We start from the raw sequence: 115343 nt of genomic DNA, 5'->3' as shown, positions 1-115343 counted from the left end.
GTCGCCCGTACGACCGACCAGGGGAGCGCGGACGCCTCGATCAGCTTCTCCTGGGCGACCTTCGCCCGCATGTACCCGCTGTCCGGGATCCGGTCGGCGCCGACGACCGAGAGCGCCACGTGGTGCCGTACGCCGGCTGCGGCCTCCGCGGCGAGCAGGTTGCGGGTGGACGTCTCGAAGAACTCCAGCACGTCGGCGTCGGCGAACGAGGGGGAGTTCGACACGTCGACGACGACGTCGGCGCCGTCGAGCGCCTCGGCCAGGCCCGCCCCGGTCAGCGTGTTGACGCCGGACTTGGGGGAGGCGGCCACCGTCTCGTGGCCCCGCTCACCGAGGATGGCCACGACCTTCGAGCCGATGAGTCCGCTGCCGCCGATGACGACGATCTTCATGATGGGATCACTTCCTGTCAGCCGGCGGTGCATCCTGGCACCGCCATTGTCATCCGATACGACCAGGCAGGGCGCCGATCCGTGACAACCGAGGCAGCGCCCCCAGGGACCCGGGGTGGGTCCGGGTTCGGCGAACCGGCGGTGACGCTCGGTGCCGGCCACATAGCATCGGGGAGAGCCGACCCGGACCCATCGGTCATCCGGTGACCGCCCTGGCCGGAAGGTGTCCGCGGATGCGGCGCCGGCGTGCGGGACGTCCAGCGCCGCCCGCCGGCGTTCGTCTGGATGATCAGGAGAGCAACGGCATGAACGCCTGCCGCGTGGTCGCGCACGACCGTCGGGGCCACGGCCTCTGCGGCGCGTACTGATCAGCCAGATGCCGCCGGCACCGGCGGCCCGGGATCGCCGGGCGACGCCGTTCGAGATCTTCTTCGACCTCGTCTTCGTCTTCGCGCTCACCCGGATCATGGCGCTGATCGGGCAGCCGCCGACCCTGGTTGCCATGGCGCAGGGGTTGCTCCTGCTGGTGTTGCTCTGGATCGCCTGGGGGTCGTACACCTGGTTGGGCAACCAGACGCCGGCGGACGTCGGTGTGGTCCGGGCGGGGGTGCTCGTCGGCATGGCGGCGTTGTTCGTCGCCGCGCTGGTCATGCCCCGGGCCTGGACGCCCGGACCGGGCCTGGACGGACCGCTGCTCCTCGCGCTGGCCTATGTGCTGCTGCGCGTGGTGCATCTGACGCTGTACCACTGGGCGGCGGGGAGCGTGCCCGGCCTGCGGGCCCGGATCCGGTTCTTCGCGGGCATCAGCGTGCTCAGCTGGGTGCCGCTGCTGCTCGGCGCGCTGCTCGGCGGGGCGGTGCAACCCGTGCTGTGGGTGCTGGCGTTCGTCGTGGAGATCGGCGGGCAGCGCCTCTCGTACGGCCGGCGCGGTGCCTGGCCACTGCAGAGCCCGAGCCACTTCTCCGAGCGGCACGGGCTCGTCGTGATCATCGCGCTCGGCGAGTCGCTGGTCGCCGCCGGTGTCGGGGCCAGCCCCGCGGTGACCGCGCTGCCGGTCCTCGGGGTCGCCGTGCTCGGCCTGACCGTGACCGTGTGCCTGTGGTGGCTGTACTTCGACGCCGCCGCGCCCGCGGGTGCCCGCGCCCTGCGTGCGGCCACCGGGGACCGGCGCGACCGGATCGCCTCCGACGCCTACAGCCAGGCCCACGTGCTGCTGATCATCGGCGTGATCTACCTGGCGGTCGGCATCGAGCAGGTGCTCGCGCACGTCGCCGAGCCGTACGCCGCCGAGCCGGACACCGGCGGGCACCACGCCGTCGGGTCGTCGCTGGCCTGGCCGACCGCTGTCGCCCTGTACGGCGGCGCCGCGCTCTACCTGGCCGGGCGGCTGCTCTTCCTCCGGCTCTCCACCGGCGCCGTCGAGCCGGTGCAGGTGGCGTTCGCCGCCCTGGCGCTGCTCCTGACGCCGCTCGGCCACGTGCTGCCCGCCGTGGTGGCGCTCGGCGTGCTCGCGCTGCTGTTGATCAGTGCTGCCGGCCACGAGCGGCTGAGCCGTGGCGGGTGAGCATCGTCGCCGGGGCCACCCCCGGCGGCCCGGCCGGGCCGTGAAACCGGACCCTCGCCGACCGCACCGGGAGGCGACGAAAGGCGCGGCGCCGACCGGCGCCGCGCCTCTCGGGCGTGCTCAAAAGACCCGCGAGGACCTGCTCGGCGTACGCCCAGAGCCGATCTTCGTCGCGGCCGGCTTCACCGTGATCGCTCCCGGTCGGTCACCGCAGATGTGCCTCGATGGCCTCGATGATGCGCGGACGGAGTTCGGCCGCGCGGATGACGGCGTCGACGGAGCCGACCTCGACGGCGCGCTGGATGTTGTGCACCCGGTCGAACTCCGTGGCCACCTCGCCGAGCTTCTCCGCGCGGACCGACGAGCGGAGCTCGTCGAGTTCGGCGGTCAACGCGGCACGGTCGGCGCCGGAAGCGGCCGCGGCGCGGGCCTCCAGGTCCCGCACCCGGGGGTCGGCCGCGGTGCGGGCGTCGACGTCGCCGGAGAACACCACCGCGGCGGCGGGAGCGCCGCCGAGCACCGAGGCGAAGGAGCCTTCCAACGCCAGCACGGTCATGTTGGGGTTCAACGCCTTCGAGAACACCACGAACGCGCCGCCGTGGTACCGCGAGATCACGCAGAACACGATGGGCCCCCGGAAGTTCACGATCGCGCGGCCGATCTCGGCGCCGTACTCCAGTTGCAGCTTTCGCATCGACTCGGGCGAGCCGTCGAAGCCCGACAGGTTCGCCAGCACCACCAACGGCCGGTTGCCGCTGGCCGCGTTGATCGCCCGCGCGGCCTTCTTCGACGACCGCGGGAAGAGCGTGCCCGCGGTGTAGGTGTCCGGGCCGTCGGTGGGCGGGAAGCCACGCCGCGGCACCGACCGTGACTCGATGCCCAGCAGGCACACCGGCATGCCGCCCAGGTGCGCGTCCTGCACCACCGCGGTCTCCGCGTCGGCCATGCCCGCCCAGCGTTCCAGCACCGGGTGGTCCTGGTCGGACAGCGCCCGCATCACGGTTCGGATGTCGAACGGCTTCTTGCGGTCCGGGTTGGCCGCGGCGGAGAAGATCTCGCCGACGGTGGTGAAGTCGCTGCCGGCTACGGCATGCGGGAAGTCGGCGATGTCGCGGTCGGTGGGGTCGGTGGTGGTCGTCCGCCGCGGCAGGTCCTCGCCGGGTGCGACGTACGTGTGGTCGTAGTGCGACATCAGTACGTCCCGCGCGGCGGGGAGGTTCGGCGCCCAGTACTGCGCCTGCCCGTTCGGGCCCATCACCCGGTCGTAGCCGCCGATGCCGAAGTTGTCCTCGGCGGACACGCCACCGGAGAAGTCGAGCGACTGCTTGCCGGTAAGCACCATCGCCGAGTCCGGTGTCATCACCAGCACGCCCTTGGTGTGCATGAGCATCGTCGCCTCGGCGTTCCAGTACGGCTGCGCGCCGACGTTGATGCCCGCGACCACGATGTTGATCTCACCGCCGTCCTGGGTGAACTCGACGATCCGCTTGAGCGCCGCGGCCACCCAGTCCATGTTCTCGGTGCCCGACGTCATGGAGATCCGGGCGCCGGCGGACAGCGCGTACCACTCCAGTGGCACCCGCATCTGCTGGGCCAGGTCCAGTGCGGCGATCACGCGGCGGCACTCCGGCTCCGACAGGGCGCCCAGCGACTTGGTGGGGTCGCCGAGCAGCACGACCCGGGTGACGCCCTGCGGGTGCCGCCGCGTCGGCGTGGTGACGACGCCGGCGACGATCGCCGCGGTGTTGTGCCCCTTGGGCCGGTCCACCGGCACCAGGGCGTGGTCGTCGTCGAGGTCGTGCTCGACGAAGTCGCCGAGCATGCCGGTCAGCTCGTACGGATACACCGTGTTGCGGCTGCTCGCGCGCAGCACCTTCAGCCGGTAGGCGTCGACCGGCTCGACCGGCTCGACCGGCGGCTCCCCGATGCTCAGCTCCGCGCCGCCGGTGGCGTCGAAGGAGATCCGTACGGCGATCTTGGTCAGCTCGCCGGTCTGGGGGTCGCGCTGCCGCGCGATGAACAGGATCTCCTCCAGCCCGGCGCCCGCCGTCGTCGGGCGTACGCGCGCGGCGAGCATCTCCATCTCCTCGCGGGTGAGATCGCTCGGTGGCCACACGTAGATCACGATCCGGTTGGTGTTGAAGCGGGTCTTCGACGGTCGCCGGGACTGCGCGCGGCGGATCGAGTCGAGGCACGCGGCGACGGTGTCCTCGGTCGTCGGCAGCGCGACCAGCCGGCCGTCGTGGTCGCGCAGCTCGGTCAGGTCGCGCACCTGCGCGAACGCGACGAGGCGCTCGTCGGACGGGTTCTCCCGCGCCACGCCCTGGAAGAGGTAGACCTCCTCGTCCGACGACGGCAGCCGGGTCAGGTCGAAGTTGCGCAGCCGCTCCAGCTGCATCCGCTGGGCGATGTACGGGTGCAGGCCGCGGATCAGCCGTTCCTCGGTCATCCCCGCGCCGGACGGGCGGAACGTGAAGTGGTGGTGCATCACCGCTCCACGGCGACCGGCGACGGTGGTGGTGACTCTGCGGACCTGATGTGGCAGCGGGTGCGCGTTGAGGACCTCGAGCAGCGCGGCTGCCATCGCGTCGAAGTCCTCCGGCTGGTTCTCCCAGGCGAGGTAGATGTCGGCGTCGATGGCCTCCTCGCCGCCGGCCAGCTCGGCGAGCCCGCGCAGGGCGCCGTTCAGCGCGTCGAAGCTCACCGCGGCGGAGACCACGCTCGAGTCGGTGCGCTCGGCGACCACGAGAGTGCAGCCCGGGACCTCACGGATGCCGACGTTGGTGAACCCCTTGTTGCCGTAGTACCGCCGGGTCAGCACCTCCAGCATGACCGTGTTGTCGAGGTGGTCGCGGACGAGTCGCTGGCCGAGCAGCCGCACCAGCGGCTCGGTGCTGCGCACCATCTCCGCGACGCGCTCGGCGCGGTCCGGCGCCTCCGGGTACGCGTCCAGGTGGCGCAGGTGCCGGCGGACCTCGGCGTAGACGCGGGCGCGGTTGCGGCGCAGCAGCGGCTGGGCGAACCAGGCGAACACCACGCCGCGGGCGAGGTCGGCGACCACGGGGAAGCGGACCTGCGTCGCCGCCACCAGCCGCTCCAGCGCGAGGCCCGCCGGCTCGCGCAGCGTCTCGTCCGGTGGTGGCTCCCGCAGCCACGAGCGCAGCAGCGTCGCGACGACCGTGGCATCGGCGGACGCGCGCTGCTGGGCGAGGAAGATCCGGAACACCCCGGCTTCGAGCTCCGGGCAGCGCTCGAGGTCGGTGACACCGTAGTGCCCGAGTGCCTTGGTGAGCCTGGCCTGGAACGACATCGGCAGTCCGGCCCGCTCGACGTCGAGGCTCTGCAGGTAGGTGTGGAAGTACTCGCGGGCGCTGTACATGTGGGCGTCGCCGCCGTCCTCGCCGGTGGGCCGGTTGCGGCTCAGCTCGGCGAGGTCGGCGAACACGTTGACGAGGTCGAGTTCCTCGGCCAGCGGCCGGTGGCCGTCCTCGGTCGCCGCCTGACGCGCGACGAGGTAGTCGTCGAGCACCCGGCGGCCGTCGTGCGGGTCGACGTCGAAGCCGAGCAGCAGGCCGCGCAGGTCCTCCTGCCCGCGGGTGGCGCGCTGCCGCGCCGGGATCTCCCCGGGCGCGGCGGGCAGGTCCAGCTCGACGGACCCGGCGGCCGGGGCGTCCGCGGCGTCCGCGGCCTCCTCCGCCAGCGGCTCCAGCCGCAGCAACGGTGCGCCGGCCTCCACCTGGCTGCCGACGGAGACGGCGCATTCCCTCAGCCGCGCCCTGAACGGCGCCCGCAGCACCGTCTCCATCTTCATGGCCTCCAGCACCAGCACCGGCGCGCCCGCTTCGACCTCGGCGCCGACCTCCAGTGGCGTGGCGACGACCAGCGCGGGCATGGGTGAGCGGACGACACCGCCCTCGTCGCGGCCGACCCGGTGCGTCACGCCGTCCACCTCGACCAGGTGGATCGCCGCGTGCGTACCGGTGAGCAGGCGGTACCGGACGCCGTTGACGACGATCTGCCCGGTGTGCCGGTCGAAGCGGTCCAGCTCGACGTCGGCGGTGCGGACGTCCCCGCCCGCTTCGATGCCGACGCGGAACCGGTGCGCGCCGATCCGCGCCACCCGCATGCGGTAGCTGACACCACGCAGCTTGAGGTCCAGCGGTCGGCCGCTCTTGTGCTGCACCTGCGGGCGCCCACCGAACGCCGTCGACAGCAGCCGCTGCCGCTCGACGCGTTCCTCCTCCTCGTACGCCTCGATGGCGGCGGCCGCCAGCGCGACGGCGGAGTGCCGCTGCGCGACGAGCCTGCCCGCGGCGCGGACGCGGTCGATCCAGCCGGTGTCGGCGCTGCCGTCGATCACCTCGGGCTGTTCGAGCAGGTCGAGCACGAAGCTCTTGTTCGTCGCACCGCCCTCGATGATCACCGTGGTGTTCGCCATCGCCCGGCGCAGCCGGCCGAGCGCCTCGTCACGGTCGCGACCGTAGGCGATGATCTTTGCGATCATCGAGTCGAAGTCGGCGGGGATGGTGTCACCCTCGCTCACGCCGGTGTCCACCCGGATGCCCGGCCCGGCGGGCAGGTCCAGCCGCGCGATGCGACCCGGGGAGGGCGCGAAGTCGCGGTCGGGGTCCTCGGCGTTCAGCCGGGCCTCGATGGCGTGCCCGCGCTCCATCGGCGGCTCGCCTTCCAGCCGCCCGCCCGCGGCGACGTGCAGCTGCGCCTTGACCAGGTCGAACCCGGTCGTGGACTCGGTGATCGGGTGCTCGACCTGCAGGCGGGTGTTGACCTCGAGGAACGCGAACGTCCGGTCGCCGGGGTGGTAGAGGAACTCGACGGTCGCCGCACCCCGGTAGTCGACGGCGATGGCCAGCCGTTCGGCCGATGCTTTGAGCTCGGCGGCCTGCGACGGGCTGAGCACCGGCGACGCCGACTCCTCGATGACCTTCTGGTTGCGCCGCTGCACCGAACAGTCGCGGACACCGAGCGCCCACGCGGTGCCCTGGCCGTCGGCGATCACCTGGACCTCGACGTGCCGGGCACCGGTGACCAGGCGCTCCAGGAACACGACGCCGCTGCCGAACGCCCTCGCCGCCTCCTGGCTGGTGCGCTCGTAGGCGTCGGCGAGCTCGTCCCCGCTCGTGACCATGCGGATGCCGCGCCCGCCGCCGCCCGCGGTCGCCTTCAGCATCAGCGGGTAGCCGATCTCCGTCGCCGCCGCGAGGGCGGCGTCCAGGGACTCGACCGCGCCACGGCTCCACGGCGCGACCGGCACGCCGACCTCCTCGGCGATCAGCTTCGCGCCGATCTTGTCACCGAGCTTGCGCATGGCCTTCGCGCTCGGCCCGACGAACGTGACGCCGACCTTCTCGCACAGCTCCGCGAACGCCGGGTCCTCCGCGACGAAGCCCCAGCCGACCCACGCGGCGTCGGCCCCGGTCTCCACCAACGCGCGCTCGAGCGCCTTCAGGTCCAGGTACGGGCGCGAAGAGGCGGGACCGAGGTCGTAGGCGATGTCGGCCTCACGCACGAACGTGGCGGTGCGGTCGACGTCGGTGTACAGGGCGACGGTCTCGATCCGGGTCCCGGTCTCCGCGGCGAGCTCCCGGACCGCGTGGATGAGCCGCATCGCGGCCTCACCACGATTGACGATGGCGACACGGCTGAACACCTGACCAACCCCTCCGGTAGACCCACGACGTACGCGCCGTGAGACCCTGGCCTCCGGCAGTGATCACCCTTCCGCCTGTCGACTGCCGGCGCCATGTCGTAACCGCCGAACCCTGGGCGGCGCCATTTGTAGGAACCCGACAAAGATTTTTGGCCGCATGGCCGGGGCAGCCGGTCAGCCGGCGCGGCGGGAGCGGGCGAGAGCCAGCCCACCGAGGACCATGGCGATCAGCCCCACCACCAGGGCCACGTAGGCGCCGCCTCGCCCGTTGCCGGTGCCGATGCCGCCGTCGGAGGTGGCCACGACCAGCCCGCCGAGCGCCATGCCGATCAGCCCCGCCGCCATGGCCATGGTGGCTCGGAGTCGCCTGTTGCCGGTACCGATACGGCGGGTGGGACGGGCCAGAACCAGCCCGCTGATGATCACGCCGGTCAGCCCCAGCAGGGCGGCCACGCTTGCCCCGATCCGCCCGGCGCTCATGGTGTAGACACTGGCGGCGGTTGGCTGGGCCGAGACGTGCGCGGCCGCCGGTGCGGCAAGCCCGAACCCCCCGAGCAGGGCGGCTCCGGCGGCGGCAAGCACCAGTCGGACTGATTTCAGGGTTCCTGACGAGCTCATGTCCCTCTCCTCTTTGGTGCGTCTCGTTTCCGAAATCGATGTCGCCTGATCATGTCGCCGGGCGCGCCGCCGGTCGTCCTGCAGACGGAGACAATTCGCGCTGCCGCAGGTGCCGCATCCGGCTGCTGCAGACGCCGCAGGCATCGGACAGGTACTGCGTGTGCGGTAGGCGGCCGCTCGTCTGCCAGGAGGAGTCGTCCGTGGCGAGATCCGGCTAAGGTGCGCGGGTGTACGCAGGACGGTCCGGCGTTCCGGCCGGTGTCAGAGACTGGGCGATCGCCGTTGCCGTGGCAGCGACGCTGCTGGTCGCCGGGCTGTCCGAAGAGCACGCCGCCACGAATCTCGACCTGCTCGGCTATGCGCTGTTGGTGGCCGGTGGCCTGGCGCTCGCCGCCGGTCGTCGGGCTCCGATCCCCGTCCTGGCCGTCACCGGGCTGTGCGCGGTGGGTTACCAGGCGGTCGGTTTGGACGTGCCTGCCGTCGCGTTCCTGTTCGCGGTCTACGCCGCCGTGCGGGCGGGCCACCGCATCGTCACGGTCGTGGCGGCGGTGATGATGCTGGCCGCTCTCCCGCTCGCGGCCCTCGCCCCGCCACAGGACATGTCCGTGAGCGAGGCGCTCGCACGGGCCCGGGGCGCGCTCGAACTGGCCTGGCTGGTCGCTGCCGGTGCCGCTGGTGAAGCCCTGCGGCAGGCCGAGCGGCGCGCGGACGAAGCCGAGCGCACCCGGGAGGAGACCGCGCTGCGCCGCGCCAACGAGGAGCGGCTGCACATCGCGCGGGAGTTGCACGACTCGCTCACCCACCAGATCTCGGTCATCAAGGTGCAGGCTGGAGTCGCCGTCCACCTGGCCCGCAAGCGTGGAGAACGGGTGCCGGAAGCCCTCCTGGCGATCGAGGAGGCCGGTCGTGAGGCGACCCGGGAACTGCGAGCGACCCTGGAGGCGCTGCGTGACGACGGTAAGAGCCCGCCGCATGGGCTCGCCCATGTCCCGGAACTGGTGGAACGGGCCCGGTTGACCGGCCTGGACGCGACGTTGACGATCGAAGGACAACGCCACGACGTGCCGGCCGCGGTGGACCGGACCGCCTACCGGATCGTTCAGGAGTCGCTCACCAACATCGCCCGTCACGCCTCCGCCGCTACGGCGTCGGTCCTGATCGACTACCGTCCCGACGCCCTCGCCATCCGAGTCGATGACGACGGCACGGCCATGCCGGACACCGCCGCGACGCCCGGCGTCGGACTGCTCGGAATGCGCGAACGGGTCACCGCCCTCGGCGGTCGGCTGCGTGCGGAACCACGCAACGAGGGCGGCTTCACCGTCCGTGCTGAACTCCCCGTGGATCGAACGTCATGATCCGCGTCCTGCTGGTCGACGACCAGCCGCTCCTTCGCAGTGGATTCCGCGCGCTCCTCGACGTCGAAGACGATATCCAGGTGGTGGCCGAGGCCGCCGACGGGAAGGAGGGTCTGGCGCTCGCCCGGGAACATCTGCCTGACGTCGCGCTCATCGACATCCAGATGCCGGTCATGGACGGCATCGAGGCGACCCGGCGCATCGCCGCAGACCCGACCCTGGCCCGGGTGCACGTCGTCATATTGACCAACTACGGCCTGGACGAATACGTCTTCAATGCGCTGCGCGCCGGCGCCGCCGGGTTCCTCGTCAAGGACATCGAGCCAGAAGACTTCCTGCACGCCGTACGGGTCGCCGCGCGCGGCGACGCCCTGCTCGCTCCGTCGATCACCCGCAAGTTGATCGACCGGTACGTCACCGAGCCACTTCACCTGGGTGCCGACGCGGCCCTGGAAGGGCTGACCAGCCGCGAACGCGAGGCCGTCGCCCTGGTCGCGCAGGGCCTGTCCAACGACGAGGTCGCGGACCGCATGGTGATCAGCCGACTGACCGCGAAGACCCACATCAACCGGGCCATGGCCAAGCTCCATGCCCGTGACCGCGCCCAACTCGTGGTCCTCGCCTACGAATCCGGCCTGGTAGCCCCACGCGACCGCTGACATCCCGCGCGGTGTTGACGGCCGAGGATGCGCCCCGCTCGCGCTGCTCAGGACGCCTACGGTGTCCTGGAGGCGATCAACGTGATCGCCCTGCTCGCTGGCGGGGGCTTCCTGCTGGCTCTTGCACCGAGACGAAGGACCTCACCGATGAAGCTCACCTCCCTCCCCAAACTGGCGGAGGAACAGCTGGCCCTGGCTCGAGAGGCGCGGAGCGGCCGCTCGGCCCACACCATCCACGGCGGCCACGACCAGGCACTCCGCCAGACTGTCCTCGCCCTGCTCGGTGGGCGTGAGTTGGCCGAACACGCCAGCCCGGGCGAGGCGACGCTGCTGGTGCTGCGTGGCCACGTCCGCCTCACCACGTCGACCGACGCATGGGAGGGCAGGGACGGTGACCATGTCGCGCTCCCGCCCCAGCGGCACGCCCTGGCCGCGGTCGAGGACTCGGTCGTCCTGCTGACCGTCGTGAGCCCCCGATAGCCCGACCCGGCACGGCTGCGCTGGCATTGGGCGCCGCGTCGGACGCGGGCCGCTTCGTCCGTGGTCCTGCCCGGAACACCAGCGGACAGGTATGGCGGTGAGACTTGTGGGTAAGCGGCCGCCCGCAGCGGACGAGGGGGGCCCATGAGTGACGCGGCGGCGGAACGGTCCGGAGGATCCGGACGGGCGGTCGGTCCGACGGAGCGCTTGGCTGCGGACGTGGCCGAGGTGGTGCGTGAGGAGGTCCGGGAGGTACGCACCCAGCTGATGAGGGTGGCCCGTCCGACGGGAATCGGCCTGGCGCTGCTCGCCACCGCCGGGGGGTGTCTCGTCCTGGGAGCCGGGGCTGCCTCGACGACCGTGCTGCGCGTGCTGGAGACCTTTCTGCCCCGCCGGCTGGCTACCGCGGGGCTCACCGGGGGCTACCTCGTTGCCGCCGTTGTGCTCGGACGGGCGGGCCTGGAGCAGCTGCGGGCGGCCGGAGGCGGCTCGGCCTGGCTGGCGGACGAGCTGCAGGACGCCGTCTCCACCACCGCGAGTCGGGTGGTGCCGGCTGGTGCCGCCGCCGTTCGGGACGAATTCGACCAGTGGGGTTCCGGCAGGCAGGGCCGTTGAGGTCGACATGCGGGCGCAGGCAGCCGTGCCGGTGGCGACCCGCCGGGGTGCCGCCCGCGGCCCGCCGGCCGCGATGACGAACGAGCCGTCGAGAAAATCGCAGTATGGGGGCCCACAAGCCCGCGCGGCCCGCGTTCTGTAAGGGGCTAGGCTATGGACATGGTCGTCCGACCATAATTTCTCGGCTCGGGGTGGCCAACCGACCAGGCATCGCCTGTTGTCCACATGTTCCGCGGGCAGAACGCGCTCGACGCGGACATCGAAGTCGCCGCCGACCTGCGGCCGAACCACCATCCTGGCGTTGTGGAAAGGGTAGTCATGGCGGACAAGTCCCACCAGAAGAGCAATCTGAAGAAGCAGGGCAAGACTTTGAAGGAGAAGCGGGCGTCGAAAAAGGCCAAGCAGGCCGACAAATCTTCGTCGATCCCGCCGACCGGCCACTAAACCTGACGGAACCACCGCCGGGCGGGCGTAATGACGTGGCGGGACAATTGTGCCTGTCTATCGCATTTACGCCCGCGCGCCCCAGGCGACGGTCGGCCCACTGCGTCATCCGCTGGTGGGCCGACCGTCTTTCTCCGCACGACGACTGGGTGGCGACTCGCCCGTCGTGGTGACGTGTCTGCACGGCGCCTGCGGCGTGGCGGATGAGCGTTGCCAACAGAGAGCGCCCGGGGGCCGGCCGTGCCGCCACCGGAGTCGATTTCCCCATGAACGAGCGACTTTCCGACCGTAGAGAGCGCAGACGGCCACCGATGTCGGCCCGCGGTGTATCGAAGTTCCCGCCGGGCCGGGTGATGCCGTCCTCGTCCCAGCCTTTCAGGTGCCTTGCCGCTGAAGATGACCGAGGCGAAGCCGACCGGTGGGTGCAGGGTGCCGAACGGCCGCCGGGGCGATGATCGAGGCGCCGCCCCGGCCGGCGCGACCAGCATGAGCGCCGTGGCGCCCGCGAGCCTGGCCTGCTGACCGCAGCGCGCGCCGGCGCGCTCACGTCGACCGACGGAGCCGGCGCCCAAGTCCGCTGACCCCTGTTACGCGGCGGTTACCAGATAGCGAAACTGCTGCCGTGCAGCCGTTCCACCATGGCCCCACCACACCGGCGACGACGCCGGAATGCCACTGGAACGAGATCACGGGAGAAGACAATGCGGATCAGAAGTGGACTCATGGCCCTGGTCGTCGTGCTCGCCGGCCTGGTCGCCGGGGCGGGCACCGGCACGGCGGCGACCACCACGGCAGCGGCGACGGGATCGCCGTACTGCGGGATCACCTGGGGCAGCGCGGAGAAGGCGGCCGGCACGCTCAGCGGCGCCCCGTTGATCCAGGTGCGTACCGGTCGGCACGACTGCTTCGACCGGGTGGTGTTCGAGTTCGCCGGGCCGGTGAGCGGCTACACGGTCGCCTACGGCGAGACCTGGACCGAGGGCGAGGGGCTGGCGCTGTCGCCGTACACGGCCGGGGGCGAGCTGCTGCGGGTGTCGCTGCAGGCGCCGGCGTACGACGACGACCACCGCGCCACCGTCCCGTACCGGGTCGGCGAGCACGCCGCGAACGTGCTGCGCTCTTCGACGTTGCGCGACGTGGTCTTCGGGGGCAGCTTCGAGGGCTACACCACCTTCGCGGTCGGTGTGCGGGCCAGGCTGCCGTTCCGGGTGTTCGTGCTGGCGGGCCCGGGCACGCACAGCCGGATCGTGCTGGATGTCGCCCACCGCTGGCAGCAGTGATCCGGTGCGCAGAGGAGGGCCCGGCGCAGGCCGGGCCCTCGACGCGACCCCGCCCACCGGACGATGGCGTTGACCGGCGCCCGTTTCGGGTACGCGGCGCGGATGGCCGAGCTGCTTGAGGACGGGGACATCTACTTTCTCTACCGCCCACGGGTGGAGGAGCAGCACGTGGAGTCCCTCGACGAGGTGCAGCGCCTGTTGGTGGTGATGCACCCGTGGCACGGGCGGCACCTGCGGCTCCTGGTGGTGGGCCGCAAGCGTCTACCCGACATCGATGAACACGATCGTTTCTGGGCGTTCGTCGACGAGGTGGTGGACCGGCCGGAGCAACTGCACGAGACCTTGCGGGCGCGCCACTACCGGACTAGGACGAGCGGGGAACGGGAACAGCCGCCGGCCCGGCCCGTGGCCGAGGGCGCGTACGTGATCGCCCGGCACGACGACCACACCCACCTCGCCTACGAGTTGGAACTCCCATTGCGTCCCGGCCCGGCACAGCACGATCTGAGCATCGAGCCGGAGGCGAGCTACATCGTCACGGTGAAGAACCCGCAGGCACCCAGTCCGCCAGGGATCGGGCTGCGGGGTTCCCGGAAGGGGAAGCTGCCGGCCGCGCTGGAGAAGGAGTTCCACGGCCGCCGCTTCGCCCCGCTGGACCCGCCCGGCTTCCTCGACCATCCCGGCACCGAGATCGTGCTCATCGGCGCGGCGCACGACGCCTCCGAGGAGTTGCGCATCGACCTGGACGCGGAGGTGGAGCGGGCGGAGCGAAGCACGATCTTCGGGGATCTGCGGATCGGGCGCCGGGAGCGCCCGGTCGACCCGCTCTTCGTCGGCGAGTGGGCCTGAGCCGGCCGGGAGCAGCCGGACGCGCACCTCCACGTCGTTGCTGCCTGCCGCCCCCGGCGCGAGGGTGCAGCGCCCCGGTCACACCTCACCGCCCACACCGCGGCGGGAGAGCGGTAGTCTGTGGAAGCGGGTATGCGATGGCCGATGGGCCCGCCCCAACCACCCCGCCTCCCGCCTCGACGTGCAGTCGCCAGGGAATTTTTCTGCGCTGCCCTGAACTTCTTGGAGTGCGTTTTGCCAGATTTGACGCCGCCCGCCCTGAATCCCTTCGGTTCGAAGGAGGACAGGGAGGCCGACCGTGACCGCGAACCGGCCGTGGACGTGAGCGCAGCCACGATGACCCGCATGCGCAGCCCGTTCGGGTCGGGAGACGGCGGCCGCGGCACGGCCGACGAGACCGACCGGCGATAGTCGCCGTCTGTCGTTCCCTCAACCGGTGACCGGACCGGGCTGTCGTCAGCTCACGAGGTGACCAGTCGGATCGAGCCAGGGGGACCTGGATGATCGGCATCACGCATTCGATCGGGTTCGGGACTCCAGCGCGGCCGTGGATGGCACGGTCCGCGATCCTCCGACACCGACCTGTCGCCGTCAGATGAGCGCGCTCGAGGTTCTGGTGGTCGGGGCGGGGCCGACCGGGCTGTCCATGGCGGGGCAGTTGGCCGCCTTCGGTGTGCGGGTCCGGGTGGTGGACCGGGCGGTCGACCGGGTCCACGAGTCCCGGGCCTTGGCGATTCAGCCCCGTACCCTGGAGGTTCTTACCGGTCTCGGGGTGACCGACGAGATGGTGGCCCGCGGCAACCGCGCGGTGCGGCTGTGCCTGCACGCCCGCGGGCGGGAGCGGGCCGTGTCGTTGTTCGACCTGGGCCTGCAGGACACCGCGTACCCGTATCTGCTGTTCCTGTCCCAGGCGGAGACCGAACGCATCCTGGGCGAGCACCTCGCAGCGGCGGGGGTCGGCGTCGACCGCGGTGTCGAGCTGGTCGGGCTGGACCACACGGCCGACGGCGCGGTGGGGACACTGCGGCACGGTGACGGCCGGGAAGAACGGGTGTCGGCCCGGTACGTGGTGGGCTGCGACGGCGCGCACAGCGCGGTGCGTCACCTCGCCGGGATCGGGTTCGCCGGCGGCGCGTACCCGCAGACGTTCGTCCTGGCCGACCTCGAGGCGGACGGCGTCGACGCCGGGGCGGCGCACGTCTTCCTGTCCGGGCGGGGCATGCTGTTCCTCTTCCCGCTCGGCCACCCCACCACGTGGCGGCTGCTGGCCATGCGCCCACCCGGCGAGGCGCCCGCGCCGGACACCGCGGTCACCCTGGACGAGGTACAGGCCCTCGCCGACAGCTACACCGACGCGACGGTGCGGCTGCGCGATCCCGTGTGGACGACCAACTTCCGGCTGCACCACCGCGCCGCCACCCGTTACCGGGCCGGGCCGGTGTTCCTGGCCGGCGATGCCGCGCACATCCACAGCCCGGCCGGTGCGCAGGGCATGAACACCGGCATCCAGGACGCGGTCAACCTCGGCTGGAAACTCGCCCAGGCACTACAGGGCGGGGCCGGCTCCGGCCTGCTGGACACCTACGAGACGGAACGGGCACCCGTGGGCCGGCTGGTGCTGCGCTTCACCGACCGGGCGTTCACCGTCGCCACCTCCACCAACCCGGTCGTCCGGTTCGCCCGTACCCGGATCGCCCCCGCCCTCGTCCCCGTCCTGCTCGCACCTCGGTTCGTGCGGGCGGCCGCCTTCCGGACGGTGTCCGAGTTGGGCATCGGCTACCGGAACAGCCCGCTGTCGACGGAAGGGCCACGCCGGCCGCGCAGCGGCCCCCGAGCCGGTGACCGGCTGCCCGACGCCCCGCTACCGGATGGCGGCACCCTGCACCGGCTCACCGCGACGCCCGGGTGGCACCTGCTGCTGTGTGGGCCGCCCGCCGACTGGTCGCCGAGCGAGGTCGCCGCGTTGGGTCAGGGGTACTCCGGCCGGCTCGACGTGCACCGGCTCTCCGAAGCCGACCGCGCCGAAGCGGCGCCGGCTCCCGCCGCCTCCGCGCTGCGACAGCTCGGCCTCGCCCACGGCGCCAGCGCCGCATATCTGATCCGACCCGACGGTCACCTCGGCTACCGGGCAGGCGGCACGGACCTGACCGGGCTCCGGACCTACCTGGAACGGTGGCTCCGCCCGTAGCCGCGCGCGGCCGCGTCGCCCGTCGTGTCCCACCGGACCATGTCCGGTCCCGAGCACGGCCCCTGCTCGTCATGCGCGCCGAAACTGCTGCTGGGCACCGCAGTGGTTGCGGGACTACCTTCCCAGGAAGGACCCGAGGAGGCAGCGGTGACCGAATCGTTTGACTACGTCGTGGTGGGGGCGGGCAGCGCCGGTGCGGTGCTGGCCGCGCGGCTGACCGAGGACCCCGGGACGCGGGTGCTGCTCCTCGAGGCGGGCGGGGAGGACGACGCCGACGAGATCCGCATCCCGGCGGCGTTCTCATCGCTGTTCAAGACCCGGTGGGACTGGAACTACACCACCACCGGGCAGAAGCAGCTGCACAACCGGCGGGCGTACTGGCCGCGGATGAAGGCCCTCGGTGGCTGCTCGTCGATGAACGCGATGATCTACATCCGGGGCAACCGGGTCGACTACGACGGCTGGCGGGACGGGCACGGCGCGAGCGGCTGGGGCTACGACGACGTGCTGCCGTACTTCATCAAGGCCGAGGCGAACGAGCGGCTCGGAGCGCCGTACCACGGCCAGAGCGGGCCGCTGCACGTCGAGGACCGCAGGTTCACCCACGAACTCACCGACGCGTGGGTCGAGTCGTCAGTGGTCGCGGGCCTCAAGCGCAACGACGACTTCAACGGCGCGGAGCAGGACGGCGCGGGGCTGTACCAGGTGACCTGCAAGCGCGGCCGCCGCTGGTCGGTGGCCGACGCGTACCTCCGGCCCGCGCTGGACCGGCCGAACCTGACCGTCCGCACGAACGCGTTCACCACCCGCGTCGACCTGGCGCACGGCCGCGCCGTCGGGGTCACCTACCGGCGCGCGGGCCGCACCGAGCGGGTACGGGCCGACGCCGAGGTGCTGCTCTGCGGGGGAGCGGTCAACAGCCCCCAGCTGCTCATGCTCTCCGGCATCGGCCCGGCCTCGCACCTGCGGGAGCACGGCATCGACGTGGTGGCCGACCTGGCCGGGGTGGGCCAGAACCTGCACGACCACCCGGCTGCGCCGATGGTGTGGCACACCCGGGGCACCACGGACATCGCGGACGCTCCCACGCTGCCGAACCTGTTGCGGTGGAAGGCCCGCGGCACCGGCCCGCTGGCGTCGAACATCGGTGAGGGCGGCGCGTTCTTCGCCACCCGGGCCGGACTCCCCGCTCCCGACCTGCAGGTGCACGCGGCGCCGGGCGCGTTCTACGACAACGGCCTGCACGAGCCGGTGGCCCGGTGCTTCACCGCCGGGCCGACGCTGGTCTCCGTGCAGAGCCGGGGCAGCCTGCGGCTGCGCTCCGCGGACCCCACCTGGCACCCGGAGATCGACGCTGCCTACTACGACGACCCCGCCGACCTGGACGCGATGCGCGAGGGCTGCAAGCGGATCCTCGACATCGTGCACCAGGGGCCGCTGGCGAAGTACCTTACGAGCGCCTGGATGCCCGGGCCGTCCCCGACGGACGAGGAGCTCACCGAGCACCTGCGCCGCAACACCCAGACGTTGTACCACCCGGTCGGCACCTGTGCGATGGGGTCGGGGGAGCAGGCCGTGGTCGACCCGGAGCTGCGGGTCCGCGGCATCACGGCGCTGCGCGTCGTGGACGCCTCCGTCATGCCGGTCGTACCTCGCGGCAACACCAACGCACCCACCATCATGGTCGCCGAGAAGGCGGCCGACCTGATCAGGAGCGCTCGATGACCCTCACCGGCGAGCACGTGCAGCAGCAGACCTTCGAGGTCCACAACCCCGCGAACGGCGACGTGGTGGGCGTGTACCCGGTCCACTCCGAGGCCGACGTATGCGCCGCCGTGGAACGGGCGCGGGAGGCCGCCGCGTGGTGGTCCGCCCTGCCGTACCGCGAGCGCGCGCAGTACCTCACCACGTGGCGGGCGGTGGTGACCCGGCGGATGGCCCAGCTCGCGGACGTGGTGCACAAGGAGATGGGTAAACCCCACTCCGACGCCATGCTGGAGATCGTGCTGGCCATCGACCACCTGGCGTGGGCGACGAAGCACGCGCGCAAGGAGCTCGGCCCGCGCCGGGTGAGCTCCGGGATGCTGATGGCCAACCAGGCCGCGACGGTCGAGTACCACCCGCTCGGGGTGATCGGCGTGATCGGGCCGTGGAACTACCCGGTGTTCACGCCGATGGGATCGGTGATCTACGCCCTCGCCGCCGGCAACGCGGTGGTCTTCAAGCCCAGCGAGTACGCCCCTGGCGTCGGCACCTGGCTGGCCGACTCGTTCGCCGAGGTGTGCCCGGACCACCCGGTGCTGCAGGTCGTCACCGGGTTCGGCGAGACCGGGTCGGCGCTGTGCCGTTCGGGCGTGAACAAGCTCGCCTTCACCGGCTCGACCGCCACCGGCAAGAAGGTGATGGCGACCTGCGCGGAGACGCTGACCCCGGTGGTGATCGAGGCCGGCGGCAAGGACGCGCTGCTCGTCGACGAGGACGCCGACGTCGAGGCCGCCGCCGACGCCGCGGTGTGGGGCGGCATGTCGAATGCCGGGCAGACCTGCATCGGCGTGGAGCGGGTGTACGTGCACGAGAAGGTCTACGACAGGTTCCTGTCCCTGGTGGTGGAGAAGACGCGCGAGCTGCGCGCGGACGCCGACGTGGCGGCGAAGATCGGGCCGATCACGATGCCGTCGCAGGTGGGGATCATCCGCGCGCACATCGAGGACGCGCTGGCCCGGGGTGGTCGCGCGGTGGTCGGCGGCGCGGACGCGGTCGGTGAGCGTTTCGTGCAGCCCACCGTGCTGGTCGACGTGCCCGAGGACTCCACCGCGGTCACCGAGGAGACGTTCGGCCCCACACTGACGGTCAAGAAGGTGGCGTCGATGGAGGAGGCGGTGCGGTTGACCAACGCGACCCGCTACGGCCTCGGCGCGACGGTCTTCTCCGGCCGGCGCGGTACGGAGCTCGCCCGCCGGATCCGCTCCGGCATGACCGCGATCAACTCCGTCATCTCGTTCGCGGCGATCCCGTCGCTGCCCTTCGGCGGGGTCGGGGACTCCGGTTTCGGGCGGATCCACGGCGCCGACGGGCTGCGCGAGTTCACCTACGCGAAGGCGATCGCGCGGCAACGGTTCAAGCCCCCGATGCTGCTCACGACCTTCAACCGGGACGCCAGGACCGACAGCCGGGTGGCAAAGCTCGTCACCATGCTGCACGGCGGCGCCTCGACGCTGCCCAAGCTGCCGAAGCGCGGGCGCGGCCGGGGGTGAGCCGGGACGGTGGAGCGGGAGTACCCGGCCGTCAGAACAGGGTCAACGGCCCGACAGGCGCCGGCTCGGGCAGCGGCTCGACCTCGGGCAGCCGCGCCCGGACCGCGTCGTGGAAGCCGCGGGCGAGGGTGAGCGCGTCGGCGTTGTCCGGCGTGTGCACGAACATGGTCGGCGAGCGCCCCTCGCGCAGCCAGCCGGTCACCACGTCGAGCCACGGTTGCCAGCCCTCGACTGTCCGCGCCGGGTCGTCCCGACCGAGGTACCGGACGATCGGCCGGTCGGTCAGCGCCCGGGTGCGCAGCGGCGTACGCGGTTTCCTGGTCCACGCCTCCCGTTCCGCGTCACTGGTCGGCGGGCTTTCGAAGAACGCGGTGGTGTCGAAGGGGATCCACTCCGCGTCGAGGGGGACGAGCGTCTCCTCGAGCGTCCGCACCGCCCGGGGGTCGGCGAAGAACGCGGGGTGGCGGACCTCCACCGCGTACCGGTGGGCGGTGGGCAGCCCGCGCAGGAACCGGGCCAGCGCAGGTACGTCGGCGGGGCCGAACGAGGGCGGCAGCTGGATCCAGAGGGCGTGGGCTCGTGGGCCGAGGGGTTCGATCGCGTTCAGGAAGACCCGCAGCTCCTCGTCCCCGCCGGTGAGCCGGCGTTCGTGCGTGACGGCCTTCGGCAGCTTGAGTACGAACCGGAAGTCCGGATCGGTCTGCCGCGCCCAGGACGCCACCGTCTCCCGCGCCGGGGTCGCGTAGAAGGTGGTGTTCCCCTCGACCGCGGTGCACCAGCCGGCGTAGGCGCGCAGCCGCTCGTGGGCCGGCAGCGGGTGCGCCAGAAGGCGTCCCTGCCAGGACCGATGCGTCCACATCGCGCACCCCACGTGCAGTCGCATCCGACCCTCCCACCGCTCGCCGGCTCGGCGCGGGGCGACCCGCGCCGGGGGTACGGTATCCGCCCCTGGCGACCGGATCCCGGGCACACCCGCCCGGCTCAGCGCACCACGCGGCGCCGTACCCGATGCCACCCCGGGGTCGGCTACCCGGTGAGGGCGCCGGTACCGAGCGCGGTGAGCAGGGCGAGGCGTTCGGCGTCCGCCGTGCCGGGCTCGGCCGAATAGACCATGATCCGGAGATCGCTGCCGGCGACGCTCAGCACGTCGCAGTCCAGCGTCAGCGCGCCGAGCTGCGCATGATCGATGGTCTTGCGCGCGGCCTCGTGCCGGCCGACGACGTCGGACTCCCACAGCTCGGCGAAGCGGTCGCTGTGCGCTCGCAGCTGCCCGGAGCCCTAGTGCTCTGCACGGGAACGTTTACCGGGTTGGCGGCGGCGGGGCCGGAACCGGTTGGATGAGACGGGCATCCGACGGGTTTGGGGGTGTGGTGGCGGAGCTGGTCAAGATCAGGAGGCTGACCGACCAGGAGGGCCAGCAGTTACAACGGATCGTGCGCCGGGGCAGCACCAACACAGTGCGCTATCGACGGGCGATGATGCTGCTGGCCTCGGCCGGCGGCAACCGAGTTCCAGTGATCGCCCAGTTGGTGCAGGCCGACGAGGACACGGTGCGGGACGTGATCCACCGGTTCAATCAGATCGGCCCGGCCTGCCTGGACCCTCGGTGGGCGGGAGGCCGTCCCCGCCTGCTCAGCCCTGACGACGAGGACTTCGTCGTCCAGACGGCCACCACCCGCCCGACCAAGCTCAGCCAGCCCTTCACCCGCTGGTCCATCCGCAAACTGCTCGCCTACCTGCGCAAGGTGCACGGCCGGGTGATCCGCATCGGCCGCGAGGCCCTGCGCTAACCCCGGGCCCAGTGGCGCCCGCAGGAGCGCGCGCACAACCGACAGATGCGTCACAAGTGCGCGTTTTACGCGTTCGGGTCCCAGTCTGCGAGCTGCTCCATCGGCTCGGTGTCGCCGGTGTTCTCCAGGCCGTCGAGCGGGACGCGATCGTAGAAGTAGAGGACCAGTTCGCTCGCTGCGCCTCGCATCGCCATGTCGCCCGGCTCCGCGTCGGCGGCGAGGTCGTCGCAGCGGACGCCGTCGGCGTTGAGGGTCAGGCGCCAGGAGCGGCCCTCGGTCGTGTGCAGGTCGATGGTCGCCGGCTTGAACGGCCAGGGGACGGTCGTCGCCGAGACGGTCGTCAGGAACTCGTCGACGCCCTCGACCGCGACGTCCGTCGGCAGCGGCTGTGCGGCCCCCTGGGTGAGCTGGGCGTCGTAGGTGTGGACGGCGATCTCCTGGATCTGGTGCCGGGCCACGGCTCCGCTGGTCTCCGGGGCCTGCGAGCGGCCCCACCAGGTCCAGCAGCCGCGGTCCGGGCCGGCCTCGCGCATCGCGTCGAGCATGAGCTCGGTCGACTCGGCGAGCCAGGCGTCCAGGGCTTCGCGGTCGCGGGGCGCGGTCGGGGCGCCCTTCGGGTCCGTCCTCGCCGGGGGCTCAGCGCCCGGGCCCGCCGCGATGATGGCGGCCTGGCGGCGGCGGCCGTCGCCGAAGTGCTGCGCCAGTTCGCGCAGCGTCCAGTCCGGGCAGGTCGGGACCTGGACGTCAAGGTCAGGGGCGGACGCGATCGCGGCGCGGAACGCGGCCGAGCGGTCTTCGATCAGCCGCAGGACCTCGGGGAACTCCAAAATGTTTTGCACCTCGGTTGTGTATCACTGCGCTCCGGCCGCCGGGTAGCGAATTTGTCGGACGAACGCGTCGACAGCCGGGCGGAGCGCCGGCGCGCCCGCGCGTCATCCAAGGGCACGTATCAGTGCCGGGGCGGCCGCCGCGTCGGCTGCGAAATTCGCTGTCCGGTCGTCGGAGCACAGTGATAGACAGCCGGGGTGCACAAAATTCTCACGTTCCCTGATCATCTGCGGCTGATCAACGAACGGTCGGCCGCCTTCCGCGCTGCGGTCGCCGCGGCACCCAGCCTCGACGCGCTGGTGCCGACCTCTCCCGAGCGGACGCTGTTCGATCTCGTGCAACACGTGGGGATGGGCCGCCGCAAATCAGCCGCCATCGTCGCCGCAGGGCCCGCGGACGCGCCCCCGGAGAAGTCGGCTTGGGAGGACGGCATGGGTGCGCCTCGGGAACGCGAGGCTCTCCTGGCCTGGTGGACCGAGTCCGTCGAGCAGCTGACGAGCGCGCTGCGTCAGGCCGGCCCGGACCGCGGTTGTTGGACGTGGTGGGGGGACTCGCCGTCACCGCAAACCTCTGGTGCCTGGGCGCGGCGACAGGTTCCCGAGATCGCGGTGCACACCTACGACGCCCAGCTCACGGTGGGTGCCCCGCAGCCGCTATCGGACGAGGTCGCCCTCGACGGTTTCGACGACTGCCAGTTCACCCTCTGCGCGACGACGGTCGCCTGGCCACACGAACCCGCCATCGTCGATTACCACGCCACCGAGGGCCACTCCTGGCGCCTTCGGCTTTCCCACGACGGCGCACAGGTCGCCCACCTCACGCCCGCTGCCGGCGAGGACCCCGACACGGCCGACGCCTCCGCCCGGGGCACGGCCAGTGACCTGGTCCTGTTCTTCTACGGCCGCATACCGCTGGATTCGCTGAAGTTCGAAGGCGACCGTCGCATCTTCGATCAGCTCGTAGCCTGGGACCCGTCCGTGTGACAACCGACGACATGCGATCTCGTGCACCCGGATGCCGAGGCCGCAGCGAAGTCGCAGGTATCCGGCTCGGGTGGCTACGCTCGTGAACACCTTGATGTGCTCGTCCTGCACGGATCGCCGGGCTCGGGAAAGTCCACCCTGTCGGGTGCCAAAGCGGACCTGCTGCGTGAGTCCGGTTTGGCGAACGCGGTGATCGACCTCGATGAGCTCACCATGGTCTACCCGCACCCCGAGCGGTCTTTCGCGCTCAACAATCTCAGGGCTATCTGGCCCAATTACGCGACTATTGCGGGTTTGCGGCTCGTCATTCCCAGTGCTATCGCGGACGAGGACGAACGGGTGCAGCTTCGCGCTGCCGTGCGGGGCTCACGGTTCGTCGTCTGCGAGCTGACCGCCCCTGAGACGGTCTTGAAGGAACGGGTCGCTGCACGGGAACCGAACGAGTACTGGCGCAGCCGGCTGCGCAACTTCGTCGATCTCTACCAGCAGCGGAGCGATCTTGCGAGGATCCGAGACTTTCAAGTGTCGACCCACGCAAGGTCTGTTGCGGAGGCAGCTCGCGAAGTCATCGAACAGGTCGGGTGGCAGCTTCAGCCTGAAGCCGAGCGCCTACATACCTAACGCACAGTCACTGATCTGAGTTCCTGCGGCAGGCCGGGGTGGGGCCAAATCGGGCCGTCACACCATCGCACGCCTCCACCACGACGGGGCCACCACAGACCGTCCGAGCGGGGCCATCGCAAGCCGTCAGAATCACCGGCCCCGCCGCCGCCAACCCGGTAAACGTTCCCGGTCAGAGCACTAGGGAAGCGCCGGGCAGTTTTGCTGAACCGGCAACATGCGTTGCCCGCGGGCACCATCGGTGTGGATCCCCACGAAACGGGAAGGCCGCCGCCATGCACCTGCGAACCGGCCGGTGCCTGGGGCGACTGGAGAGGCATGGGCGCCAGGACTTTCATCGTGGTCGGCGGGACCAGCGGCCTCGGCCTGGCGGTGGCCCGCCTGCTCGTCGACGAGCACCAGGTGGCCGTCCTCGGTGACGTGCCGGACGAGGTCGCGACGATGACCGAGGGCCTCGGCTGTTGCGGCATCGTCTGCGACGTCTCCTCCTACGACCAGGTACGGGAGGCGTTCGCCGAGGTGGTCGACCGGTACGGCCCGGTCCACGGCGTCGCCGCCTGTGCGTCGATCTGGGCGGGCGGCGACCTGGCGGATCTCTCCCCGCAGCACATCCGGCGGGCGGTCGAGGTGAACGCGCTCGGCACCACGTACGTGTTCAAGGAGGCCCTGCACCACCTGCATCGGCAGGGTTACGGCAACCTGGTGTACATCGGCGCGATGGCGGTGACGAAGGCCCGACCGGGCATCCCGGTCTACCGGGCCACCAAGAGCTACGGCAGCAGCCTGGTCGAGTCGGTGGCCGAGGCGCAGCACAGCAACCGGATCAAGGTCATGCTACTGCATCCGGGGCCGATGCCGACCCGACTGCAACAGCGGGTCGGCGCGGAGTTCCTCGACGAGGTCTACGCCCTGCCCGAGCAGGTCGCCGTCGAGGTCGTCCGGCTGCTCCAGCTCGCCCCCGACGACCTGTACGTCTCCGGCGAGCGCGTGCTGCGCGCGGACGGGCGGTGGTAACGGCGCCCGGCACCACCGCCGAGCCCGTGGTCTCGGCGTGGGCGCCGCTGCGTACGGCGGTCTACCGCAGCCTGTGGCTGGCGCTGCTCGCCGCGAACATCGGCACCTGGATGCAGACGGTCGGCGCGCAGTGGCTGCTGATCCACCAGCCGAACGCCTCCACCCTGGTCGCCCTGGTGCAGACCGCGAGCCTGCTGCCCATGCTGCTGCTCGCCCTGCCGGCGGGCGCGCTCGCGGACACCTTCGACCGACGGCACCTGCTGATCTGGGTGCAGCTCTACCTGGTCGTGGTGGCGGCGACGTTGACGCTGCTCACGGCGACCGGTCGGATGCCGCCGGCGCTGCTGCTCACCCTCACCTTCGCCTTCGGTGTGGGGCAGGCGCTCACCCTGCCGGCCTGGGCGGCGGTGATCCCCGAACTGGTGCCGCGCGACCAGGTACGGGCCGCCTCGGCGCTGGGCTCGATCAGCGTGAACGTCGCCCGGGCCGTCGGGCCGGCCACCGCCGGTGTGCTGATCGCCCGGGTGGGGGTGGCCCCGGTCTTCGCCCTCAACGCGGTGGCGTTCGGGGTGTTCGCGGTGGCCCTGGTCCGGTGGCGACCCGGCGACGCCCGCGCGGTCGAGGTGCCCGAGCGGTTCACCGCCGCGCTCCGCGCCGGTGGCCGGTACGTGCGGCACTCGCCGACCGTCCGGCGGCTGTTGCGCCGCGCGTTGGTCTTCGTGATCCCGGCCAGCGCGCTGTGGGCGCTGTTGCCGCTGGTGGCGGCCCGTCGACTCGGGCTGGACTCCAGCGGCTACGGCCTGCTGCTGGCCGCCCTGGGGATCGGCGCCATCCTGGGCGGCCTGCTGCTGCCGTGGATCCGGACCCGGCTGACCGCCAACCAGTTCCTGCTGGTGGCCGGGGCGGCGTACGGCGTGGTGCTGATCGTGGTGGCGTCGGTCCGGATCGTCCCGGTGGTGCTGGTCGCGTTGCTGCCGGCCGGGGTGGCCTGGGTGACCGTGCTGGCCAACGTCAACGCCGAGATCCAGCTGTTCCTGCCCGGCTGGGTACGCGCCCGCGGACTGGCCTTCTACCAGGTGGTCCAGGGCGGCGGGCAGGCCGTCGGGGCGCTCGTCTGGGGTGTGGTGGCCGACCTGGCCGGGCTCGTCACCGCGTTCCTGGTGGCGGCCGCGTTGATGCTGGTCGGCGCGGTGACGTCGCAGATCTGGCCGCTGCCCGACCTGCGCGGGGTGAACCGGGACCCGGCCACCTACCGGCCGCCGCTGGCACTGGCGATCGAGCCCGACCCCCGGGTGGGCCCGGTGCTGGTGGTGGTCACCTACACGGTCCGACCGGACCGGGAGGCCGCCTTCCTGGCCGTGATGGACGACATCCGCGGCTTCCGGCAGCGCACCGGGGCGATGCGGTGGGGGCTGTTCCGCGCCGGTGAGGCTCCGGACCAGTTCGCCGAGGTCTACCTGGTGCCGTCCTGGGACGAGCACCTGCGCCAGCACGGCGGCCGGCTGACGGAGACCGATCAGCGGGCCGAGGACCGGGCCAGGGAACTCGCCGAGGGGGCTCCCGACGTGCGCCACCTGCTGCCGGCCGCCGCCGGCGGGACGCTCGGTGACGGCGGCCAGACGCCGTGACGGACGGGTCCGTGCCCGGGCCGCCAACAGATCAGCCGTAGCCGCGACCCTGCTGGTCGCGGCACCTCTCCCGCACACCGCCAGGGCCCGTCCCCGTGGCGTCAACGATCGCCGACCCCGCACCGGCCGCCGGTGACGGCAGGGTGACGCGACCCCCGGCAGGGTGCAACGACGACGTCCTGGTCCGGGTGCCACCGGTCGGGACCCGCCCACCGTGACGGGGGACCGCATGATCAGAACGATGCTCCGGATCCGCGCGCTCCCGGGGTGCGAACCCGCCGTGGAGGCCGCGTGGTTGCCCGTCGCCGGCCAGATCGGCCGGCTGCCCGGCAACCTCGCGCATGAGCTCCTCCTGGACGCCAACGATCCGCGCTCGTTCGTCGTCGTCACCGAGTGGGCCGGCGAGTCCGCGCTGCGTGGGTACGAGAGCGGTCCGGTCGCGGCGCGTTTCGCCGACGCCCTGCGCCCGCTGCGGGAGACCGCCGGGGCGGAGAGCTACCGGGTGATGGCCGACGCGCCGGCGGGCCGGGGGTCGACGGTCTTCGTGGACGTCGAACTCACCGTGCCGGCCTCCCGGTACGCGGAGTTCGCCCGCGGCTATCCCGAGGTCACCGCGCGGATGGCCGAGGTGCCCGGGTACCTGCGCGAGGACCTGCTGCGCGAGCGCGGGTCCGACGTCTTCCACATCTTCGCCGAATGGCGCGGCGAAGCGGAGTTCCACCGCTGGATCGCCAATCCGGCACACGCGGAGGAGGAGGCCGGGCCGATCGCGCCGTTCCTCCTCGACATCCGGCGCCGCCTCTTCCACGTCGCGGCGGATCCCAGGACCAGGCGAGAACCGAGTACGGGCAGGGAGATCGACGTGCACACGACAACGGACGTACTCATCGTCGGGGCGGGGCCCACCGGGCTGACCGCCGCCGTCGAACTGGCCCGGTGCGGCATCGACTGCCGGGTGGTCGAGAAGCTGGCCACGCCGCCCGCGCACGCCGACAAGGCGATCGGCGTGCACTGCCGCACGATGGAGATCTGGGCCGACCAGGGCATCGCGCGGGACGCGATGGACGCCGGGATCTGGCTGACCGGGAACATGGTGTTCGTCAACGGCCGGGAGACCCACCGGATGAGCTGGGAGCTGCCGGAGCTGCCGTACGCGCACCTCGGACTGCCGCAGTACGAGACCGAGCGGATCCTCACCGAACGGCTGGCCACGCTCGGCGTCCGCCCCCGACGCGGCGTCGAGCTGGTCACGTTCACCCAGGACGACGACGGCGTGCTGGCCACCCTCGCCGTGGCCGGCGGCGGCGAGGAGACCGTACGGGCGAAGTACCTCATCGGCTGCGACGGCGCGCACAGCCGGGTGCGCGAGCTGCTCGGGCTCACCTTCTCCGGTGGCCTGGGCCGGTTCCCGCAGCTGTTCATGCTCGGCGACGTCGACGTGGACTGGGACATGCCGGAGGGCCACCTGCTCCGGTTCCTGCACGAGACGGACGGCCGGATGGACGGCATGCTGGTCTGCGTCCCGCTGCGCGGCAGGTCCCGGTACCGGATCGCCACGCTGGCCCCGCCCCGGTTCTTCGCCCAGACCGGCGGGCAGGACGCCCCGCCCGGGTTCAGCGAGGAACTCGCCGAGCCGACGCTGGCCGACGTGCAGGCCGCGCTCGACCACCTGGCCCCGCCCGGGACCACGGCGTCGAACCTGCGCTGGTCGTCGGTGTTCCGGATCAGCCACGGCATCGTGGACCGGTACGGGGAGGGCCGGGTGTTCGTGGCCGGCGACGCGGCGCACCTGCACCCGCCCGCGGGCGGCCAGGGCATGAACACCGGCATCCAGGACGCCTGGAACCTGGCGTGGAAGCTGGCCCTGGCGGTGCGGGGGATCGCCGCGCCCGGCCTACTGGACAGCTACGAGACCGAACGGCGTCCGGAGGGCGAGGAGATCGTCGGGCGTGCGGTGCGACTGGCCTTCACCGACGAGCTGGACCGCGAGGACCTCAAGCGCCAGTTCCTCCAGGAGATGTCCCTGCTGCTCAGCTACGCGGACAGCCCCCTGGTCGGTGAGGTCGTCTCCGCCCCGGACGCCCTGCGCAACGGCCCCCGGCCCGGCGACCGCGCGCCGGACGTCGGCGGCCTGCACCGGCGGGGCGTCGGACACCCGCTGCGCCTGCACGAGCTGACCCGGGGCACCCGGCACACGCTGCTGATCTACGCGGACGGCTCGGCCGACGAGGCGGCGGTGGCCGCGGTGGAGGAGCTGTGCGCCGACGCCCGCCGGCAGGCGGCCGGTGAGCTCGACGCGTACCTGCTGGCCAGCCCGGACGCCCGGGTGCCGTGGATGCTCGGCCCGCCGGTGGTGCGCGACGCCGGGGGCGAGTTCCGCGCCACCTACGGCGTCACCGGCACCGGCCTGTACCTGGTCCGCCCGGACGGGCACGTCGGGTTCCGCAGCCAGCCGATCGACGCCGACGCGCTCCGGAAGAACCTCCAGCTGGTGTTCGGCGGCGCGCGATGACGAGGGTACGCACCGTGCTCGCGATGCGGACCCGGGAAGGCTGCGAGGAACGGTTCGAGGCGGAGTGGCGCACCGCGGCGGAGCGGATCTCCACCCTGGACGGCTGCCTGCACCAGGACCTGGCCCGCGACGCCGACGACCCGCGCAGCTACCTGGTCATCAGCGACTGGGCGGACCGCGAGCGGCTGGACGCCTTCGGCCGCAGCGAACACCGGGACCACCTGCTACGGGTGATCCGCGAGCTGCGCGAATCCGCGCAACGGCACACCTACCACGTGCTGCACAGCGTGCGCAGCGAGCCCGAGGAGCACCGATGACCGAGCACGTCGTACCCGCGTCGGAGCTGTACACCGACGAGTTCGCCGCCGATCCCTACCCCGCCCTGGCCCGGCTACGGGCGGACGCGCCGGTGTGCCCGGTCAGTTCGCCGCGGTTCGACTCGTACCTGGTCACCAGGTTCGACGACGCGAGGGCGGCGCTGACCGATCCCCGGCTGTCCAAGGACCTCTACGGCCCCGGCGAGCACTACCTGCGGATCTTCGGGCCGAACTCGGAGGCGTTGAACCGGAACATGCTCAACGCGGACCCGCCGGAGCACACCCGGCTGCGCCGGATGGTGTCGCAGGCGTTCGCGCCGCGCCGGATCGAGGCGCTGCGGCCGCGCGTGGCGCAGATCGTGGACGACCTGCTCGACAAGATCGTTCCGCAGGGGCAGGCCGACCTGATGCGCGACTTCGCGATCCCGCTGCCGATGACGGTGATCTGCGAACTGCTCGGGATACCGAAGCCCGACCACGACCAGGTCCTCGACTGGACCCAGGTGATTCGGACGTCCGGGTCGTCCCGCCGCCCTCAGGAGCAGGAGCGGGCGGCGGTGGGGGAGGCCCAGGTGCGGCTGCACCACTACCTCGCCGACCTGGTGCTGGCCAAGCGCGCCCAACCGGCCGACGACATGGTCAGCGCCCTGATCCAGGCCTGCGACCAGGACGGGAAGCTCACCGAACGGGAGCTGGTCACCACCACGTTCCTGCTGCTGTTCGCCGGCCACCAGACCACCGCGGACTTCCTCGGCAACGCGGTGGTGGCCCTGCTGACCCACCCGGAGCAGCTCGAACTGCTGCGCGCCACGCCGGCGTTGCTGCCCTCGGCGATCGAGGAGCTGCTCCGCTTCGACGGCCCGCTGCCGGTGGCCAGCCCCCGGGTCGCCACGGAGGACGTCGAGTACCAGGGGGTGTGCATCCCGCGCGGCGCCATCGTCGGCGTGGCGATCAACGCGGCGAACCACGACCCGGCGCACTTCGTCGACCCGGACCGGCTCGACCTGCGCCGGGTCCGCGGCCCGCACCTGGGCTTCGGCCACGGCGTCCACTACTGCCTGGGCGTCTCGCTGGCCCGGATGGAGGCGCAGATCGCCATCGGGACGCTGCTGCGCCGGCTGCCGGAGCTGCGGCTCGGGGTGCCGGTCGCCGAGCTGCGCCGGCTGCCGGCGGCGTCGCCCTTCCGTGGCCTGCTGGAACTCCCGGTCCGGTTCGCCGTCTAGCCCTTCCGCCACACCCACCTGTCCCGCCCCGGTCAACCCACTGAAGCCAAGGAGCAGCCATGACCTTCCGGAACGTGATCGTCTGCCACATCGTCCCCGGCAGCGAGGGCAAGGTCGCCGAGGTGTTCGGCCACTACGACAGGACGACCCGACCGCAGGATCTCGGCGTGATCGGGCGGACCCTGCTGTCCCTGGACGACCTCTACATCCACCTCATCGAGCGCAGGGAGGACCCGAAGGTGTCCGGCCAGACCCGTGGGCTGCCCGCGTTCCAGAAGATCGCCGAGGCCATCGCCCCGTACGTGACGCCGTACCCGAGATACTGGCAGAACCCGTCCCACTCCGTGGCCAAGGAGTTCTACCACTGGGAGCCGGACCCGGCGTCGGCGCTGCACCTGGGCGGTGCCGAGCCGGACCGGACGGTGATCGTCGCGCGGATCAAGCCGGGCGCCGAACCCGACGTCGCGCGCATTTTCGCCGAATCCGACGCCGGGTCGCTTCCGGTCGAGCTGAGCGTCACCGGGCGCTGGCTGTACTCGATCGACGACGTCTACGTGCACGTGGTCGAGCGGACCGGGGAGTCGTTCGCCGACGCGACGCGGGACCACCAGGACCGGCCCGCCTTTGCCAAGATCATGGACGACCTCAGCCCGTACATCAGCGCGTACCGACCGGAGACCTGGCGTGGCCCGGAGGACGCGGTGGCCAAGGTGTTCTACCGCTGGCGCGCCGAGGACTGAGGGGGCGTCGCCCCACCGACAACCGGACACCGACAGTGCGAGCCCCGAGGGCTCGCACTGTTCGCGTGGTGCGACCGCCCGGCGGTGCCCCGAGGGGCGCGGTGGCCCCCGTCACTCTGCCGGACCCCGGCGTGAAATCCGCGTCAAGAAACCGCCGGTCGCCGTCACGGTCGCGTTATGGACCCTGTCCGACCCGGGATCCGGGCGTTGTGATTGCCAGGCGCGGCCGGAAGGCGGTCGTGACGAACGGGTCCGCAAGAGGAGTCAGCGTGTCTGACGTGGTGTTCGTACTGGTGACGGTGGCGCTGTTCGCGGCGCTCGCCCTCGTGGTGAGGGGTGTGGAGAAGCTGTGAGCGCCGTCAACGCCGTCGGCCTGGTGCTGGCGATCGGCCTGGGTGTCTTCATGGTCGTCGCCCTGCTGTTCCCGGAGCGCTTCTGATGACCACGACAACAGCCGGCGTCATTTTCGTCCTGTCGCTGGTGGTGGCGCTGGTGGCCGCCTACAAGCCGTTCGGCGACCACATGTTCCGGGTGGTCTCCGGCACCCGGCAGTCCCGGGTGGAGCGGGGGATCTACCGCCTGGTCGGGGTGAACCCGGCCGCCGAGCAGTCCTGGGGCGTCTACGCCCGCAGCGTGCTCGCCTTCTCCGCCGTCTCGGTGCTCTTCCTGTACGCGTTCCAGCGGCTGCAGAACCACCTGTGGCTCTCGCTCGGCTTCGACCCGGTGGTCCCGCACGGAGCCTGGAACACCGCCGTGTCGTTCGTGACCAACACGAACTGGCAGTGGTACTCGGGTGAGTCGACGATGGGCCACCTGGTGCAGATGGCCGGGTTGGCGGTGCAGAATTTCGCCTCCGCCGCCGTCGGCATCGCCGTCGCGGTCGCGCTGGTGCGTGGCTTCGCCCGCAGCCGCACCGGGGAGCTGGGCAACTTCTGGGTCGACCTGACCCGGATCATGCTGCGGATCCTGCTGCCGGTCGCGGTCCTCGGCGCGGTCGTGCTGATGATCGGCGGCGCGGTGCAGAACCTATCGGCCGGCACCGACGTCGGCACCCTCACCGGCGGCTCGCAGACGATCACCGGCGGGCCGGTGGCCAGCCAGGAGATCATCAAGGAACTGGGCACCAACGGCGGCGGTTTCTACAACGTCAACAGCGCCCACCCGTTCGAGAACCCGACCGCCTGGACGAACTGGATCGAGATCTTCCTGATCCTGCTGATCCCGTTCAGCCTGCCCCGGGTCTTCGGGCGGATGGTCGGGCAGAACCGGCAGGGCTACGCGATCGCGGCCGTGATGGGGATCCTGGCGTTCGTCAGCATCGCTCTGACCAACGTCTTCGAGCTCGCCGGGCACGGCACCGTGCCGCAGGCGGTGGGCGCGGCGCTGGAGGGCAAGGAGGTGCGGTTCGACGTGTCGAACTCGGCCACCTTCGCCGCCGCCACCACGCTGACCTCGACCGGCGCGGTCAACTCGTTCCACGACTCGTTCACCTCGCTCGGCGGGATGATGACGATGGTCAACATGATGCTCGGCGAGGTGGCGCCGGGTGGGACCGGTTCCGGCCTCTACGGCCTGCTCATCCTGGCGGTGATCACCGTGTTCGTCGCCGGCCTGATGGTCGGCCGGACCCCGGAGTACCTGGGCAAGAAGATCGGGTCGCGGGAGATCAAGTTCGCCTCCCTGTACTTCCTGATCACCCCGGCGCTGGTGCTGACCGGCACCGCGGCCGCGTTCGCGACCGGCAACAACTCGACCGCGCTCAACGTCGGCCCGCACGGCTTCTCCGAGGTGCTCTACGCCTTCACCTCGGCGAGCAACAACAACGGCTCGGCCTTCGCCGGCATCACGGTGAACACGCCGTGGTGGAACACCGCGCTCGGCCTGTGCATGCTGCTCGGCCGGTTCCTGCCGATCGTCTTCGTGCTCGCCCTGGCCGGCTCGCTGGCCCGCCAGCGACCCACCCCCGCCTCCGAGGGCACCCTGCCGACCCACCGACCGCTCTTCGTCGGCATGGTCGTCGGCGTCACGGTGATCCTCGTCGCGCTGACCTTCCTGCCCGCGCTCGCGCTCGGCCCCCTCGCTGAGGGGCTGTGACCACCATGAGAGAGAAGGCCATGACCACGTCCACGCCGGCACCACACGGTACGGCGGACGCCGCAACCGCCGGCACACCGGCCACCCAGGGCAACCGGGGTGGTGGCCTGCTGGACCCGAAGCAGCTGATCCGGTCCCTGCCGGACGCGCTGCGCAAGTTGGACCCGCGCACCCTGTGGCGCAACCCGGTGATGCTCATCGTCGAGATCGGCGCCGCGTTCACCACCGTCCTGGCGGTGGCCGATCCCTCGGTGTTCGCACTCGCGATCACCGTCTGGCTCTGGCTGACCGTGATCTTCGCCAACCTCGCCGAGGCGGTCGCCGAGGGTCGGGGCAAGGCGCAGGCCGCCGCCCTGCGGAAGGCGAAGACGGACACCGTCGCCACCCGCCTCATCGGCTGGACCCCGGGCCTGGCCCCGAGTGCCTACCGCACCGAGGACGTCCCGGCGCCGCAGTTGAAGCTGGGCGACGTCGTCGTGGTCGTGGCGGGCGGGATCATCCCGGGCGACGGCGACGTGGTCGAGGGCATCGCCAGCGTGGACGAGTCGGCCATCACCGGCGAGTCGGCGCCGGTGATCCGGGAGTCCGGCGGCGACCGCAGTGCGGTCACCGGCGGGACGAAGGTGCTCTCCGACCGGATCGTCGTCAAGATCACTCAGAAGCCGGGGGAGAGCTTCATCGACCGGATGATCGCCCTGGTCGAGGGCGCGAACCGGCAGAAGACCCCGAACGAGATCGCGCTGAACATCCTGCTCGCCGCGCTCACCATCATCTTCCTGCTGGCCGTGGTGACCCTCCAGCCGCTGGCGATCTTCGCCAAGCAGTACCAGGCCGCCGCCCCGGACACCGGTGCGATCACCGACGCGGGCGTCACCGGCGTCGTCCTGGCGTCCCTGCTGGTCTGCCTCATCCCGACCACCATCGGGGCGTTGCTGTCGGCGATCGGCATCGCCGGCATGGACCGCCTGGTCCAGCGCAACGTGCTCGCCATGAGCGGTCGGGCGGTCGAGGCGGCCGGTGACGTGAACACCCTGCTGCTGGACAAGACCGGCACGATCACCCTGGGCAACCGGCAGGCCGCCGAGTTCCTTCCGGTGGAGGGGGTGACCGCCGCCGAGGCGGCGGACGCCGCCCAGCTGTCCAGCCTCGCGGACGAGACCCCCGAGGGCCGGTCGGTGGTGGTGCTCGCCAAGAACGAGTTCGGCCTGCGCGAGCGGGAACCGGGCCTCATCCCGCACGCCACCTTCGTGCCGTTCACCGCGCAGACCCGGATGAGCGGCGTGGACCTCACCCCCGACACCGGCGTCGACGGCGGGGCCACGGAGCCGGTTCGGCGGATCCGCAAGGGCGCCGCCGCGGCCGTGATGAAGTGGGTCCGGGAGAACGGCGGCCACCCCACCGAGCAGGTGGGGCAGCTGGTCGACGAGATCAGCGGCATCGGTGGCACTCCGCTCGTCGTCGCCGAGCACATCGAGGGCCAAGTGGCCCGGACCCTCGGCGTCATCCACCTCAAGGACGTGGTCAAGGCCGGCATGCGGGAGCGGTTCGACGAGATGCGCCGGATGGGCATCCGGACGGTGATGATCACCGGTGACAACCCGCGGACCGCGAAGGCCATCGCGGACGAGGCCGGGGTGGACGACTTCCTCGCCGAGGCCACCCCGGAGGACAAGCTCGCGCTGATCCGCAAGGAGCAGGAGGGCGGCCGGCTGGTCGCGATGACCGGGGACGGCACCAACGACGCCCCGGCCCTGGCCCAGGCGGATGTCGGCGTGGCGATGAACACCGGCACGTCGGCCGCGAAGGAGGCCGGCAACATGGTCGACCTCGACTCCGACCCGACCAAGCTGATCGAGATCGTGGAGATCGGCAAGCAACTGCTGATCACCCGGGGCGCTCTGACCACGTTCAGCATCGCCAACGACGTGGCGAAGTACTTCGCGATCATCCCGGCGATGTTCGCCGGCATCTACCCGAGCCTGGACGCGCTGAACATCATGCGGCTGCACAGCCCGGAGTCGGCGATCCTCGCCGCGGTCATCTTCAACGCGCTGGTGATCATCGCGCTGATCCCGCTCGCCCTGCGCGGCGTGCGCTACCGACCCGCGGCGGCGTCGACGCTGCTCAGCCGCAACCTGCTGGTCTACGGCCTCGGCGGCATCGTGGTGCCGTTCATCGGGATCAAGCTCATCGACCTGCTCATCCAGTTCATCCCAGGGATCTGACACCATGCGCCTTCCCAGTTGGTTCTCCACCCACCTCGCCGCGCTGCGCGCGCTGCTGGTCTTCACCGTGCTGCTCGGGCTGGCGTACCCGCTCGTTCTGGTCGCCGCCGGCCGGCTGCCCGGCCTCGACGCCCGCGCCGACGGCTCGCTGGTCACCGCGAACGGCCGGACCGTCGGCAGCGCCCTGATCGGCCAGTCCTTCACCGACGCGGACGGCAACCCCGTCCCGCGCTACTTCCAGTCCCGCCCGTCGGCGGCCGGCGACGGCTACGACCCGACCTCCACCGCGGCCTCCAACCTCGGCCCGGAGAGCGTGGTCGACACCATCGCCACCGACCCGGAAGGGTCGACCCAGAGCCTGCTCACCCAGGTCTGCGCCCGCAGCGTCGCCGTCGGCCAGCTCGACGGCGTCGACGGGCGGCGGCCCTACTGCACCCCGGACGGGGTCGGCGCCGTGCTGGCTGTGTTCCACCGCGACGGGCTCACCGGCCCGGTCACCCGGGCGGTCAGCGTCAACCAGGCCGCCCCCGCCACCCCGTTCGTCACCTACTGGCAGGGCGTGCCGGTGGAGCCGGCGAAGCCGGGCGAGGACTACGTCGCCGCCGGCGGCGTGATCGTCCCGGTCCGGGGCGACGCGCCGGCCGACCCGGCGGTGCCCGGCGACGCGGTCACCGCCAGCGGCAGCGGCCTCGACCCGCACATCAGCCCGGCGTACGCCGAGATCCAGGTGGCCCGGGTGGCGCGGGAGCGCCGCGCGGACCCGGCGGAGGTCCGCCGCCTCGTCGCCGCGCACACCACCGGCCGGACGCTCGGCTTCATGGGCGCCCCCGGGGTGAACGTGCTGGAGCTGAACCTCGCCCTCGACGAGACGTTCCCCGCCCGCTGAACCGCCCGCCGGGCGGGCCCCCGACGGCCCGCCCGGCGGACCCGGCGCGCGCCCGGGCGGGCCGCCGCCGCGAGAGGATGTCCCCGTGCCACGTGGAGAACTGCGCATCTACCTGGGCGCCGCGCCCGGCGTCGGCAAGACGTACGCGATGCTGGAGGAAGCCCAGCGGCGCGCCGAGCGCGGCACCGACGTGGTGATCGGGCTGGTCGAGACCCACGGCCGCCGGCATACCGCGGCGATGATCGGCGACCTGGAACAGGTGCCCCGCCGGACCGTCGCCTACCGCGGCGCCGAATTCACCGAGATGGACGTCGACGCCGTGCTGGCCCGTCGTCCGGAGGTCGCCGTGGTCGACGAGCTGGCGCACACCAACGTGCCCGGCTCCCGGCACGAGAAGCGCTGGCAGGACATCCAGGAGCTGCTCGACGCCGGGATCAGCGTGCTGACCACGGTCAACGTCCAGCACCTGGAGTCGATCAACGACGTCGTCGCCCAGATCACCGGCACCACCCAGCGCGAGACCCTCCCCGACCAGGTGGTCCGCGCCGCCGAGCAGGTCGAGCTGGTGGACATGACACCGGAGGCACTGCGCCGCCGGATGGCCCACGGCAACATCTACCGGCCCGACAAGATCGACGCCGCGCTCGGCAACTACTTCCGGGTCGGCAACCTCACTGCCCTGCGCGAACTGGCCCTGCTCTGGCTGGCCGACAAGGTCGACGAGCAGCTCGACGCGTACCGCGCCCAGCAGGGCATCTCGGCCACCTGGGAGGCCCGGGAGCGGGTGGTGGTCGCGCTGACCGGCGGGCCGGAGGGGGAGACCCTGGTCCGGCGGGCCGCCCGGATCGCCGCCCGGAGCAAGGGTGCCGACCTGCTCGCCGTGCACGTGGCCCGCAGCGACGGGCTGGCCGGGGCGGACCCGGCCCAGCTCGCCCGGCAGCGGGTGCTGGTGGAGAGCCTCGGCGGCACGTATCACCAGGTGCTGGGCACCGACATTCCGGCGGCCCTGCTGGACTTCGCGCGCGGCGTCAACGCCACCCAGCTGGTGCTCGGCGCCAGCCGGCGGGGGCGCTTCGCGCAGCTGTTCGCCCGGGGTGTCGGGGTGACCACCACGGCGCTGTCCGGACCGATCGACGTCCACCTGGTCACCCACCCCCAGGCCGGCCGGGGCCGGCGCGGGTCAGCGGTGCCGGCGGCGCTGTCCCGGCGGCGCCGGCTGCTCGGGTTCGCCCTCGCCGGGCTGGGCATGCCGCTGCTGACCGTGCTGTTGTCCCTGCCCGACCTCAGCCTCACCAACGACATCCTGCTCTTCCTCGCCGGTGTCGTCGGGGTGGCGCTGGTCGGCGGGCTCTGGCCGGCGCTGGTCGCCGCACTCGGCGGGTCGCTGCTGCTCAACTGGTTCTTCACTCCGCCCTTCCACACGCTGACCATCGCCGAGGCGGAGAACCTTCTCGCCCTCGCCGTCTTCGTCGGCGTCGCGGTCGCGGTCAGCTGGGTGGTCGATGTCGCCGCCCGGCGGACCCGGGAGGCCGCCCGCGCCTCCGCCGACGCGCAGACCCTGGCCACGGTCGCCGGCGGCGTGCTGCGCGGCGAGCGGCCGTTGCCCGCCCTGCTCGACCGGCTCCGGGAGACCTTCGCGCTGCGCGCGGTCAGCGTGCTGGAAATGGTCGCCGACGCCGAGGGGCGGCCCGGGCGGGACCGCGAGGAGGGCGCCTGGCGGGTGGTGGCCAGCGTGGGGGAGGCGCCGGCGTGCAGCCCCAGCGCGGGGGAGACGGCGGTACCGGTGGACGACCGGCTCACCGTCGTGCTCTCCGGCCGCCGCCTCGAAGCCGCCGACCGGCGCATCGTTGAGGCGTTCGCCGCCCAGGCCGCCGTCGCCCTCAAGCAGGAACGCCTCGCCGAGGAAGCCGCCACCGCCCGGCCGCTCGCCGAGGCCGACCGGATGCGCACCGCGCTGCTCGCCGCGGTCAGCCACGACCTGCGTACGCCGCTCGCGTCGGCGAAGGCGGCGGTGAGCAGCCTGCGCAGCCCCGACGTCGAGTTCGACGCCGACGACCGGGAGGAGCTGCTCGCCACCGCCGACGAGTCCCTGGACCGGCTGGGTCGGCTGGTGGCGAACCTGCTGGACATGAGCCGCCTGCAGGCCGGGGCGCTGGGCGTCACCCGGACCCCGATCGGGCTCGAGGACGCCGTACCCCGGGCCCTGGACGAGCTCGGGCCGGTCGCGGCCGACGTCACCACGGACATCCCCGCCGACCTGCCGGCCGCCACCGCCGACCCCGGGCTGCTCGAACGGGTCCTGGTCAACATCATTGCCAACGCGCTACGGCACAGCCCGCTCGGGCGGCCGCCCACGATCACCGCCAGCGCCCACGCCGGGCAGGTGGAGCTGCGGGTCATCGACACCGGACCGGGTATCCCCGAGGACCAGTGGGAGCACGTGTTCCTGCCGTTCCAGCGGCTCGGCGACCGGGACAACCAGACCGGGGTCGGGCTCGGGCTGGCCCTGTCCCGCGGACTGGCCGAGGCGATGGGTGGCAGCATCACCCCCGAGACCACCCCCGGCGGAGGGCTGACCATGGTGCTGCGGTTGCCCGCCGCCGCGCAGGGCATGTCGGAAGGGCCGCAGGAATGACCCGCATCCTGGTCGTCGACGACGAACCGCAGATCCTGCGCGCCCTGCGGATCAACCTGCGGGCCCGGGGATACGACGTCGAGGTCGCCGCCACCGGCGCCGCCGCGCTCAGGGCCGCGGCCAGCCACCCACCCGACCTGGTGGTGCTCGACCTCGGCCTGCCCGACATCGACGGCACCGAAGTCATCCGCGGGCTGCGCGGCTGGACCAGCGTGCCGATCATCGTGCTTTCCGGCCGGGCCGGCAGCGAGGACAAGGTCGCCGCCCTGGACGCCGGCGCCGACGACTACGTCACCAAGCCGTTCGGCGTCGACGAACTGCTGGCCCGGATCCGCGCGGTGACCCGCCGCCTCACCGCCACACCCGCCGACGCCTCGGCGGCTCCCCGGGTGGGCCGGCACACCGTCAACCTGGTCGACCGCACCGTCCTTCGCGACGACGGCGCCGAGGTGCGGCTCACCCCCACCCAGTGGGCGATGTTGGAGAAGCTGCTCCGGTACCCCGGCAAGCTGATCAGCCAGCGCCAGCTGCTGCACGACGTGTGGGGGCCGGAGTACCAGAACGAGACCAACTACCTGCGGCAGTACATGGCGCAGCTGCGGCGCAAGCTCGAGGACGACCCGGCCCGCCCCCGGCACCTCATCACCGAACCCGGCATGGGCTACCGCTACCGGCCCTGACCGGGTTCCCATCCACCGTCGCCAATGGTCGGGCCTGCCGGTGGGTACCGGTCCGGGTGCCACCCGGACCCCGAGCGGGGTCCGGCGGCTCGCCCGTGGAGCATCCCGGCCGGCCGCTGATATCGTCGCGCCCGACCGGCGGCGGGCCGGCCCGACCACACCCGAACAGGCGGTCCCCGTTGACCCGGACGCGTGCGTACCTTCCACCGGTGCTGCTCGGCCTGGTGCTGCTCGCGCTGGTCGTCTCGGGCCTCCGGCCGTACGACCGGCTGACCTGGCTGCTGGAGACGGTGTGGGTGATCGTGGGGGTGCCGGTGGTGCTGCTCACCTGGCGCCGCTTCCCGCTCAGCACGCTGCTGTGCTGCCTGCTCGCGACGCACGCCACGATCCTCATCGTCGGTGGGCACTACAGCTACGCGCGCACCCCGGTCGGTGACTGGGCGCGCGAGGTGTTCGACCTGTCCCGCAACCCGTACGACCGGCTCGGTCACTTCGCCCAGGGCTTCGTGCCGGCGATCCTGGTCCGGGAGGTCCTGGTCCGTCGTTCCCCGTTGCGCGGCAGCCGCTGGCTCGCCCCGCTGGTGGTCTGCGCCTGCCTGGCCTTCAGCGCGTTCTTCGAGATGATCGAGTGGTGGGCGGCGGTGGCCGGCGGGTCGGCGGCCGACGACTTCCTGGCCACCCAGGGCGACGTCTGGGACACCCAGTGGGACATGTTCCTCGCGCTGATCGGCGCGGTCACCTCGGTGGCGCTGCTCGGCCGGTTGCACGACCGCCAACTGTCGCCGCCCGGACCCGTCGTGGCCGGCCCCGACCAGTACCCCGGCCGCTGATCAGGCGCGGTACGCCAGGTCGACCATCATGCCCGTCTCGGCGTGGTAGACGTTGTGGCAGTGGGTCATCCACCGGCCCGGGTTGTCGGCGTCGAGGTCGACGGTGACGGTCTGTAGGGGCAGCACGACGACGGTGTCCTTGCGGGCGCCGCCGCCGGCCACCGCGAAGGTGTGCCCGTGCACGTGCATCGGGTGGAACATCGTGCTGGTGTTGACGAACTCCAGGCGCACCCGCTCGCCGCGCCGGACCAGCAGCGGCTCGGCGTCGGGCCAGGTCGCCCCGTTGATCGTCCACCGGTACGGCATCATCGACCCGGCCAGCTCCAGCCGGTGCACCCGGTCCGGCCGGCGGTCGGCCAGCGCCACGTCGTCGGCCGCGCGCAGCGTCGCGCAGGTCAGCACCGTCCGGTCCAGTTCGACCGGGCGGATCGTCGGCGGTGGCCCCTCGCCGCCGCCGGTACGAACCACCGCCAGGCCCTGCCCGGTCTTGCCCTCGGCCACCGCCACCAGGGGGAAGACCCCGTCGGCCAGCTCCACGGTGACGTCGGCGCGTTCCCCCATGGCCAGCAGTAGCGCGTCACCCGTGGCCGGCCGGACTCCGAAGCCGTCGGTGTGCGTGACGGTCAGCCGGTGCCCGCCCAGCGCGACCCGGTAGGCGGTGTCCGCGCCGGCGTTGACCAGCCGGATCCGCACCCGCTGCCCGGGTCGGCCGTGGAACGTGACCGGGGCCGCCGGCACCCGGCCGTTGATCAGGTGGTGCGGGTACGCGACGTCGCCGGCACCGCCCAGCAGCGGCGACGTCATCGACTCCATCCCGCCCATCGTCATGCCGGACATCCCGCCGGTCGAACCGTGGCCCATCCCGCCCGTCGACCCGTGGCCCATCCCGCCGAGGGCGGCCAGCACGGCGTCCGGGGTACGACCGGTGCCGTCCACCCAGTCGTCGAGCACCACGATCCACTCGGCGTCGTACCGCCCGGCTCGTGCGGGTCGTCGACGACGAGGACGCCGTGCAGCGCGCGGTCGAGCTGCACCCCGGAGTGCGGGTGGTAGAAGTAGGTGCCCGAATCGGGGGCGGTGAACTCGTAGGTGTGCCGGCCGCCCGTCGGGATGGGCGCCTGGGTGAGCCCCGGCACGCCGTCCATGTCGTTGCGCAGCGCGACGCCGTGCCAGTGCACGCTGGTCGGCGCGGGCAGCTCGTTGACCACGTCCACCCGGACCAGGTCGCCGGCGCGGGCCCGGATCAGCGGGCCGGGGGCCTGCTCGACGTACCCCCAGGTGGAGACCGTGACCCCGCCCAGGTCGAGGGTCGCGGGTCGGGGCCGCAGCGTGGCGCGGACGGTGCCGGCGCCCGGCCGGCGGCGGGCCGCCTCGGTCCGGGCGACCAGGTCCGCGTCCGGGGTGACCAGGCGCGGGTCGAACGCGCCGCCCGCCCATGCAGCGGCCCCGGCGGTGCCGGCGAGCCCGGCCGCGCCCGCGATGCCCGTCAGCAGGCGACGCCGGGTGATGGTGGGTCTCATCGCTGCTCCTCCGTGGGGGAGCGACGCCGCTCCGCCACCTCCGAGCCTGCCGCCACCGCCGCGCCTCGGGGTACGGCACGACGGCCCGGCGGCGGGGGCCGAATGTCACCTTCCGCCGGGCCTCCCGCCGGTGGGTCACGGCGTGCCGGTCGACCGTCGGTTCGCGGGGCGCCGGCGTAGCGCGTAGAGCAGCGCGCTCGCCGCGAAGAGCGCCGCGCTCACCGCCAGCCAGCGGCCCAGCATCGACCGGGGCGACAGGCCGGTCGCCGAGGAGTAGGTGCCGTCACCGAGACCGAGCACGCCCGGGAGGTAGACCAGGAAGAGCAGGCCGGCGGCGAGCGCCGGGACCCGGACGTGGTTCAGCGCCGACGGGCCGGATCGTCCGCCCGGGGCGCCCCGGAGCACCCGGTCGGCCGACGCGTACACCGGGAAGAGGAGCAGGTCGTGGGCGATCACCGCGCCGAGGAACCAGAGCAGCATCCGACCGGCGGCGGCCTCGCCGGACAGCCGCAGCGCGATCCAACCGGTCACCGTGAAGCAGCCCAGCAGGAGCAGCAGGTGCCAGGGCGCCGCCCCGTACGCGCGCCGGAACTCAGCCATCGGCCCGCTCCTCGAAGCTGATCTCGCGGACCCACTTGGTGCAGTGCACCCCGGGCAGCGCGGGCACGATGATCCGCGCCGGGTAGCCGTGGTCCGGGCTGAGGTCGACGCCGTTGACCCGCAGGGCGAGCAGCGCGTCGGCGTCGCGTACCTGGTTGCCGGCGAGGGTGGCCTGACTGAACAGGCCGGCGCGTTCCAGCGACCTGACCCGGGCCGCCGCCGGGTCGGTCGACCCGACCAGGGCGGCGAGGTCGCGCAGCCGGACCCCGGTCCAGGCCTGCGAGGTGGACCAGCCCTCCACGCAGGCGATCGGCAGGGTGGCGGTGTGCTGCGCCATGCCGAGCAGCCGGTCGCGGTCCAGCTCGACCGCGCGCCCGCCGCCGCGCAGGGTCAGCCGCCAGCCCGGGCCGGTCTGCTCCGGCGTGACCCCGGCCGCGGCGACGCTGCGGTTGACCGGGAAGCCGGTGGGGCCGTCGTCGTGCTGACGCCCCCGGGGCAGCAGCAGCGCGGTGCGGCGCAGCGCGTCGACGCTCTGCCCGATGGTCAGCGCCGCCAGCAGCAGCGAGCCGCCGCCGACCAGGGTCAGCACCCCGCGCCGGCTCATCGTCGCCGGCCCGGGCCGGCGGGCCGCCAGGCCGTCCGGATCCGCCGGCTCCGGCCCGGTCCGCTCCACCGGGGTACGCCCGAAGCCCGGCCCCCGTAGCGCGGTGACCATCCGGGGCAGCTTGATCGCCACGTGGGTGACCAGCGCGGCGGTGAAGACCCAGGCGCCGAACCAGTGCGCGGTGTAGAAGTCGAACCCGAACAGGTAGGCGTACTGGATGTTGAGCAGGCCGGTGACGGTCTGGAAGAGGATCCCGCCGACCAGCAGCAGCAGCGACAGCCGCTCCAGCAGTTGGGCGACCGAGCGGGCCGGCGGCCAGTCGAAGAGCTTCGGCACCACCGACCAGAGCTTGCCCAGCACCACCGGAACCAGCACGATCCCCAGCGTCACGTGCAGCCCCTGGGTGACCCGGAACAGCCACGCCGGCCGGGTCGGCCAGTTGAAGACCGGTGGGTGCAGCCAGCCCACGTCACGCGGGAACGCCTGGTCGAAGCGGGGGCCGTAGGCGATCCAGTCGAGCAGCCCGGTGACGATCACCAGTGGCAGGGTGGCCAGCAGCACCGCACCGAGCACCGAGGTCAGCCAGGGGCCGCGCACCGGGCTGCGCCAGGCGCGGTCGGCCGCGTCGACGCCCGGTGGCCGGTAGCGGCCCAGGCTCCGCCACAGCCGCGCCGGGTAGGCGTACGGCGGGCCGTCCGGACCGGCCGGTGGCGGTGGTCTGGCGGGCACGGCTCCTCCTGGTGGACGCGGGGTCGAGCCCTGGCGGGCCCCCTCCAGCAGGACGCTAGACGCCGGGGCCGCCGACCGGCCGGTTTCGCCGCATTACCGAAGGCTTACCGCCGTCCCTTACGGACCGCTGACGTTCGTCCCGATCAGGCCCGCCGTAGATCGGGGGTGCCCTAGCGTGAACCGAATGCGGGTACTCGTCACCGGCGCGGCCGGGTTCATCGGATCGCAGATCGCCGACCTGCTGGTCGCCGAGGGGCACGAGGTGGTCGCCCTGGACGCGCTGCTGCCCCAGGCGCACGGCGGCGAGCTGCCGCAGTGGTCCCGGCGCCACGACCCGGTGGTCGGCGACGTCCGCGACCCCGCGCTGCTGGACCGGCTGCTCTCCGGCGTGGACGCGGTCTGCCATCAGGCGGCCATGGTGGGGCACGGGCTGGACCCGTCGGACGCCCCCGACTACGCCAGCCACAACGACTACGGCACGGCGGTGCTGCTCGCCGCCATGCACCGGGCCGGGGTCTCCCGGTTGGTGCTGGCCAGCTCGATGGTGGTCTACGGCGAGGGGCGCTACGCCTGCGCCCGGCACGGCGTGGTCCGTCCCGCCCCGCGCCGCCCCGCCGACCTGACCGCCGGCCGGTACGACCCGACCTGCCCGGACTGCGGCGGGACGCTCGACTCCGCGCTGGTGCCCGAGGACGCCCCGCTGGAGCCGCGCAGCACGTACGCGGCGACCAAGCTGGCCCAGGAGCACCTGGCCGCCGCCTGGGCCCGGCAGACCGGGGGCGGTGTCTGGGCGCTGCGCTACCACAACGTCTACGGCCCCCGGATGCCCCGCGACACCCCGTACGCCGGGGTGGCCTCGTTGTTCCGCTCCGCGCTGGCCGACGGTCGCCCACCCCGCGTGTACGAGGACGGCCGGCAGCGCCGCGACTTCGTGCACGTCACCGACGTGGCCCGGGCCAACCTGCTGGCGCTCACCGCGCCGGCTCCGGACGGCCTGGTCCCGGTGAACGTCTGTTCCGGCGAGCCGCACACCGTCGGCGAGCTGGCCGCGGCGCTGGCCGAGGCGATGGGCGGCCCGGAGCCGGTGGTGGTCGGCGGCGCGCGGGCGGCCGATGTCCGGCACGTGGTGGCCGACCCGCACCGGGCCCGCGCCCTGCTCGGCTACGCCGCCCGGGTCGGGTTCGTGGACGGGGTGACCGCCTTCGCCACCGACCCGCTGCGCGAGCCCGCCGCCGTCGCCGGCTGACCCGCCGGGTCCACCGGTCAGGAGACGGTCAACAGCAGATGGTTGACGGCCAGCGCGGTCAGCGCCTGGCCGACCAGCCACCAGCGGCGGGCCGGCGTGGGCAGGTGCGCGACGGCGACCAGCAGCCAGACCACGAAAGGCAGCCAGATCCGCTCCACCTCGGCCTTGCTCATCCCGGACAGGTCGGCGGCGAGCACCGCCAGCGCGGCGGCGCCCGGCAGCAGCACCGTCGGCCCGAGGCCGCGCACCCGGCCGGCGAGCGCCGCGACCCGGCTGCCGAACACCGACCCGGGAGCCGGGTCGGCGGCCGTCCACCCGCCGAGCCGGGCCGGCGGGCGGGCCACGGCGACCGGGGCGGACCCCGACGACCGCCACCCGGCGCGGGCGGCGCACAGGCCGCGCCGCAGCGCCGGCCCGAGCACCGGGCCGGCCGACAGCAGCAGCGCGGCCAGGTTCGCCCAGACCCAGTAGCCGTACGGGCGGTCGGCTGCCCAGCCCTGGTAGTAGCGCTCGACCACCCGGTCGTACCCCTCCCACCAGCGGAAGCCGGCGGCCACGAAGGCGACCACCACCGCGGTGACGCCGACCGCCCCGGCCAGCAGCGCGGCCCGCCGGCCGTCCCGGCGTAGCGCGACCACGGCCAGCGCCAGCGCCCCCACCAGCACGAACCCGTACGACAGGTGCAGCGCGAAACCGAGCAGCACGCCGCCGGCCAGCGCGGCGACCGCCCCGCGTACCGCGAGCAGGGCGAGGCCGGCGGCGACCACCCCGGTGAAGATCGCGTCGCCGGAGGCGCCCAACCAGACCGCGCCCGGCAGCAGCACCAGGAACGGCAGCACCGCCCGGGCCGCCTCGGCGGCGCCCAGCGCCCGCAGGGTCACCGGCACCCAGACGGCGACGGTCGCGCCGGCCAGCACGCAGCACAGCGCGGCGGCGGTGCCCCCGCCCAGGCCGACCCGATCCAGCCAGACGAAGACCAGCAGCGCGCCCGGCGGATGTCCGGCGGTGTGGGTGGACCAGGAGTCGGGCTGGAAGTCCAGGATCCGATCGGTGAAGCCGGCCAGCATCCGGGGGACGTCGGTCACCCCGGGCACCTCGTGCAGGTACTCCGCCTGCGGGGTGAGCCGCCGGGTCAAGCCCTTCGACCAGCCGTCCACCAGCGCCAGGGCCAGCGTCCAGGCCACCGCGGCGAGCCAGCCGGCGGCCAGCAGCGGCCCCCACCGGGCGGTCCGCGCCCAGCGCAGCCCCGGCCCGAGCACGGCCGCCGCGACCAGCACCGCCAGCGGGGTGCCCCACCCGACGTGCGGGTGCCAGGTGGCGTAGGCCGGCGCGGCGTCCGCGTGCAGGCCCGCGCCGCGCCGGTTGAGCACGATCCCGACGGTCACGGCGGCCGTGAGCAGCGCCGCCTCGACGGCCAGCACGAGCAGGTCGCCCCGGCCACGGGCCGGCGCACGGTACGCGACGGGGGAGCGGGGGAGGGCGGTGGCGGGTCTCATGTCGACCGGACGGTACGGCCCACGCCCGCCACCCGTCAGCCGAACCGCCGGCCCGTCACCGGACGGTAAGAAGTGGCGGCGCGGTAAGGGTTCCGTAAGGCCGATCGGGGCCTGCGCGAGCGGCTTCGGTCCTAGCGTCGGCGGTATGCCGACACAGATCGACGTGGTGCTGCCGTGCCTCGACGAGGCCGCCGCCCTGCCCGGCGTGCTGACCGCGCTGCCGCCCGGCTACCGGGCGATCGTGGTGGACAACGGTTCGCGGGACGGCTCGCCGGAGGTGGCCGCCCGGCACGGCGCCCGGGTGGTACACGAAGCCCGCCGGGGATACGGCGCGGCGGTGCACGCCGGGATCGAGGCCGCCGACACGGAGCTGGTCTGCGTCCTCGACGCGGACGGCTCCTTCGACCCGGGCGAGCTGCCCGCGCTGGTCGCCGTGGTGGCCGCTGGGCGGGCGGACCTGGCGGTGGGCCGCCGCCGACCGGTCCGGTCCGGGGTCTGGCCGTGGCACGCCCGGGCCGGCACCGCGCTGGTGGCCGCGCTGCTGCGGCACCGGGGCGTACCGCTGCGGGACCTCAGCCCGATCCGGGTGGCCCGCCGGGAGGAGCTGCTCGCCCTCGGGGTCACCGACCGGGCCTTCGGGTACCCGCTGGAGCTGCTGATCCGCGCCGCCGCGGCGGGCTGGCGGATCCACGAGCGCGACGTCGCGTACGCCCCGCGCGCCGCCGGCACCCGCTCGAAGGTCTCCGGTTCGGTACGCGGCACCCTGCGCGCCACCCGCGACTTCGCCGCCGTGCTGCGCACCGTGGACGGCCGACGGTGACCGTGCTGCTGGTGGTGGCCAAGGCGCCGGTGCCCGGTGCGGTGAAGACCCGGCTCTGCCCGCCGGCTACCCCCGAGCAGGCGGCCCGGATCGCCGCCGCCGCGCTGCGCGACACCCTGGACGCCGTCGCCGCCACCCCGGGGGTGACCCCGGTGCTGTCGCTGGCCGGCCGGTTCGCCGACGCCGAGGACGGGGTGGCGCTGGCCGCCGCGGTCGCCGACTGGCCGGTGCTGGCGCAGCGGGGCGAGGACTTCGCGGCCCGGCTGGCGCACGCCCACGCCGACGTCGCGGCGGCGTACCCGGGTCGGCCGGTGCTCCAGATCGGCATGGACACCCCGCAGCTGACCCCGGCGCGGCTGGCCGCCGCCGTCCGCCGGCTCGACCTGGCCGGCACCGACGCGGTGCTGGGCCGGGCCGCCGACGGCGGCTGGTGGGCGCTGGGCCTGCGCGATCCCCGGCACGCGGCCGCCCTGCGGACGGTACCGATGTCCACCGCCGACACCGGGCGGCTCACCTGGGCCGCGCTCGCCGAACGGGGCCTGCGAGTCGCGGCGCTGGCGGTGCTGCGCGACGTCGACGGCTGGGCCGACGCCCTCGCGGTGGCCGGTACGGTCCGCGGCAGCCGGTTCGCCCGGCAGGTCGCCGCCCTCCGGCATGCCACGCTGGTGGGAGGGGGCCGGTGAGCGTCGACGGCTTCGCCACCGCGCTGCGCGACCGGGAGGCCGACGCGCACTGGCTGGTGCACGCCGACGGGGCCCGCAGCCGGCTGCCGGTGGACCGCTGGCACGGGCCGGCCGAGCCGGCCGTCGCGGCGGTGGTCGCCCGCTGCGCCGGCCCGACGCTGGACCTGGGCTGCGGACCGGGCCGGCTCACCCTGGCACTGACCCGGGCCGGGCTCACCACGCTCGGCGTCGACGTGTCGCCCCGCGCGGTGGCGCTGACCCGGGCGCGCGGCGCGGTCGCCGTCCAGGCCGACCTGTTCGCGCCGCTGCCCGCCGAGGGCCGGTGGGCGCACCTGGTGCTGCTGGACGGCAACATCGGCATCGGCGGTGACCCGGCCGCGCTACTGCGCCGGTGCCGGTCGCTGCTCCGCCCGGCGGGCACCGCCCTGGTGGAGCTGGACCCGCCCGGCTCGGGCACCTGGCAGGGGCAGGCGCACGTCCTGTCCGGCCGGTACCGGGGGCCGGCGTTTCGCTGGGCGCGGCTGGACACCCGGGCGGTGCACGTCCCGGCCGCCGCGGCGGGGCTGGTCGTACGGGACGTGTTCGCGGCCGGCCACCGCTGGTTCGCCGAGCTGGCCACCGGTTAAGGGATTTCTCGTAACTTGTCGGGCTGGATCGTAGGCAGGTACTCATCCGACAACTGTGCTGCGGGCGAGGTGATCCGCTGCCCTACAGTCGACTGCATCTGTCGACGGGAGGGCCCCTCATGGACGAGAGCGACGGGACGATGTTCCGTACGTCCGCCCGCCTCATGTTCGTGTTCATGCTGGTGATCGGCTTGCTGGCCTGGGTCCTCGTCCAAGCCCTGTTATCGCTCGCCGCTGGGCGGTCACCGGCCGACCTGACGAACATGACCGCGTCAGGCGTCCTCTACGCCGTCCTCTTCAGCGCTTTCTCACTCGTCCTGCAGCGCAGGAACTGGTCATCGGTCGACGTAACCTGCCCGGCGCTGAGGCTCGTCGAGCGGGGGCGGATGGCCGTCCTCCCGTGGCAGGCGATCCAGTCGGCGACGGTCCGCCGTCCTGGCCCGTTCGCCGTCCTTCAGGTCACCCTTCTCCCCGCAGCGGTCGTGCCGTCCGCCACGACGCTTCGTCCACGGCTCCGTGCCGGTCAGCCTGTCTACACGGTCCGCGTCGGCCTGCTTCGGCCCGCGACTGGCGTCCTGCGTACCGAACTTGCTCGCCACCTGCCACAGGTAGCCTCCCGATCCTGAATCCCGCTTAGCGACGCTTCGTAGCCCGGTGTCCGTCTGTTAGGGACAATCATCGAGGATGCCTGGGTGCCCGGCCGGGCCGGCAATGGGCCCTGGACCTGCCCGACCGCGGCACCGACGTCGGGCGGAGCGGTCGCCGCGGCCACTGGGGATTCAGGCGTGGGCCAGCGGTAACCGGACCACGAACCGGCAACCGCCGGTGACGTTGCGGACCTCGACCCGGCCGCCGTGCGCCTCGACCAGGCCGTGCACGATCGCCAGGCCCAGCCCGCCGGAGCCCTCGATCCCGCCGTTGCCCGGTCGCGGCGTGCGGGCCGGCTCGCCCCGGAACGCCACGTCGAACAGCCGGGGCAGGTCACCCTCCGGGATGCCGCCGCAGGTGTCCGCGACGGCCAACCAGGCGTCGTCACCGTCCCGGCCGCCGTCCACCCGGACCGTGCCGTCGTCCGGGGTGTAGCGGACGGCGTTGAGCAGCAAATTCCCCACCACCCGGGCCAGCTCCGGCTCGCTGGCGGTGACCGTCGGCCAGCCCGACTCGGCGGCGACCAGCCGGATCCGGCGGGCCGCGGCGAGCGGCGCGGTGCCGGCCAGCGCGTCGGAGACCACGTCGCCCAGCGGTACGGCCGACAGCGACAGCCGCAGCGCCCCGGCGTTGATCCGGGACAGCTCGAACAGGTCGTCGACCAGCCGGGTCATTCGGTCGGTCTCCACCCTGATCCGCCGGTGGTACTCGTGGACCGTGGCCCGGTCGGCGACCACCCGGTCCTCCAGCGCCTCGGCCATCGCCCGCAGCCCGGCCAGCGGGGTGCGCAGGTCGTGCGACACCCAGGCGACCAGGTCCCGGCGTCCCTTCTCGATCCGCCGCTCCCGCTCCCGGGCCTGGTCGGCCCAGACCGCCGCGGCAGCGAGCCGGCGCCCGAAGAGCCAGCCGACGGCGAGGCTGACCACCGCCGCCGCCGAGACGGTGATCAGCACGACCTCCAGGTCGTGCGGGGAGAGGAACATCGCCTCGGCGATCACCGCGACGCCGGCGACCACCGCGGCCACCGTCATCGCCAGCAGCAGGAAGATGTGCACGGTGATCGACCGGCCGCGCAGCAGCCGCAGCGCGCCGGCACCGAGCAGGCCGACGATGCCGGCCGCCCCGAGCGCCGCACCGAAGATCAGGGCGAGGTCAGCCATCGGCCGGCTCGTACCGGTAGCCGACGCCCCAGACCGTGACGATCCGGCGCGGGTCGGCCGGGTCCGTCTCGACCTTCTCCCGCAGCCGTCGCACGTGGACCGTGACGGTCGACTGGTCGCCGAAGCGCCAGCCCCAGACCCGCTCCAGCAGCTCGGCCCGGCGGAACGCCCGCGCCGGATGCCGCATCAGGTGCGCCAGCAGGTCGAACTCACGCAGGGTGAGGGCCAGCTCCCGGCCGTGCAGCCGGGCCACCCGGGGGCCGGTCTCCACGGTGAGGCCACCGTCGGTCAGCACCTCCGGCGTCGCGCCCGGCGGCTCGCCGCCGGCCCGGCGCAGCACCGAGCGGACCCGCAGCACCAGCTCGCGGGGGGAGAAGGGCTTGCTGAGGTAGTCGTCCGCGCCCAGTTGCAGGCCGAGGATCCGGTCGGCCTCGTCGCCCCGCGCGGTCAACATCACGATGGGTACGCCGTCCGGCCGCTCCCGCAGCCGTCGGCACACCTCCAACCCGTCCAACACCGGCAGCATCAGGTCCAGCACCACCAGCTGCGGCGGCGCGGCGGCCACGGCGGCGAGCGCGGCGGCGCCGTCCCCGACGTGGTCCACCTGGTAACCGGCGTGCTCCAGGTAGCGGCACACCACGTCGCTCACCGTCCGGTCGTCGTCGACGACCAGGACCCGTTGCGCCACCGGCATACCTCCCCTTCGTGCCGGCCAGCGTAGTCGCGGCCCGACCCGACGGCGGTACGCGGAAACCTTGCGATGTCCTTACGACTGCGGGCTCGCCTCGGGTACCCGGGCACGGGCTTACCGTTGGAGGATGAGCATCGACGAGGACTGGGTGCCCGCGCAGTGCACCCTGCCGACGGAGGCCCGGCCGCTGCGGGTCGTCGAGTTCGACGACCTCTTCGCCAGCGCGCTGCACGGCCAGCGCCGGCTGGCCCCGACCCGGCTGCGCTGGGAGTTCGACCCCGCGGCCGAGCGAACCGTCCGGGACCTGGTCGACCGGGAGACCGCCTGCTGCGGGTTCTTCACCTTCACGGTGGTACCGCTCGGCGCGTCACTGCGGGTCGACGTCGAGGTGCCGGACGCCCGGACGGACGTCCTGGACGCGCTCGCCTCGCGGGCCGGCCGAGGGCTGCCGGCCTGAGCGCCGCGAACGCCCGATCAGCCGTCGGCGCAGCGCTCCGAGAGGGCGTAACGCATCAGGACGACGTCGCCGATCTGCCGGACCTCGGCCAGCCGGGCCCGCCGCCCCGGGTGCCAGGGGAAGGCGCCGTCACCGACGAACCGGGGCGCCCGCCGGTCCCCGACGAAGAACGGGGCGACCACCAGGTGCAGCTCGTCGGCGAGCCCGGCGGTGAGGAACCGCGCATGCACCATGCCGCCGCCCTCCACCATCAACCGCCCCACCCCGCGGCCGGCCAGGTCCGCCAGCAGCCGTTGAAGGTCCAGCGGGTCGCCGGCGTCCACCACCGTGGCGAGCCCGTCGAGCAGCGCGGTGGTCCTCTCCGCCGCCGGGGTCGCGCAGTACACGATCTTCTCGGCGTCGCCGACGGTGAAGAAGCGGGCGGTCGGGTCCAACTCGCCCCGGGCGGTCAGCGTCACCTTCACCGGCGAGGACGGCAGCCCGGCCGCCTCGCGGGCCGCGCGCAACCGCTCCGCGCGGATCACCAACCGCGGGTCGTCCCGGCGGACCGTGCCGGCGCCGACCAGGATCGCGTCGCAGCCGGCCCGGACCCCGTCGATCCGCTCCAGATCCTCCGCGTTGGACAGCATCAGCCGCTGCTCGGTGGCGTCGTCGATGTAGCCGTCGATCGAGGTGGCGCAGCTGAGCAGCACGTACGGCCGGGCCACCGGGGTGGCCACCCGCGGGACCGCCGCCGCGGCCGGTAGGACGTCCATCTCAGGTCAGCGACGGCAGGTCGGCGGTCCGGGCGGTCGCCCGGCTGGCCTTGGCCGCCAGATAGTCGCCGTTGGCCGGGGAGAGGTACACCCCGGTCGGCACCACCTCGGCGACGTCCACCCCGAGCCGGTCCAACTGCTCCGCCTTCTCCGGGTTGTTGCTGAGCAGCGCGAGCCGGCCCACCCCGAGCACCGCGAGCATCTGCGCGGCGGCCCGGTAGTCCCGCTCGTCCTCACCGTGCCCCAGCGCCACGTTCGCCTCGTAGGTGTCCAGCCCCGCGTCCTGCAGCGCGTACGCGTCGAGCTTCGGGTAGAGGCCGATGCCGCGCCCCTCCTGCCGCAGGTAGAGCAGGAAACCACCGGCGGCGGCGATGCGTTCCACCGCCTCCCGAAGCTGCGGGCCGCAGTCGCAGCGCTGGCTGCCGAAGACGTCCCCGGTCAGGCACTCGCTGTGCGGGCGGACCAGCGGCGCCGCCCCGCCCGCCGCGTGCCGGTCCAGCGCCCCCGACCAGTCGCCCAACCCGAACGCCAGGTGCTCCCGGCCGTCCACCAGCCCGTCGAAGGTGAAGACCCGGGCCGTCGTGGCGTACCCGTCGGGAAAGCGGAGGGGGACCGTGACCTGGGTGCGGACCGTCGCGACCGGCAGTGCTTCGTACATGTGTCTCCTCCGTCAGGCGCTGCCGGCCAACCCGGCAGCGGAAACCGCGGCAGACCCACCGGGCTTCACCGTACGGCCCGTCGAGCCCCCGCGCAGCCGGGAGGGACGGGCGCGTACGAGCAGCACGGCGGCCCCGGGGAGCGCGGCGACCAGCACCAGTGCCCCGTACACCAGCGCGGTGGACACCCCCTGCGCGGCGCCCAGGCCGGCGGCGCCGAACGCCCACGCCGCCACCCCCTCGCGCGGCCCGAAGCCACCGACGTTGGCCGGCAGCCCCATCGCCAGCAGCGCCAGCAGGGTCAGCGGCAGCAGCCGGCCCAGCGGGGCGGTGGCGCCGGCGACCCGGGCCGCCAGCACGAAGGTGGCCAGGTGACCGGCGACCACCACCACCGAGGCGGCCAGCACCCCCGGCGCGGTCCGCCGGCCGAGCAGGCCGGCCCGGACGTCGGCGGCGGCGGCCCGCAGCGCCCGCGCCCGCCGGGACGGCCCGGACCGGGGCAGTGCCCGCAGCAGCACGACGAGCGCCACGGCGGCGACCACCGTCAGCACGGTCGCCGCCGGCAGGTACGGCCGCACCGGCGACGGCAGGGCCAGCAGCAGCCCGACCGCCAGGGCCGCCTGCACCACCTGCCCGGCGGTGCGTTCCCAGACCACCGCCCGGATGCCCCGGCCGACGTCACCGGAGTCCCGCCCGTGCCGGACCGCCCGGTGCACGTCGCCGAGCACCCCGCCGGGCAACGTGGCGTTGAGGAAGACCGCCCGGTAGCAGTCGGCCACCGCGGCGCCCAGCGGCAGCCGCACCCCGAGCCCTTCGGCGACCAGCCGCCAGCGCCAGGCGCAGCAGACCGTGGTGAGCGCCCCGAGCGCCAGCGCCGCCGCGACGGCGGGAGCGTCGATGCGGCGCAGCCCGGCCAGCACCGGTCCGGTGCCCAGCCACCACAGCAGACCGGCGACCAGCGCGGCCCCGCCGAGGTTGCTCACCCAGCCCCAGGCCGGACGCGCGGACGCGGGGGACGGTTCGCCGACAGCCTCTGGCACCTGGGCCTCCTGAAGAAGATCGTCATCTCCCTCCACGTACCGGCGGCCCGGGCGGTTCATTCCGCGCCGGCGAGCAGGTCGTCGTGCCCGACGGTCACCGTCAGCTCGCCCGCCGCCGCCTGCGCGCTCCGCCGCCGGCCGTACTCCGCCGCCCGGTCGGCCAACTCGGGACGCTGCTCGACGGCGGCGTCGAGCCAGCCCGCGAACCACTCCGCGGCCAGCGCGGCCCGCGCCGGGCCGAGCCGCCACGGGCTGGGCCGCACCGTCACGTCGACCCCGTGCCGGGCGAACGCCGCCACGGTCGCCGCGGCGGCGTCCGGCCCGAGCAGGGTGCGGCCGTCGACGGTACGCCGCTGGTGGTCGTCGAACGCGGCGGCGACCTCGGCGTCCAGCGGGTCGGCGGGGTCGACCGTCACCCGGCCGACCACCGAGAGCACGAACAGCGTCGGGCAGCCGGCGCCCGCGCAGGCCGCCACGATCCGGTCGATCTCCTCGGCGGTCAGCATGTCCAGCAGCGCGGACGCGGTCACCAGGCCCGCCCCGGCCAGGTCGGCGGCGGTCAGCCGGGTGATGTCCGCCTGCCGGGTCGACAGCTCGACCGGGGAGCCGTCGGCGGCCCGCGGCGGCTCGGCACGGGCCCGGTCCAGCAGCCCCGGGTCCCGGTCGTACAGGATCCAGTGCTGCGGGCCGGGCAGCCGCGGGGCCAGCCAGCGGGCCATCGACCCGGTGCCGCTGCCCAGGTCGTGCACGACCAGCGGCCGGTCGCCGGTGAGCCGGTCGCGGAGCCGGTCGACCAGTTCCCCGGCGCGGGCGTCGGCGTCGGCGGGTTCCCGCAGCCGCAGCCAGTCGGCGAACGGGTCCGTCGCGTACGTGCTCATAACCTCACTCCATCCAGGACGTCGGCGATGGTCGCGCAGGTGGCCGCCCAGCCCGGCAGGGTGCGGCGGCGCCCGGCCGCCGCCCGGCGCAGCCGCCGCCGCAGCCCGGGGTCGGCGAGCCAACGACGCAGCGCCCCAGTGAGCGCGGCCGGGTCGTCCGCTCCGACGAGCAGGCCCGGCAGCTCGCCGTCGGGCGCCCGGCCGAGCGCCCCGGGCAGCCCGCCGACCGCGGTGGCCAGCACCGGGATGCCGCGGGCGAGGGCCTCGGTGACCACCATCCCGTACGTCTCGGCGTGCGAGGCGAGGACCAGCAGGTCGGCACCGGCGTACGCGCTGTCCAGCGCGGCCCCGGTGCGCGGGCCGACCAGCCGTACCCGGTCGGTCAGGCCCAGCTCGTCGACCTGCCGGCGCAGCCCGGCGACGAAGGCCGGGTCCCGGGTGAGCGCGCCGACGCAGTCCAGCGTCCAGGCCCGGTCGGCGACTCCGGCCAGGGCCCGGACCAGCACGTCGTGCCCCTTGAGCGGGGTGACCGCCGCGACGCAGAGCAGCCGGGTGCCCTCGGCCGTCCCGACGGCCGGCGGGGCCGGGTCCACGCCCGGTTCCGCGACGCGTACCCGGTCGGGGTCCAGCCGGTGGTGCTCGCGCAGCCGGTCCCGGGTCCATCCGCTGGTGGCGACGACCGCGGTGGCGCAGGCCAGCGCGGCGGCCTCGGTGGCGTCGGCCAGCGGCAGGTGCACCAGGACGACCAGCCGCAGCCGCCGGGCGTGCGCGGCCAGCACCTCCGGCACGACCGAGGCGACCAGCCCGTCCAGCAGCACCACCGTGCGGTCGGGCAGCGCCGCGAGCACCCCGGCCAGCCGCGTCCGCGCCGGCCCGTCCGGGTGCGGCCACTCCCCGGGTACGCCGTGCTCGCGCACCGTCCACCCGACGCCGGCGAGCCCGTCGCAGACCCGGCGGTCGTAGCTGTTGCCGCCGCTCGGGGTGGCCGGGTCGTCGATGTCGCCGGGCAGGACGACGTGCACCACCGGCACGGTCTACAGTGCCCGCTCGTAGCTGGCCCAGGCGATGTGCGACTCGTGCAGCGTCACGGTGATCCCGGTCAGCTCCCGGGCGCCCGCGCCGAGGCCGCCGGCGTGCACCCGTTCGGCCAGCCGGTCCGCGATCGTCCGGCAGAGCACCTCGGTGGTGGTGTTCTGCCCGGCGAATGCCGGCTCGTCGTCCAGGTTGCGGTAGGTCAGCGCGCCGAGCACGGACTTCAGCTCGTCGGTGGCCCGGCCGATGTCCACCACGATGCCGTCGGCGTCCAGGTCGGCCCGGCGGAACGTCGCGTCCACCACGAACGTCGCCCCGTGCAGCTTCTGCGCCGGCCCGAAGACCTCGCCCCGGAAGCTGTGGGCGATCATGATGTGGTCCCGTACGGTCACGCTGAACACGGCGTCACTCCCCGTCGTAGCTGATCAGGTGGCACAGCGCGGGGAGGCTCCCCGCGGCGAGTCGGTCGAGCACGTCGGGCAGCTCGGCGAAGTGGGAGCCGCCGGTGAGCAGCGTGTCGAAGACCGGGTCGGCGAGCAGCTCCAGGGCGAGCGCCAGCCGGTCGGCGTAGCTGCGGCGGGCCGCCCGGGCGGGGGAGACCGTGCCGACCTGGCTGCCCCGGATGGTCAACCGGCCGGAGTGGAACGAGCCGCCCAGCGCCAGCCGGACCTCCCGGTCGCCGTACCAGCTCAGCTCGACCACGGTGCCCTCCGGCGCGAGCAGCTCCAGCGACCGCTGCAACCCGGCGCCGGTGGCGCTGGCGTGCACCACCAGGTCCCGTCCGCCGGCCGCCTCGTCGGGCCGGGCGAACCCGACGCCCAGCGCCGCGGCCACCTCGGCCCGGGTCGGGTCGGCGTCGACCAGCTCGACGCGGACGCCCGGGAACCGGGCCAGCAGGGCGGCCACCGCGCAGCCGACCATGCCGCCGCCGACCACGCTCACCCGGTCGCCGACCAGCGGCGCGGCGTCCCAGAGCGCGTTCACCGCGGTCTCCACCGTGCCGGCCAGCACGGCCCGGGCCGCCGGCACGCCGTCCGGCACCGGCGTCACCGCGACGGCGGGCACGACGTACGCGGTCTGGTGCGGGTACAGGCAGAAGACGGTCCGCCCGCGCAGCGCAGCCGGCCCGGCCTCGACCACGCCGACGTTGAGGTAGCCGTACTTGACCGGGCCCGGGAAGTCGCCCTCCTGGAACGGGGCGCGCATCGCCGCGTACTGGCTGCGGGGCACCCCGCCGGTGAAGACCAGCGTTTCGGTGCCCCGGCTGACGCCGGAGTGCAGGGTACGCACCAGGACCTCGTCGGGGCCGGGCTCGGGTAGCGTCACCGCGCGGATCTCGCCCACCCCGGGGGAGCGGAGCCAGAAGGCGCGGGCGTCGCGGGTCACGCGGGTCTCTTTTCGTCGCGCTGGGGAACATCTGGCGGTGGAACCGAACCGAACGGCCGCCGGCTCCGTGTTCTCTGTCGAGGCCGTCGATCATAAACACGGAGGCAGGGTGTCCAGGGTTCGAACGGGTCCGGTGGTCGGCCTGACCGCCCAGATCGTCCTGCTGGCCGGGCTGGCCGCGACCGTGGGGCTCGACGCCGCCGGCTGGCTGGCCGGCGGGGCGTACGGCCTGGTGGTCGCCGTCGCGCTGGAGCGCGGCCTGCGCCGGCGCGGCGCGGACCGGCTGGGCCCGGCGGACCGGGTGACGCTCACCCGGGCCGTCCTGGTCGGCGGGGTGACCGCGCTGGTGGCGACCGCCCTGGGCGGGGCGGCGCCGCTGGCCGTGCTGGTGCCGCTGGCGGCGGTGGCGCTCGCCCTGGACGCGGTGGACGGCTGGGTGGCCCGGCGCACCGGGACCGCCAGTGCGCTCGGGGCCCGTTTCGACATGGAGGTCGACGCCTTCCTCATCCTGGTGCTCAGCGTGCACGTGGCGCCGTCCACCGGCGGCTGGGTGCTCGCCATCGGCATGATGCGGTACGCCTACGTCGCCGCCGGCTGGGTGCTGCCCTGGCTGCGGGGCACGTTGCCGCCGCGCTACTGGCGCAAGGTGGTCGCCGCCGCGCAGGGGGTGCTGCTGCTGGCCGTCGCCGCGGACGTGCTGCCCCGGGCGGTGGCCGCGGTGGTGGCGGCGGTCGCGCTGGCGCTGCTGGTCGAGTCGTTCGGCCACGACGTCGGCTGGCTCTGGTGGCACCGTCCGATCCGGACCGGCCCGGCGATTCCCACGCCGGCCCGGCCGGCGGCCCGCCGGCTGGCGTCGGTCCCGGCCCGCCGGCACGACGACCGGGCCGACCGGCCGCTCGCCGCGCACCAGCCCGTCTGAGCGGTACCGTCCGGCCGCCCCCGCCGCCGGAACCTCCCGAGGAAGGGACATCGCAGTGTCAGTGCTGTCGCGCCTGCGCCGCCGAGCGGCGGTCCCACCCGACGCCCCGGACCCGGCCGTGCCCGCCGCCGAGGACGCCGGGCCGGGGCAGAGCGTGGCCGGCGGTCGGCTGCGTACTGTCGCGGCGACGGTGACCACCGCCCTGGCCGGCCTGCTGGTGCTCGTCGTGCTGGCCGCGCCCGACCGGTACGACCAGCTGCACCCGGTCGCGTTCCTCCGGCTCCCGCTGGAGGGGCTGGTCGCCGCGGCCGTGCTGCTGGCGCTGCGGGGCCGGGCACGGCGGGCCGCGGCGCTGCTGGTCGGGGTGGCGATCGGCCTGCTGGCCGTCGTCAAGCTGCTCGACGTGGGGATGTCGGCCAGCCTGGCCCGGCCGTTCGACCTGGTGATCGACTGGGTGCTGCTGGACGACGCGTACAGCTTCGTCATCGACGCGGTCGGCCGGGCCGGCGCGGTCGGCGCGTCGGTGACGCTGGTGGCTCTGGTCGTCGCGCTGCTGGCGCTCACCACCCGGTCGGTGCTGCGGCTGACCCGGGTGGCGGCCCCACACGACCGCGCGGCGTCGCGGGTGGTCGCGGCGCTCACCGCGCTCTGGGTCGTCGGCGCGGCGCTCGGGGTGCCGGCCGCCGACTCCTCGACGTCCGCGCTGGTCCGGCAGCACGTCGGCGCGGTCGGGGCCGGGTTGCGCGACGCCGACGCCTTCGCCGCCGAGGTGTCCACCGACGCCTTCCGGGACGCCCCGGGCGGCCAGCTGCTCACCGCGCTGCGCGGCAAGGACGTGGTGCTGGCGTTCGTGGAGAGCTACGGCCGGGACGCCGTCGAGGACCCGGAGTTCGCGCCGCAGGTCGGCGCGGTGCTGGACGGCGGCACCCGCCGGCTGGCCGCCGCCGGCTTCGCCGCCCGCAGCGGCTTCCTCACCTCGCCGACGGCGGGCGGGGGGAGCTGGCTGGCCCACGACACTCTGCTCTCCGGGCTGTGGATCGACAACCAGCAGCGCCACCGCAGCCTGCTGGCCAGTGACCGGCTCACCCTCAACGGGGCGTTCCGGCGGGCCGGCTGGCAGACCGTGGGGGTGATGCCCGCGGCGACGCAGCCGTGGCCGGAGGGGGCGTTCTTCGGCTACGACCGCTACCACGACGCGGCCGGGCTGGGCTACCGCGGCCCGAGGTTCAGCTACGCGCCGATGCCGGACCAGTACACCCTGGCCACGTTCCAGCGCCGGGAGCGCGCGACCCCGGGCCACGCCCCGCTGATGGCGGAGATCCCGCTGATCTCCAGCCACTCGCCGTGGGCGGCGATTCCCCGGATGCTCGACTGGGACCGGGTCGGCGACGGCTCGATCTACCGGCAGCCGACCTCGGTGGCGGCGAACCCGAAGGACGTGGTGGGGCGCAGCACCGGCCAGGTGCGCGAGGGCTACCGCCGGTCGATCGAGTACTCGCTGAACAGCCTGATCTCCTACGTGGAAACGTACGGCGACGACGACCTGGTGCTGGTCTTCCTCGGTGACCACCAACCCGCCCCGGTGGTGACCGGTGAGAACGCCAGCCGGGACGTGCCGGTGACCATCGTCGCCCGGGATCCGGCGGTGCTGGCCCGGGTGGACGGTTGGGGCTGGCAGGAGGGGTTGCGGCCGGGCCCGGGGGCGCCGGTCTGGCGGATGGACGGCTTCCGGGACCGGTTCCTCACCGCGTTCGGCCCGCAGCCGCCCGCCCCGGCCGCCGCGCCCGCGCACGACTGACCCGGGGGTGCCGCGCGACGATCTCGACCCAGGCCGGCACCGTGGCGGACGGCCCGGTCACGCGGACGAGGGGACCGGCCGCGACGCGGACGAGGAGCGGTCCGGGAGGCCGCACGCCTCGTCCACCCGGCCGAGCACGGCGCCGTCGTCGACCCCGACCCCGCGCATCAGGTCGATGGCGGTGGCCCGGATCTGGCCGACGATCATCACCACCGGCAGCGGCGGGTCGCGGCGCAGCAGGCCGGCGGCGATCCGGACGGCCTCCATCGCCGCCGCGTCGGCCCGTTCGGCGTACCGGGTCGCGTCCTCGCTGCCCCGCAGGTCGGTGGAGAGGGCGTCGGCGGCGGCGCGGACGGCGTCGCGCAGCGCCCGGATCGCGTCGCCCAGTTCCGTCGGCGTGCCGGTGCGCAGCCGGGTCAGGGTCACTGCGTTGCGGGCCAGTACCCGGATGTTGCGGACGGCGTAGTCGAGCTGCCGGCAGGTCGCCTCGACCTCCTCGATCTGGCCGAGGTGGCGACGTTTGCGGACCCGCAGCCGCAGCGACTCGCCGCAGGCCTCCACCGCGGTCCGCAGTTCGTCCACGCAGCCGTCCAGCTCCCGGGCCCGGTCCAGCGCGGCGTCGGCGGCCGCCTCGTCGCCGCCGGCGAGCGCCTCGTCGAGCCGGCCGAGCAGGTCGGCCAGGTCGGCGAAGGTCTGCCGGGCCTGCGCCACCAGGGGGGCGAGCGGGTCGCGGGCGACCATCAGCTGGCTGGCGGCCAGGGCCACCGCGCCGCCGATCAGCGCGTCGACGAACCGGAACGGCAGCATGGTGCCCTTGGGGGCGGCGACCGCGACCAGGTAGAGCGCGGAGATCGCGGCCTGGATGGTCAGCGTGCTGCTCGCCCCCAGGGCCAGCATCACCCCGATGGTGAGCAGCAGCACGAGGAAGACCGTGCCGGTGCCCGGTTCGAGGGACTGCACCGCCAGGTCGGCGGCGAGGATCCCGGCGGCGACCCCGAGGACCATCTCGAGGGTCTGTCGGAGCCGTTTCCCGCGTGTCTCGCCGAGCACGATCAGCGCGGCGCTCGGTGCGAAGAACGGGTCGGGGTGGCCGATGACCTGTGCGGCGATGATCCAGGCCAGGGTCGCGGCGGCCGCCGCCTCCAGGGCCGGGACGGCGCCGCGCCGCAGCCGGTCGGCTGCCGGCCGCATCCTGTCTCGCACGTGCCGCTGCCTCCGTGGTCGGTCCGGTCCACACCGGATGGATCTCTCCGGTGTCGACCGGTCCGGAGGAGGCCAATACCCGGACCGGCCGGGCCGGTAAACCCCCAGCTCGGCAATCCGACCGGAGTGGATCGACAGGCCCGGGGGCGGCCCATCGAGGGTGCTCAGCGTCGCCCGGGCACGGCGGCGGCGGGGACCACCAACGGGGTGCCGGTCACCGGGTCCGCCACGATCCGGCAGTCCAGCCCGAACACGTCCCGGACGAGGTCGGCGGTGACCACCGCCCGGGGATCGCCCTCGGCCACCACCCGGCCGTCGCGCAGGGCGATCAGGTGGGTGGCGTACCGGGCCGCGTGGTGCAGGTCGTGCAGGACCGCGACCAGGGTGCGGCCCTGTTCGGCGTGCAGCCGGGCGCAGAGGTCGAGCACCTCGACCTGGTGGGCGACGTCCAGCCAGGTGGTCGGCTCGTCGAGCAGCAGCAGCGGGGTCTCCTGGGCCAGCGCCATGGCGATCCAGACCCGTTGCCGCTGGCCGCCGGAGAGCTGGTCGACCGGCCGGTCGGCGAGGTCGGCCACTCCGGTGGCGGCCATCGACTCGGCGACCACCCGTTCGTCGGCCGGGGACCACTGCCGCAGCAGCCCCTGGTGCGGGTAGCGGCCCCGGGCCACCAGGTCGGCCACGGTGATCCCGTCCGGCGCCACCGCGGTCTGCGGCAGCAGGCCGAGGGTACGGGCCACCACCCGGGAGGGCAGGGTGTGGATGTCCCGCCCGTCCAGCAGCACCGTCCCCGCCCTCGGCCGCAGCGTCCGGGCCAGCGCGCGCAGCAGGGTGGACTTGCCGCACGCGTTGGGTCCGATCACCACGGTGAAGGACCGGTCCGGTACGGCGACCGTCAAGGCCTCGGCGACGACCCGCCGCTCGTACGCCAGGGTCAGCCGGTCCCCGCGCAACCGTGCCTCCGTCGACATCGGACCTCCTCAGTTCCGTCCCGCCCGCCGCGCGGCGAGCAACCACACCAGGTACGCCCCGCCGAACACGCCGGTGACCACCCCGACCGGCAGTTGGCGGTCGGCGAACGCCCGCTGCGCCAGCAGGTCGGCGGCGAGCAGCAGCACCGCGCCGGTGAGCGCCGAGGTCACCAGGTTCGGGCCGGGCGCCCGGGTGAGCCGGCGGGCCAGGTGCGGCGCGACGAGCGCGACGAACGACACCGGGCCGGCGGCGGCCGCGGCGGCGGAGGCGAGCAGCGCCGCCGCGCCGAGCAGCGCCTGGCGTACCCGGTCGACGGGCACGCCCAGCGCGGTGGCGGTGTCGTCGCCGAGTTCGACGGCGGTCAGCGCCCGGGCCCGGCCGAGCAGCACCGGGCCCAGCGCCGCCAGCGCCAGCAGCAGGGGCCCGGCCTGCTGCCAGCCGCGCCCGTCGAGGCTGCCGGTGAGCCAGAGCACCGCCCGGGCGGCGTCCATCAGCGGCGCCCGGGTGAGCAGCCAGCCGTTGACCCCGGTGAGCACGGCCGAGACGCCGATGCCGACCAGGATCAGCCGGTGGCCGGTGAGCCCGCGGGCGCCGGTGACGGCGCGGATCAGCAGGCCGGCGGCGGTGCCGCCGGCCAGCGCGGCGGCGGAGAGCGCCAGGCTGCCGCCGCCGGTGACCACCACGACCAGCGCGCCGGTCGCCGCGCCCTGGGTGATGCCGAGCACGTCGGGGCTGCCCAGCGGGTTGCGCAGCAGCGTCTGGACGACCGCGCCGGAGAGCGCCAGGGCGGCGCCCGCGGCCAGCGCGGTGACCAGCCGGGGCAGCCGCAGTTCCCCGACGATGAACTCTTCCGCCGGGCTGCCGCGCCCGGCCAGGGTGCGCAGCACGTCGGCGGGGCTCATCGGGTAGTCGCCGCCGCCGACAGCGAGCACGCCGAGCGCGACCGCCAGCAGTGCGGCTGCGGTGCCGACCACCAGCGGGCGGGCGCGCCACCGCAGCGAGTGGCCGGCCCGGGTGCGCAGCACCGTCATGGTCGGGCCACCAGCCGCAGGAAGAACGGCCCGCCGAGCACCGCGGTGACCAGTCCGACCTGGAGTTCGCCGGGTCGGCCCAGCACCCGGCCGGCGACGTCGGCGCCGAGCAGCAGGGTGGGTGCGAAGACCGCGCAGCCGGGCAGCAGCCAGCGCAGGTCGGGTCCGGTGAGCGCGCGGACCAGGTGCGGCACCAGCAGTCCGACGAAGACGATCGGCCCGCATGCGGCGGTGGCGGCGCCGCAGAGCAGCGTGACGGCGACCACGGCCGCGGCCCGGACCAGCGCAGGCCGGGCGCCGAGCGCCCGGGCCGCGTCGTCGCCGAGGGCCAGCGCGTTGAGCGGGCGCGCGGCGGCCAGGCCGACGACCAGGCCGGCCAGCACGAAGGGCGCCACGGTACGCGCGGTGGTGAACTCGGCGCCGGCCAGCGAGCCGACCGTCCAGAACCGCAGCCGGTCGAGCGAGGCCGCGTCGAGCAGCATCACCGCGCTGACGTACGAGTAGAGCACCGCGTTGAGCGCCGCGCCGGCCAGCGCCAGCCGTTCCGGGGTGGCCCGGCGTCCACCGGCGACGGCGTGCACGCCCATGGTGACCAGCACCGCGCCGAGCAGGGCGTACCAGATCCAGCCGCCGGTGGTGTCGACGCCGAGCAGCGCGGTGGCGGTGGCGACCGCGGCGGACGCGCCGGCGTTGACGCCGAGCAGGCCCGGGTCGGCCAGCGGGTTGCGGGTGAGGGTCTGCATGAGCGCCCCGGCGACCCCGAGGGCGGCGCCGGCGAGCAGGCCGAGCAGCGTGCGGGGCAGCCGCATCCGGTACACCACCGGGTGGTCGGGGGAGGCGGCGGAGATCAGGCCGTGCCACGCCTCGGTGGGGGAGAGGTGTCTCGCGCCGATCGCGACGCTGAGCACGGTGACGGCGAGGAGCAGCAGCAGGCCGGCGGCGAGGCCGGCGGCCCGTACGCCGGATCGGCCGCCCCGGCTCGGTGGCGGGGCGGACGGCGGCGCGACGGCCGTGGCGGTGACGGACAGTGTCGGCTCCACTCTGGGCAGAAACGGCGCGGGTGTTCTTGACTCGAAGTTAGGTTAGGTTAACCTAACTTTGCCGTCTCGGGCCAACCTGGTCCGGGCATGATCGAAAGACGTCACCATGCCTGCTTCCGCCTCCGCCCACCGTCTCTCCCGCCGGGGCCTGCTCGCCGCCGGTGGGGGCACCGCCCTGGCCGCGCTCCTCGCCGGCTGCGGCGGCTCCTCCGACGTTAAGGGCAGCGCCAAGGGGCCGGCCGGCCCGTGGACGTTCACCGACGACCGCAACCGGAAGGTCGAGACGCCGGCGGTGCCGACCCGGGTCGTCGCCTTCGCCGGGGTCGCCGCCGCGCTGATCGATTTCGGCCTGGACGCCCAACTGGTCGGCGTCTTCGGGGAGACCACCCGCGGCGACGGCTCGGCCCACCCGCAGGCCGGCGACCTCGACGTGGACCGGGTGACCGTGCTCGGCAACGTGTGGGGCGAGTTCAACCTGGAGAAGTACGCCGCACTCCGCCCGGAGCTGCTGGTCACCCACATGTACGACCCCGACGCCCTCTGGTACGTGCCCGACGAGAGCCGCGACAAGATCCTGGCGCTGGCGCCCACCGCGGTGGTCACCACCGCCCGCGTGCCGATGACCCGACCGATCGCCCGCTACGCCGAGCTGGCCGCCGCCCTCGGCGCGGACCTGACCGCGAAGAAGGTCACCGACGCCCGGGCCCGCTTCGAGGCCGCCGCCGAGTCGGTCCGCCAGGCGGTGCGGGCGAACCCCGGCATCCGGGTGCTCGCCGCCTCCGGCAGCCCCGACCTGTTCTATGTCTCCAACCCGAAGGTCAGCACCGACCTGATGTACTTCGCCGAACTGGGCGTCGATGTCGTGGTACCGAACAAGCTCTCCGGCGGCGACTACTTCGAGAGCCTCAGCTGGGAGAACGCCGGCAAGTTCCCGGCCGACCTGATCCTGCTCGACAACCGCTCCACCGCGTTGCAGCCCAAGGACCTCGCCGGCAAGCCCACCTGGCGGGAGCTGCCCGCCGTCCGGGCCGGCCAGGTCATCGGCTGGGACGCCGTGCCCCGCTTCTCGTACGCCGGGGCGGCGCCGCTGCTGGAGAACCTGGCCACCGCCATCCGGTCCGCCCGGCGGCTGGGGTGACCACCGCCGCGGCCCCGGCCGCCCTGCGCTACCGCTTCCACCGGGCGCGGGTACGCCACACCCGACGGGTCGGCGCCTCGCTGATCCGGGTCACCTTCGACGGCGACGAGCTGGCCGGCTTCGCCGGCGGCGGGCGGGACCAGAGCGTCTCGCTCTTCCTGCCCCACCCCGGCCAGCTCGCGCCCGTCGTCCCGCTCGACTTCGACGACGACTGGTACGCCCGCTGGCGGGCCCTCGACCCGGCGGTGCGCGCGGTGATGCGGTCGTACACGATCAGTGCCCAGCGGCCGGAGGCGACCGAGGTGGACGTCGACTTCGTCCACCATGGCGACACCGGGCCCGCCTCACGTTGGGCCGCCCGGGCCCGCCCCGGCGACCGGGTCGCGCTGCTCGGGCCGGCGGTGCCCGACGAGCGGGGCGTCCGCTTCCAGCCGCCGCCCGGCACCGACCACGTGCTGCTCGTCGCCGACGAGACGGCGCTGCCCGCCGCCGCCGGGATCCTGGCCTGGCTGCCCCCGGGCACCCGGGTCCGGTGCTGGATCGAGGTCCCCGACGCCGGCGACATCCGGGAGCTGCCCACCACGGCCGACGCCGAGGTGTGCTGGCTGGTGCGGGGGAGCACCCTGCCCGGCAGCGGCCTGCTGGTGGCCGCGATCCGCGCCGCCCGGCTTCCCACCGGCACCCCGTACACCTGGATCGCCGGGGAGGCCGCGACCGTGCGGTCGGTCCGAAGGCACCTGGTCGCCGAGCGCGGACTGGACCGGCGGCGGATCACCTTCGCCGGCTACTGGCGGCGCGGCGTCTCGGAGGAGCAGTTGCGCGCCGAGGCGTCCCGGTGACCCCGCCCGCCGTCCCGGTCAGGAAAGGACCTGCCATGACCCGTCCGGGGCAGAGCACCGACCCGGCCCCGCTGCTCACCGGCGGCACCGTCGCCGGATACCGGGCGGCGGTCGCCGCCGGCGTCGACCGGGTGGCCCGCCGGGTCGCCGAGGCGGACCGGCCCTTCACCGGGGTGTCGCCGGCCGCGCTGGCGCCCCTGGTCGACCGGATCGACCTGGACCGGCCGCTGCGCGACACCACCGCCGCCCTCGACGAGCTGGACGAGGTCTGGCTGCGCGACGCGGTCTGGTTCCACCACCCCCGCTACCTCGCCCACCTCAACTGCCCGGTGCTGGTGCCGGCGCTGCTCGGTGAGGCGCTGTTGAGCGCCGTCAACCCGTCCCTGGACACCTGGGACCAGAGCGCCGGCGCGACGCTGATCGAACGGCGACTGATCGAGTGGACCGCCGGCCGGATCGGGTACGGGCCGACGGCCGACGGGGTGTTCACCAGCGGCGGCACCCAGTCCAACCTGCACGCCCTGCTGCTCGCTCGGGAGGAGGCGCTGCTCACCGGCGACGACACCGCCCACCGGCCGGCGGAGGAGTCGGGCCGCACCGCGCTGCTGCCCCGGCTGCGCGTGCTCACCTCGGCGGCGGCCCACTTCAGCGTCCGCAAGGCGGCCCTGCTGCTCGGCCTGCCCGCCGACGCCGTGGTCACCGTCGACGCCGACGCCGGCCGGCGGATGCGACCGGCCGCGCTGGCGGCCGAACTCGCCCGCTGCGCGCGCGCCGGGCTGCCCGTGATGGCGGTCGTCGCCACCGCCGGCACCACCGACCTCGGCGCCATCGACCCGCTCGACGCGATCGCCGACGTCTGCGCGGCGGCCGGGGTCCGGCTGCACGTCGACGCCGCGTACGGCTGCGGGCTGCTGGTGTCGCCGACCCGCCGGCACCTGCTCGCCGGCATCGGACGGGCCGACTCGGTCACCGTCGACTACCACAAGTCGTTCTTCCAGCCGGTCAGCTCCAGCGCCCTGGTGGTCCGGGACGGTCGGGTGCTGCGGCACGCCACCTGGCACGCCGACTACCTCAACCCGGCGCGGGCCGCCGCTCAGGGAATCCCCAACCAGGTCGACAAGAGCCTGCAGACCACCCGGCGCTTCGACGCGCTGAAGCTCTGGCTGACCCTGCGGATCGCCGGCCCGGACGCGGTCGGCGCGCTCTTCGACCGGGTCGTGGACACCGCCGCCGACGCGTGGCGGCTGCTCGCCGCCGACCCCCGGTTCGAGGTGCTCCCCGCCTCCGCGCTCTCCACCGTCGTCTTCCGTTGGCGGCCGGCCGACCCCGAGCTGGCCGACGAGGCAAACCGGTACGCCCGCGACGCCCTCGCCGCGTCCGGCGAGGCCCTGGTCGCCGGCACCACGGTGGACGGCCGGCAGTTCCTCAAGCTCACCCTGCTCAACCCGGCCACCACCGTCGAGGACGTGGCCCGGGTGCGCGACCTGCTCGCCGCCCACGCGGACGGGTACGCGCCGGCCCGGCCGGCCTGCCCGGTCGGCTGACCAGAGAAGGAGAACATGTCCACCCACGACGTCATCGGCATCGGCCTGGGGCCGTACAACCTGGGGCTGGCCTGCCTGACCGCGCCGCTGCCCGAGCTGGACGCGCTCTTCCTGGAGGCCCGCCCGGAGTTCTCCTGGCACCCCGGGATGCTGCTGGAGTCCACCCGGTTGCAGACGCCGTTCCTGGCCGACCTGGTCACCCTCGCCGACCCCGGTTCGCCGTACTCGTTCCTGCGCTACCTCAAGGAGCGCGGCCGGCTCTACCCGTTCTACATCCGGGAGAGCTTCTTCCCGCTGCGCGCGGAGTACGACGACTACTGCCGCTGGGCCGCCGCCCGCCTCGACAACCTGCGGTTCGGCCACCGGGTCACCGCGGTCGGCTGGGACGAGGCCGCCGGGCACTACCTGGTGCACGCCACCGTGGGCGGGGAACGGGTGACCCATCGGGCCCGGCACCTGGTGCTCGGCACCGGCCTGCCGCCGTACGTGCCGGACGCCTGTGCCGGGCTCGCCGGGGACACGGTGGTGCACACCTCGGCGTACCGGGAGCACCGGGCGGCGGTGCGGGGCCGGCGGCGCGTCACCGTGGTCGGCAGCGGGCAGAGCGCCGCCGAGGTGGTCCGCGACCTGCTCACCGACGGTGATCCGGCCCGGGAGCTGAGCTGGGTGACCCGCTCACCGCGCTTCTTCCCGCTCGAGTACACCAAGCTCACCCTGGAGCTCACCTCACCGGACTACGTGGACCACTTCCACGCCCTGCCCGAGCCGGCCCGCTACCGGCTGGAGGGCGAGCAGGCGCCGCTGTACAAGGGCATCGACGCCGACCTGGTCAACGAGATCCACGACCTGCTCTACGCCCGGTCGGTCGGTGGCCCGGTGCGGGCCCGGCTGCTCGCCGGCACCGAGCTGACCGGTGTGACGCCGGCCGGGGACGGGTCGTACGCGCTGCGGTTGCGCCACCGCGAACAGGGACGGGAGCACACCCTGGCCACCGACGCCCTGGTGCTCGGCACCGGCTACCGCTGGCGCCGGCCGGACTGGCTCGCCGGCGTCGCCGACCGGATCCGGTGGGACGCGCACGGACGCTTCGACGTGGCCCGCAACTACAGCGTCGACCACACCGGCCGGGGCGTCTTCGTGCAGAACGCCGGCACCCACACGCACAGCGTCACCTCACCCGACCTGGGCATGGGGGCGTACCGCAACTCGTGGATCATCCGGGAGCTGCTGGGCCGGGAGGTCTACCCGATCGAGACCCGGATCGCCTTCCAGGAGTTCGGCGTCCCCGCCGGTGCCGGCCGGTGAGGCTGCCGTACACCCGGCGCGACCCGGGACTGGGCGAGTTCGGCCTGCGTACCCTCGCCCCGGAGGCCGACGCCGCGCTGCTGCACCGCTGGGTGACCCACCCCCGGTCGGTGTTCTGGCAGATGGCGGGGGCGGACGTCGCCGCGGTCGCGGCGACCTACCGGGAGATCGCCGCCCACCCGCACCACCACGCCGCCGTCGGCACCTGGCGCGACGCCCCCGCGTTCCTGGTCGAGCGGTACGACCCGGCCCACGTCGAGCTGGCCGGCCGGTACGACCACCGACCCGGCGACGTCGGCATGCACTTCCTCTGCGCACCGCCCGGCACGCCCGTGCACGGCTTCACCCGGGCGGTGCTCACCACCGTGCTGAGCTGGCTCTTCGCCGACCCGGCGACCCGCCGGGTGGTGGTCGAGCCGGACGTGCGCAACAGCGCCGTGCACGCGCTGAACGCCGCCGTCGGTTTCACCGTCGTCGGCACCCTCGCCCTGCCCGGCAAGGACGCGCTGCTCAGCGTCTGCACCCGGGACCGCTTCCTCGCCCAGGAGTGCTGAGTGGATCCCCGCACCGCCGTCGCCCACCTCACCCCCGACGCCTGGGACCACGCCAACCGGTCGCTGGTCCGCAAGGCGCTCGCCGAGTTCGCCCACGAACGCCTGCTCACCCCGCGCCCGGTCGGGCCGGACCGGTACGCCGTCCGCACCGACGACTGCGCCGTCGAGTACCACTTCACCGCCCGCCTGCACGCGCTGGACCACTGGTGGATCGAGCCGGCCGGCATCACCCGGGAGCGCGCCGGCGTGCCGCTGCCGCTCGACGCCCTGGACCTCTGCCTGGAGTTCCGGGACACCCTCGGCCTGAGCGACGAGGTGCTGCCGGTCTACCTGGAGGAGATCACCTCCACCCTGGCCGGCGCGGCGTACAAGGCGGCCCGGCCGCCGGTGAGCGCAAAGGAGCTGGTCGACGCGGACTTCCAGACCGTGGAGACCGCGATGACCGAGGGCCACCCGTGCTTCGTGGCCAACAACGGCCGGCTCGGCCTCGGCCTCGACGAGTACCACCGGTACGCCCCGGAGGCCGGCGAACCGGTCGGGCTGCTCTGGCTCGCCGCACACCGCGACCACTCGATGTTCGCCGCCGGCGCGGGCCTGGACCACGACACCCTGATGCGGGCGGAGCTCGGGGAGGAGACCCTGACCCGGTTCCACGCCACGCTCACCGGGCTCGGCCTCGACCCGGCCGGGTACCACCTGCTGCCGGTGCACCCCTGGCAGTGGTGGAACCGGATCTCGGTCACCTTCGCCGGCGAGCTTGCCCGCCGCCGGCTGGTCTGCCTCGGCCCGGGGCCGGACACGTACCGGGCCCAGCAGTCGGTGCGCACCTTCTTCAACCTGACCGACCCGAGGAGGCACTACGTCAAGACCGCGCTGTCGGTGCTGAACATGGGCTTCCTGCGCGGGCTCTCCACCGCGTACATGGCGGATACCCCGGCGATCAACGACTGGTTGGCCGAGCTGGTCACCGGCGACGAACTGCTCGCCTCGACCGGGGTGACGATCCTGCGCGAGCGGGCCGCGGTCGGCCACCGGCACCGGCAGTACGAGGCGGCCACCGAACCCGGCTCGCCGTACCGGAAGATGCTCGCGGCGCTCTGGCGGGAGAGCCCCCTGGTCGGGCTGCCCCCGGGCCGGCGGCTGGCGACGATGGCCGCGCTGCTGCACACCGACGCGGACGGCCGGTCGTACGCGGCGGTGCTGGTCGCCCGATCCGGCCTCGCGCCCGCGGTGTGGCTACGCCGCTACCTGGACGCCTACCTGATCCCGCTGCTGCACTGCTTCTACGCCCACGACCTGGTCTTCATGCCGCACGGCGAGAACGTGATCCTGGTGCTGCACGACGGCGTCGTGGAGCGGGTCATCCTCAAGGACATCGCCGAGGAGATCGTGGTGCTCGGCCCGGCGGCGGACCTGCCACCGGCGGTGCGCCGGATCCGCGCCGACGTGCCGGCGGAGCTGCGGCTGCTCTCCCTCTTCACGGACGTGCTGGACTGCTTCCTGCGCCACCTCAACGCCGTACTGGTCGAGGCGGGCGTGCTCGACGAGGAGACGTTCTGGCGGGCCGTCGCGGACTGCGCGACCGGCTACGCCGAGCGGGTCCCGCACCTCGCCGACCGGCTCCGCCGCTACGACCTGTTCGCCGCGGAGTTCCCGCTGTCCTGCCTCAACCGGCTCCAGTTGCGCGACAACCGGCAGATGGTGGACCTGGCCGACCCGGTGGGCGCGCTGCGCCTGGTGGGCACGCTGCGCAACCCGCTCGCCCGGTACCGGCCCGGCGGGTGGTGAACCGGCCGGGGGACGCCCGGCCGGGGTCGTCTCAGGCGGCCTCGGCGCGGGAGCGGCGCTGCGGCAGGGTCGACATGGCGTGCGGCTCCTCGTCCCGGCGCTCGGCCTCGGCCTCGGCCTCGGCCTCGGCCTCGGCCTCGGAGAGCGGCGCGGCGCCGGAGGCGACCAGCGCCCGCTCGGCGTTGCGCGCGGCCTGGCAGGGCCACTCCTGGTGGTCGCAGAGCAGGCTGTCGCAGTGCCCGGTCTCGTCCGGCTGGTGGGCCTCGACCACCTCGGCGGCGAGCCGCCACAGGAGCGGGTCGGTCACCCCGGTGGGCGGCTGCGGTCGGTCGTTCTCGGACACGGTCTCCCCCTCTGTTGTCACCTGGGGAAACTCTCCATCCGTGCGGCCCGGTAAACCCCCGGCCGCGTGGCGATCGCCACGTCGTACCGTTCGGCGACGCCCGTTCCGGGGCACGATGACCGGATGACCCCGAATCGGGTGGCGCAGGTGGGCTCGGCGCGTGGTTGATCAAAGGCAGCTGACCAAGTCGCCGTGACGGGTTTGCCGGGATGCGGGCGGGGCATGCCGCCGCCATGGACCTTGACGGAGGTGACTGAGATGGTGAACAGGCCCGGTGGCCGGGCGACCGCCGCGTCGCCCGTACAACGTGCCGCGCAGGCGGCCGGTGTGGTGTTCCTGCTGGTCGGGATCCTCGGTTTCATCCCCGGGATCACCAGCAACTACGACACGATGATGTTCGCGGGGCACGAGTCGGAGGCGAAGCTGCTCGGGCTCTTCCAGGTGTCGGTGCTGCACAACATCGTGCACCTGCTCTACGGCGTCGCCGGGCTCGCGCTCTCCCGCACGGTCTCGGGTGCGCGTACCTACCTGATCGGTGGTGGCGTCATCTACCTGGTGCTCTGGCTCTACGGACTGGTCGTCGGCTACGACAGTGGGGCCAACTTCGTACCGTTCAACAATGCGGACAACTGGCTGCACCTGCTGCTGGGCCTCGGCATGATCGCCCTGGGCGTGGTGCTCACCCGCCGGCCGGCCACCGATCGCCGGCGCTGACCGCGCCTCTGCTCCGTCCCACGACGCCGCGACCTTTCGGTCGCGGCGTCGTGCTGTGATCCACGCCCCTCCCGCCTTGCCTATGCAACTCGTTGCATAGCAGGATGCCGGCATGGCCCTCGAACACGCGATCCTGGTCTCCCTGCTGGAGCGGCCCGCGTCCGGATACGAGCTGGCCCGCCGCTTCGACCGCTCGATCGGCCGCTTCTGGACCGCCACCCACCAGCAGATCTACCGGGTGCTCAAGCGGATGGAGGCCGACGGCTGGGTCACCGCCGAGGAGGTCGGGCAGGACGGCCGGCCCGACAAGCGGTGCTGGTCCGCCGCGCCCGCCGGCCGCGAGGCGCTGGCCGGCTGGCTGCGCGCCCCGGTCCAGCCCGAGGCCGTCCGGCACGAGCTGGCCGTCAAGATCCGCGGCGCCGCCTTCGCCGACCCGGCCGGGCGCGCCGCCCTGATCGCTGAGGTCGAGCGCTACCGCGCCGACCACCGGGCCGTCCTCGCCAGTTACCTGGCCGGCGAGCGCCGCGACTTCCCCGACCCCGCCGACCCGGACGCCCGCGCCGCCCTCCAGCACGTGGTGCTGCGCGGCGGCATCGCGTACGAGCGGATGGTGCTCGACTGGCTCGACGACGTCCTGACCACCCTGCGCGACCTCGACCGCTGACCACCACCCCCGAGGAAGGGACCACCCCATGGCCGGCTCGCCCCTGCTCAACCCCCGCACCTACGACCCCGCCCACCTCGACGCCGAGTCCCGCCGGCTGCTGCGCGCCACCGTCGACTGGTTCGAGGCCCGGGGCAAGAAAACCCTGGTGGACAGCTACAACGACCACTCCTGGTACGGCGACTTCCTGGACTTCGCCGCCAAGGAGGGGCTCTTCGCGGCGTTCTGCACCCCGGCCGCCGAGGGCGGTGACGACCCCGCCAAGCGCTGGGACACCGCCCGCAACGCCGCGCTCAGCGAGGTGCTCGGCTTCTACGGCCTCGGCTACTGGTACACCTGGCAGGTCACCGTCCTCGGCCTCGGACCGGTCTGGCAGAGCGACAACGCCGCCGCCCGGGCGCACGCCGCCGCGCTGCTCGACGAGGGGCACGTGATGGCGTTCGGCCTCTCCGAGCGCAGCCACGGCGCCGACATCTACTCCACCGACATGTTGCTCACCCCGGACGGCGACGGCGGTTTCCGGGCCACCGGCGGCAAGTACTACATCGGCAACGGCAACGTCGCGGGCCTGGTGTCGGTCTTCGGCCGCCGCGCCGACGTCGAGGGACCCGACGGGTACGTCTTCTTCGCCGCCGACAGCCGGCACCCCGCGTACCGGCTGGTGCGCAACGTGGTGAACGCCCAGATGTACGTCAGCGAGTTCCGGCTGGAGGACTACCCGGTGCGCGCCGAGGATGTGCTGCACACCGGGAAGGCCGCCTTCGACGCCGCGCTGAACACGGTCAACGTCGGCAAGTTCAACCTCTGCACCGCCTCCATCGGCATCTGCGAGCACGCCATGTACGAGGCGGTCACCCACGCCCACCAGCGGGTGCTCTACGGCCGGCGGGTCACCGACTTCCCGCACGTACGCCGGGAGCTGACCGACGCGTACGCCCGGCTGGCGGCGATGAAGCTGTTCAGCGACCGGGCGGTGGACTACTTCCGCTCGGCCGGCCCGGACGACCGCCGGTACCTGCTGTTCAACCCGATGACCAAGATGAAGGTGACCACCGAGGGCGAGAAGGTCGTCGACCTGCTCTGGGACGTCATCGCCGCCAAGGGCTTCGAGGCGGACACCTACTTCGACAAGGCGGCCCGGGACATCCGTGGCCTGCCGAAGCTCGAGGGGACCGTGCACGTCAACCTGGCCCTGATCCTGAAGTTCATGGCCAACTACCTGTTCCGTCCGGCCGACTTCCCGCCGGTGCCCACCCGGCACGATCCGGCCGACGACGAGTTCCTGTTCCGGCAGGGCCCGGCCCGCGGCCTCGGCGCGATCCGCTTCCACGACTGGCGGGCCGCGTACGACGCGCACGCCCAGGTGCCGAACGTGGCCCGGTTCCGGGAGCAGGCCGACGGTCTCTGCGCCCTGCTCGCCGCGCACGCCCCGACCGAGGACCAGCAGCGCGACCTGGACTTCCTGCTCGCCCTCGGTCAGCTCTTCGCGCTGGTCGTCTACGGCCAGCTGATCCTGGAGCAGGCCGAGCTGACCGGCCTCGACGCCGACCTGCTCGACGAGATCTTCGACGTGCTGGTCCGCGACTTCTCCGGCCACGCCACCGAGCTGCACGGCAAGCCGACCGCCACCGAGGAGCAGGCCGCCTGGGCGCTCACCCAGGTCCGCCGGCCGGTCGCCGACCCGGAGCGCACTGCCAGGGTCTGGGCCCAGGTCGAGGCGCTCTCCGGCGCGTACGAGATGAACCCCTGACCCCAACGCCCCCTCAGTCAGCGTCCGGGCCGGTCAACCTGCGGCGATCTTGCAGTTTCTGCCCCGACAAAAAGGCGAATTGTGCGCGACGGGGGCCGAAAGTGCAAGATCGCGCGGGAGAGCGGCGGGCCCAGGCGGTGGTGAGCAGGAACAGCGCCGCGATGTAGGTGACCATCACCAGCAGCCGCCGGCCGGGCAGCTCCGCTCCGGCCGCGCCCACCCCGATCAGCAGGTCCGAGGCGAGGAAGAGCGCCCCGCCGGCCGCCGCCCGCCGGGAGACCCCGGCCGCGGCGGCGGCCATCAGGCTCAGCGCCAGGCTGTAACCGAGCACCGGCAGCCGTAGGTCACCCAGCCGGCCCCAGAGCAGCGCGTTGGCTCCGGCCCAGAGGGCGAGGTAGCCGGCGAAGACCGCCGCCGGCGCCCGCCGGTGCCGCAGGAACGCGGTCAGGAAGCAGACCTGGGTGCCGAGGAAGCAGCCCATCCCCGCCAGGAACGCGGTGTCGCCGGGCAGCAGCAGGGCCACGTCGCCCGCCGTCGCGCACACCAGCCCGGTGGCCACCAGGTCCCACCGCCGGCGTACGGCCAGCAGCCGTACCAGCAGCAGCGGGGCGAGCAGCGGCTTGGCCGCCCACTGGAGGGCGGGCGCGTCGAGCGCGACGCCGACCAGCTCGACGGCGACGGCCGTGCCGAAGAGCACCGGCCAGAGTCGCCTCATCGGGCGGGCTGCCAGCCGGGCCGGCCGAAGACGTGCCCCAGCCGGTGCCGCCACGAGCCGGCCCGGCGCACGTCGGCCCAGATCGCGGCGTACTCGTGGGTGGCCACCCGCAGCGGGTTGTAGGTGGTGATGTTCTTCGTCAGCCCGTACCGGACCGTGGCGCGTTCCGGCTCGAAGCTGGCGAAGAGCCGGTCCCAGATGATCAGGATGCCGCCGTAGTTGCGGTCGAGGTATTCCGCGTTGGCGCCGTGGTGGACCCGGTGGTGCGACGGCGTGTTGAAGATCCACTCGATCGGCCGGGGGAGCAGGGTGATCCGCTCGGTGTGCAGGAAGAACTGGTAGAGCAGGCTGATCGACTGCTGCAGGAAGATCATCCACGGCGGGATGCCGAGCAGGGCCAGCGGGAGCCAGAACGGCAGCGAGGTCATCGGCGTCCAGCTCTGCCGCAGCGCGGTGGAGAGGTTGAAGAACTGGCTGGAGTGGTGCACCACGTGGCTGGCCCAGAAGAGGCGTACCTCGTGGTGGGTGCGGTGGAACCAGTAGTACGCCAGGTCGTCGGCGAAGAAGAGCAGCACCCAGGTCCAGGCGCTGGTGGGGGAGAGGTGCACCGGCGCCACCGTCCAGAGCGCGGCGTAGAGGCCGATGGTGAGCAGCTTCCACGGGAAGCCGATGAGCTGACTGCCGGCGCCCATGGAGAGGCTGGTGGTGGTGTCGCGCAGTTCGTAGCCGCGTTCGTCGTCGTCCGGCGCGAACCGGTACGACAGCGCCTCGACGATGATGAGCAGCAGGAACGCCGGTACGGCGTAGAGCACGGCGGGGATCATGCTCGGCATTCCCTTCCGGGTGGGGTGGCGGGGGTGGTGAGGTCGGCGGTGAGCAGCGTGTGCGCCTGCGCGGCGGCGGCGTCGCCCCGCCCGTCGGCGATCGCCTCGGCCAGCCGGCGGTGCCCGGCGACGTCGAGCAGTTCGGCGGCGCGTCGCTGCGGCGGCACGTCGCCCACGGCCACCGCCCCGGCCACCAGGCTGTTGAACGCCAGCAGGTAGGCGGTGTTGCCGGAGCCGTCCACGATGTGTCGCCAGAGCGCGATGTTGGCCGCGCCCATCGCGTGCAGGTCGGGGGCGAGGGCGGCGTACTCCTCGACCGTGGTGGTGACGGTGTGCCGCAGCGCGGGGGTGGCCCGGTCGGCGCAGAGTCGGGCGGCGTCGACGCCGACGCAGGCCCGCATCTCCATCATGTCCCGTACCAGGTTGTCGACGGGTAGCACGTCGCCGGACTGGGTCAGGGACAGGGCCAGGTCGAGGCCGGCGTGCACCCGCCAGTCGAGTACCCGGGTGGCGCCGCCCTGGCTGATCCGGAGCAGGCCGAGCTGTTGCAGGCGGCGCAGCGCCTCCCGCACGGCGTGCCGGTTGACCGCGAACGCGGCGGCCAGTTCGCGCTCGCCGGGCAGCGGGTCGTCCGCCCGGTAGTGGCCGCTGACGATGGCGTCGCGGAGCTGGCCGAAGACGTGGTCGGAGACGGAGCTGCGGGGCACGGGTACGAAGGCCACGGCAGCAGTGTGGCGGCGAACACATCAACCGGTCAACTGGTTGGACCAGTTTTCGTACCGAAGAAAGGGCGGCCGGGTCGTCACGACCCGGCCGCCCCCGGGAAGCCTCAGCTCCGGCCGCGCTCCGCCCGGTAGCGGCGGATCAGCGCCGCCGTCGACGAGTCCACGTCCGACAGGTCCGGCGCGTCGCCGGTCAGCATCGGTGCGAGCTGGTTGGCCATCACCTTGCCCAACTCCACGCCCCACTGGTCGAACGGGTTGATGTCCCAGATCGCGCCCTGAGTGAAGACGATGTGCTCGTAGAGGGCGATCAGCTGGCCCAGCGTGGCCGGGGTCAGCTTCGGCGCGATGATCGAGGTGGTCGGGTGGTTGCCCGGCATCACCCGGTGCGGCACCACGTCGGCCTTCGTCCCCTCCGCCTCCACCTGCTCCTTGGTCCGGCCGAACGCCAGCGCGGCGGTCTGGGCGAAGAAGTTCGACATGAACAGGTCGTGCATCTCGCCCAGGTCGTGGTTGGGCTGGCTGAACGCGATGAAGTCCGCCGGGATCAGCAGGGTGCCCTGGTGGATCAGCTGGTAGAAGGCATGCTGGCCGTTGGTGCCCGGCTCGCCCCAGAAGATCTCGCCGGTCGGGTGGTCGACCGCGGTGCCGTCCAGCGTCACCGACTTGCCGTTGCTCTCCATGGTCAACTGCTGCAGGTACGCCGGGAACCGGTGCAGGTACTGCGAGTACGGCAGCACGGCGTGGGTCTGCGCCCCGAGGAAGTCGACGTACCAGACGTTGAGCAGGCCGAGCAGCGCCGGCACGTTGCGCTCCACCGGCGTGGTCCGGAAGTGCTCGTCCACGGCGTGGTAGCCGGCCAGCAGCTCCCGGAACCGCTCCGGGCCGATCGCCAGCATCACCGACAGGCCGACCGCCGAGGGCAGCGAGTACCGGCCGCCCACCCAGTCCCAGAAGCCGAACATGTTCTCCGGGTCGATGCCGAAGTCCGTCACCCGCTGGGCGTTGGTGCTGACCGCGACGAAGTGCCTGGCGATCGCCGCGTCGTCGGCGTCCAGCCCGCAGAGCAGCCACATCTTCGCCTGGTTGGCGTTGGCCAGCGTCTCCTGGGTGGAGAAGGTCTTCGAGACCACCACGAACAGGGTGGTCGCCGGGTCCAGGTCGTGGGTCTTGTCGTGGATGTCGGTCGGGTCGATGTTCGACACGAACCGGCAGCTGATCCCGGCGTCCCGGTACGCCTTGAGCGCCTCGTACGCCATCACCGGCCCGAGGTCGGAGCCGCCGATGCCGATGTTGACCACCGTGGTGATCCGCTCACCGGTGTGACCGCGCCACTGGCCGGAGCGCACCCGCTCGGCGAACGCCGCCATCCGGTCCAGCACCCGGTGCACGTCGGCGACCACGTCCTGGCCGTCGGCGATCAGGGTGGCGTCCCGGGGCAGCCGCAGCGCGGTGTGCAGCACCGCCCGGTCCTCGGTGGAGTTGATGTGCCGCCCGGCGAACATCGCGCAGATCCGGTCGCTGAGCCGGGCCCGCTCGGCCAGCGCGGTGAGCAGCCCCAGCGTCTCGTCGGTGACCAGGTTCTTGCTGTAGTCGACGTGCAGGTCGGCGACCTCGCCGGTGAGCCGCTCGCCGCGCTGCGGGTCGGCCGCGAACAGCTCCCGCAGGTGGGTGGCGCGGATCGTCTCGGCGTGCTTGCGCAGCGCCTGCCATTCGTCGGTGCCGGTCACACTCGCAGCCATCGGGTCGATCTTCTCCTTCACGACGGTTCGCCGGCCGGCGCGTCCTCGCTCCTGCCGCGCCGGCCCGCCGTCCAGCCTGCCACCCGGGGCCGACCCGCGCGACGCGACGCGGCGGACCCGTCCCGACGGGTGGGCGACGACACGCCACTGCGACACCTGTACGACACGCCGATCACCGCGAGACACCGCGTGATCGCTGACCGTAAGCTCGCCGGGAGTTCCCGCCCTTCGTCCCGGGAGGACCCATGGCCACGGTCATCGGCCCGCGCCGCTCGTCCGACGAAAACCCCCCGTCACCCGACGACGATGACGTCGACGAGCTGAGCCTGCCGGAGCTGGAGGACGGCAGCTGGATGCACCACGCCACCGAGTTCGCGCACACCAGCTTCCGGTCCGTGGCCCGCCGGTTGCCCCGCCTGGTCCGCGAGGCGGTCGCGCTGGCCTGGGCCACCAACCGGCGGGACACCCTCGCCGCGATCGGGCTGAATCTCGCCGCGGGCGTGCTGACCACCCTCGGCCTGCTCGCCACCACCGGGGTGCTGCGCGAGCTCTTCGCCGACGGGCCGACGCCCGACCGGGTCCGGGCCGCCCTGCCGTCGCTGGCGCTGGCCGCCCTCGCGGTCACCGCCAGGGGCGCCCTGACGGTCGTCGCCGGCTGGGCGCAGGCCCGGCTGATCCCGCAGATCAACTACGCGGTGGAGCTGCGGCTCTTCGAGGCCACCACGGCCGTCGAGCTGGCCGCGTTCGACGACGCCGGTTTCGCCGAGGAGATGGACCGGGTGCGCGACCGGGGCATGGCCGAGGCAGCGTCCATCGTGGACCACACCGTCAACCTGCTCACCGGGGTGGTCGGCGTGCTGGCCACCGCCGCCGCGGTGGCCGTGATCCAGCCGGTGCTGCTGCCCTGCCTGCTGCTCGCCGCCGTCCCCGAGGCGGTCACCGCGGTCAAGATGGCCCGCCGGCAGTACCTCGCCATGCTGGCCCGGATCACCCGCCGGCGGCGGCTGTGGATGCTCGCCCACCTGATGGCCAACCGACACACCGCCGCCGAGGTCCGGGCGTACCAGATGCGGGGTTTCCTGCTCGCCGAGTTCCGCCGGACGATGACCGGGGAGACCCGCGCCCAGCTGCGCCTGGCCCGGGCCCAGACCGCCACCCGGGCGGTCGGCATGTCCGCCGGCGGCCTCGCCGCCTTCGGTGTGTACGCCGTCCTCGGTGGGCTGCTGCAGGCCGGGACGGTGGTGCTGGCCGCCGCGGCCACCGCCCTGCTCGCGCTCCAGTCCGCCCGGTCCAGCCTCGGCAGGGCCGTCTACGCCACCAACAACCTCTACGAGGACGCCCTCTACTACCAGGACTACCGGGACTTCCTCGACCGGGCGCGGGCCCGGATGAGCGCCGGGCAGGGGCGGACGGCGACCGGGTTCGACGCGATCGAGCTGGACCGGGTCAGCCTCCGCTATCCGGACACCGACGCCCCGGCGGTGGACGAGGTGAGCCTCACCGTGCGCCGGGGCGAGGTGGTCGCCCTGGTCGGCGAGAACGGCTCCGGCAAGACCACCCTGGCCAAGCTGATCGCCGGCCTCTACCGCCCCACCGGCGGGGTGATCCGGTGGGACGGCGTGGACGCCGCCGAGCTGGACCCGGTGCAGACCGCCGCCCAGGTGGCGGTGATGACCCAGGACTGGTGGAAGTTCCCCTTCACCGCCGGGCAGAACATCCGCATCGGCCGGCACGACCGCCCCGCCGCCCATCCCGGCCCGACCGTCGAGGACGCCGCCCGCTCCGCCGCCGCGCACGACATGATCGCCGACCTGCCCTTCGGCTACGACACCCTGCTCGACCGGGAGTTCAAGAACGGCCACGACCTCTCCGGCGGCCAGTGGCAGCGGCTGGTCGCCGCCCGCGGGCTCTACCGCGACGCCCGGCTGCTGATCTGCGACGAGCCCTCCGCCGCCCTCGACGCCCGGGCCGAGCACGCGCTCTTCCAGCACCTGCGCCGCCGTCCCGACCGGGCGGTCGTCCTGATCACCCACCGGCTGGCCAACGTCCGGCACGCCGACCAGATCTTCGTGCTGGATCACGGCCGGCTCGTCCAGCACGGCAACCACGACGAGCTGATGGCGGTCGGCGGGCTCTACCGGGAGCTGTTCGCGCTCCAGGCCAGCGGTTACCTGGCCGCCACCGGCCCGGAATCCGGTGGCGTTCCGGCCGGGTGACCGGCCAGGCTGGGCGGATGGCATCCCTGGAGATCCGCCCGATGCGGCCGGCGGACCTTCCGTCGGCCGAACGCGCCTCGGCGCGTACCTTCCTCGAGGCCGACCGGCGTCATCGCAGGGTCGGTGATCCGGAGGTGACGCCGCGCTCGGCAGCAGCCTCCGCCCAGTGGATCGACCGAATGGGCTACTTCCTCACCGTGGACCCCGGCGGCTGCCGGGTGGCCGTCGAGGGGGACGAGGTCGTCGGCTTCGCGATCTCGCAGAACCGGGACGACCTGTGGTTCCTCGCCACCTACGGGGTGCTGCCCGAGCAGCAGGGCGCCGGGGTCGGCCGGCGGCTGATGGACGCCGTGCTGGCGCACGCCGACGGCCGTCCGGGCCTCTTCTCCTCCACCGTGCACCCGGGCGCGACCCGCCGGTACCGGCTGGCCGGCTTCACCCTGCACCCGCAGATGCGCATGGTCGGCACCGTCGACCGGTCCACGTTGCCGGCGGTCGCCGGGCTCGACGAGGGGCACGCCGATGACGTCGGGTGGATGGACCGGCTCGACCGTGACCTGCGCGGCGCCGGCCACGGCCCGGACCACGAGTACATGCTCAAGACCCTGCGCCTGGTGGTGTCGCGCGCCCCCGGCCGACCCGGGTACGTCTACCTCGACGAGGAACGCGGGCGACCCGCCCTGCTCGCCGCCGCGCACCCGGAGACCGCCCAGGACCTGCTCTGGGAGGCGCTCGCCTCGGCCCGGGGTGACACCCTCGTCAACTGCATCACCACGGCCAACCACTGGGCGATCGACGTCGGCCTGGCCGCCCGGCTCGACCTCGGTCAGGAGGGCTACCTGGCGCTGCGCGGGATCCCGGAGCCGGCGCCGTACCTGGCCAGCGGCCACTTTCTGTGATGTCCCGTCCGCCCGGCGCGGGTCAGGCCGGGGCCAGCTCGCCGGCCCGTCGAGTCGCGAGCAGCGGCTCGGCGAGGACCACCAGGAGTGCCGCCACGGTCACCAGCCCGCCCAGTGCGAACGATCCCCGCGCGCCGACCGTGGGCAGCGCCAGCCCACCGACCAGCGCGCCGAGCGCCACGCCCACGTTGAAGGTCGCCGAGTTCGCCGCGAAGCCGAGCTCCGTACGGCCGGGCGCCACCACCAGGATGCGGGCCTGGGTGGCCACGAAGACCGGCGCCGCCGACGCGCCCAGCACGGCCAGCAATCCGACCACCGCCCAGCGGGCGCCGATGGCCAGCGGCAGGCCGAGCAGCGCCGCGGCCTGCCCGCCGACGGTCAGCGCCAGCGTGCCCCGGGGGAACCGGCCCACCAGCCGCCCCGCCAGCGCCACCCCGACGATCCCCGCCAGCCCGAAGACGAACAGCAGCACCGCCACCGACCCGTCGGCGAAGCCCGCCCGGGTGAGCAGCTCAGTCACGTAGGTGAACCCGGCGAACATGCCGGTCACCGAGAGCGCGGTGGTCAGCAGCACCGCCGCGAACCGTCCCCGGTCCGGTGCCGAGGCGTACGCGCCGTGGCTGGCCTCGGGTGGCGTGGTCGGCAGCAGCGCGGCGACCGTGACCAGGGCGGCGACCGCGGCGACCGTGAGCACCACCAGCGGCGCCCGCCAACCCTCCCGTTGGCCGAGCCAGGTGCCGGCCGGCACGCCCGCGACGGTGGCCAGCGCGCCGCCGATCGACATCACCGCGACCACCCGGCCGCGCACGGCCGGGCGGAACAGCCCCACCGCCGCCGGTGCGGCGACGGCCCAGAACAGGGCCTGGGCGAGCGCAGTGGCGATCCGGGCGCCGAGCAGCACCGGGTACGACGCGGCGACGATCGAGACCATGGTGGCCGCCGCGAGTACGGCGAGCACGACGCCGAGCAGGTGACGGCGGGGGACGGCCCGGGTCAGCTGGGCCAGCGGCAGCGAGACGAGCGCCACGGTGAGCCCGTACCAGGAGACCAGCCGGCCGACCGCGGCCGCCGGGACGTCCAGGTCGGCGGAGATCAGCGGCAGCAGCCCGATCGGCAGGTTCTCGGTGGTGTTGAAGGCGAACGCGGAGAGCGCCAGCGCCAGCAGGACGCTCACCCGGCGTGCGGAGGTGACCATGCGCGACGCTCCTTCCCGGGCGGTGGTGCCGCCCTGGGCCGATCCGTGGAAGCCTAGGCGGCCGTCGCCGATCCGTCCGGCCCCGGCATCGAACGTTTCGGAGATCGGCCCCGCACCTCCGCTCCCCGGTGGCCGGTCCGCAGCGTGGACGGCGAATCAAGACATCGATGAACGTTGAGTTTTTCGAGATGTTTCGATAGCGTCACTGGCCGGAACCCCTCGACCTCTGCGGTGGCGGTCGAGTGACGGCGACGGGCCGGCGTGGCCCCCGGGCGACCACGCGAGGGCCCTGCCGGCCACCGCATTCGGGCGACGGTCGGGGTGGCGCATCCCCCACCCGTTCTCCGAAAGGCGACTGCCATGAACCACGTACGCGCCCGCGGCAGTGGGCGTTTGACGACTGCACCGCGGCTGCGCGCCGCACTGGTCTCGATCGCCACGGGCGCCGTCGCCCTCGGCGCCACCGTCGCCGTCGCGTCCAGCGCCAGCGCCGGGACGACGCTGGCCACCTCGGCCGCCGAGCAGGGCCGCTACTTCGGCACCGCGGTCGCGGCCAACAAGCTCTCCGACTCCGCCTACGTGGGCATCCTGAACCGCGAGTTCAACATGGTGACCCCGGAGAACGAGATGAAGTGGGACGCCACCGAACCGGCGCAGGGCCAGTTCTCGTACACCAGCGCCGACCGGATCGTCAGTCACGCCCAGGCCAACGGGATGCGCATCCGTGGGCACGCCCTGGCCTGGCACTCCCAGCAGCCCGGCTGGGCGCAGAACCTCAGCGGCAGCGCGCTGCGCTCCGCGATGGTCAGCCACGTCAGCCAGGTGGCCGGCCACTACCAGGGCAAGATCTACGCCTGGGACGTGGTGAACGAGGCGTTCGCCGACGGTGGCAGCGGCGCGCGGCGCGACTCCAACCTCCAGCGCACCGGCAACGACTGGATCGAGGTGGCGTTCCGTACCGCGCGGGCCGCCGACCCGGGCGCGAAGCTCTGCTACAACGATTACAACACCGACGGGCAGAACGCGAAGAGCAACGCGGTGTACGCCATGGTGCAGGACTTCAGGTCCCGCGGCGTGCCGATCGACTGCGTCGGCTTCCAGTCGCACTTCAACAGCGCCTCGCCGGTGCCGTCGGACTACCAGGCCAACCTCCAGCGCTTCGCCAACCTCGGGGTCGACGTACAGATCACCGAGTTGGACATCGAGGGTTCCGGCAGCACCCAGGCCGACAACTACACCCGGGTCACCCGGGCCTGCCTCGCCGTCACCCGGTGCACCGGCATCTCCGTCTGGGGCATCCGGGACACCGACTCCTGGCGGGCCAGCGGCACGCCGCTGCTCTTCGACGGCAACGGCAACAAGAAGCCGGCGTACACCGCCACCCTCGACGCCCTCAACGCCGGCGGCAGCACCACGCCGCCCACCACCGCGCCGCCGACCACGACCCCGCCCACCACGCCGCCGCCCACCACCGCCCCGCCGACCACGCCGCCCCCGAGCGGCGGCGGCTGCACCGCGTCCGTCTCGCTCCAGTCCTGGACCGGCGGCTTCGTCGCCACGGTCCGGGTCAGCGCCGGCCCGGCCGGCCTGAAGGGATGGACGGTCGGCCTGACCCTGCCCTCGGGCGCGACGGTCACCAACACCTGGAACGCGCAGAACACCGGCACCTCCGGCAGCGTCGCGTTCCGCAACCTCAGCTACAACGGCACCGTCGGCGCCGGCGGCAGCACCGAGTTCGGGTTCCAGGGCACCGGCGTCGGGCCCACCGCCCTTCCGAGCTGCGCGGCCGCCTGACGACGTCCCCCCGGCGCGGCGCCTGCCGCGCCGGGGCGGGACCCGCCGAAGGTTGACCTCGAGTGCACTCGAAAGCCTAGGTTGCCTCGCATCGCGCGGGCGCGGGGCCGGCGCTGATCCACAGGAGGCAGGACCGTGCGCTATCGCGTCCTCGGCGGCACCGGCATCGAGGTGAGTGTCCACGCGCTGGGCACCATGATGTTCGGGGCGGTCGGCAATCCCGACCACGACGACTGCGTCCGGATCGTGCACGCCGCCCTCGACCGGGGGGTCAACCTGGTCGACACGGCGGACATGTACTCCGCCGGGGAGTCCGAGGTGATCGTCGGCAAGGCGCTGCGCGGTCGGCGCGACGACGTGGTGCTCGCGACCAAGGTGCACTTCCCGATGGGGGAGGGACCCAACCGGGGCGGCAACTCACGGCGCTGGATCGTCCGGGCGGTGGAGGAGAGCCTGCGCCGGCTCGACACCGACTGGATCGACCTCTACCAGGTGCACCGCCCCGACCACACCACCGACGTGGAGGAGACCCTCGGCGTGCTGACCGACCTGGTCCGGGCCGGGAAGATCCGCGCCTTCGGCTGCTCGACGTTCCCGGCCGAGGAGATCGTCGAGGCGCACCAGGTGGCCGAGCGCCGGGCGTTGGGTCGATTCCGCACCGAGCAGCCGCCGTACTCGCTGGTCGCCCGGGGGATCGAGACCGCGGTGCTGCCGGTCTGCCAGCGGTACGGCATGGGTGTGCTGGTCTGGAGCCCGCTGGCCTCGGGGTTCCTCTCCGGCCGGTACCGGACCGGCCGGGACGTCGACCTGACCACCGGCCGCCCGGCGCTCACCCCGGCCCGCTTCGACCCGACGCTGCCCGGAAACGCCGCCAAGTTCCAGGCGTTGGCGGAGCTGGCTGCGCTGGCCGACGAGGTCGGCTGCACGCTGCCCGAGCTGGCGGTGGCCTTCACCGTGGCGCACCCGGCGGTCACCTCGGCCCTGCTCGGTCCACGCACCATGGCGCAGCTCGACAGCCTGCTCGGCGGGTCCGCGCTGGTCCTCGACGACACGATCCTCGACCGGATCGACGAGATCGTGCCGCCCGGCGTCAACCTCTACCAGCCCGACGGCGCCTGGCGCCCGCCGGTGCTCACCGACCCGGCCCGCCGGCGCCGGCCACTCGGCGAGCGCGCGGCCGCCTGACCCGACCGTCCCGGTCTCCTCATCGGCGCCCCGGCCACCGGCGGGCCACCCGCGTGATCGACGCCGCTGGTCAGGGCCGGCGGGCGAAGAAGTCCGCCATCGCCCGGGTGTGGGTGGAGAAGGCCAGCTCGACCGGCTCGGTGAGGACCAGCCACTCGGTGGCCTCCTCGGTCGGCGCGGACGGCGGCAGCCCCTCGGCCGGGCGCTCCGGCAGCTCGCCGAAGATCATGATGGTGCCGCCGGCCGGGGCGCCGTGCACGGCGAAGAGCCTCGCCTCGTCGGCCGCCCCGATCAGGCCGGTCTCCTCGCGCAGCTCCCGCACCAGCGCGTCGGCCCACTCCTCGCCGTACTCGATGAAGCCGCCGGGGAGCGCGAGCAGGCCGCGCGCCGGCTCGATGTCCCGGCGGACCACCACCAGGCCGAGCCCGGCGTCCGTACGCACCGGCAGCAGCGCGACCGCCACCGGCAGCGGGTTACGCCACACCGTCTCGCCGCAGACCGCGCAGACCCGCGGCCAGCCGGCGTCCGCCGGGTAGGTGGCGCCGCAGAACGAGCAGTGCGAGTACGAAGAGCCGGTCATGTCGCCGCACGTTACCGCCCCGGCCTCGCGGACGCTCCCCACCCGGCGGTGCTCAGGCGGTGCCCGTCAGCGCCACCCGGCGTGCCGGAGTTGTGCGGCGATCTCGCGGACCGGGGCCATGGTCGTCCCGGATGTCACGTAGCGGGCGACGCGTAGTGCGCTCCTTCCCGGACGCCACGCCCTGACCGTCGCGCCGGGCCGCGGGGTGAACGCGGCCCGGCGCGGCGGTCGTCAGGCGGCCGGTGCGCCGGTGTACGCGGCCGTGGTCCGGTCGGCGGCGGCCCGCGCCTGCTCCGGGTCGGTGCCGGCGGCGACGCTGGCCTCGCGCCAGGCCTCGCTGCTCGCCGTCATGAACCGGCGCCCGTCCGCCGAGCCGATCCAGGCGGCGGCCGTTTCGGGGGTGACGCCGCTGCCGTCGGCGGCGAGGTGGGAGGCGAGGCCGAGCAGGCCCGAATCCCAGCCGACGCCGACCGCGCCCGGGCCAAACTCGGCCCACCGCTCGTCGTCGACGTGCGCGACGTGCTCCAGGGTGAACCGGGTCCGACCGTCGTCCTCCGGGGTGAGGCGGACCTCGATCCAGCTCACCTCGTCGCCGTACTCCCAGGTGGCGGCGAAGCTCTGCGGCGGGTCGCAGCGCTCGATGGTGCCGCCGGCGTTGCCCTCGAACTGGTAGCGGCCGTGCAGGCGCAGGTCACCCGAGACGGGCAAGAACCAGCGGGGGATGCGTTCGGCGTTGGTGCAGGCGTCCCAGAGGTCCTCCAGCGACGCGTCGTAGGTCTGGCTGATGGTGAGCACGCGCGCCTCGCTGGCTTCGAGCGTGCGGTTGCCCACGGTGCGGCGGACGGCGCTGATCTGGTGCGTGGTGTCGATCATCGGGCACTCCTGTCGTCGGTCGACTCGGTGTGCGATCGCCGTTCGCGCCGGCCCCGGGCCAGCTCGGTGGCCAGGGCGTCCAGGGCCGGGGTCCAGAACCGGCGGAAGCCGGCCAGCCACTCGTCGACCTCGCGCAGCGGGCGTGGGTCGACCGCGTAGAGGCGGCGGGCGCCCTGCGGGCGCACGGTGGCGAAGCCGTTGTCCCGCAGCACCCGTAGGTGCTGCGAGACGGCCGGCTGGGAGATGCCGAACTCCTGCTGGATCACCGCGCAGACACCGCCGGCGGTGAGCTCGCCCTGGGCGAGCAGCTCCAGGATGCGGCGGCGCACCGGATCACCGAGGACGTCGAAGGCGTGCACCCGCCCTTTCTATCATGCCCTGCTTATATAAGCGAAGGGTGTGATTCAGTGTCGCCGGCGGGCCGCCCGGCGCAGCTCGTCGGCCCCCCAGACGATCGGCGGGAAGGCCAGCAGCAGGGCTAGCATCGCCGGCTCCGGCGGGCGGGTGCCGAAGACCGCGCGCAGCGGCGGGACGCCGACGATCACCGCCGCGAAGGCGACCTCAAAGGCGATCCCCCAGAGCAGCAGCCGGTTGCTGAACACGCCGATCCGCCGCAGCGAGGCGTGCTCGGTCCGGGCCGCGAAGGCCGTGCCGATCTGGCAGGAGACGATCCCGAGGAAGGTCATCGTGGTCGCCTCCCGGTACGCGTCGTGCAGTGCGCTGCCCGGCCCGGTCGCCGCGCCGGGGCGCCAGCCCGCCCGCAGCAGCACCGCGAAGAACCCCGCCATCACCAGCGCTGCCGAGATAAGCCCGAGGAAGCCCCAGGCGCGGGCAAGCATCGCCCCGTTCACTACCCGGGCGTCGCGGCGCCGGGGCGGCCGGTCCATCAGCCCCGGTTCCGCCGGTTCCCGACCGAGGGCCAGCGCGGGCAGCGTCTCGGTGCCCAGGTCGATGGCGAGGATCTGCATCACGGTCAGCGGCAACGGCACCGCCCCGGCGGTGAGCGCGAAGATCAGGAAGGGCACGACCTCGGGAGTGGCGTGGGCGAAGATGTAGAGGATGAACTTGCGGACGTTGTCGTAGACCCGCCGTCCCGCCGCCACCGCCGCCACGATGGTGGCGAAGTTGTCGTCGGTGAGGATCATCGTGGCGGCCTCGCGGGTCACGTCGGTGCCGGTCCGGCCCATCGCCACACCGATGTCGGCTCGGCGCAGCGCCGGGGCGTCGTTGACCCCGTCCCCCGTCATCGCGACCACCTGGTGGTTGGCCCGCAGCGCCTCGGCGATGTGCAGCTTCGCCTCGGGGGAGACCCGGGCGAAGATCACCTCTCGTCGCTCCCGCACGAGCTGCCGCAGCTGCTCCGGGGAGGTCCGGTCCAGGTCGCTCCCGGTGACCACGGTCGCCTCACCCCGGACGATGCCGACCTGCCGGGCGATCGCCGTGGCGGTCAGCCCGTGGTCGCCGGTGACCATGATGATCCGGATGCCGGCGGTGTGGCACCGCGCCACCGCCTCGGGCACCTCCGCCCGCGCCGGGTCCACCATCGCGACGAAGCCCAGGAACGTCAGCTCCCGCTCCGCGTCCTCGCGTCGGGTCGGCGCGGCGTCCAACCGACGCCGGGCCACCGCGAGGACCCGCCGGCCCTGCGCGGCCTGCGCGGTCACCGCGTCGTCCAACCCCTTGCGGTACGCCTCGTCCAGCGGCCGGTCGGCGCCGTCCGCGCCGGCGACCTGGCCGCACCGACGCAGCACCTCCTCGGGCGCGCCCTTGGTATGTAGCCACAACCCGTCGGCGTCCCGGTCGACGGTGGACATCAGCCGCAGCTTCGTGTCGAACGGGAACTGCGCCTGCCGTCCCTCCCGATGCGTCGGGTCCAGGCCGAGGACGGCGGCGAAGCGCAGCAACGCCACCTCGGTCGCGTCGCCGCGCTCTCCCTCGGCGTTGTTGCAGGCGATCATCGCCAGTCCCAGGGCCCGCAGCGCCGCGTCGGACCGCAGCGCCGCGTCGGACCGCGGCGGCGCCGGGCCGGGTGGCCCGGCGGGAGGAGTTCCGTCGCCGGCCGGAGCGGACGTCGCCCCCGGCGCCGGGTCGAGGAGGGTGTCGCCCGCCCGGACGGCGACCACCCGCATCCGGTTCTCCGTCAGCGTGCCGGTCTTGTCGGTGCAGATCACGTCCGTCGAGCCGAGGGTCTCCACGGCGCTGAGCCGCTTCACGACCGCGCCCACCCGGGCCAGGCCGCGTACGCCGACGGCCAGGGCGAGGGTGATGGTGGGCAGCAGCCCCTCGGGGACGTTCGCCACCAGCAGGCCGATGGCGAAGGCGAACGCGTCGCCCACCGACATGCCGGCGGCCAGTACGCCGATCGGGAAGAAGACCAGCCCCGCGCCGACCGCCACCGCGGCGATGAGCCATGCCACCCGGCGCACCTGCTTCTCCAGTGGGCTCTCCTCGCGGCCCACCCGCTGGCTGAGGGCGGCGATCCGGCCCAGTTCGGTGCGCATTCCGGTGGCGTACACCAGAGCCCGGGCCTCCCCGCCGAGGCAGGAGGTGCCGCTGAAGACGACGTCACCGGCCTCGGTGAGGCTGCCGGAGCGGTCCGTGGCGTCGGCGGAGCGGGCGACCGGCTGGGACTCGCCGGTGAGCGCGGAGAGGTCCACCTCCACCGCGCCGTCGACCAGCCGGGCGTCGGCGGAGATCCGGTCGCCCTCGCCCACGCCGAGCAGGTCGCCGGGGACGAGTTGCGCGGCCGGGATCTCCTGCCAGCGGCCGTCCCGGCGGACCCGGGCGTGCTGCGGCAGGTAGCGGGTGAGCGCCTCGACCGCCCGCTCGGCCTGGCGCTCCTGTACCGAGGCGAAGAGCGCGTTCAGCGCGATCACCACGAGGATCGCCCCGGCCAGCACCGGGGTGCCGGCCACCCAGGCCAGCGCGGCGGCGACCCACAGCAGCAGCGCCAGCGGGTGTACGACCTGCCGGCCGACCTCACGCCACCAGCCGCGCCGTCGCTGCCGGCGCAGCTCGTTCGGGCCGTACCTGGTCAGCCGGCGGCGGGCCTCGGCGTCGTCCAGGCCCGCGGTACCGCACTGCAGGGCGCGGCAGAGCTCGTCCAGCGGGGCCCGTGGGTCCGGGTCGCCGGTCGTCGGCTGAGACTGCGCCACGCCTCCAGGCTGCGACACCCTTCGACCCGACGGGCTCGGATCGCGATATCCGGCCGGCGTGCCGGGTCGGTCAGCCCAGCCGAGCCGCGACGGCGGAGCGCAGCTCGGGCAGCCGGCCGTGCAGCAGCCCCGGGCACTGGGTGCTGTTGAAGTCCTTGTGGCCGTATATCTCGGTCGCCGGGATGCCGTACTGCTGGCAGGTGAACGCGCAGAAGACCACCAGGCTGTCCCAGAGCGCCTGCGGCGGCTGCACGTCCAGGTAGATGCCCTCGTTCTCGATCCCGATGGCCTGGCTGTTCTGCCCGACGCAGTGCGCGCCCTGCACCATGGTCTGCCCGTGCAGCAGCCCGTAGAGGCTGCCGTGCCGGCCCTCGGTCAGGAACCCGCCCCGGCTGTTGGTGAAGTGCTGCCCGGAGTCGAGCCAGCCGTTGGTGTCCATGTGCAGGTCCTGAATATCGCGGGAGTTCGCGTACGCGTGGGCCAGGCTGTAGTCGGTCGAGTTCGGGAACGCGGTGTGATGAATGATGATCTTGTTGGGGCGGTTCTGCACCACGGTCACCGCCGAGGACGGCGGTCGGGCGCCCCAGGTCGCGCAGTTGGCGATGGTCGGCTGGTCGATCCGGGTGGCGGCGGCCCGGGCGACGTCGCGGTCGCCGGCGGGCAGCAGGGCGGCGGCGCCGGCGGTCGCGCCGAGCAGGACCGCGCCGCGCAGCACGTCACGCCGGGAGACGGGTACGGACATGGTGGCCTCCTGGTGGGCTCGGGCGGGAACCGGCGGCGGGCCGGACGGCCCGCCACCGGCGGGGGATCAGCAGGGCCCGTTGCAGGCCAGCACCCGGAGCCGGTCCAGGGTGCCGTTCCAGACGTTCTGGTCGCCGGGGAAGATGCCCGACGACGCCCACTGCCAGAAGGAGTACGTCGACCAGCCGGCCGGCAGGGTGCCGACGGTGCTGGAGTACCGGGCGATCCAGAGTGGGTTGTTGGCGGCGAACTGCGAGGTGTTGCCGGTGCAGGTGGTCCACCAGTCGGTGGTGGTGTAGATCGTCGCCCAGCGCCCGGTGCGGCTGTAGTACTGGTTGACGAAGGACGCGATCCAGCTGCGCATCCCACTCTGGCTCAGCCCGTAGCAGGTCGAGCCGTACGGGTTGTACTCGATGTCGAGCGCGCCGGGCAGGGTCCGGCCGTCCTTCGACCAGCCGCCGCCGTGGTCGACGAAGTAGTTGGCCTGGGTGGCGCCGCTGGTGGTGTCGGGGCGGGCGAAGTGGTACGACCCGCGGATCATCCCGACGTTGTAGGAGCCGTTGTACTGCTGGGCGAAGTACGGGTTGGTGTAGTAGGTGCCCTCGGTGGCCTTGACGTACGCGAACCGGGCGCCGTTGCTCCAGGCGGCGGACCAGTTGACGTTGCCCTGATGGCTGGAGACGTCCATGCCGGGCAGTCCGGCCGGGGCGGCGCTGGCGGGGGTCGCGCCGAGGGTGGCGGCGGCGACCAGGGTCGCGGTGGCCAGTAACGCGGCCGCGACCGTACGCAGACGGTTCATCTTTCCTCCCGGGGGGTGGCCGCCTCGTGGGCGGCGGGAGCGACGAAGGGAACTGTCACGTATTAGGTCACGGCCGGCGATAGTTTTCAATAGATGAAGTCAAGATTATCTATGAAAGGGTCAGGTCGGGGTGTCGATCGGGGCCCTCGCCGATCGTGTGGAAGGTGGAGGATCCACCAGAAGGGGTGAGTGCCATGACGCAGTACCTGATCAGCATGTACCAGCCCGAGGGCGGGCGGCCCGACCCGGAGTTCCTGGCCGGGGTGATGCGCGAGCTCGGGGTGATCCGCGACGAGCTGGTGGCGAGCGGTTCCTGGGTCTTCGGGCAGGGGCTGCACGACCCGTCCACCGCCACCGTGCTCCGCCCGAAGGGCGACGACGTGCTGGTCACCGACGGCCCGTTCGTCGAGGGCAAGGAGTACCTGGGCGGCTTCATGATCATCCGCGCCGCCGACCTGGACGCCGCCCTGGAGTGGGGCCGGCGCTACGCGGTCGCCACCACCCTGCCGGTCGAGGTCCGCCCCTTCCAGGGCGAGGGGTGACGCTCGACGTCGAGTCGGTGTTCCGCGCGGAGTACGGCCGCGCGGTCGCCGTGCTGGTCCGCCTCCTCGGCGACATCGACCTCGCCGAGGAGGCCGTCCAGGAGGCCTTCACCGAGGCGGTGCGGCGCTGGCCGGAGACCGGCCCGCCGCCCAGCCCGGCCGGCTGGATCATCACCACCGCCCGGCGCCGGGCCATCGACCGGCTGCGCCGGGAGGCGTCCCGCAACGGCCGGCAGGCCCAGGCCGCCCTGCTGTACGCCCGGGACGCCCCGGCCGAGGAGGGACCCGTGCGCGACGACCGGCTCCGACTGATCTTCACCTGCTGCCACCCGGCGCTCGCCCCGGCCACCCGGGTCGCGCTCACCCTGCGCCTGCTCGGCGGGCTGAGCACCGCCGAGATCGCCCGCGCCTTCCTGGTCCCCGAGGCCACCATGGCGCAGCGGCTGGTCCGGGCCAAGGCCAAGATCCGGCACGCCGGCATCCCGTACCGGGTGCCCGGCGACGCCGACCTGCCGGACCGGCTGCGCGCCGTCCTCGCCGTGCTCTACCTGATCTTCAACGAGGGGCACACCGCCAGCGCGGGGGAGCGCCCGGTCCGCGAGGACCTCTGCGTCGAGGCCGTCCGGCTGGCCCGGCTGCTGGTCGCGTTGATGCCCGACGAGCCGGAGGCGCTCGGACTGCTCGCCCTGATGCTGCTCACCGAGGCCCGCCGTCCCGCCCGGGTCGCCGCCGACGGCACCCTGCGCCCGCTCGCCGAGCAGGATCGCGGCTCGTGGGACCGCGCGCTCGTCGCCGAGGGGCAGGCGTTGGTGCGCCGCTGCCTGCGCCGGGACCGACCGGGCCCGTACCAGATCCAGGCCGCGATCCAGGCCGTGCACAGCGACGCGCCGACCGCCGCCGACACCGACTGGGGCCAGGTCCTCCAGCTGTACGACCAGCTCCAGCGGGTCGCCCCGGGCCCGGTGGTGGCGCTGAACCGGGCGGTGGCGCTGGCCGAGGTACGCGGCCCGGCCGCCGCCCTCGCCGCCGTCGATGAGCTCGACCTCGCCGGTTACCACGTCTACCACGCCGTCCGCGCCGACCTCTTGCGCCGCCTGGGCCGCGCGTCGGAGGCGGCCCTCGCGTACGACGCGGCGATCACCCGCACCGGCAACGAAGCCGAGCGGGCCTACCTACGCGACCGCCGCGCGTCAGTCTCGCCTTGATCGTTTGCTGTCCTGCCACTCGACACGCCGAGCCGACAGTGGCTGAGCGACAAACGATCTCCTTAGCACATGTGGTGGGCGGCGAGGGGGTTGTCCACAGTGCACAGGTGAGGGGGGTGGGGCTTGTTGCGACGGGGAGGGGGCGGTCAGGGTCGGTGGGGTGGACGGAGTGTTGGGGGAGTTGCTGGAGCGGTGCGGTGGGGTGGTGCGCCGGGCGACGGCGTTGGAGGTGGTGCCGCGGTGGACGCTCGAGCGGGCGGCCCGCGATGCCCAGCTGATCCGGGCGCTGCCGGAGGTCTACGTCGACGCCCGCCTCGCCTGGCCGGATCTGGGCTGCGGCACACCGCTGCTCGCGCTGCTTCCTCCCGAGGTGGGACGGCGGGCCGTCCTCGCGTACGCGGACGGCCGTGGCGCGCTCAGCGGCCCCACCGCGTTGGACGCGTGGGGTCTGCGGACGCAGCCCCAGGGCGAGGCGCTGCATCTCGACGTGCCGCCACACTCGGCCATCCGATCCCGACCGCACCTGGTCGTGCACCACCGGCGTGGACTGACGCCGGCGCCACCTGAGGTGCTGATCCGATCCGGGCTTCCGATGGTCCGGCTGGAGTCGGCGCTGGTCGACTCCTGGCCGATGTTGCCGGAGCCGGACCGGCCGGGTCCGGTGATCCGGGCGGTCAACGACCGCCTCACCACGTCGCGGCGGATCAGTGCGGCGCTACGGACCAGATCGCGGCTGCCCGGCCGAGCGAGCCTGCGGAAGCTGCTGGAGCGACTCGAGGCGGGGTGCCGGAGCCCGCTGGAGATCTGGGGCCACGACCGGGTCTTCGTCGGCCCCGGAATGCCGGAGTTCCGCCGTCAGGCCCGCATCGTGGTCGGCCGGCGCGCCATGTACCTCGACGTGTACGCCGAGCGGGAGCGGGTCGACTTCGAACTCGACGGGGCGACGACGCACGGCGACCCGCGCCAGCGCGAGGTCGACCTGCGCCGGGACGCGTTGCTCGCCACCGTGGGCATTGTGGTAGTGCGCTTCAGCCACCGCCGCCTGGTCCACGAGCCCGACGCGGTACGCCGCGAGGTGCTGGCGATCCTGGCTAGCCGCCGCTTGATCGTCTGAGCCTGAACCACTCGACGGGCCGCCGAGAGTGCGGCTCACCCTCAGACGATCAAGAGCGCCGTCGGCGGGCTCAGTCGCGCAGGGTGCGCAGGATGCGGGTGAGCTGCTCCCGGTCGGTGGGGGAGAGGTGGCCGAAGAACCGGGTCGCCTCGGCGTCCCGCGCGGTCCGGATGGCCGCGCCCACCCGGGTGCCCTCCTCGGTCGGCGCGACCAGGGTCGCGCGCCGGTCGGCCGGGTCAGGGTGGCGCGCGACGAGCCCGCGTTCCTCCAGGCCGTCGACCACCTCGGTGGCCGAGCGGGGGGCGATGTGCAGGTGTTCGGCGAGCGCGCTGAGCCGCATCGCGCCGTGCCGGGTGAGCACCCCGAGCGCGCGGGCGTGCCCGGGGTTGACCTCCCACGGGCCGAGGGTCTGCCGGGACTGGTGGCGCAGCCGGCGGGCCACGGCCCAGAAGAGCTCGGCCAGGCTCTCCTCGTGCGGTTCGGCGTCCTCGGCGGTCACCGGAATACGGTAGCAGGACTTCCTGTTGTTCCCTCATGATGAGGTAACCTCAGCAATGTTTCCCCGACAGGAAGAGGCATTCCTTGGACACCACCCCCACCCGCCGGGAGGGCCGCGGCGGCGCCCCCCGGACGATCAGCGCCGCCGAGAAGGCCCAGGCCCGGGACGTGTCGCTGCGCCGTATCGGCCGGCTCTTCACCGCGTACCGCGGGCAGTTGACCACCGTGGTCGCGATCATCGTGGTCTCGTCGGTGATCGCGATGGCCTCGCCGTTCCTGCTGCGTGCCGTGATCGACCGCGCGCTGCCGGAGCGCGACCTGACCCTGCTGGCCTGGCTGGTCGGCGGCATGGTCGCCGTCGCGGCGGTGACCGCCGTGCTCGGCGTGGTCCAGACCTGGATCTCCACCCGGGTCGGGCAGCAGGTCATGCACCGGCTGCGCACCGACGTCTTCACCCACCTGCACCGGCAGTCGATCGCGTTCTTCACCCGTACCCGCACCGGCGAGGTGCAGTCCCGGATCACCAACGACATCGGCGGCATGCAGACCGTCGTCACCTCCACCGCCACCTCGATCGCGTCGAACCTGACCACCGTGGTCGCCACGTTGGTCGCGATGGCGGCGCTCTCCTGGCGGCTCACCCTGGTCTCCCTGGTGGTACTGCCCCCGGCCATCTGGCTGACCCGCCGGGTCGCCGCGCTGCGCCGCGAAATCACCGCGCAACGGCAGCGCGAGCTGGCCGACCTCAACGTCACCATCGAGGAGGGGCTGTCGATCAGCGGCGTGCAGCTCAGCAAGACCCTCGGCGCCGGCGCCGCGCTTACCGAGCGGTTCACCGACTCCTCGGCCCGCCTCGTCGACCTGGAACTCCGCTCCGAACTCGCCGGGCGCTGGCGGATGGCCTCGATGAGCGTCATCTTCGCCGCCATCCCGGCGGTCATCTACCTCGGCGCCGGGCTGCCCGGCACCGCCGGCACGCTCAGCATCGGCACCCTGGTCGCCTTCACCGCCCTGCAGGGTGGGCTGTTCCGGCCGCTGATGGGGCTGCTCAACGTCGGCGTCTCGCTCACCGCCTCGCTGGCGCTCTTCGCCCGCATCTTCGAGTACCTCGACCTCCCGGTCGAGGTGGACGACCCCGCCCACCCGGTCGAGATCGACCCGGCGCGGGTCCGCGGCCACCTGCGGATCTCCGACGTCACCTTCAGCTACCCGGGCAGCGACACCGCCGCCGTCGCCGGCGTCAGCCTCGACGTGCCGGCCGGCACCAGCCTGGCCCTGGTCGGCGAGACCGGCTCCGGCAAGAGCACCCTGGCCGCCCTGGTCAGCCGGCTGCACGACCCGGGCAGCGGCCGGATCACCATCGACGGCGTCGACCTGCGCGACCTGCGGCTGACCGACCTGGCCGCCGTCGTGGGCGTGGTCAGCCAGGAGACCTACCTGCTGCACACCACCGTCCGGGAGAACCTGCGCTACGCCCGACCGGACGCCACCGACGCCGAGATCGAGGCCGCGGCCCGCGCCGCGCAGATCCACGACCTCATCGCCGGCCTCCCCGACGGGTACGACACGATGGTCGGCTCCCGGGGCCACCGCTTCTCCGGCGGGGAGAAACAACGCCTGGCCATCGCCCGTACCCTGCTGCGCGACCCGCGCATCCTGGTGCTGGACGAGGCGACCAGCGCGCTGGACACCGAGACCGAACGCGCCGTCCAGCGGGCCTTCGACGCCCTGTCGCGGGGGCGTACCGTGCTCACCATCGCGCACCGGCTCGCCACCGTCCGCGACGCCGACCAGATCGCCGTGCTCGACCACGGCCGGATCGTCGAGTCCGGCACCCACCGGAGCTTGCTCGACCGGGCCGGCCGGTACGCCGCCCTCGCGGCGTGACCGGCGCGGAGGGCGCGCTCCCGGGGCGCGGCCACGGCCGGTCAATCCGAGCCGGGCGCCGCGGTCAGTTCGACTGTTCCTGCTGCCTGGCCCACTCGGCGACCCGCCGCGCGCTCTCCGCCTCGGAGAGGTCCTCCACCCGGGTCATCACCGACCACCGGACGCCGAACGGGTCCCGGATGCTGGCGAACCGGTCGCCGGACACGAAGGTGGACGGTCCCTCGCGGACGACCGCACCGGCTGCCTCGGCCCGGGCGACCACGGCGTCGACGTCCGGGCAGTAGAAGCCGATGGAGTAGCAGTCCTGATCCCCTTCGGGCGCCGCGACGAGCCCGTAATCGGGCATCGGCTCCCCGAGTTGCAGCAGCCCGTGACCGAAGTCCAGGACGGCGTGGGCCACGACGCCGCCCATCTCGGTCACGTCGACCACCCGCGCCCCGAAGATCTTCTGATAGAAGTCGATGGCTCCGCGCGCATCCGGGATGGCCAGGAAGGGCGTCAGGCTGGTGGCGCCGTGCGGCGTGCCGTTCGTGGTGTGGTCGCCGTCGGCGGCTCGGCTGGTGACAGTCATGGGCACGATCGTAGGAACACCCACCCGGGCCGGCTTGAAGATTCGCGACAGGCGCCCACCCGACCCGGCGCCCGTTCAGGCCGGTCGGGGCACCGACGCGAACGGGGAGAGGGTGAACCAGGCCGGTACCGCCCGGCGCAGCGCCGCCGGCCCGTCCAACGCCACCCCGCCGCCACGCAGCGCGTCCGACCAGGTCGCCTCGCCGCGCCAGACGTCGGTCAGCGCGCGCAGGCTGGCCTGGACGCTGACCGCGAGCGGGTGACCCGGATCCGCGTCGCAGACGTCCGCCTCGGTCCGGGTGAGCACCATCCACCAGTCCCGCTGCCGGGCCCGCACGTCGGTGAAGTGGAAGTGGACCACCGTGCGCCCGACCGGCACCGCCGTGTGGTCGACGTGCCGGTGCATGTCCCACAGCAGCAGCTTCGGGTCGAGGTCCGCGTCGCCGATCTCGCCGACCCAGCGGACCCCCCACCCGCCGAGCGCCTCGACGATCGGTCGCAGCTCCCGCCCGGCGGCGGTCAGCACGTAGCGCACCTCCGCGCCGTCGGTCTCCCGGCGCACGATGCCGGCGACGGCCAGCTCGTGCAGCCGCCGGGACAGCAGCGCGGGGGAGAGCCGCGGCAACCCGCGACGCAGCTCGTTGAAGCGTTCGCTGCCGCTGACCAGCTCGCGGACGATCAGCATCGTCCACCGTCCGTCCAGCAGCTCCATCGCCTTCGAGACGGGGCAGAACTGGTGATACGACGACCCCATGACCGAAGGCTAGGTCCCAGTACAGAACATGTACTAGTCGCGTCGGGTTCCCGTCCCTAGCGTCTCTGCCATGAGCAGGACGAACGGGAGGCGAGCGAGATGACGACATCCACCGACCCGGCGGCGGACGAGGCCCTCAAGGCCCGGCACCGCGCGATGTGGGCGCTGGGGAACTATCCGGCGGTGGCGACCGGGGTGATCGCCGAGCTGGGGCCGATCCTGGTCGAGGCGTGCGGGGTCCGCCCCGGTGACCGGGTGCTGGACGTCGCCGCGGGATCGGGGAACGCGGCGATACCGGCGGCGCTGGCCGGAGCCCGGGTGACGGCGAGCGACCTGACCCCGGAACTGCTCGAGGTGGGCCGGCGGCTGGCCGCCGAGCAGGGCGCGGAGCTGGCGTGGCAGCAGGCCGACGCCGAGGCGCTGCCGTTCGCCGACGGCGAGTTCGACACCGTGCTCTCCTGCGTCGGGGTCATGTTCGCCCCGCACCACCGGGCCGCCGCGGACGAACTGGTCCGGGTCTGCCGCCCGGGCGGCACCGTGGGCCTGCTCAGCTGGACCCCGCAGGGGTTCATCGGCCAGATGCTCGGCACGCTGCGGCCGTACGTGGCGCCGCCGCCGCCCGGCGCGCAGCCTCCGCCGTTGTGGGGCGATGAGCAGCACGTCCGTGCCCTGCTCGGGGACCGGGTCACCGACGTGGTCGCCCGCCGGCAGGTGCTGCGGGTCGAGGCGTTCGCCACCCCCGAGGAGTTCCGAGACTTCTTCAAGAGCAACTACGGGCCCACCGTGGCCGCGTACCGGGGCATCGCCGACGACCCGGACCGGACCAAGGCGCTCGACCATGACCTCGCCGAACTCGCCCGCCGTAACGACCTCGGCAGCGGCGCGACGGTCCTGGAATGGGAGTACCTGCTGCTCACCGCCCGCCGCGCCGGGTGACATGCGGGGCGAACCGAAAATCCTGATCTGCGACACGTGAGTTGCAGGTGTGCTGTGGATAGAGTGGCGCGGTGCAGAGTGGAGTGCAGGCGCAGGTGCCGGTGCTGTACGTCGCGGACGCCGACGCCGCCCGAGCTTTCTACCAGCTGTTCGGCTACACCGAGACCCGCACCGGCGGCGACGGGGAGTCCCGCTGGTCGTACCTGCGCTGCGGGGAGCTGACCCTGCTGCTGGCCGCGGTGACCCCGCGCCTGGTCACCGTCGAGCTGCCGCTGCTGATCTACCTGTACGTCGAGGACCTGGAGCCGACGATCGCGCGGCTCACCGCCGCCGGGTACGCCGTCGAGCGCGTCGGCTACCCCGAGCACGCCCCCGGCGGTGAGTGCCGCGTCCTCGACCCGGACGGCAACGGGGTGCTCTTCGGGCAGCGCCGGGTCGTACCGGAACAGGCCCGGGTCGCGCAGCCCGGCGGCGAGGCGCGGTTCTCGCTGATCCGGGAGGCCGCCGAGGCGGTCAGCCGCCGTGGCGGCGCGCCGGCCCGCTGCCAGATCGGCGGCCCGCGCGGCGAACCCTGCCCCGAGCCGGCCGAGGTGAAGCTCGCCGACTCGTGGGGCGACACCGTGTGGGGCTGCATGGCGCACGCCGACGAGACGCTGCTGACCGCGCGGGGCGCGTTCCTGGCCAGCGAGGACGGGACGGGGCTAGGGCCGTTCCTGCAGGCCCGGCAGGCGCACCCGGAACCTTCCCACCAGGGCTGACGGCTGGTCCGAAGCGGGTGAGCGCAGGGCGGAGGCCTCGCCGGCGCCGACGGGGCGCCGATGGCACTCGGACCGCACCCGGAGCTGGGCCAGTTGCTCGCCGGGGCCAGCTTCGGCTGCGCCACGAACCCCGGCACATGGACGCGGTGCTACCGGGCCCATGGCCATCTTCTGGAGTTGGCGGCTCCGATCAGTCAACCGTGCCGGGAGGCACCACCCAGGCCGTCGGCTGCCCGGTGATTGCCGTGATCATGTCGAAGTCACCGTCGTAGTGCAGCACGGTGGCGCCGTGACGTTCGGCGGTGGCGGCGATCAGCAGGTCGGCCATCGACAGGGCGCGGTGGTTGCCCTTGTGGAGCGCCTGGACCTGGACGTCGATCGCCCGGTCCCAGATCTCGTCCGGCATGGCCAACCACACGAAGCCGCCGAGCAGCCAACGCGCGCGCTGCGCATCCTTCGTGGTGCGGGCGCTGTGAATCACTTCGATTTCCACCGCTCCACACACCGCCAGCAGCCCTCTTTCGGACAACTCATCGAGCAGGGTGGCGACTGTGGGCTTGGGCCAGCGGGCGAGGGCCGACTTGTCGAGGAGGAAGAGTTCCCGGCTCACGCCGCGTCCGGATTTGCCGCGCCCGTTCCGCCGGTCAGGTCGGGAAGGCCACCGGTCTTGAGCCAGTTGGCGAACTCGCGCCGCTTCTCCCGGTTGACGACGGCCTCGAGAGCCGCGTTGACCGTCGCCTTCTTCGTCGTCGTACCGAGAATCTTCGACGCTTCCGCGAGCAGGTCGTCGTCAACGTCCAGGATCGTTCGGGACATGGTCGGGTGCCTCTCTGCCGGCAGCTGGTCCGCCCTAGATGATATCAACGATCCCCGCAGTTGATATCAAGCCTCCTCCTAAGGGCCGGGCCTGCTCGGCTGGTTCGAGTGCCGGCGGTCACCTCATTGCGGACAACGACCTGCCCACCCCAGTCGCTAAGGTGACCGCATGGGGGAACGACGGTGACGGATGCGTCCTTCGGTGCCGGAACGGATGCCGCCGAGGAGTGGATGCGATCCTGGTCGGCCTCAATGTCGGAGCTCTTCTCGACCACTTCGACGCGCTGAGTTCCCTGCAGGGCCTGCTGGCGGTGCTCCGCGACAGTGGCCGCCCGGGTCTGCTGCTGGTGCTCGACGAGGTGGAGACGCTGCAGCGGGTGCGCTCAGACGCTCGGGACAAGGCGCGCGGGACGGTGATGACGGCGACGTCAACGTGCCGGGGTGGCTCTGCCCGACCCGGTTCTGCTGGCCCGGCCGCCACGGATTGTCGCTGCGCGTCCGTCAGCCCCGGCCGGATCGGGCCGGCCGGGGCTGACGCCGGCTCAGAAGGGGGGAGCGCAGGCGACGATCACCTGCGTGTCCGCGTCCACCTTGGGATCGAAAATCGCTCGCGCGCCGTCGATACTGTCGAACGCGACCATGTCCGGGCGGTTGTTGGCGCCGAGGTACGTCGGCCGGAGCATGACCGTGCACCGCACCATCTGGGTGTCGAAGATGAGGTTGTAGTCCCCGGGCCCGTTCCGGGTGACGCTTAGCCCGACGCTGCCGTTCAGCACCATACGATCGCGGGTGCTGTCGTACCGGAACGCTCCCGTGTAGATCCGCCCGTTCACGCCCGGGTCACCCTTCGGGCCCTGCGGCCCAGTGGGCCCGGTCGCGCCCGCCGGCCCGGTCGGCCCGGTCGCGCCGACCGGCCCGGTCGCGCCCTGGGGTCCGACGGCTCCGGTGTCACCCTTCGGGCCAGCGGGTCCGGTCGGTCCGGGCTCGCCCTGCGGCCCCGTCGGTCCCTGCGGTCCGGCCGGCCCCTGTGGTCCGGTGGCGTTGAAGGTGATTCGCCGCTCACCGTCCCTGCAGCTCCCGGTCTCGTCGACGACCTGAAGCCGCCCCTGCTTGTCCACGCAGGCCGTGTACGTGGTCGTGGTGGCGGCGTCGTCGGCGTACGCCACGCTGCCGCCGACCACGAGCGTCGCGGTCAGGCCCAGCCCGGACCACAGCAGCCGTGACCTTGCTCTATTCACCATGTTCCTCCTTGGTCATGCCGAAGAGGTACATGTTGCTGCCGGATGGCGGCGGGATGCATCGACTGACACGACATTGACAGCATGACAGGACATTCCGACGGCCCGACCCGAAGGAACGGTGCCGAGCGGACGCCGTTAGGCCATGCGCGGTTCGCTATGGCGGCGGCCTGGGTGGGCGATCGGCCACCCGCCGCCGAGGGCGTTCAGCCCAACGAGGGGGCGGTTAGTCACCCGAGCAGCCATTGTCCAGGTACGACGGCGTGGCAAAAACTTGCTGCGCGGGGAGTGATCGGTGGTGGATCTCTCGGGCCGTAGCCCGGCCGCGAGCAGCGCGACGACGCCCCGTACGAATGCCCGACCAGATGCGCCCGTTTAGGCGAGCCCAGGACCTCGGCGACGTCGTGCATGTCCGTCCCCTACCGAAGACCTCGGCGTGGAGTCGGGTCACGAGGTGAGTATCTGACGTGGGGACGGTCGCGACAACGTCGGTTCACGGACAGCCGGTTGGCGGAGTTGCTACCAGCAAGGCGACGGTAGGCTCCCATCGGTTCTGACCAGCTACAGAGTTAGGCAAGGCATCATGGCGCTGCGGTTCAACACACCACCGGGCTGGCCGCCGGCACCGGAAGGCTGGCTTCCCCCGGCTGGATGGCAGCCGGATCCATCGTGGCCGGCGCCCCCCGTGGGGTGGCAGCTCTTTATCGACGCCGCCGCCTTACCCGGGTCGGCGAACCTGCCGGCCGTGCGAACCCTGGCAGAGGTCACCGCACAGGAGACGCGTCCGCAAACTCTCGAGCTGCAGCCTGTGATCCCGAGGTCCGTCTCACCGTCGGGCGCGGCACCGGTGCCACCGCAGCCGCAGGCGCCGATCCTGGAGCCAGGAGTGCTGTGGGCGGCCACCGGCCAGCCCCTCATCGGTATCGGAGCTGGGCGGTACAAGCTGACCTCGACGATGCTCCACTTCGAGAGGGGTGTCCTCTCCACGAACGCGCAGCAGGTGCCGATCGGGGACGTGCTGGACGTGGATCTCCGACAGTCGATCACCCAGAAAGCTCGGGGCGTCGGCAACGTCATGGTCAAGGTGCAGCGTTCGAACGGCATCGAGCTGGTGGTCCTGGAGGACATCCCGGACCCACGTAAGGCGGTGTCGATTATCAACGAGACGGCTCACGCGGCCAGGCTGGCCCTGCAGGAGCGGATGAACACCCGCCACTACTCCGGTCTGCCCGCTATGGCCCCGCCGCCGCCGGCAGCCCCCACCGCCGCGCCGGCGCCGGTCGACCCGATCGCGCAACTCCGACAGCTCGGCGAGCTACGCGACGCGGGAATCCTCACGGAGGAGGAGTTCGCTGCGAAGAAGGCGGAGATCCTGGCCCGGCTCTGAACGCTGGATCCGTACCGCGACGCGGATCTTGACCATCCGACGCGGTCCCGTCGGCCGGAGCAGCGCGCCCTAGGATGTCCTGCATGCAGGAGGGCCGGTGGACGACGATCACGCCAGCGCAGTTCGCGCACGAGCGGGAGGCGCTGGCGCACGTCCAGGCGCTGCTGCCCGACACCGAGCCCTACCGGGCCTGGTCGAACTTCACCTTCACCGCACAGACCGGCCACCCCTACGAGATCGACCTGCTGGTCGCCGCCCCGGGTGGGCTCTACCTGATCGAGATCAAGAGCCTGAACGGCCGACTGATCTCCAGCGGTTCCAACTGGATCCTGCAGGGACCGGCGGGGGGCGGCACCCGTACCTTTGACAACCCGCTGCACCTGGCGGACATGAAGGCCAAGAAGCTCAAGTCCCTGCTCCAGGTCGCCGCGACTCAGCGCAAGGGCCCGCCGGTCAAGATCCCGTTCGTGCAGGCGGCGGTGTTCCTGTCCAAGCCCGGCCTGCACATCGGCCTCTCCGACCACCACCTGCACAGCATCTATGGCCCGGAGCCGGCGGCCGGTCACCAGCCGGGCCCGCTGCCGACGATCACGTCTCTGCTGCAGCGTCCGCCGCAGGACGAGCGGCAGCGGGTCACCAAGGAGATGTCCGCGGCGCTGCCGGACCTCCTCAAGGCGGTCGGCATCGCCCGCAGCCGCAAGCACTACCAGATCGGGTCGTGGGAGCTGGATACCCGCCCGTTCGACGTCGGCCCCACCTGGCAGGACCACCAGGCCCGGCACCGCGAGCTGGAGCGGGAGCGCCGCCGGGTCCGGATCTACCTGGTCGAGCGCAACGCGGTACAGGCCGAGCGGGCCAGCATCGAACGCGCCGCCAAGCGCGAGATGCAGGTGCTGCACGGCATCAACCACCCCGGCATCGTCCAGGTCGACTCGATGGAGTCGCACGAGGCCGGGCCGGCCCTGATCTTCCGGTACGACCCGCGCTCGATCCGCCTCGACCACTACATGGCCCAGTACGGCGACCGCCTCGACGCGCTGAGCCGGCTGGCGATGATCCGCCAACTCGCCGAGACGGTGGCGTACGCGCACCGCCGGCGGCTGCACCACCGTGCGTTGTCGGCGCGCAGCGTGCTGGTCAGCCCGGGACGCCGGCGGCGGGGTGGCAGCGAGGACGAGGCGTGGCTGATCCCTCAGCTCCAGCTCAGCGACTGGCAGGCGGCGACCCGCGGTGTCGACGGGAGCGGCGGGGGCAGCAGCGGCGACCCGGTCACCCTCTCCACGCACGCGGCCTCGCACATCGAGCGCTCGGCCGAGGCGTACCTCGCGCCGGAGCTGACCACGCCGAAGCCGGACGCCGTCGCGATGGACGTCTTCGGCCTCGGCGCGTTGAGCTACCTGATCCTGACCGGCCAGCCGCCGGCCGCGAAGCGGGCCGAGCTGCTGACCCGGCTGGCCCGGGACAACGGGCTGCACGCCTCCGCGATCGCCGACGGGATCACCGAGTTCGCCGACGCGCTGATCCAGGAGGCCACCGCGCCCATCCCGGCGCAGCGCCTCACCACGGTCGCCGAGTTCGTCGAGATGCTTCAGGACGTCGAGGAGGAGCTGACCGCCCCGCCGCCGGCATCGGTGCACCCGGAGGAGCCGGAGCCCGAGCAGGTCGACCCGCTCGAGGCGCGCGGCGGCGACCGGGTCGCCGAGTGGAAGATCGTCCGCAGCCTCGGCACCGGCTCGACCTGCCGGGCGTTCCTCGGCTTCAACGAGCGCACCCGCCGGGAGGAGGTGCTCAAGGTCGGGCTCTCCGACGAGAAGGGCGCCCGGCTCGCGCACGAGGCGAGGGTGCTCGGCCCGCTCACCGACTCGCGGGTGATCCGGCTGGCCCGGCCGGAGCCGCTGCAGATCGGCACCCGCACGGTCGTCGTGCTGGAGCACGCCGGTGACCGCACCCTGGCCCGCAAGCTGCGCGACGACGGCCGGCTGACCGTCGACGAGCTGGAAACCTACAGCGACTACCTCTTCGGCGCCCTGGACTACCTCGAGGGCGAGGGCGTCTACCACCGGGACATCAAGCCGGACAACATCGCCATCCGGGTGCGCCCCAACCGCACCCGCCAGCTGGTGCTCTTCGACTTCTCCCTGGCCGGCGTCTCGGTCAAGGAGATCAGCGCCGGCACCCCCCGCTACCTCGACCCGTTCCTCGGCACTGCCAATCGGCTGGTCTACGACAAGCACGCCGAGTGGTACGCCCTCGGGGTCACCCTGCACGAGATGGCCTCCGGCGAGCTGCCCGTCTGGGGCGACGGCGGCACCGAGCCGCAGCTGACCGACGGCCCGCCGGTGCTCGCCGTCGAGGCGTTCGACCCGGCGATCCGCGACGACCTGGCGGACTTCCTGCAGCGCGCCCTGCACCGCGACCACCGCCAGCGGTTCGCCTCGCTCAAGGACATGCGCGACGCCTGGCAGCAGGTGTTCCGCCGCTCCGACGCGAGCACCCCGGTCGGCACCGACCACCCGGAGATCGAGGCCGACGAGCCGGACGAGCAGGCCGCCGAGGCCGCCCGCGACGAGGCCGCGACCAAGGCGACCCGGGCCACCGCGCTGGAGGCCGCCGGGCTCACCCCGCGCGCGGTCTCCGCCGCTCACCGCCTCGACGCCACCACCGTCGGCGAGCTGCTCACCGTCGCCAACAAGCTCGCCCACCTGCCCGGCCTGGGCGCCAAGACCCGCCAGGAGCTGCAGCGTCGGGTGAAGGAGTGGCGCGGCCGGCTGGGGGAGCGGGAGACCATTCCCACCACGCCCGCCGCCCGCAAGGCCGCGACGGAGGAGGTGGCCTCCGAGGCCGCCGCCGGGGACGGCGACGCCGATCTGGTACGCGTCGGTCTGGACGCGATCGCCACGCTGCTCGTCCCGGCCAGCCGCAACCCCAACGACGTCGAGGCCACCCGGCTGGCGCTGCACCTGCCCGACGCTGCCGGCGCCCTGCCGGACCTGCCGCTGTGGCCGCAGCACCCGCAGGTGGCCAAGCCGCTCGGTGTCACGCCCGCCCGGATCGCGCAGATCCTCGGCAAGCAGCGCAAACGCTGGCACGACATCCCGGTGGTCGGCAGCGTGCGTACCCAGATCATCGAGCTGTTGCGCGACGGCGGCCGGGTGATGGGCGTCGCCGAGCTGGCCGCGGCGCTGCTCGGCAGCCGCGGCTCGGTGCGTACCGGGGACGCGCTGCGGCTCGCGGTGGCGGTCGCCGCGGTGCGGGCCGCCGTGGAGGTCGACGCGCTCGCCGACGAGCCGCGCCTGCTGCTGCGCCGGCACGCCCGCGCCGACATCAACGGCAAGCCGCACCCGCGCGGTGACCGGCTGCTGGTGGCCCTCGAAGCCGGCGAGGACGACGGCCCGGACACCCCGGCCGCGCCGGCGCTGCTCGACTACGCCGACGCGCTCGGCAAGGCCGCCGACAAGCTCGCCGCCAGCGAGGTGCTGCCCAGCCCGGCGACGGTGCTGCGTACCCTCGCGGCGGTGACCGCGCCCGGCGGGGCGGCCGACGCGATCGACGAGCGGCGGCGGGTGCTGCTCGCCGCGGTGGCCTCGGAGCGGGCCGCCGCGACCGCGCGGCTGGAGCTCTACCCACGCGACCTCGATCCGGTACGGGCGCTACGGCTGGCCCAGGCCGGCGTGGTGCCCCCGGCGACCTCGCCCGACGCCGGTCGGGGGCTGACGCCGGAGCAGGTGACCCAACGGGTGCGGACGCGCTTCCCGGAGCTGGATCCGCTGCCCCCCCACCCGAAGCTGGACCGGCTGCTCGCCGAGGCCGGCTTCGAGCTGCGCTGGGACCGCGACAAGTACGTCCCGCCGCCGCCCCGCAACGCCTCGTCCTCCATGTCGATCATGCAGCGGCGTCCGTCGCTGACCGTGGCGCCGAGCCGGTGGACGGCCGAGTCGCCGGAGCTGGCGGCGGCGATGCGGGCCGAGGAGCGGCTGACCGGCGCGCGGTCCGCCGGCGGGTTCCGGGCGCTGACGGTACGACTGTCGCGGTACGGCCTGGCGCGCGAGGAGCTGGCCCGGCGCTTCGACGCCCGGCCGGTCAACGTGGCCGCCCGCTTCCTCGACCACCTGCACGCCCTGGTCGACGCGCACCCCAAGCCGACCTGGGAGACGGTGGTCGGGGCGGACATCGCGCCGTCCGGCTCCCGGGGGGCGATCAAGCTGGGCGAGTACGTCGAGCGGGCGTGGGAGTTGGCCGCGCCGGAGCTGCGCGCCGAGCTGTCGGCCGAGGCGGGGCCAGTGCTGCTGCACGACGCGGCGGTGCTGGCGCGGTACCGGGCGATGGACCGGCTCTACGAGCTGGCCGACGCGGCGCGCGGTGGGGCGGGGGGCGTGTGGATGCTCTGCCCGATGGAGGATCCGGCGCTGCTGCCGAAGCTGGACGGTGCGGTGGTGCGGGTGGGCGACAACGAGTGGATCGCCCTACCCGACGCCTGGGTGGTCAACGCCCACCGCAGCGCTGTTTCGGCCTGACCCTATTATTCAAGCGGTCTCCTGGGCCGTGTGGATGAGCCTGCCTTCGATCCGTCACTGGCTGATCAGTCTATTGGCTCCGACCGTTGTGTCTGGTGTGCTCAACCCTCTGGGAGCGGGCACGCGGTGCAGGCCGGCAGGCGGATTAGGGGGAACCCGGATGACAGTTCGGCGAGAGGACACATTCACGGCGCGCTGTCACACGGCGCTGTTTCCCAAGGGGCTGATCTCCCCGACTGCAGTGCTTGAGTTCACGACTGACGACCTTGCCCATGCTCTCTTCACCACAGGCCGGGCGCCCGGTGATCAGGTTTCCCACGGTTTGGCCTCCGTGTGGGAGTTCATCCATCGGGTCTCCCTTATCCCCGGATACGTCCGGCGCTCTGACGGTGGTGGGCTTGTGAAGTCGGCACTCGCCTGGGAGCTGGACCGCTCGGAAAAGGTGTCGCTGTCGTACGCTCTCGGGCAGGCGATGACGGGCATCTTCTGCCGGAAGAAGCTCGGGGTGACGTTTCTACTCCATGTCGACAGATATGCCAGTAGGTACAGCGTGACGTTTGGCGCGACGAGAAAGAGGGCCGATCTCATCGGCAGGTGCACGCGAGGATGGGTGGTCGCCGAGGCCAAGGGAAGGTCGAACGGCATGGAGCCCGCCCTGCCAAGCACCCTCATAGCCCAGAAGCGCTCGATCAAGTCCATCGGGGGCGAGCGCCCCTGGCTTGCCCTGGGGTGTGTCGCCTCCTTCCCGCCGTACGCGTACGAGTTGTCGATCAACGCAGTCGACCCGGATGACGAGGAGATCGACGCGGTCCAACTGGGTATCGAGCTGGACCGGTACACGCTGGCCTACTATGAACCGTTCCTGGCGGCGGTATCGGTAGGCGTAGCCGACGAGGATCAGGACCAGGATTACATCACGTCAAGGCTGGACCTGCTCAACCTGCGTGTCGGCCTGCGTCGTGACGTAGCCGAGCGGGTGCAACGAGCTCGGCAAGGAGAGTTCCAAGGCCTCTTCCAGTCAGTCACCGAGTTGCTGCAGGGGGACGAGCTTGAGCACGGCGCTGTGCCCTCATTCCCCGATGGCACCCTGATGGAGACCAACTGGACGGACTCCATCGCCCTTAACGATTGGCGGTTCTAGCGAGCCCGTCTGCCGGTCGGGCAAGTGCTCCGCCAGTTGCTTCAAGAACTCGATCAGCCGAGTTGGCCAGCGCTGGTGGCGCGCAGCGTCTCGTTGGTCGGCACATTGCCGCCGGTCGCGTCGATAGCATCAGCGAGCATCAGCCCGAGCACGCAGCCTCGCGTGATCGCGAGCTGGTCTGCCGTCACCTTGGTCACCCGGCGGATCATAGGGGCGTGCACCAATGGGGTGTCGCGAGCCTGAGGCCGAGACAGTGCTTTCCGGGGCGGGGCGAAGACCGGCGAGTTGGACGTAGATCTCGCGTTTGGCGGTCGCCTGGCCGCGCCGGTTGATGACGTAGCCGGTCAGCCAGACCCAGCCTGCGTAGGTCGGGCGGTCGCAGACCGAGACGACGCGGAAGGTCAGGGCGCGGTCGCCGGCGAACTGCACCGAGGCCCGGCCGTCGATCCGGAGCAGGTCGCCGGGTTCCGGTCGCACGGCTACCAGGGGCCTTCGTTGGGTGGCCGGCACTCGCGGGCGTGCATTGTCTGCCAGTCGCGCAGCGCCCGCTTGAGCCGGTCGTTCTCCTGGCTGAGCATCCGTACCTCCTGGTGGAGGTCGTTCAACTCGTTGGCCAGCTCGGCCTGGAACTCGCGTACCTGATCGGGGTCGACGCCGCGCCGACGCGGGTCGAACGTGCGGGTCCGCACCTCGTGCGGCGTCAACCGGGCCGGGCGACCGGTCCCGTAGAGATGGCCACCTCGATACACCTGGGCCACGGCGGTCCTTCCTGAGCAGGCGGGAGCGGGGGAGGTCCTTTCGGTGGGTCTGGAAGGGCGGGCCGTCCGCATGCCGGCCGCGGGCGGCCCGCCCGCTCCGCCGCCGCAGCTCAGTTCAGCGGTACGACAGCGGAGCAGTCCGGTGGGTCGGGACGGGCACGCGCACCCGCCCCGACCAGGGGGATCACCTCTGCTCCTTGTTGCCACGCAAGGGGAGAGGCAGGAGCCAACTTAGCTGTCCCAGTCGTCTTAGTCGAACGTAGAGTTGTTGGCGGGTGTCCTTGCGTGATCGAATTGGCGTGCCACGCAGGGGGAGTCATGCCGATTACCGCCGACTACATCCGTATTGCCGACGAGATCGTCGCCGACATCAAGGCGAAGAGGCTCAAGCCGGGGGACAAGCTGCCCTCGATCGCTCAGCTCGCCGCGACGCACAAGGTCAGTCCGTCGACGGTCAAGCAGGTCTACGTGCGGCTGGAAGCGCTGCGCGTGATCTGGCGGCACCAGGGCAAGGGCATCTTCGTCAACGACCCGAAGCTCTGGATGCGGGAGCCGTAGGTAGCGGGCCGACGGCCACAACGGGCCTTACGGGTAGCTCCGTCCTGTCGGCGGGACGACTAGAGTCGTCGCGTGATCGACCGGAAGCTGCTCTTGAGTGACCTGCAGAAGCAGGTCGAGAACCTGGAAAGAGACCTGCGGGAGCAGGCCGAATCGGTCGAGGAGGTGCGCCTCCGCCTGCGTGGCGAGTACGACCACGCCTTCAAGGTTGGGCGTACCGCCGCCACTTGGGCGGCGTGGCGAGACGAGCGGGTCACCCAGGTCGCCGTCGCATGGGTGCTTGGCACCGCGTTCGTGCGTTTCTGCGAGGACAACGGGCTGCTGGCCGAGCCCTACCTTGCCGGGCCAGGGGACCGGCTGGTGTTGGCCGAGGAGGCCGAGGCGCAGTTCTTCCGCGACCGGCCAGACGAGACGCTGCGCGGCTGGCTGCTCGAAGGGTTCGATGCGATCGCCAGCACCCAAGCTGGCAAGTCGTTGTTCGACCGGCGACACAACCCGATCTTCCAGATCCCGCTGTCGCATGACGCGGCCAAAGAGTTGATCGGCTTCTGGCGCAGACGCGGCGAGAGCGGCAACCTGATCCACAGCTTCCGAGACGAGTATTGGGACACCCGCTTCCTCGGCGACCTCTACCAGGACCTATCTGAGGCGGCCCGGAAGACCTACGCACTGTTGCAGACGCCGGAGTTCGTCGAGGAGTTCATCCTCGACCTGACGCTAACCCCGGCGATCGATGAGTTCGGCCACGACGTGGTCAAGATGATCGACCCGACCTGCGGATCGGGCCACTTCGTGCTTGGCGCCTTCCACCGGCTGCTCAAGCAGTGGGAGCTGCATGCCCCTAACCGCGATTCCCATGAGCGCGTACGACTCGCGCTCGACGCGGTGCACGGTGTCGACATCAACCCCTTCGCGGTAGCCATCGCCCGCTTCCGCCTCCTCGTCGCCGCCCTCCGCGCATGCGGCATGAAGACCCTCGCCGACGCGGCCAGATACTCGCTCCCCCTCCACCTTGCCGTCGGCGACTCGCTCATCAAACGCCGGCAGGGAACGCTTTTCGGTGATGACCAGATGACCGAATTCGCCTACGCAACCGAAGATCTCAAGGAGCACCCCGGGATCCTCAGCGTCGGTGAGTACCACGTTGTGGTAGGGAACCCGCCCTACATCACGGTCAAAGACAGGGGCCTCAACGAGGCGTACCGGGACATGTACAGCGCATGTTATCGCGAGTACGCCTTGTCCGTTCCCTTCGCGCAGCGATTCTTTCAGCTAGCCAAGACGGGCAACATCGACGGCATGGGTGCCGGATTTGTTGGGCAGATCACAGCAAATTCTTTCATGAAGCGTGAATTTGGCAAGAGGTTGATCGAGAAGCTCTTCGCCGTCGATGTCAACGTGACCCATGTTATCGATTCCTCCGGTGCATATATTCCCGGCCATGGCACACCCACGGTTATGGTAGTCGGTCGCAATACAAACGTTAAGCGTGCTCCAACCATTCGTACAGTAATGGGTATTCGTGGTGAGGCGAGCACACCTGCCGACCCGCGTCGAGGGCTGGTGTGGCAGGCGATCACCAATCAAATAGGGCGGCCCGGCTCGGAGAGTCAGTGGGTCGGGGTCGCCGATGTGCCGCGGCAACGACTCGCCGTCCACCCCTGGAGTCTTGCTGGTGGCGGCGCGGGCGAGCTCAAGAGTGCAATCGAGTCGCAAAGCAACAGGACATTAGGGCGAGCGGCCAAGGAGGTTGGGTTTGGCGCTATCACTCGGGAGGACAGCGCCTACATGGTTGGTGATGGGTTCCTGCGTCGTCGCCGTGTGCCCGAAGATTATCGGCGCCCAATCGTTGAGGGGGATGTTCTCCGCGACTGGCTGATTAAGGAGCCCATCAACTCAATCTGGCCCTACGATGGGCAAAATTATTCGGCGACCTTGGATCATTCGGTAGAGCAGATACTTTGGCCACTTCGCCGTGTTCTCGTTGACCGTGTTGCCTACGGAAGCGATCAGCTTGCGCGCGGCTTGCATTGGTTTGAGTATTCGATGTTCTTCGCCAAGCGTTATCGAGCCCCTATGTCGGTTGCCTTTGCCTCCGTGGTCACCCACGGCCAGTTTGTGTTTGATCGCGGGGGGAAGATATTCAAGCAGTCGGCGCCTGTTATTAAGCTGGCGGAGGGAGCCTCAGAGGACGAGTACCTGCAGCTATTGGGGACCCTCAATAGCTCAGTCGCATGTTTTTGGTTGAAGCAGGTCAGTCAGCCAAAGGGGGGCACTGCCAACTCCAGCGGTGGCGGAAATCGATGGAGCCCTGAGCCATGGTATGAACGTTACGATTTCTCCGGCACAAAGTTGGAGGAGTTTCCGTTGCCGCCGGCGTACCCCCTGGATCTGAGCCGGGAGGTCGACGGCCTGGCGCAGCGGCTCGCCACGGTGACCCCGGCGGCGATCTCTGCCTCTGGGGTTCCTACCCGCCAGCGGCTCGTTGCAGCTCGGGACGAGTGGCATTCGGTCCGGGCGCGGATGATCGCGTTGCAGGAGGAGTTGGACTGGCAGGTCTACTCGCTCTATGGGCTGCTGGACGAGGAGTTGACCGCCCCGGCCGACTCGGTACCGGAGTTGAAGCTGGGGGAGCGGGCGTTCGAGATCGTGCTCGCCCGCAAGGTGGCGGCGGGTGAGGCGGAGACGCAGTGGTTCGCCCGGCACGGGTCGACGCCGATCACTGAGCTGCCAGCGCACTGGTCGGATGAGTACCGGGCGGCGGTGGAGCGGCGGATCGCGGTCATCGAGGGCAACCGGAACATCGGGCTGATCGAACGGCCGGAGTGCAAGCGGCGCTGGGCCAGCGAGGGCTGGGACGCGATGCAGGCGAAGGCGCTGCGCGACTGGCTGCTCGACCGGTGCGAGGCGCGTGAGCTGTGGTACCAGCATGTCGACGGGTTGGAGCAGCCGCGCCCGCTGACCACCGCCCAGCTCGCCGACGAGCTGCGCCGCGACGACGACGTGCTCACCGTCGCCAACCTCTACGCGCCCGGTCAGGATCTCGGCAAGGTGATCGCCGACCTGGTCGCCGACGAGCACGTTCCGCACCTGTCCGCGTTGCGTTACAAGGACTCCGGGCTGGCCAAGCGGGCCGACTGGGAGCAGGTGTGGGACCTGCAACGGCAGGAGGACGCGCTGCCCGACGAGGCGGCGAAGCGGGAGTTCCGCAAGGGCATCCCGGTGCCGCCGAAGTACACCTCAGCGGACTTCCTCAAGACCAGCTACTGGCGGCACCGGGGCAAGCTCGACGTACCCAAGGAGCGGTTCGTGTCGTACCCGGGTGCCAGCCGCGACGGTGACCCGTCGCTGCTGGTCGGCTGGGCCGGCTGGGACCACCGCGAGCAGGCCCAGGCCCTCGCGACGCTGATCGTCGCCCGCGAGCAGGAGGACGGTTGGGCCGCCGACCGTCTGCTCCCGCTGGTCGCGGGCCTGCGCGAGATCCTGCCCTGGGTACGCCAATGGCACGGCGAGTTCGACCCCGAGTGGGGTGCCTCGCCGGCGGACATCTACGCCGGCTTCCTCGCCGAGACCACCAACCGCCTCCACCTCACCGACGACGCGCTCACCTCGTGGCGACCGGCCAAGGCCACCCGCGGCCGCAAGGCCCGCCAGTGAGTGGGGAGCACGGCGTGCCGGCCGGCTGATCGACCGGCACGGTCCTGGACAGGGGAGCCGCGCCGAAGGCGGGGCGGCTCCCCGAGTGGCGCAGCTTACGACTGACAGGTTGGTGCTACGGGAGGCAGGATGGCGTCGCGGGATTCCTCCAGTTACCGCATCGTGCGGACGTTTCCGCCCCAGAGAGGGCTACAGCGGTTCACCCTCGATCGACCGATCATGCTGCTCTGCTGCCAATGCCAGCACACGAGCATGTCCAACTCGGTGGTGACCGTCGCCGGCAACTGGTCCCAGTTGCTGTGCAGCCGCTGCTACAGCCGGCCGGGCGGCGTCCGCGTCCCGCCGGCGCCAAGGGAACGACCTGCGGCGGCGTCGCCCCCGGCGAAGAAGAAGCCGAAACCGGCGACGAAGATGCCGACGCCCGCGAAGAAGAAGTCGACACCGTCGAAGAAAAAGTCGGCGCCCGCCGCGCCGACGCCACCCGAATCACCGCAGTCCGTCGTCAGACCACTGCCTCCGGAAGTGATGCGGCTCGCCATGCTGCACCGCGCGGAGGCCGAAGGCGTGAC

100 protein-coding genes and 3 pseudogenes (2 of these 103 cut by a window edge) are annotated in these 115343 nt (G+C 73.0%); 60 read left to right on the top strand and 43 right to left on the bottom strand.

The window, feature by feature from the left end; translation table 11 throughout:
* A protein-coding gene (locus V6U81_RS02130) for an SDR family oxidoreductase (RefSeq protein ID WP_334483546.1) crosses the window boundary here: on the bottom strand, positions 1–392 show its 5' portion. It extends 364 nt beyond the left edge of the window; only the first 392 of its 756 coding nucleotides appear in the window; it begins with the start codon at positions 390–392; the stop codon falls past the left edge of the window.
* A gap of 376 nt (positions 393–768) precedes the next feature.
* On the opposite strand from V6U81_RS02130, the gene V6U81_RS02125 reads away from it, so the two are divergent.
* A complete protein-coding gene (locus V6U81_RS02125) occupies positions 769–1956 on the top strand; it encodes a low temperature requirement protein A (RefSeq protein ID WP_334483543.1) in 1188 nt (395 codons plus the stop codon).
* Positions 1957–2161: 205 nt separating this feature from the next.
* Here the strand turns inward: V6U81_RS02125 and V6U81_RS02120 are convergent, their stop codons facing one another.
* On the bottom strand, positions 2162–7624 hold the full coding sequence (locus tag V6U81_RS02120; protein WP_334483541.1) for an ATP-binding protein: 5463 nt from the start codon (positions 7622–7624) through the stop codon (positions 2162–2164).
* A gap of 174 nt (positions 7625–7798) precedes the next feature.
* Positions 7799–8242, bottom strand: a complete 444-nt coding sequence (locus V6U81_RS02115) for a DUF6223 family protein (RefSeq protein WP_334483538.1) — start codon at positions 8240–8242, stop codon at positions 7799–7801.
* A gap of 227 nt (positions 8243–8469) precedes the next feature.
* On the opposite strand from V6U81_RS02115, the gene V6U81_RS02110 reads away from it, so the two are divergent.
* The 10 genes from V6U81_RS02110 (at position 8470) to V6U81_RS02065 (ending at position 19369) form a co-directional block, all read left to right on the top strand.
* On the top strand, positions 8470–9600 hold the full coding sequence (locus V6U81_RS02110) for a sensor histidine kinase (protein ID WP_334483535.1): 1131 nt from the start codon (positions 8470–8472) through the stop codon (positions 9598–9600).
* Complete coding sequence (locus V6U81_RS02105) at positions 9597–10259, top strand: response regulator (protein WP_334483531.1); 663 nt, start codon at positions 9597–9599, stop codon at positions 10257–10259. Before V6U81_RS02110 ends, V6U81_RS02105 begins: the two co-directional genes overlap by 4 nt.
* Before the next feature lie 147 nt (positions 10260–10406).
* The gene (locus V6U81_RS02100; RefSeq protein ID WP_334483528.1) at positions 10407–10739 is read left to right on the top strand and encodes a cupin domain-containing protein; all 333 of its coding nucleotides are present in this window, start codon (positions 10407–10409) and stop codon (positions 10737–10739) included.
* Positions 10740–10946: 207 nt separating this feature from the next.
* The gene (locus V6U81_RS02095) at positions 10947–11354 is read left to right on the top strand and encodes a phage holin family protein (RefSeq protein WP_334483525.1); all 408 of its coding nucleotides are present in this window, start codon (positions 10947–10949) and stop codon (positions 11352–11354) included.
* 225 nt (positions 11355–11579) lie between these two features.
* Positions 11580–11798: a hypothetical protein gene (locus V6U81_RS02090; RefSeq protein ID WP_334483522.1), complete on the top strand. Its 219-nt coding sequence runs from the start codon at positions 11580–11582 to the stop codon at positions 11796–11798.
* 701 nt (positions 11799–12499) lie between these two features.
* The gene (locus V6U81_RS02085) at positions 12500–13078 is read left to right on the top strand and encodes an AMIN-like domain-containing (lipo)protein (protein ID WP_420883952.1); all 579 of its coding nucleotides are present in this window, start codon (positions 12500–12502) and stop codon (positions 13076–13078) included.
* 102 nt (positions 13079–13180) lie between these two features.
* Complete coding sequence (locus V6U81_RS02080) at positions 13181–13927, top strand: hypothetical protein (RefSeq protein ID WP_334483518.1); 747 nt, start codon at positions 13181–13183, stop codon at positions 13925–13927.
* A gap of 595 nt (positions 13928–14522) precedes the next feature.
* A complete protein-coding gene (locus V6U81_RS02075; protein ID WP_334483516.1) occupies positions 14523–16115 on the top strand; it encodes an FAD-dependent monooxygenase in 1593 nt (530 codons plus the stop codon).
* A 147-nt stretch (positions 16116–16262) separates the two neighbouring features.
* Positions 16263–17840 carry a GMC family oxidoreductase gene (locus V6U81_RS02070; protein ID WP_334483513.1) on the top strand — a complete coding sequence of 526 codons (1578 nt, stop codon included), beginning with the start codon at positions 16263–16265 and terminating at the stop codon, positions 17838–17840.
* A complete protein-coding gene (locus V6U81_RS02065; protein ID WP_334483510.1) occupies positions 17837–19369 on the top strand; it encodes an aldehyde dehydrogenase family protein in 1533 nt (510 codons plus the stop codon). Before V6U81_RS02070 ends, V6U81_RS02065 begins: the two co-directional genes overlap by 4 nt.
* Positions 19370–19400: 31 nt before the next feature.
* Here V6U81_RS02065 and V6U81_RS02060 read toward each other — a convergent pair whose 3' ends face one another.
* The gene (locus tag V6U81_RS02060; RefSeq protein WP_334483771.1) at positions 19401–20228 is read right to left on the bottom strand and encodes a DUF72 domain-containing protein; all 828 of its coding nucleotides are present in this window, start codon (positions 20226–20228) and stop codon (positions 19401–19403) included.
* 167 nt (positions 20229–20395) lie between these two features.
* Positions 20396–20635, bottom strand: coding sequence for an MmyB family transcriptional regulator (locus tag V6U81_RS02055; RefSeq protein WP_334483768.1), 240 nt, complete (start codon positions 20633–20635; stop codon positions 20396–20398).
* Between the two features lie 104 nt (positions 20636–20739).
* Between V6U81_RS02055 and V6U81_RS02050 the strand changes: the two genes are divergently transcribed.
* Positions 20740–21159, top strand: coding sequence for a helix-turn-helix domain-containing protein (locus V6U81_RS02050; RefSeq protein WP_334483507.1), 420 nt, complete (start codon positions 20740–20742; stop codon positions 21157–21159).
* 65 nt (positions 21160–21224) lie between these two features.
* Here the strand turns inward: V6U81_RS02050 and V6U81_RS02045 are convergent, their stop codons facing one another.
* Positions 21225–21998, bottom strand: coding sequence for a maleylpyruvate isomerase N-terminal domain-containing protein (locus tag V6U81_RS02045; protein ID WP_334483504.1), 774 nt, complete (start codon positions 21996–21998; stop codon positions 21225–21227).
* 186 nt (positions 21999–22184) lie between these two features.
* On the opposite strand from V6U81_RS02045, the gene V6U81_RS02040 reads away from it, so the two are divergent.
* From V6U81_RS02040 to V6U81_RS01970, 15 genes are all read left to right on the top strand, one after another.
* Positions 22185–22970 (top strand): maleylpyruvate isomerase N-terminal domain-containing protein, encoded by a 786-nt coding sequence (locus V6U81_RS02040; RefSeq protein WP_334483501.1) that lies wholly within the window; start codon positions 22185–22187, stop codon positions 22968–22970.
* Positions 22971–22991: 21 nt separating this feature from the next.
* Positions 22992–23591 (top strand): AAA family ATPase, encoded by a 600-nt coding sequence (locus V6U81_RS02035; protein WP_334483499.1) that lies wholly within the window; start codon positions 22992–22994, stop codon positions 23589–23591.
* Between the two features lie 318 nt (positions 23592–23909).
* On the top strand, positions 23910–24605 hold the full coding sequence (locus tag V6U81_RS02030; protein WP_334483497.1) for an SDR family NAD(P)-dependent oxidoreductase: 696 nt from the start codon (positions 23910–23912) through the stop codon (positions 24603–24605).
* Positions 24599–26233: an MFS transporter gene (locus V6U81_RS02025; RefSeq protein WP_334483495.1), complete on the top strand. Its 1635-nt coding sequence runs from the start codon at positions 24599–24601 to the stop codon at positions 26231–26233. Before V6U81_RS02030 ends, V6U81_RS02025 begins: the two co-directional genes overlap by 7 nt.
* Positions 26234–26474: 241 nt before the next feature.
* Complete coding sequence (locus V6U81_RS02020; protein WP_334483492.1) at positions 26475–28745, top strand: FAD-dependent monooxygenase; 2271 nt, start codon at positions 26475–26477, stop codon at positions 28743–28745.
* Between the two features lie 23 nt (positions 28746–28768).
* Positions 28769–29062: a putative quinol monooxygenase gene (locus V6U81_RS02015; protein ID WP_334483489.1), complete on the top strand. Its 294-nt coding sequence runs from the start codon at positions 28769–28771 to the stop codon at positions 29060–29062.
* Positions 29059–30285 carry a cytochrome P450 family protein gene (locus tag V6U81_RS02010; protein ID WP_334483486.1) on the top strand — a complete coding sequence of 409 codons (1227 nt, stop codon included), beginning with the start codon at positions 29059–29061 and terminating at the stop codon, positions 30283–30285. The genes V6U81_RS02015 and V6U81_RS02010 overlap by 4 nt, the downstream gene beginning before the upstream one ends.
* A gap of 59 nt (positions 30286–30344) precedes the next feature.
* Positions 30345–31025, top strand: a complete 681-nt coding sequence (locus V6U81_RS02005; RefSeq protein ID WP_334483482.1) for a TcmI family type II polyketide cyclase — start codon at positions 30345–30347, stop codon at positions 31023–31025.
* Between the two features lie 349 nt (positions 31026–31374).
* The gene (gene kdpF / locus V6U81_RS02000) at positions 31375–31464 is read left to right on the top strand and encodes a K(+)-transporting ATPase subunit F (protein WP_073839165.1); all 90 of its coding nucleotides are present in this window, start codon (positions 31375–31377) and stop codon (positions 31462–31464) included.
* Positions 31464–33119, top strand: a complete 1656-nt coding sequence (kdpA, locus tag V6U81_RS01995) for a potassium-transporting ATPase subunit KdpA (RefSeq protein ID WP_334483472.1) — start codon at positions 31464–31466, stop codon at positions 33117–33119. The genes kdpF and kdpA overlap by 1 nt, the downstream gene beginning before the upstream one ends.
* A gap of 20 nt (positions 33120–33139) precedes the next feature.
* Positions 33140–35344 carry a potassium-transporting ATPase subunit KdpB gene (gene kdpB / locus V6U81_RS01990; RefSeq protein WP_334483469.1) on the top strand — a complete coding sequence of 735 codons (2205 nt, stop codon included), beginning with the start codon at positions 33140–33142 and terminating at the stop codon, positions 35342–35344.
* A gap of 4 nt (positions 35345–35348) precedes the next feature.
* Positions 35349–36230: a potassium-transporting ATPase subunit C gene (locus tag V6U81_RS01985; RefSeq protein ID WP_334483466.1), complete on the top strand. Its 882-nt coding sequence runs from the start codon at positions 35349–35351 to the stop codon at positions 36228–36230.
* A gap of 85 nt (positions 36231–36315) precedes the next feature.
* Positions 36316–38865 (top strand): sensor histidine kinase, encoded by a 2550-nt coding sequence (locus V6U81_RS01980; protein WP_334483464.1) that lies wholly within the window; start codon positions 36316–36318, stop codon positions 38863–38865.
* Positions 38862–39545, top strand: a complete 684-nt coding sequence (locus V6U81_RS01975; protein ID WP_334483461.1) for a response regulator — start codon at positions 38862–38864, stop codon at positions 39543–39545. The genes V6U81_RS01980 and V6U81_RS01975 overlap by 4 nt, the downstream gene beginning before the upstream one ends.
* Before the next feature lie 209 nt (positions 39546–39754).
* Positions 39755–40375 (top strand): DUF2238 domain-containing protein, encoded by a 621-nt coding sequence (locus V6U81_RS01970; protein WP_334483458.1) that lies wholly within the window; start codon positions 39755–39757, stop codon positions 40373–40375.
* Here V6U81_RS01970 and V6U81_RS01965 read toward each other — a convergent pair.
* The 3 genes and pseudogenes from V6U81_RS01965 to V6U81_RS01955 all read right to left on the bottom strand — a co-directional run bounded on the left by V6U81_RS01965 (position 40376) and on the right by V6U81_RS01955 (position 43828).
* Positions 40376–41895 (bottom strand): annotated as a pseudogene (locus V6U81_RS01965) (multicopper oxidase family protein).
* Between the two features lie 135 nt (positions 41896–42030).
* Positions 42031–42495 carry a hypothetical protein gene (locus V6U81_RS01960; protein ID WP_334483455.1) on the bottom strand — a complete coding sequence of 155 codons (465 nt, stop codon included), beginning with the start codon at positions 42493–42495 and terminating at the stop codon, positions 42031–42033.
* Positions 42488–43828, bottom strand: coding sequence for a molybdopterin-dependent oxidoreductase (locus V6U81_RS01955; protein WP_334483452.1), 1341 nt, complete (start codon positions 43826–43828; stop codon positions 42488–42490). The genes V6U81_RS01960 and V6U81_RS01955 overlap by 8 nt, the downstream gene beginning before the upstream one ends.
* A gap of 184 nt (positions 43829–44012) precedes the next feature.
* Between V6U81_RS01955 and V6U81_RS01950 the strand changes: the two genes are divergently transcribed.
* Positions 44013–45074: an NAD-dependent epimerase/dehydratase family protein gene (locus V6U81_RS01950; protein WP_334483449.1), complete on the top strand. Its 1062-nt coding sequence runs from the start codon at positions 44013–44015 to the stop codon at positions 45072–45074.
* A gap of 17 nt (positions 45075–45091) precedes the next feature.
* Here V6U81_RS01950 and V6U81_RS01945 read toward each other — a convergent pair whose 3' ends face one another.
* The gene (locus tag V6U81_RS01945) at positions 45092–46570 is read right to left on the bottom strand and encodes a hypothetical protein (RefSeq protein ID WP_334483447.1); all 1479 of its coding nucleotides are present in this window, start codon (positions 46568–46570) and stop codon (positions 45092–45094) included.
* A 145-nt stretch (positions 46571–46715) separates the two neighbouring features.
* On the opposite strand from V6U81_RS01945, the gene V6U81_RS01940 reads away from it, so the two are divergent.
* From V6U81_RS01940 to V6U81_RS01925, 4 genes are all read left to right on the top strand, one after another.
* Complete coding sequence (locus V6U81_RS01940) at positions 46716–47390, top strand: glycosyltransferase family 2 protein (protein ID WP_334483445.1); 675 nt, start codon at positions 46716–46718, stop codon at positions 47388–47390.
* Positions 47387–48073: a TIGR04282 family arsenosugar biosynthesis glycosyltransferase gene (locus tag V6U81_RS01935; protein WP_334483442.1), complete on the top strand. Its 687-nt coding sequence runs from the start codon at positions 47387–47389 to the stop codon at positions 48071–48073. Before V6U81_RS01940 ends, V6U81_RS01935 begins: the two co-directional genes overlap by 4 nt.
* Complete coding sequence (locus V6U81_RS01930) at positions 48070–48699, top strand: class I SAM-dependent methyltransferase (RefSeq protein ID WP_334483439.1); 630 nt, start codon at positions 48070–48072, stop codon at positions 48697–48699. Before V6U81_RS01935 ends, V6U81_RS01930 begins: the two co-directional genes overlap by 4 nt.
* Positions 48700–48818: 119 nt before the next feature.
* Complete coding sequence (locus V6U81_RS01925) at positions 48819–49325, top strand: hypothetical protein (RefSeq protein WP_334483436.1); 507 nt, start codon at positions 48819–48821, stop codon at positions 49323–49325.
* Positions 49326–49478: 153 nt separating this feature from the next.
* Here the strand turns inward: V6U81_RS01925 and V6U81_RS01920 are convergent, their stop codons facing one another.
* Both V6U81_RS01920 and V6U81_RS01915 read right to left on the bottom strand, forming a co-directional pair.
* Positions 49479–50507 carry a sensor histidine kinase gene (locus V6U81_RS01920; RefSeq protein ID WP_334483433.1) on the bottom strand — a complete coding sequence of 343 codons (1029 nt, stop codon included), beginning with the start codon at positions 50505–50507 and terminating at the stop codon, positions 49479–49481.
* A complete protein-coding gene (locus tag V6U81_RS01915; RefSeq protein ID WP_334483431.1) occupies positions 50500–51195 on the bottom strand; it encodes a response regulator transcription factor in 696 nt (231 codons plus the stop codon). Before V6U81_RS01915 ends, V6U81_RS01920 begins: the two co-directional genes overlap by 8 nt.
* Positions 51196–51325: 130 nt before the next feature.
* Between V6U81_RS01915 and V6U81_RS01910 the strand changes: the two genes are divergently transcribed.
* Positions 51326–51655: a hypothetical protein gene (locus V6U81_RS01910; protein ID WP_334483428.1), complete on the top strand. Its 330-nt coding sequence runs from the start codon at positions 51326–51328 to the stop codon at positions 51653–51655.
* A 17-nt stretch (positions 51656–51672) separates the two neighbouring features.
* Here the strand turns inward: V6U81_RS01910 and V6U81_RS01905 are convergent, their stop codons facing one another.
* From V6U81_RS01905 to V6U81_RS01875, 7 genes are read right to left on the bottom strand one after another with little or no spacing between them, the layout of a single operon-like run.
* On the bottom strand, positions 51673–52410 hold the full coding sequence (locus V6U81_RS01905) for a RibD family protein (RefSeq protein WP_334483425.1): 738 nt from the start codon (positions 52408–52410) through the stop codon (positions 51673–51675).
* 1 nt (position 52411) lies between these two features.
* Complete coding sequence (locus V6U81_RS01900; protein WP_334483422.1) at positions 52412–53068, bottom strand: GTP cyclohydrolase II; 657 nt, start codon at positions 53066–53068, stop codon at positions 52412–52414.
* Between the two features lie 12 nt (positions 53069–53080).
* A complete protein-coding gene (locus tag V6U81_RS01895; protein WP_420883951.1) occupies positions 53081–54166 on the bottom strand; it encodes a lysylphosphatidylglycerol synthase domain-containing protein in 1086 nt (361 codons plus the stop codon).
* Positions 54163–54984 carry a class I SAM-dependent methyltransferase gene (locus V6U81_RS01890; RefSeq protein WP_334483420.1) on the bottom strand — a complete coding sequence of 274 codons (822 nt, stop codon included), beginning with the start codon at positions 54982–54984 and terminating at the stop codon, positions 54163–54165. Before V6U81_RS01890 ends, V6U81_RS01895 begins: the two co-directional genes overlap by 4 nt.
* Positions 54981–56015, bottom strand: a complete 1035-nt coding sequence (locus V6U81_RS01885; protein ID WP_334483417.1) for a glycosyltransferase family 4 protein — start codon at positions 56013–56015, stop codon at positions 54981–54983. Before V6U81_RS01885 ends, V6U81_RS01890 begins: the two co-directional genes overlap by 4 nt.
* A 3-nt stretch (positions 56016–56018) precedes the next feature.
* Positions 56019–56417, bottom strand: a complete 399-nt coding sequence (locus V6U81_RS01880; RefSeq protein WP_334483414.1) for a 6-pyruvoyl trahydropterin synthase family protein — start codon at positions 56415–56417, stop codon at positions 56019–56021.
* Positions 56418–56421: 4 nt separating this feature from the next.
* On the bottom strand, positions 56422–57402 hold the full coding sequence (locus tag V6U81_RS01875) for a zinc-dependent alcohol dehydrogenase (protein WP_334483411.1): 981 nt from the start codon (positions 57400–57402) through the stop codon (positions 56422–56424).
* A 109-nt stretch (positions 57403–57511) separates the two neighbouring features.
* On the opposite strand from V6U81_RS01875, the pseudogene V6U81_RS01865 reads away from it, so the two are divergent.
* Positions 57512–60119: pseudogene (locus tag V6U81_RS01865) on the top strand (CDP-alcohol phosphatidyltransferase family protein).
* Positions 60120–60176: 57 nt separating this feature from the next.
* Here the strand turns inward: V6U81_RS01865 and V6U81_RS01860 are convergent.
* From V6U81_RS01860 to V6U81_RS01845, 4 genes are all read right to left on the bottom strand, one after another.
* A complete protein-coding gene (locus V6U81_RS01860; RefSeq protein WP_334483408.1) occupies positions 60177–61322 on the bottom strand; it encodes an FUSC family protein in 1146 nt (381 codons plus the stop codon).
* A gap of 164 nt (positions 61323–61486) precedes the next feature.
* Positions 61487–62290, bottom strand: a complete 804-nt coding sequence (locus V6U81_RS01855) for an ABC transporter ATP-binding protein (protein WP_334483404.1) — start codon at positions 62288–62290, stop codon at positions 61487–61489.
* A gap of 9 nt (positions 62291–62299) precedes the next feature.
* Positions 62300–63322 carry a FecCD family ABC transporter permease gene (locus V6U81_RS01850; protein ID WP_334483401.1) on the bottom strand — a complete coding sequence of 341 codons (1023 nt, stop codon included), beginning with the start codon at positions 63320–63322 and terminating at the stop codon, positions 62300–62302.
* Complete coding sequence (locus V6U81_RS01845; protein ID WP_477463155.1) at positions 63319–64362, bottom strand: FecCD family ABC transporter permease; 1044 nt, start codon at positions 64360–64362, stop codon at positions 63319–63321. Before V6U81_RS01845 ends, V6U81_RS01850 begins: the two co-directional genes overlap by 4 nt.
* Positions 64363–64468: 106 nt before the next feature.
* Between V6U81_RS01845 and V6U81_RS01840 the strand changes: the two genes are divergently transcribed.
* The 6 genes from V6U81_RS01840 to V6U81_RS01815 are packed head-to-tail and all read left to right on the top strand — an operon-like array spanning position 64469 to position 71530.
* On the top strand, positions 64469–65500 hold the full coding sequence (locus tag V6U81_RS01840; RefSeq protein WP_334483398.1) for an ABC transporter substrate-binding protein: 1032 nt from the start codon (positions 64469–64471) through the stop codon (positions 65498–65500).
* Positions 65497–66339, top strand: coding sequence for a siderophore-interacting protein (locus V6U81_RS01835; RefSeq protein WP_334483395.1), 843 nt, complete (start codon positions 65497–65499; stop codon positions 66337–66339). Before V6U81_RS01840 ends, V6U81_RS01835 begins: the two co-directional genes overlap by 4 nt.
* A gap of 35 nt (positions 66340–66374) precedes the next feature.
* Positions 66375–67883: a pyridoxal phosphate-dependent decarboxylase family protein gene (locus V6U81_RS01830; protein ID WP_334483392.1), complete on the top strand. Its 1509-nt coding sequence runs from the start codon at positions 66375–66377 to the stop codon at positions 67881–67883.
* 15 nt (positions 67884–67898) lie between these two features.
* Complete coding sequence (locus V6U81_RS01825) at positions 67899–69188, top strand: lysine N(6)-hydroxylase/L-ornithine N(5)-oxygenase family protein (protein WP_334483389.1); 1290 nt, start codon at positions 67899–67901, stop codon at positions 69186–69188.
* Positions 69189–69190: 2 nt separating this feature from the next.
* Positions 69191–69742 carry a GNAT family N-acetyltransferase gene (locus tag V6U81_RS01820; RefSeq protein WP_420883955.1) on the top strand — a complete coding sequence of 184 codons (552 nt, stop codon included), beginning with the start codon at positions 69191–69193 and terminating at the stop codon, positions 69740–69742.
* Positions 69743–71530 (top strand): IucA/IucC family protein, encoded by a 1788-nt coding sequence (locus tag V6U81_RS01815; protein ID WP_334483383.1) that lies wholly within the window; start codon positions 69743–69745, stop codon positions 71528–71530.
* Between the two features lie 31 nt (positions 71531–71561).
* Here the strand turns inward: V6U81_RS01815 and V6U81_RS01810 are convergent, their stop codons facing one another.
* A complete protein-coding gene (locus V6U81_RS01810; RefSeq protein WP_334483380.1) occupies positions 71562–71873 on the bottom strand; it encodes a hypothetical protein in 312 nt (103 codons plus the stop codon).
* Between the two features lie 258 nt (positions 71874–72131).
* Here V6U81_RS01810 and V6U81_RS01805 point away from each other — a divergent pair, with 258 nt between their 5' ends.
* From V6U81_RS01805 to V6U81_RS01795, 3 genes are all read left to right on the top strand, one after another.
* Entirely contained in the window at positions 72132–72587 is a 456-nt protein-coding gene (locus tag V6U81_RS01805; RefSeq protein ID WP_334483377.1) for a DUF4383 domain-containing protein, read from the top strand.
* Positions 72588–72699: 112 nt separating this feature from the next.
* Positions 72700–73251, top strand: coding sequence for a PadR family transcriptional regulator (locus tag V6U81_RS01800; RefSeq protein WP_334483374.1), 552 nt, complete (start codon positions 72700–72702; stop codon positions 73249–73251).
* Between the two features lie 28 nt (positions 73252–73279).
* Entirely contained in the window at positions 73280–75001 is a 1722-nt protein-coding gene (locus tag V6U81_RS01795) for an acyl-CoA dehydrogenase family protein (RefSeq protein ID WP_334483371.1), read from the top strand.
* A 13-nt stretch (positions 75002–75014) separates the two neighbouring features.
* On the opposite strand, the gene V6U81_RS01790 is transcribed toward V6U81_RS01795, so the two are convergent.
* From V6U81_RS01790 to pgi, 4 genes are all read right to left on the bottom strand, one after another.
* A complete protein-coding gene (locus V6U81_RS01790; RefSeq protein ID WP_334483368.1) occupies positions 75015–75716 on the bottom strand; it encodes a lysoplasmalogenase family protein in 702 nt (233 codons plus the stop codon).
* Positions 75713–76540 carry a sterol desaturase family protein gene (locus V6U81_RS01785; RefSeq protein ID WP_334483760.1) on the bottom strand — a complete coding sequence of 276 codons (828 nt, stop codon included), beginning with the start codon at positions 76538–76540 and terminating at the stop codon, positions 75713–75715. The genes V6U81_RS01790 and V6U81_RS01785 overlap by 4 nt, the downstream gene beginning before the upstream one ends.
* Entirely contained in the window at positions 76537–77262 is a 726-nt protein-coding gene (locus V6U81_RS01780) for a FadR/GntR family transcriptional regulator (protein ID WP_334483365.1), read from the bottom strand. Before V6U81_RS01780 ends, V6U81_RS01785 begins: the two co-directional genes overlap by 4 nt.
* Before the next feature lie 107 nt (positions 77263–77369).
* Complete coding sequence (gene pgi, locus V6U81_RS01775) at positions 77370–79004, bottom strand: glucose-6-phosphate isomerase (RefSeq protein WP_334483362.1); 1635 nt, start codon at positions 79002–79004, stop codon at positions 77370–77372.
* Positions 79005–79249: 245 nt separating this feature from the next.
* On the opposite strand from pgi, the gene V6U81_RS01770 reads away from it, so the two are divergent.
* Positions 79250–81220: an ABC transporter ATP-binding protein gene (locus V6U81_RS01770; protein WP_334483359.1), complete on the top strand. Its 1971-nt coding sequence runs from the start codon at positions 79250–79252 to the stop codon at positions 81218–81220.
* Between the two features lie 17 nt (positions 81221–81237).
* Positions 81238–82119, top strand: a complete 882-nt coding sequence (locus tag V6U81_RS01765; protein WP_334483356.1) for a GNAT family N-acetyltransferase — start codon at positions 81238–81240, stop codon at positions 82117–82119.
* Positions 82120–82141: 22 nt separating this feature from the next.
* Here the strand turns inward: V6U81_RS01765 and V6U81_RS01760 are convergent, their stop codons facing one another.
* Positions 82142–83314, bottom strand: coding sequence for an MFS transporter (locus tag V6U81_RS01760; protein WP_334483353.1), 1173 nt, complete (start codon positions 83312–83314; stop codon positions 82142–82144).
* Between the two features lie 360 nt (positions 83315–83674).
* On the opposite strand from V6U81_RS01760, the gene V6U81_RS01755 reads away from it, so the two are divergent.
* Together V6U81_RS01755 and V6U81_RS01750 are read left to right on the top strand one after the other, a co-directional pair.
* On the top strand, positions 83675–85108 hold the full coding sequence (locus V6U81_RS01755; RefSeq protein ID WP_334483350.1) for a glycoside hydrolase family 10 protein: 1434 nt from the start codon (positions 83675–83677) through the stop codon (positions 85106–85108).
* Positions 85109–85243: 135 nt separating this feature from the next.
* Entirely contained in the window at positions 85244–86293 is a 1050-nt protein-coding gene (locus tag V6U81_RS01750; RefSeq protein WP_334483347.1) for an aldo/keto reductase, read from the top strand.
* 70 nt (positions 86294–86363) lie between these two features.
* Here the strand turns inward: V6U81_RS01750 and V6U81_RS01745 are convergent, their stop codons facing one another.
* The 6 genes from V6U81_RS01745 to V6U81_RS01720 all read right to left on the bottom strand — a co-directional run bounded on the left by V6U81_RS01745 (position 86364) and on the right by V6U81_RS01720 (position 92441).
* A complete protein-coding gene (locus V6U81_RS01745; protein ID WP_334483345.1) occupies positions 86364–86873 on the bottom strand; it encodes an NUDIX domain-containing protein in 510 nt (169 codons plus the stop codon).
* 231 nt (positions 86874–87104) lie between these two features.
* Complete coding sequence (locus V6U81_RS01740; RefSeq protein WP_334483341.1) at positions 87105–87746, bottom strand: SRPBCC family protein; 642 nt, start codon at positions 87744–87746, stop codon at positions 87105–87107.
* On the bottom strand, positions 87743–88105 hold the full coding sequence (locus V6U81_RS01735; RefSeq protein WP_334483339.1) for an ArsR/SmtB family transcription factor: 363 nt from the start codon (positions 88103–88105) through the stop codon (positions 87743–87745). The genes V6U81_RS01740 and V6U81_RS01735 overlap by 4 nt, the downstream gene beginning before the upstream one ends.
* A gap of 45 nt (positions 88106–88150) precedes the next feature.
* Entirely contained in the window at positions 88151–90901 is a 2751-nt protein-coding gene (locus tag V6U81_RS01730; RefSeq protein ID WP_334483337.1) for a cation-translocating P-type ATPase, read from the bottom strand.
* A 70-nt stretch (positions 90902–90971) separates the two neighbouring features.
* Positions 90972–91643 carry a peptidoglycan recognition protein family protein gene (locus V6U81_RS01725; RefSeq protein WP_334483335.1) on the bottom strand — a complete coding sequence of 224 codons (672 nt, stop codon included), beginning with the start codon at positions 91641–91643 and terminating at the stop codon, positions 90972–90974.
* A 66-nt stretch (positions 91644–91709) separates the two neighbouring features.
* Positions 91710–92441 carry a lysozyme gene (locus V6U81_RS01720; RefSeq protein WP_334483332.1) on the bottom strand — a complete coding sequence of 244 codons (732 nt, stop codon included), beginning with the start codon at positions 92439–92441 and terminating at the stop codon, positions 91710–91712.
* 194 nt (positions 92442–92635) lie between these two features.
* On the opposite strand from V6U81_RS01720, the gene V6U81_RS01715 reads away from it, so the two are divergent.
* The 3 genes from V6U81_RS01715 (at position 92636) to V6U81_RS01705 (ending at position 95302) form a co-directional block, all read left to right on the top strand.
* Positions 92636–92983 (top strand): YciI family protein, encoded by a 348-nt coding sequence (locus tag V6U81_RS01715; RefSeq protein WP_334483329.1) that lies wholly within the window; start codon positions 92636–92638, stop codon positions 92981–92983.
* Positions 92980–94188 carry an RNA polymerase sigma factor gene (locus V6U81_RS01710; protein ID WP_334483327.1) on the top strand — a complete coding sequence of 403 codons (1209 nt, stop codon included), beginning with the start codon at positions 92980–92982 and terminating at the stop codon, positions 94186–94188. Before V6U81_RS01715 ends, V6U81_RS01710 begins: the two co-directional genes overlap by 4 nt.
* Positions 94189–94348: 160 nt before the next feature.
* Positions 94349–95302: an endonuclease domain-containing protein gene (locus V6U81_RS01705; protein WP_334483325.1), complete on the top strand. Its 954-nt coding sequence runs from the start codon at positions 94349–94351 to the stop codon at positions 95300–95302.
* Positions 95303–95372: 70 nt separating this feature from the next.
* Here the strand turns inward: V6U81_RS01705 and V6U81_RS01700 are convergent, their stop codons facing one another.
* Positions 95373–95801: a MarR family winged helix-turn-helix transcriptional regulator gene (locus V6U81_RS01700; RefSeq protein WP_334483322.1), complete on the bottom strand. Its 429-nt coding sequence runs from the start codon at positions 95799–95801 to the stop codon at positions 95373–95375.
* A 134-nt stretch (positions 95802–95935) separates the two neighbouring features.
* Here V6U81_RS01700 and V6U81_RS01695 point away from each other — a divergent pair, with 134 nt between their 5' ends.
* Complete coding sequence (locus V6U81_RS01695; protein WP_334483758.1) at positions 95936–97687, top strand: ABC transporter ATP-binding protein; 1752 nt, start codon at positions 95936–95938, stop codon at positions 97685–97687.
* Between the two features lie 64 nt (positions 97688–97751).
* Here V6U81_RS01695 and V6U81_RS01690 read toward each other — a convergent pair whose 3' ends face one another.
* Together V6U81_RS01690 and V6U81_RS01685 are read right to left on the bottom strand one after the other, a co-directional pair.
* Positions 97752–98258, bottom strand: a complete 507-nt coding sequence (locus V6U81_RS01690) for a VOC family protein (protein ID WP_334483319.1) — start codon at positions 98256–98258, stop codon at positions 97752–97754.
* A 75-nt stretch (positions 98259–98333) separates the two neighbouring features.
* On the bottom strand, positions 98334–99011 hold the full coding sequence (locus tag V6U81_RS01685) for a winged helix-turn-helix transcriptional regulator (protein ID WP_334483317.1): 678 nt from the start codon (positions 99009–99011) through the stop codon (positions 98334–98336).
* Positions 99012–99110: 99 nt separating this feature from the next.
* On the opposite strand from V6U81_RS01685, the gene V6U81_RS01680 reads away from it, so the two are divergent.
* Complete coding sequence (locus V6U81_RS01680) at positions 99111–99947, top strand: class I SAM-dependent methyltransferase (RefSeq protein ID WP_334483314.1); 837 nt, start codon at positions 99111–99113, stop codon at positions 99945–99947.
* A gap of 71 nt (positions 99948–100018) precedes the next feature.
* The gene (locus V6U81_RS01675) at positions 100019–100705 is read left to right on the top strand and encodes a VOC family protein (RefSeq protein WP_334483312.1); all 687 of its coding nucleotides are present in this window, start codon (positions 100019–100021) and stop codon (positions 100703–100705) included.
* Between the two features lie 190 nt (positions 100706–100895).
* Here V6U81_RS01675 and V6U81_RS01670 read toward each other — a convergent pair whose 3' ends face one another.
* Complete coding sequence (locus V6U81_RS01670; RefSeq protein ID WP_334483309.1) at positions 100896–101315, bottom strand: PIN domain nuclease; 420 nt, start codon at positions 101313–101315, stop codon at positions 100896–100898.
* A complete protein-coding gene (locus V6U81_RS01665; RefSeq protein WP_334483306.1) occupies positions 101312–101521 on the bottom strand; it encodes a type II toxin-antitoxin system VapB family antitoxin in 210 nt (69 codons plus the stop codon). The genes V6U81_RS01670 and V6U81_RS01665 overlap by 4 nt, the downstream gene beginning before the upstream one ends.
* A 38-nt stretch (positions 101522–101559) precedes the next feature.
* On the opposite strand from V6U81_RS01665, the pseudogene V6U81_RS01660 reads away from it, so the two are divergent.
* Positions 101560–101952 (top strand): annotated as a pseudogene (locus V6U81_RS01660) (BREX system ATP-binding domain-containing protein); the annotation flags it as partial.
* A gap of 111 nt (positions 101953–102063) precedes the next feature.
* Here V6U81_RS01660 and V6U81_RS01655 read toward each other — a convergent pair.
* Positions 102064–102639, bottom strand: coding sequence for a hypothetical protein (locus V6U81_RS01655; RefSeq protein WP_334483781.1), 576 nt, complete (start codon positions 102637–102639; stop codon positions 102064–102066).
* A gap of 805 nt (positions 102640–103444) precedes the next feature.
* Here V6U81_RS01655 and V6U81_RS01650 point away from each other — a divergent pair.
* From V6U81_RS01650 to V6U81_RS01640, 3 genes are all read left to right on the top strand, one after another.
* A complete protein-coding gene (locus V6U81_RS01650) occupies positions 103445–104146 on the top strand; it encodes an SHOCT domain-containing protein (protein WP_334483305.1) in 702 nt (233 codons plus the stop codon).
* An 83-nt stretch (positions 104147–104229) separates the two neighbouring features.
* On the top strand, positions 104230–108660 hold the full coding sequence (pglW, locus tag V6U81_RS01645; RefSeq protein WP_334483304.1) for a BREX system serine/threonine kinase PglW: 4431 nt from the start codon (positions 104230–104232) through the stop codon (positions 108658–108660).
* Between the two features lie 160 nt (positions 108661–108820).
* Complete coding sequence (locus V6U81_RS01640; protein ID WP_334483302.1) at positions 108821–109801, top strand: hypothetical protein; 981 nt, start codon at positions 108821–108823, stop codon at positions 109799–109801.
* Positions 109802–109854: 53 nt separating this feature from the next.
* Here the strand turns inward: V6U81_RS01640 and V6U81_RS01635 are convergent, their stop codons facing one another.
* Both V6U81_RS01635 and V6U81_RS01630 read right to left on the bottom strand, forming a co-directional pair.
* A complete protein-coding gene (locus V6U81_RS01635) occupies positions 109855–109998 on the bottom strand; it encodes a hypothetical protein (RefSeq protein ID WP_334483299.1) in 144 nt (47 codons plus the stop codon).
* 282 nt (positions 109999–110280) lie between these two features.
* Entirely contained in the window at positions 110281–110559 is a 279-nt protein-coding gene (locus tag V6U81_RS01630) for a DivIVA domain-containing protein (protein WP_334483296.1), read from the bottom strand.
* A gap of 318 nt (positions 110560–110877) precedes the next feature.
* Between V6U81_RS01630 and V6U81_RS01625 the strand changes: the two genes are divergently transcribed.
* The 3 genes from V6U81_RS01625 to V6U81_RS01615 form a co-directional block, all read left to right on the top strand.
* Positions 110878–111117 carry a winged helix-turn-helix domain-containing protein gene (locus tag V6U81_RS01625; protein ID WP_334483293.1) on the top strand — a complete coding sequence of 80 codons (240 nt, stop codon included), beginning with the start codon at positions 110878–110880 and terminating at the stop codon, positions 111115–111117.
* Between the two features lie 72 nt (positions 111118–111189).
* Complete coding sequence (pglX, locus tag V6U81_RS01620) at positions 111190–114774, top strand: BREX-2 system adenine-specific DNA-methyltransferase PglX (RefSeq protein ID WP_334483290.1); 3585 nt, start codon at positions 111190–111192, stop codon at positions 114772–114774.
* A gap of 252 nt (positions 114775–115026) precedes the next feature.
* Positions 115027–115343: the 5' portion of a hypothetical protein gene (locus V6U81_RS01615; RefSeq protein ID WP_334483288.1), read on the top strand. 2557 nt of this gene lie beyond the right edge of the window; only the first 317 of its 2874 coding nucleotides appear in the window; it begins with the start codon at positions 115027–115029; its stop codon lies off the right edge, out of view.

The sequence above is a fragment of the Micromonospora lacuserhaii genome (assembly GCF_036902735.1).
GTDB lineage: Bacteria > Actinomycetota > Actinomycetes > Mycobacteriales > Micromonosporaceae > Micromonospora.
Note: the sequence above shows the minus strand (reverse complement) of the source record. Positions and strands in the feature narration are given on the sequence as shown.

Excerpts from the sequence above, each read along its gene's own strand:
- V6U81_RS02125 (WP_334483543.1), top strand. The coding sequence starts at position 769 with ATGCCGCCGGCACCGGCGGCCCGGGATCGCCGGGCGACGCCGTTCGAG.
- V6U81_RS02115 (WP_334483538.1), bottom strand. The coding sequence starts at position 8,242 with ATGAGCTCGTCAGGAACCCTGAAATCAGTCCGACTGGTGCTTGCCGCC.
- V6U81_RS02105 (WP_334483531.1), top strand. The coding sequence starts at position 9,597 with ATGATCCGCGTCCTGCTGGTCGACGACCAGCCGCTCCTTCGCAGTGGA.
- V6U81_RS02100 (WP_334483528.1), top strand. The coding sequence starts at position 10,407 with ATGAAGCTCACCTCCCTCCCCAAACTGGCGGAGGAACAGCTGGCCCTG.
- V6U81_RS02090 (WP_334483522.1), top strand. The coding sequence starts at position 11,580 with ATGTTCCGCGGGCAGAACGCGCTCGACGCGGACATCGAAGTCGCCGCC.
- V6U81_RS02085 (WP_420883952.1), top strand. The coding sequence starts at position 12,500 with ATGCGGATCAGAAGTGGACTCATGGCCCTGGTCGTCGTGCTCGCCGGC.
- V6U81_RS02080 (WP_334483518.1), top strand. The coding sequence starts at position 13,181 with ATGGCCGAGCTGCTTGAGGACGGGGACATCTACTTTCTCTACCGCCCA.
- V6U81_RS02075 (WP_334483516.1), top strand. The coding sequence starts at position 14,523 with ATGAGCGCGCTCGAGGTTCTGGTGGTCGGGGCGGGGCCGACCGGGCTG.
- V6U81_RS02065 (WP_334483510.1), top strand. The coding sequence starts at position 17,837 with ATGACCCTCACCGGCGAGCACGTGCAGCAGCAGACCTTCGAGGTCCAC.
- V6U81_RS02060 (WP_334483771.1), bottom strand. The coding sequence starts at position 20,228 with ATGTGGACGCATCGGTCCTGGCAGGGACGCCTTCTGGCGCACCCGCTG.
- V6U81_RS02030 (WP_334483497.1), top strand. The coding sequence starts at position 23,910 with ATGGGCGCCAGGACTTTCATCGTGGTCGGCGGGACCAGCGGCCTCGGC.
- V6U81_RS02020 (WP_334483492.1), top strand. The coding sequence starts at position 26,475 with ATGCTCCGGATCCGCGCGCTCCCGGGGTGCGAACCCGCCGTGGAGGCC.
- V6U81_RS02015 (WP_334483489.1), top strand. The coding sequence starts at position 28,769 with ATGCGGACCCGGGAAGGCTGCGAGGAACGGTTCGAGGCGGAGTGGCGC.
- V6U81_RS02010 (WP_334483486.1), top strand. The coding sequence starts at position 29,059 with ATGACCGAGCACGTCGTACCCGCGTCGGAGCTGTACACCGACGAGTTC.
- V6U81_RS02005 (WP_334483482.1), top strand. The coding sequence starts at position 30,345 with ATGACCTTCCGGAACGTGATCGTCTGCCACATCGTCCCCGGCAGCGAG.
- kdpA (WP_334483472.1), top strand. The coding sequence starts at position 31,464 with ATGACCACGACAACAGCCGGCGTCATTTTCGTCCTGTCGCTGGTGGTG.
- kdpB (WP_334483469.1), top strand. The coding sequence starts at position 33,140 with ATGACCACGTCCACGCCGGCACCACACGGTACGGCGGACGCCGCAACC.
- V6U81_RS01985 (WP_334483466.1), top strand. The coding sequence starts at position 35,349 with ATGCGCCTTCCCAGTTGGTTCTCCACCCACCTCGCCGCGCTGCGCGCG.
- V6U81_RS01975 (WP_334483461.1), top strand. The coding sequence starts at position 38,862 with ATGACCCGCATCCTGGTCGTCGACGACGAACCGCAGATCCTGCGCGCC.
- V6U81_RS01960 (WP_334483455.1), bottom strand. The coding sequence starts at position 42,495 with ATGGCTGAGTTCCGGCGCGCGTACGGGGCGGCGCCCTGGCACCTGCTG.
- V6U81_RS01950 (WP_334483449.1), top strand. The coding sequence starts at position 44,013 with ATGCGGGTACTCGTCACCGGCGCGGCCGGGTTCATCGGATCGCAGATC.
- V6U81_RS01945 (WP_334483447.1), bottom strand. The coding sequence starts at position 46,570 with ATGAGACCCGCCACCGCCCTCCCCCGCTCCCCCGTCGCGTACCGTGCG.
- V6U81_RS01940 (WP_334483445.1), top strand. The coding sequence starts at position 46,716 with ATGCCGACACAGATCGACGTGGTGCTGCCGTGCCTCGACGAGGCCGCC.
- V6U81_RS01925 (WP_334483436.1), top strand. The coding sequence starts at position 48,819 with ATGGACGAGAGCGACGGGACGATGTTCCGTACGTCCGCCCGCCTCATG.
- V6U81_RS01920 (WP_334483433.1), bottom strand. The coding sequence starts at position 50,507 with ATGGCTGACCTCGCCCTGATCTTCGGTGCGGCGCTCGGGGCGGCCGGC.
- V6U81_RS01910 (WP_334483428.1), top strand. The coding sequence starts at position 51,326 with ATGAGCATCGACGAGGACTGGGTGCCCGCGCAGTGCACCCTGCCGACG.
- V6U81_RS01905 (WP_334483425.1), bottom strand. The coding sequence starts at position 52,410 with ATGGACGTCCTACCGGCCGCGGCGGCGGTCCCGCGGGTGGCCACCCCG.
- V6U81_RS01900 (WP_334483422.1), bottom strand. The coding sequence starts at position 53,068 with ATGTACGAAGCACTGCCGGTCGCGACGGTCCGCACCCAGGTCACGGTC.
- V6U81_RS01895 (WP_420883951.1), bottom strand. The coding sequence starts at position 54,166 with ATGAACCGCCCGGGCCGCCGGTACGTGGAGGGAGATGACGATCTTCTT.
- V6U81_RS01890 (WP_334483420.1), bottom strand. The coding sequence starts at position 54,984 with ATGAGCACGTACGCGACGGACCCGTTCGCCGACTGGCTGCGGCTGCGG.
- V6U81_RS01855 (WP_334483404.1), bottom strand. The coding sequence starts at position 62,290 with ATGTCGACGGAGGCACGGTTGCGCGGGGACCGGCTGACCCTGGCGTAC.
- V6U81_RS01850 (WP_334483401.1), bottom strand. The coding sequence starts at position 63,322 with ATGACGGTGCTGCGCACCCGGGCCGGCCACTCGCTGCGGTGGCGCGCC.
- V6U81_RS01840 (WP_334483398.1), top strand. The coding sequence starts at position 64,469 with ATGCCTGCTTCCGCCTCCGCCCACCGTCTCTCCCGCCGGGGCCTGCTC.
- V6U81_RS01830 (WP_334483392.1), top strand. The coding sequence starts at position 66,375 with ATGACCCGTCCGGGGCAGAGCACCGACCCGGCCCCGCTGCTCACCGGC.
- V6U81_RS01825 (WP_334483389.1), top strand. The coding sequence starts at position 67,899 with ATGTCCACCCACGACGTCATCGGCATCGGCCTGGGGCCGTACAACCTG.
- V6U81_RS01805 (WP_334483377.1), top strand. The coding sequence starts at position 72,132 with ATGGTGAACAGGCCCGGTGGCCGGGCGACCGCCGCGTCGCCCGTACAA.
- V6U81_RS01800 (WP_334483374.1), top strand. The coding sequence starts at position 72,700 with ATGGCCCTCGAACACGCGATCCTGGTCTCCCTGCTGGAGCGGCCCGCG.
- V6U81_RS01795 (WP_334483371.1), top strand. The coding sequence starts at position 73,280 with ATGGCCGGCTCGCCCCTGCTCAACCCCCGCACCTACGACCCCGCCCAC.
- V6U81_RS01790 (WP_334483368.1), bottom strand. The coding sequence starts at position 75,716 with ATGAGGCGACTCTGGCCGGTGCTCTTCGGCACGGCCGTCGCCGTCGAG.
- V6U81_RS01785 (WP_334483760.1), bottom strand. The coding sequence starts at position 76,540 with ATGATCCCCGCCGTGCTCTACGCCGTACCGGCGTTCCTGCTGCTCATC.
- pgi (WP_334483362.1), bottom strand. The coding sequence starts at position 79,004 with ATGGCTGCGAGTGTGACCGGCACCGACGAATGGCAGGCGCTGCGCAAG.
- V6U81_RS01770 (WP_334483359.1), top strand. The coding sequence starts at position 79,250 with ATGGCCACGGTCATCGGCCCGCGCCGCTCGTCCGACGAAAACCCCCCG.
- V6U81_RS01765 (WP_334483356.1), top strand. The coding sequence starts at position 81,238 with ATGGCATCCCTGGAGATCCGCCCGATGCGGCCGGCGGACCTTCCGTCG.
- V6U81_RS01760 (WP_334483353.1), bottom strand. The coding sequence starts at position 83,314 with ATGGTCACCTCCGCACGCCGGGTGAGCGTCCTGCTGGCGCTGGCGCTC.
- V6U81_RS01755 (WP_334483350.1), top strand. The coding sequence starts at position 83,675 with ATGAACCACGTACGCGCCCGCGGCAGTGGGCGTTTGACGACTGCACCG.
- V6U81_RS01745 (WP_334483345.1), bottom strand. The coding sequence starts at position 86,873 with ATGACCGGCTCTTCGTACTCGCACTGCTCGTTCTGCGGCGCCACCTAC.
- V6U81_RS01740 (WP_334483341.1), bottom strand. The coding sequence starts at position 87,746 with ATGATCGACACCACGCACCAGATCAGCGCCGTCCGCCGCACCGTGGGC.
- V6U81_RS01725 (WP_334483335.1), bottom strand. The coding sequence starts at position 91,643 with ATGTCCGTACCCGTCTCCCGGCGTGACGTGCTGCGCGGCGCGGTCCTG.
- V6U81_RS01720 (WP_334483332.1), bottom strand. The coding sequence starts at position 92,441 with ATGAACCGTCTGCGTACGGTCGCGGCCGCGTTACTGGCCACCGCGACC.
- V6U81_RS01715 (WP_334483329.1), top strand. The coding sequence starts at position 92,636 with ATGACGCAGTACCTGATCAGCATGTACCAGCCCGAGGGCGGGCGGCCC.
- V6U81_RS01690 (WP_334483319.1), bottom strand. The coding sequence starts at position 98,258 with ATGACTGTCACCAGCCGAGCCGCCGACGGCGACCACACCACGAACGGC.
- V6U81_RS01685 (WP_334483317.1), bottom strand. The coding sequence starts at position 99,011 with ATGGGGTCGTCGTATCACCAGTTCTGCCCCGTCTCGAAGGCGATGGAG.
- V6U81_RS01680 (WP_334483314.1), top strand. The coding sequence starts at position 99,111 with ATGACGACATCCACCGACCCGGCGGCGGACGAGGCCCTCAAGGCCCGG.
- V6U81_RS01665 (WP_334483306.1), bottom strand. The coding sequence starts at position 101,521 with ATGTCCCGAACGATCCTGGACGTTGACGACGACCTGCTCGCGGAAGCG.
- pglW (WP_334483304.1), top strand. The coding sequence starts at position 104,230 with ATGCAGGAGGGCCGGTGGACGACGATCACGCCAGCGCAGTTCGCGCAC.
- V6U81_RS01640 (WP_334483302.1), top strand. The coding sequence starts at position 108,821 with ATGACAGTTCGGCGAGAGGACACATTCACGGCGCGCTGTCACACGGCG.
- V6U81_RS01625 (WP_334483293.1), top strand. The coding sequence starts at position 110,878 with ATGCCGATTACCGCCGACTACATCCGTATTGCCGACGAGATCGTCGCC.